At 59.7% G+C, this 115,343-nt stretch carries 84 protein-coding genes (1 of these 84 cut by a window edge); 16 read left to right on the top strand and 68 right to left on the bottom strand.

Annotated elements, in window-relative coordinates:
* From EXY20_RS18305 to EXY20_RS18295, 3 genes are all read right to left on the bottom strand, one after another.
* Positions 1 to 83, bottom strand: the start of a protein-coding gene (locus EXY20_RS18305; RefSeq protein ID WP_135553546.1) for a hypothetical protein. Its footprint begins 193 nt before the window's first position; only the first 83 of its 276 coding nucleotides appear in the window; the start codon lies at positions 81 to 83; its stop codon lies beyond the left edge, outside the window.
* A gap of 148 nt (positions 84 to 231) precedes the next feature.
* Positions 232 to 621: a VOC family protein gene (locus EXY20_RS18300; RefSeq protein ID WP_135553545.1), complete on the bottom strand. Its 390-nt coding sequence runs from the start codon at positions 619 to 621 to the stop codon at positions 232 to 234.
* Between the two features lie 39 nt (positions 622 to 660).
* Positions 661 to 1,515: a VOC family protein gene (locus tag EXY20_RS18295; protein WP_135553544.1), complete on the bottom strand. Its 855-nt coding sequence runs from the start codon at positions 1,513 to 1,515 to the stop codon at positions 661 to 663.
* Positions 1,516 to 1,679: 164 nt separating this feature from the next.
* Here EXY20_RS18295 and EXY20_RS18290 point away from each other — a divergent pair, with 164 nt between their 5' ends.
* The 5 genes from EXY20_RS18290 (at position 1,680) to EXY20_RS18270 (ending at position 5,825) form a co-directional block, all read left to right on the top strand.
* Positions 1,680 to 2,087 (top strand): Fur family transcriptional regulator, encoded by a 408-nt coding sequence (locus tag EXY20_RS18290; RefSeq protein WP_135553543.1) that lies wholly within the window; start codon positions 1,680 to 1,682, stop codon positions 2,085 to 2,087.
* Entirely contained in the window at positions 2,054 to 2,872 is an 819-nt protein-coding gene (locus tag EXY20_RS18285) for a response regulator transcription factor (RefSeq protein ID WP_135553542.1), read from the top strand. Before EXY20_RS18290 ends, EXY20_RS18285 begins: the two co-directional genes overlap by 34 nt.
* Positions 2,873 to 3,835: 963 nt before the next feature.
* A complete protein-coding gene (locus EXY20_RS18280) occupies positions 3,836 to 4,765 on the top strand; it encodes an NAD(P)/FAD-dependent oxidoreductase (protein WP_135553541.1) in 930 nt (309 codons plus the stop codon).
* A gap of 37 nt (positions 4,766 to 4,802) precedes the next feature.
* Positions 4,803 to 5,069 carry a glutaredoxin family protein gene (locus EXY20_RS18275; protein WP_135553540.1) on the top strand — a complete coding sequence of 89 codons (267 nt, stop codon included), beginning with the start codon at positions 4,803 to 4,805 and terminating at the stop codon, positions 5,067 to 5,069.
* 147 nt (positions 5,070 to 5,216) lie between these two features.
* The gene (locus EXY20_RS18270; RefSeq protein WP_135553539.1) at positions 5,217 to 5,825 is read left to right on the top strand and encodes a peroxiredoxin; all 609 of its coding nucleotides are present in this window, start codon (positions 5,217 to 5,219) and stop codon (positions 5,823 to 5,825) included.
* 355 nt (positions 5,826 to 6,180) lie between these two features.
* Here the strand turns inward: EXY20_RS18270 and EXY20_RS18265 are convergent, their stop codons facing one another.
* On the bottom strand, positions 6,181 to 7,644 hold the full coding sequence (locus tag EXY20_RS18265; protein WP_135553538.1) for a glycoside hydrolase family 32 protein: 1,464 nt from the start codon (positions 7,642 to 7,644) through the stop codon (positions 6,181 to 6,183).
* Positions 7,645 to 7,663: 19 nt separating this feature from the next.
* Positions 7,664 to 9,367, bottom strand: coding sequence for a hypothetical protein (locus tag EXY20_RS18260; RefSeq protein ID WP_135553537.1), 1,704 nt, complete (start codon positions 9,365 to 9,367; stop codon positions 7,664 to 7,666).
* A 178-nt stretch (positions 9,368 to 9,545) separates the two neighbouring features.
* Between EXY20_RS18260 and EXY20_RS18255 the strand changes: the two genes are divergently transcribed.
* Complete coding sequence (locus EXY20_RS18255) at positions 9,546 to 10,943, top strand: extracellular solute-binding protein (protein ID WP_135553536.1); 1,398 nt, start codon at positions 9,546 to 9,548, stop codon at positions 10,941 to 10,943.
* 66 nt (positions 10,944 to 11,009) lie between these two features.
* Here the strand turns inward: EXY20_RS18255 and EXY20_RS18250 are convergent, their stop codons facing one another.
* From EXY20_RS18250 to EXY20_RS18145, 22 genes are all read right to left on the bottom strand, one after another.
* Entirely contained in the window at positions 11,010 to 12,923 is a 1,914-nt protein-coding gene (locus EXY20_RS18250) for a PQQ-binding-like beta-propeller repeat protein (RefSeq protein ID WP_167859342.1), read from the bottom strand.
* A 28-nt stretch (positions 12,924 to 12,951) separates the two neighbouring features.
* Positions 12,952 to 14,241: a neutral/alkaline non-lysosomal ceramidase N-terminal domain-containing protein gene (locus EXY20_RS18245; RefSeq protein ID WP_135553534.1), complete on the bottom strand. Its 1,290-nt coding sequence runs from the start codon at positions 14,239 to 14,241 to the stop codon at positions 12,952 to 12,954.
* Between the two features lie 62 nt (positions 14,242 to 14,303).
* Complete coding sequence (locus EXY20_RS18240; RefSeq protein WP_135553533.1) at positions 14,304 to 15,110, bottom strand: amidohydrolase family protein; 807 nt, start codon at positions 15,108 to 15,110, stop codon at positions 14,304 to 14,306.
* A complete protein-coding gene (locus EXY20_RS18235; RefSeq protein WP_167859341.1) occupies positions 15,107 to 15,883 on the bottom strand; it encodes an amidohydrolase family protein in 777 nt (258 codons plus the stop codon). Before EXY20_RS18235 ends, EXY20_RS18240 begins: the two co-directional genes overlap by 4 nt.
* 74 nt (positions 15,884 to 15,957) lie before the next feature.
* Positions 15,958 to 17,574 (bottom strand): type 2 periplasmic-binding domain-containing protein, encoded by a 1,617-nt coding sequence (locus tag EXY20_RS18230; RefSeq protein ID WP_135553531.1) that lies wholly within the window; start codon positions 17,572 to 17,574, stop codon positions 15,958 to 15,960.
* A 101-nt stretch (positions 17,575 to 17,675) separates the two neighbouring features.
* Entirely contained in the window at positions 17,676 to 18,557 is an 882-nt protein-coding gene (locus tag EXY20_RS18225) for a carbohydrate ABC transporter permease (protein ID WP_135553530.1), read from the bottom strand.
* Positions 18,558 to 18,584: 27 nt separating this feature from the next.
* The gene (locus tag EXY20_RS18220; RefSeq protein WP_407944926.1) at positions 18,585 to 19,553 is read right to left on the bottom strand and encodes an ABC transporter permease; all 969 of its coding nucleotides are present in this window, start codon (positions 19,551 to 19,553) and stop codon (positions 18,585 to 18,587) included.
* Positions 19,554 to 19,828: 275 nt separating this feature from the next.
* The gene (locus EXY20_RS18215; RefSeq protein WP_167859340.1) at positions 19,829 to 20,779 is read right to left on the bottom strand and encodes a carbon-nitrogen hydrolase family protein; all 951 of its coding nucleotides are present in this window, start codon (positions 20,777 to 20,779) and stop codon (positions 19,829 to 19,831) included.
* Between the two features lie 5 nt (positions 20,780 to 20,784).
* On the bottom strand, positions 20,785 to 21,810 hold the full coding sequence (locus EXY20_RS18210; protein WP_135553528.1) for an SGNH/GDSL hydrolase family protein: 1,026 nt from the start codon (positions 21,808 to 21,810) through the stop codon (positions 20,785 to 20,787).
* Between the two features lie 21 nt (positions 21,811 to 21,831).
* Positions 21,832 to 29,409, bottom strand: coding sequence for a DUF4962 domain-containing protein (locus tag EXY20_RS18205; protein ID WP_167859339.1), 7,578 nt, complete (start codon positions 29,407 to 29,409; stop codon positions 21,832 to 21,834).
* A gap of 105 nt (positions 29,410 to 29,514) precedes the next feature.
* Positions 29,515 to 31,530 carry a hypothetical protein gene (locus EXY20_RS18200; RefSeq protein WP_135553526.1) on the bottom strand — a complete coding sequence of 672 codons (2,016 nt, stop codon included), beginning with the start codon at positions 31,528 to 31,530 and terminating at the stop codon, positions 29,515 to 29,517.
* Complete coding sequence (locus tag EXY20_RS18195; RefSeq protein WP_135553525.1) at positions 31,527 to 32,408, bottom strand: carbohydrate ABC transporter permease; 882 nt, start codon at positions 32,406 to 32,408, stop codon at positions 31,527 to 31,529. Before EXY20_RS18195 ends, EXY20_RS18200 begins: the two co-directional genes overlap by 4 nt.
* An 18-nt stretch (positions 32,409 to 32,426) precedes the next feature.
* The gene (locus EXY20_RS18190; RefSeq protein WP_407944925.1) at positions 32,427 to 33,326 is read right to left on the bottom strand and encodes an ABC transporter permease; all 900 of its coding nucleotides are present in this window, start codon (positions 33,324 to 33,326) and stop codon (positions 32,427 to 32,429) included.
* A 66-nt stretch (positions 33,327 to 33,392) separates the two neighbouring features.
* Entirely contained in the window at positions 33,393 to 35,075 is a 1,683-nt protein-coding gene (locus EXY20_RS18185; protein ID WP_167859338.1) for an extracellular solute-binding protein, read from the bottom strand.
* Between the two features lie 98 nt (positions 35,076 to 35,173).
* Positions 35,174 to 36,829: a response regulator gene (locus EXY20_RS18180; protein WP_135553523.1), complete on the bottom strand. Its 1,656-nt coding sequence runs from the start codon at positions 36,827 to 36,829 to the stop codon at positions 35,174 to 35,176.
* Between the two features lie 4 nt (positions 36,830 to 36,833).
* Complete coding sequence (locus EXY20_RS18175) at positions 36,834 to 38,648, bottom strand: sensor histidine kinase (protein ID WP_167859337.1); 1,815 nt, start codon at positions 38,646 to 38,648, stop codon at positions 36,834 to 36,836.
* A 255-nt stretch (positions 38,649 to 38,903) separates the two neighbouring features.
* Positions 38,904 to 41,060, bottom strand: a complete 2,157-nt coding sequence (locus EXY20_RS18170; RefSeq protein WP_135553521.1) for a hypothetical protein — start codon at positions 41,058 to 41,060, stop codon at positions 38,904 to 38,906.
* A gap of 23 nt (positions 41,061 to 41,083) precedes the next feature.
* Positions 41,084 to 42,799, bottom strand: a complete 1,716-nt coding sequence (locus tag EXY20_RS18165) for a polysaccharide deacetylase family protein (RefSeq protein WP_235886085.1) — start codon at positions 42,797 to 42,799, stop codon at positions 41,084 to 41,086.
* 60 nt (positions 42,800 to 42,859) lie between these two features.
* Positions 42,860 to 44,098, bottom strand: a complete 1,239-nt coding sequence (locus EXY20_RS18160; protein WP_135553564.1) for a DegT/DnrJ/EryC1/StrS family aminotransferase — start codon at positions 44,096 to 44,098, stop codon at positions 42,860 to 42,862.
* 94 nt (positions 44,099 to 44,192) lie between these two features.
* Positions 44,193 to 45,797: an extracellular solute-binding protein gene (locus EXY20_RS18155; protein ID WP_167859336.1), complete on the bottom strand. Its 1,605-nt coding sequence runs from the start codon at positions 45,795 to 45,797 to the stop codon at positions 44,193 to 44,195.
* A gap of 155 nt (positions 45,798 to 45,952) precedes the next feature.
* Positions 45,953 to 46,825 carry a carbohydrate ABC transporter permease gene (locus EXY20_RS18150; RefSeq protein WP_135553519.1) on the bottom strand — a complete coding sequence of 291 codons (873 nt, stop codon included), beginning with the start codon at positions 46,823 to 46,825 and terminating at the stop codon, positions 45,953 to 45,955.
* A gap of 20 nt (positions 46,826 to 46,845) precedes the next feature.
* Positions 46,846 to 47,823 carry an ABC transporter permease gene (locus tag EXY20_RS18145; RefSeq protein ID WP_235886084.1) on the bottom strand — a complete coding sequence of 326 codons (978 nt, stop codon included), beginning with the start codon at positions 47,821 to 47,823 and terminating at the stop codon, positions 46,846 to 46,848.
* A gap of 238 nt (positions 47,824 to 48,061) precedes the next feature.
* On the opposite strand from EXY20_RS18145, the gene EXY20_RS18140 reads away from it, so the two are divergent.
* Positions 48,062 to 49,489 (top strand): HD-GYP domain-containing protein, encoded by a 1,428-nt coding sequence (locus tag EXY20_RS18140; RefSeq protein WP_135553518.1) that lies wholly within the window; start codon positions 48,062 to 48,064, stop codon positions 49,487 to 49,489.
* Positions 49,490 to 49,567: 78 nt separating this feature from the next.
* On the opposite strand, the gene EXY20_RS18135 is transcribed toward EXY20_RS18140, so the two are convergent.
* From EXY20_RS18135 to EXY20_RS18125, 3 genes are read right to left on the bottom strand one after another with little or no spacing between them, the layout of a single operon-like run.
* Positions 49,568 to 50,236 (bottom strand): VOC family protein, encoded by a 669-nt coding sequence (locus EXY20_RS18135; protein ID WP_135553517.1) that lies wholly within the window; start codon positions 50,234 to 50,236, stop codon positions 49,568 to 49,570.
* A 16-nt stretch (positions 50,237 to 50,252) separates the two neighbouring features.
* Complete coding sequence (locus EXY20_RS18130; RefSeq protein WP_135553516.1) at positions 50,253 to 52,493, bottom strand: helix-turn-helix domain-containing protein; 2,241 nt, start codon at positions 52,491 to 52,493, stop codon at positions 50,253 to 50,255.
* Between the two features lie 53 nt (positions 52,494 to 52,546).
* Positions 52,547 to 53,236, bottom strand: coding sequence for a GntR family transcriptional regulator (locus EXY20_RS18125; protein ID WP_135553515.1), 690 nt, complete (start codon positions 53,234 to 53,236; stop codon positions 52,547 to 52,549).
* A gap of 337 nt (positions 53,237 to 53,573) precedes the next feature.
* Here EXY20_RS18125 and EXY20_RS18120 point away from each other — a divergent pair, with 337 nt between their 5' ends.
* Together EXY20_RS18120 and EXY20_RS18115 are read left to right on the top strand one after the other, a co-directional pair.
* Positions 53,574 to 54,497: a phosphodiester glycosidase family protein gene (locus tag EXY20_RS18120; protein WP_135553514.1), complete on the top strand. Its 924-nt coding sequence runs from the start codon at positions 53,574 to 53,576 to the stop codon at positions 54,495 to 54,497.
* A gap of 38 nt (positions 54,498 to 54,535) precedes the next feature.
* Complete coding sequence (locus tag EXY20_RS18115; protein ID WP_135553513.1) at positions 54,536 to 55,546, top strand: bifunctional glycosyltransferase family 2/GtrA family protein; 1,011 nt, start codon at positions 54,536 to 54,538, stop codon at positions 55,544 to 55,546.
* On the opposite strand, the gene EXY20_RS18110 is transcribed toward EXY20_RS18115, so the two are convergent.
* Positions 55,540 to 55,728 (bottom strand): ATP-binding protein, encoded by a 189-nt coding sequence (locus tag EXY20_RS18110; RefSeq protein WP_135553512.1) that lies wholly within the window; start codon positions 55,726 to 55,728, stop codon positions 55,540 to 55,542. The genes EXY20_RS18115 and EXY20_RS18110 overlap by 7 nt on opposite strands.
* A complete protein-coding gene (locus EXY20_RS18105; RefSeq protein WP_167859335.1) occupies positions 55,718 to 56,434 on the bottom strand; it encodes a class I SAM-dependent methyltransferase in 717 nt (238 codons plus the stop codon). Before EXY20_RS18105 ends, EXY20_RS18110 begins: the two co-directional genes overlap by 11 nt.
* 222 nt (positions 56,435 to 56,656) lie before the next feature.
* Here EXY20_RS18105 and EXY20_RS18100 point away from each other — a divergent pair, with 222 nt between their 5' ends.
* Both EXY20_RS18100 and EXY20_RS18095 read left to right on the top strand, forming a co-directional pair.
* Positions 56,657 to 59,062, top strand: coding sequence for a type IA DNA topoisomerase (locus EXY20_RS18100; protein WP_135553510.1), 2,406 nt, complete (start codon positions 56,657 to 56,659; stop codon positions 59,060 to 59,062).
* Positions 59,063 to 59,126: 64 nt separating this feature from the next.
* Positions 59,127 to 60,017 carry an AraC family transcriptional regulator gene (locus EXY20_RS18095; protein WP_135553509.1) on the top strand — a complete coding sequence of 297 codons (891 nt, stop codon included), beginning with the start codon at positions 59,127 to 59,129 and terminating at the stop codon, positions 60,015 to 60,017.
* Between the two features lie 257 nt (positions 60,018 to 60,274).
* On the opposite strand, the gene EXY20_RS18090 is transcribed toward EXY20_RS18095, so the two are convergent.
* From EXY20_RS18090 to EXY20_RS18075, 4 genes are all read right to left on the bottom strand, one after another.
* Entirely contained in the window at positions 60,275 to 61,132 is an 858-nt protein-coding gene (locus EXY20_RS18090; protein WP_167859334.1) for a sugar phosphate isomerase/epimerase family protein, read from the bottom strand.
* Between the two features lie 32 nt (positions 61,133 to 61,164).
* Entirely contained in the window at positions 61,165 to 62,577 is a 1,413-nt protein-coding gene (locus EXY20_RS18085; RefSeq protein ID WP_135553507.1) for a hypothetical protein, read from the bottom strand.
* 201 nt (positions 62,578 to 62,778) lie between these two features.
* Positions 62,779 to 63,774: a Gfo/Idh/MocA family protein gene (locus EXY20_RS18080; protein WP_135553506.1), complete on the bottom strand. Its 996-nt coding sequence runs from the start codon at positions 63,772 to 63,774 to the stop codon at positions 62,779 to 62,781.
* 93 nt (positions 63,775 to 63,867) lie between these two features.
* On the bottom strand, positions 63,868 to 64,263 hold the full coding sequence (locus tag EXY20_RS18075; protein ID WP_135553505.1) for a hypothetical protein: 396 nt from the start codon (positions 64,261 to 64,263) through the stop codon (positions 63,868 to 63,870).
* Between EXY20_RS18075 and EXY20_RS18070 the strand changes: the two genes are divergently transcribed.
* Positions 64,256 to 64,483 (top strand): hypothetical protein, encoded by a 228-nt coding sequence (locus EXY20_RS18070; protein WP_135553504.1) that lies wholly within the window; start codon positions 64,256 to 64,258, stop codon positions 64,481 to 64,483. The two genes, EXY20_RS18075 and EXY20_RS18070, sit on opposite strands and share 8 nt — an antisense overlap.
* An 83-nt stretch (positions 64,484 to 64,566) precedes the next feature.
* On the opposite strand, the gene EXY20_RS18065 is transcribed toward EXY20_RS18070, so the two are convergent.
* Entirely contained in the window at positions 64,567 to 65,814 is a 1,248-nt protein-coding gene (locus EXY20_RS18065; RefSeq protein WP_135553503.1) for a DegT/DnrJ/EryC1/StrS family aminotransferase, read from the bottom strand.
* Positions 65,815 to 65,933: 119 nt separating this feature from the next.
* On the opposite strand from EXY20_RS18065, the gene EXY20_RS18060 reads away from it, so the two are divergent.
* Positions 65,934 to 66,878, top strand: coding sequence for an AraC family transcriptional regulator (locus tag EXY20_RS18060; protein WP_135553502.1), 945 nt, complete (start codon positions 65,934 to 65,936; stop codon positions 66,876 to 66,878).
* Here EXY20_RS18060 and EXY20_RS18055 read toward each other — a convergent pair.
* A complete protein-coding gene (locus tag EXY20_RS18055) occupies positions 66,875 to 68,437 on the bottom strand; it encodes a HEAT repeat domain-containing protein (protein WP_135553501.1) in 1,563 nt (520 codons plus the stop codon). The genes EXY20_RS18060 and EXY20_RS18055 overlap by 4 nt on opposite strands.
* 155 nt (positions 68,438 to 68,592) lie before the next feature.
* Here EXY20_RS18055 and EXY20_RS18050 point away from each other — a divergent pair, with 155 nt between their 5' ends.
* A complete protein-coding gene (locus EXY20_RS18050; protein WP_135553500.1) occupies positions 68,593 to 69,459 on the top strand; it encodes an AraC family transcriptional regulator in 867 nt (288 codons plus the stop codon).
* A gap of 165 nt (positions 69,460 to 69,624) precedes the next feature.
* Here the strand turns inward: EXY20_RS18050 and EXY20_RS18045 are convergent, their stop codons facing one another.
* The 5 genes from EXY20_RS18045 to EXY20_RS18025 all read right to left on the bottom strand — a co-directional run bounded on the left by EXY20_RS18045 (position 69,625) and on the right by EXY20_RS18025 (position 75,155).
* Positions 69,625 to 69,885 (bottom strand): Imm70 family immunity protein, encoded by a 261-nt coding sequence (locus EXY20_RS18045; protein ID WP_135553499.1) that lies wholly within the window; start codon positions 69,883 to 69,885, stop codon positions 69,625 to 69,627.
* A 277-nt stretch (positions 69,886 to 70,162) separates the two neighbouring features.
* Positions 70,163 to 71,977, bottom strand: coding sequence for a SpoIIE family protein phosphatase (locus EXY20_RS18040; protein WP_135553498.1), 1,815 nt, complete (start codon positions 71,975 to 71,977; stop codon positions 70,163 to 70,165).
* Positions 71,978 to 72,197: 220 nt separating this feature from the next.
* On the bottom strand, positions 72,198 to 72,968 hold the full coding sequence (locus EXY20_RS18035) for a P-loop NTPase family protein (protein ID WP_135553497.1): 771 nt from the start codon (positions 72,966 to 72,968) through the stop codon (positions 72,198 to 72,200).
* A 70-nt stretch (positions 72,969 to 73,038) separates the two neighbouring features.
* The gene (locus EXY20_RS18030) at positions 73,039 to 73,905 is read right to left on the bottom strand and encodes an amidohydrolase family protein (RefSeq protein WP_135553496.1); all 867 of its coding nucleotides are present in this window, start codon (positions 73,903 to 73,905) and stop codon (positions 73,039 to 73,041) included.
* Complete coding sequence (locus EXY20_RS18025) at positions 73,902 to 75,155, bottom strand: DegT/DnrJ/EryC1/StrS family aminotransferase (RefSeq protein ID WP_135553495.1); 1,254 nt, start codon at positions 75,153 to 75,155, stop codon at positions 73,902 to 73,904. Before EXY20_RS18025 ends, EXY20_RS18030 begins: the two co-directional genes overlap by 4 nt.
* A gap of 113 nt (positions 75,156 to 75,268) precedes the next feature.
* Here EXY20_RS18025 and EXY20_RS18020 point away from each other — a divergent pair, with 113 nt between their 5' ends.
* The gene (locus EXY20_RS18020; RefSeq protein WP_135553494.1) at positions 75,269 to 76,159 is read left to right on the top strand and encodes an AraC family transcriptional regulator; all 891 of its coding nucleotides are present in this window, start codon (positions 75,269 to 75,271) and stop codon (positions 76,157 to 76,159) included.
* Between the two features lie 80 nt (positions 76,160 to 76,239).
* Here EXY20_RS18020 and EXY20_RS18015 read toward each other — a convergent pair whose 3' ends face one another.
* From EXY20_RS18015 to EXY20_RS17920, 20 genes are all read right to left on the bottom strand, one after another.
* Positions 76,240 to 77,175, bottom strand: coding sequence for a carbohydrate kinase family protein (locus EXY20_RS18015; RefSeq protein WP_135553493.1), 936 nt, complete (start codon positions 77,173 to 77,175; stop codon positions 76,240 to 76,242).
* A 128-nt stretch (positions 77,176 to 77,303) separates the two neighbouring features.
* Positions 77,304 to 78,101: a DeoR/GlpR family DNA-binding transcription regulator gene (locus EXY20_RS18010; protein ID WP_135553492.1), complete on the bottom strand. Its 798-nt coding sequence runs from the start codon at positions 78,099 to 78,101 to the stop codon at positions 77,304 to 77,306.
* Positions 78,102 to 78,148: 47 nt separating this feature from the next.
* Positions 78,149 to 79,027 (bottom strand): class II fructose-1,6-bisphosphate aldolase, encoded by an 879-nt coding sequence (fba, locus tag EXY20_RS18005; protein ID WP_135553491.1) that lies wholly within the window; start codon positions 79,025 to 79,027, stop codon positions 78,149 to 78,151.
* A 34-nt stretch (positions 79,028 to 79,061) separates the two neighbouring features.
* Positions 79,062 to 80,123, bottom strand: a complete 1,062-nt coding sequence (locus EXY20_RS18000; protein ID WP_135553490.1) for an SIS domain-containing protein — start codon at positions 80,121 to 80,123, stop codon at positions 79,062 to 79,064.
* A gap of 386 nt (positions 80,124 to 80,509) precedes the next feature.
* Positions 80,510 to 81,313, bottom strand: a complete 804-nt coding sequence (locus EXY20_RS17995) for an ABC transporter permease (RefSeq protein ID WP_135553489.1) — start codon at positions 81,311 to 81,313, stop codon at positions 80,510 to 80,512.
* Positions 81,314 to 81,318: 5 nt separating this feature from the next.
* On the bottom strand, positions 81,319 to 82,128 hold the full coding sequence (locus EXY20_RS17990) for an ABC transporter permease (RefSeq protein WP_135553488.1): 810 nt from the start codon (positions 82,126 to 82,128) through the stop codon (positions 81,319 to 81,321).
* Between the two features lie 16 nt (positions 82,129 to 82,144).
* Entirely contained in the window at positions 82,145 to 83,173 is a 1,029-nt protein-coding gene (locus EXY20_RS17985) for an ABC transporter ATP-binding protein (RefSeq protein WP_135553487.1), read from the bottom strand.
* 54 nt (positions 83,174 to 83,227) lie between these two features.
* Positions 83,228 to 84,250, bottom strand: a complete 1,023-nt coding sequence (locus EXY20_RS17980) for a Gfo/Idh/MocA family protein (protein WP_135553486.1) — start codon at positions 84,248 to 84,250, stop codon at positions 83,228 to 83,230.
* 239 nt (positions 84,251 to 84,489) lie between these two features.
* Positions 84,490 to 86,793: a heparinase II/III family protein gene (locus EXY20_RS17975; RefSeq protein WP_167859333.1), complete on the bottom strand. Its 2,304-nt coding sequence runs from the start codon at positions 86,791 to 86,793 to the stop codon at positions 84,490 to 84,492.
* A gap of 139 nt (positions 86,794 to 86,932) precedes the next feature.
* A complete protein-coding gene (locus EXY20_RS17970) occupies positions 86,933 to 88,531 on the bottom strand; it encodes a DUF3502 domain-containing protein (RefSeq protein WP_135553484.1) in 1,599 nt (532 codons plus the stop codon).
* 92 nt (positions 88,532 to 88,623) lie between these two features.
* On the bottom strand, positions 88,624 to 89,487 hold the full coding sequence (locus tag EXY20_RS17965) for a carbohydrate ABC transporter permease (protein WP_167859332.1): 864 nt from the start codon (positions 89,485 to 89,487) through the stop codon (positions 88,624 to 88,626).
* A 31-nt stretch (positions 89,488 to 89,518) separates the two neighbouring features.
* Positions 89,519 to 90,523 (bottom strand): ABC transporter permease, encoded by a 1,005-nt coding sequence (locus EXY20_RS17960; RefSeq protein WP_235886083.1) that lies wholly within the window; start codon positions 90,521 to 90,523, stop codon positions 89,519 to 89,521.
* Between the two features lie 232 nt (positions 90,524 to 90,755).
* Positions 90,756 to 93,011, bottom strand: a complete 2,256-nt coding sequence (locus EXY20_RS17955) for a helix-turn-helix domain-containing protein (protein WP_135553482.1) — start codon at positions 93,009 to 93,011, stop codon at positions 90,756 to 90,758.
* A 105-nt stretch (positions 93,012 to 93,116) separates the two neighbouring features.
* Positions 93,117 to 96,005, bottom strand: coding sequence for a heparinase II/III domain-containing protein (locus tag EXY20_RS17950; RefSeq protein ID WP_135553481.1), 2,889 nt, complete (start codon positions 96,003 to 96,005; stop codon positions 93,117 to 93,119).
* 139 nt (positions 96,006 to 96,144) lie between these two features.
* Entirely contained in the window at positions 96,145 to 97,932 is a 1,788-nt protein-coding gene (locus tag EXY20_RS17945) for a hypothetical protein (protein WP_135553480.1), read from the bottom strand.
* 25 nt (positions 97,933 to 97,957) lie between these two features.
* Positions 97,958 to 99,697, bottom strand: a complete 1,740-nt coding sequence (locus tag EXY20_RS17940) for a DUF5107 domain-containing protein (RefSeq protein WP_135553479.1) — start codon at positions 99,695 to 99,697, stop codon at positions 97,958 to 97,960.
* A gap of 42 nt (positions 99,698 to 99,739) precedes the next feature.
* Positions 99,740 to 101,875: a right-handed parallel beta-helix repeat-containing protein gene (locus tag EXY20_RS17935; protein WP_135553478.1), complete on the bottom strand. Its 2,136-nt coding sequence runs from the start codon at positions 101,873 to 101,875 to the stop codon at positions 99,740 to 99,742.
* A 23-nt stretch (positions 101,876 to 101,898) separates the two neighbouring features.
* Positions 101,899 to 103,842 carry a hypothetical protein gene (locus EXY20_RS17930; protein WP_135553477.1) on the bottom strand — a complete coding sequence of 648 codons (1,944 nt, stop codon included), beginning with the start codon at positions 103,840 to 103,842 and terminating at the stop codon, positions 101,899 to 101,901.
* A gap of 15 nt (positions 103,843 to 103,857) precedes the next feature.
* A complete protein-coding gene (locus EXY20_RS17925) occupies positions 103,858 to 104,619 on the bottom strand; it encodes an SDR family NAD(P)-dependent oxidoreductase (protein ID WP_135553476.1) in 762 nt (253 codons plus the stop codon).
* The gene (locus EXY20_RS17920) at positions 104,616 to 106,364 is read right to left on the bottom strand and encodes a right-handed parallel beta-helix repeat-containing protein (RefSeq protein ID WP_135553475.1); all 1,749 of its coding nucleotides are present in this window, start codon (positions 106,362 to 106,364) and stop codon (positions 104,616 to 104,618) included. The genes EXY20_RS17925 and EXY20_RS17920 overlap by 4 nt, the downstream gene beginning before the upstream one ends.
* Positions 106,365 to 106,612: 248 nt before the next feature.
* Between EXY20_RS17920 and EXY20_RS17915 the strand changes: the two genes are divergently transcribed.
* Positions 106,613 to 107,686, top strand: a complete 1,074-nt coding sequence (locus EXY20_RS17915) for a Gfo/Idh/MocA family protein (RefSeq protein WP_167859331.1) — start codon at positions 106,613 to 106,615, stop codon at positions 107,684 to 107,686.
* 462 nt (positions 107,687 to 108,148) lie between these two features.
* Here the strand turns inward: EXY20_RS17915 and EXY20_RS17910 are convergent, their stop codons facing one another.
* The 5 genes from EXY20_RS17910 to EXY20_RS17890 form a co-directional block, all read right to left on the bottom strand.
* Positions 108,149 to 109,036 carry a carbohydrate ABC transporter permease gene (locus tag EXY20_RS17910; protein ID WP_135553473.1) on the bottom strand — a complete coding sequence of 296 codons (888 nt, stop codon included), beginning with the start codon at positions 109,034 to 109,036 and terminating at the stop codon, positions 108,149 to 108,151.
* A gap of 20 nt (positions 109,037 to 109,056) precedes the next feature.
* Positions 109,057 to 109,956: an ABC transporter permease gene (locus tag EXY20_RS17905; protein WP_135553472.1), complete on the bottom strand. Its 900-nt coding sequence runs from the start codon at positions 109,954 to 109,956 to the stop codon at positions 109,057 to 109,059.
* A gap of 79 nt (positions 109,957 to 110,035) precedes the next feature.
* Positions 110,036 to 111,769: an extracellular solute-binding protein gene (locus tag EXY20_RS17900; protein ID WP_135553471.1), complete on the bottom strand. Its 1,734-nt coding sequence runs from the start codon at positions 111,767 to 111,769 to the stop codon at positions 110,036 to 110,038.
* A 98-nt stretch (positions 111,770 to 111,867) separates the two neighbouring features.
* Positions 111,868 to 113,508, bottom strand: coding sequence for a response regulator (locus tag EXY20_RS17895; RefSeq protein WP_135553470.1), 1,641 nt, complete (start codon positions 113,506 to 113,508; stop codon positions 111,868 to 111,870).
* Positions 113,509 to 113,534: 26 nt separating this feature from the next.
* Positions 113,535 to 115,271 carry a sensor histidine kinase gene (locus tag EXY20_RS17890; RefSeq protein ID WP_167859330.1) on the bottom strand — a complete coding sequence of 579 codons (1,737 nt, stop codon included), beginning with the start codon at positions 115,269 to 115,271 and terminating at the stop codon, positions 113,535 to 113,537.
* Positions 115,272 to 115,343: the final 72 nt, after the last annotated feature.

Genomic DNA, 115,343 nt, shown 5'->3' with positions numbered 1-115,343 from the left:
GCAACTTTCATCACGATGAACAGCTGCTTCGCATCCCGTCCGCCGCGCTGCCGGTCCGTTGCCGCCAATGTTCTGGTTGTCATTCCAAACACGCTCCGATCTGTTATGAAAAGGTTTACGTGTAGTATACCACAGATCGTTGCGTTTTTGTTCATGGTTTGTTCAAATTTTGTTCACGGAATCGACCTATTTTGCAAAAAAGGGCCAAATCCCGATCGCTCCCTCTTCCTCTTACTTCTCGCCCAAATGCGTAGCAATATACCAGTGATTGCCGCACGGATCCTGAACGCCGGCGCTTCGTTCCCCGTAGTGCATATCGGCCGGCTCGTAGAGCGAAATTCCGCCGGCGGCGATCGCCCTGGCGTAACTCGCATCGGTATCGGCAACATACAGATGAATGCCGCTTCTCATGGACGAATACGTCTCGCTCCCGTCCGACATTTCGACCATGGAGTTGCCGATCTGCACTTGCGCGTGCCTGACCTTCCCGTCCTCGTCCGCAAACCGGGCAACCAACACCGCGTCGAAAGCCTGTTGCAAAAAGGCGATCAACTTGTCCGCTCCCTGGCCGATCAAATATGGGGTCACGGTATGAAATCCTTCCGGTATGTAAGATGACATGCTCGTTCTCCTCCTTGGTTGTGAGATTGTTTTCGCCTATTATACCATAATCTGGAGTGCGATACCCGACGAATCGTGCAGCGCAAGCGTATCGGGAGCGGCTTCGAAAGGAATACCGGCTTGTTGCAGACGGAAAACAATTTCGTCGAGCGCCGTTTTGTCCGGGACGACGATTTCAAACCGATCGAGCCCGGTCGCGTTGTCCGGTGCAAGCTGCGCGCCCTGGCCCGCCCATATGTTCAGGCCGATATGGTGGTGGTAATCGCCGGCGGCGATGAACAGCGCGGAATCCGCCATATGCCCCATAATATTGAAGCCCAACACATCGTGATAAAACCGCTGCGCGGCCGCAAGATCGGAAACGTGGAGATGGATGTGCCCGATCGTTGTGCCGGCTGGCAAGCCGCTCCACGGCGTATCTCCCGCTTCGCGCAGCAGCCCCTCTTTATCGATCGGATCGAGGGCCATCGCGTATTCCCCTTTGGCATCCCGGCGCCACAGATGTTGCGGACGATCCGCATAAAGCTCGATGCCGTTATTGTCGGGATCGGCGATATACAGCGCTTCGCTGACCAAATGATCGGAGTGCCCGACATGCACGCCGGCCGCCAACAAATGGCGCAGCACAAGACCAAGCGACTTGCGATCCGGCAACAGAATCGCAAAGTGGTACAATCCAGCCGCCGAGCGCCGCGGCGGCACAATCGCATGCTCCACTTCCCGAAGCCGAAGCAGCCGTCTGCCATCTTCCGCTCCAAGAATCGCGGCGCCATTCCCCTCCTCCAACACTCGCATGCCGACTACTTCCGTATAAAAGCGGAGCGAACGCTCCAAATTGCTGACGCGCAAATAAACGTTCCCGATACGGGAATCGGGATGAATTGAAGCAGACATCGCCGCTCATTCCTTTCTGCAATGGAAATGTACCAATATTTTAACATGAAAAAGGAAACGATTCATTTTTCGATCCGGTTCGATTTGGATTCGATAGTTGACGGCGAGCAGTTTTAATATTAGACTAAATCTAAATATAAGTTTCAGGAAAGAAGGGAGCCGTCATGACACGCAAAGGCCATTTGACCGTACAGCGCAAAGCGATACTGGATATCGTGTCTGGCGCGAGCGATCATCCGACCGCGTCCGATGTCATCGAACGTTTGAAAATACAAGGCTTCAACTTTGCTTACGGCACCGTGTACAACTCGCTGCGCTACTTGACGGACGAAGGTTTGATCCGCGAGCTGAAGCTGGATGGAGACGCGAGCCGCTACGATGCAAGGGTCGAAGAACACCAGCACATCGTCTGCGTCAAATGCGGCAAAGTGGATGAAGTGTTCGCCGCGCCGCCGGCGGACTGGCTGACGCAAATCGCCGAAGAAACCGGTTATGCGATCGAAGACCAACATTTTGTGTTCAAAGGGGTGTGCGCCGCATGCAAAACGTCGAAACGGAACACGTTGCAGTGAGCTGGCAGCCGGAATTGTCCCGCAAGCTGCCGGATCGTATTGTTACAGGCACCGCTGCGTACGATAGCGGAACGGACCGTCTGAGCGAACCGGAAGGCGCCGCATGCAGCACCACACGCCGCATTGTTGTCGTTAGCCCGCGCCCCGCGGCACTGAACGAACTGGTCGGTGCGCTGACCGAACGATGCTACGACGTGCTGCTGTTTCACCGCACCGATGATCCGGTGCTGAAGCTGCTGCAGGCCGATCTGTGGATCGTCGATCTTTCTTCACGCGGGCTGGAGGCGCCGCTTGCGCGCAAGGATGAACCGGTGCTGACGCTGGTGCAACGCGGAACCGCCCCTGCCGCCGGTGAAGCGGCGATGGTGTGGCCGGGGGAACTGGCCGGATCGCTGGCGCGCATCGATGCGGCGCTGGAGCAGCCGCTGCCGCAGCAAGCACGGCGGGCAGTTCCGGCGATTGCCGCGAATGCGATCGATTCCGGCGACAAGCTGAGCTTCCGCGACGTAACGCTGGATCGCAAGCGCATGACCGTGCAGCGCCGCGGCTCGCGGGTCGAGCTGACGAAGACGGAATTCGAGCTGCTGGCGGCTCTGCTTGAGGCGGGCGGCGGCGTGCTCTCGCGTCAGGAGCTGCTCGACCGTGTGTGGGGCGAGCAATATTTTGGCGGGAGCAATACAGTTGATGTGCACATCAAGAGCTTGCGCCAAAAACTCGGCGACGATCCGCGCAAGCAGCACATTATCGCCACCGTCCGCGGCGTCGGGTATCGGCTGGCGGATTAACGCAGCTATGAGGCCGCGCTTGGCGCGGCTTTTTTGTTTGGCCGCTGGCGGGGCTGGAAGAGAGGGTGGACGACAGCCTCGGGGATCAGCCGCAAACGTTCCCGCGCATCAAGTACCGTGCCGCTCGTCTGAGCGACGCTCTCCGCCAACAAGCCAGCTACTTCCCGCTCCACCATCAGCCATCGCTTCTCCTCCCCGTCTCCGGCCCCTCCATCCGCCAACGAGCCAGCTACTTTCCCAGCTCCACCATCTGCCGACGCATCTCCTCCCCTTCACCTGTCCCACCATCCGCCACAAGCCAGCTATTTTCCCTGCTCCACCATCTGCCGACGCCACTCCTCCCCTTCACTGGTCCCACCGTCCGCCAACAAGCCAGCTGCTTTCCTAGCTCCACCATCTGCCGACGCCACTCCTCCCCTTCACCGGTCCCACCATCCGCCAACAAGCCAGCTGCTTTCCCCGCTCCACCATCTGCCGACGCCACTCCTCCCCTTCACCGGTCCCACCATCCGCCATCAAGCCAGCTGCTTTCCCCGCTCCACCATCTGCCGACGCCACCTCCCCTTCACCGGCCCTCCATCCACCAACAAGCCAGCTACTTCCCGCTCCACCATCAGCCATCGTATCTCCTCCCAGTCTCCGGCCCCTCCATCCGCCAACAAGCCAGCTACTTTCCCAGCTCCACCATCTGCCGACGCACCGGTCCCACCAGCCGCCAACAAGCAGCTACTCTCCCTGCTCCACCATCTGCCGACGCCTCTCTTCCCCTTCACCGGTCCCACCAGCCGCCAACGCTTTCCCATCAATCGCTTTTTCACGGCATCGCCGCGGCTCTTCTCCCTTCATCGAACCTTCACCATTCCTTCATTTAATCTTCATGCGGAGACGGTGTAGCGATGGTAAGATGAACTCATCAAATATTTAGACTAAGTCTAAATTTAAAAAATGAAAGGAGCAAACGCCATGTACGATGTCATTATTATCGGCGGCGGGCCAGCCGGAGCATCGGCGGCCGTTTACACTGCACGCGGCGGCTTGTCGACGCTGGTGCTCGACAAATCGCCCAATGCCGGCGCGCTCGCGCTTACGCACAAAATCGCCAACTACCCCGGCATCGCCGAGGAACTGAGCGGCAAGGAGTTGCTCGACCGGATCCGCGCCCAGGCCGCATCCTTCGGTACCGAGTTCAAACAAACCACGATCACGGCTGTCGATCTCGAAGGAGATACGAAGTATGTATTTACCGCCGACGGCATGTTCGAGGCGCGTGCGGTCATCGTCGCCACCGGCTCCAAAGGCCGCAACCGCATGCTGCCCGGCGAAGAGCGGTTGCTCGGCCGCGGCGTCAGCACCTGCGCTACCTGCGACGGCGCCTTCTACCAAGGCAAAGAAGTCGCCGTAATCGGCGACAGCGAAGAAGCGCTGGAAGAAGCGGCAGCGCTCGGCAAATTCGCGTCGCGCATCCACTTCATCGTGCCGCGCCCCGAGCTGCAAGGCGCCGGAGGCCACGCGCCGCAAGAGCTGCCAGGAGCGCAGATGTACTACCGCACGCGTCCGCTCGAAATTGTCGGCGACAACCAGGTAAGCGGCGTGCGCGTAAAACCGGCCGCAGGCGAAGAGCACGTGATCCCGGTTGACGGCGTGTTCGTGTTCCTGTCCGGCAGCAAACCGGGCACCGACTTTCTCGACGGCCAAGTCCCGCTCGACGGCGAAGGCTTCATGGAGCTGGACGCCTCCATGCAATCGCCCGTACCCGGCGTGTTCGGGGCCGGCGAAGTCAGGCGTTCGCCGGTCAAACAAGCCGTCGTCGCCGCAGCCGACGGAGCCATCGCCGCCATGGCGGCCGACAAGTTCATCAACCGCCGCGCCAGCTTGATCCCGCAATATAAATAAAACGCCATCCAACACAACCAAAAGGAGCGTGTCCCATATGTCCCAACCAACCGCAACCTCAACAACAGCAACGGCAATCGTTTACTCCAGCACCCACTGCACATACTGCAAACAACTGAAACAGTACTTGACCGACCAGGGAGTGACGTACGAAGAACGCAACATCGACGACAACGAGCAGAACGCGCGGGAGCTGCAAGCGCTCGGCATGAGTTCGGTGCCGGTCACCGTCATCGGCGGGATGACCATTCTCGGCATGAACCCAACCCGGATCAAAAAAGCGCTGCAAACGCTGGCCGGCTAAGCAACGGCCATCTTGCCTGCACGGCCCAAACCGGCCGAAACGACGAAGGGCAAGAAAACCGCAGTGGCCATCCGCGACAATGAGAAAAATACCGCTTCTGCCCGCTTGTTTCCCGCACCGCAAACATACCTTGAGGAGGAACTTCCCATGAGCGAACAAACCGCTACTAACAACACAACCGCAGCAACCATAACCACAACAACTGCCACAACGCCTGCTGTCGTCAAAATCGGCCGCCCCGCCCCATCGTTCAGCTTGCTGTCGACCAAAAACATCGAAACGCTCGAGGAAAAAGTGTCTCTCGCCGATTACCGCGACAAGTGGCTGCTGCTCTTCTTCTGGCCGCACGATTTCACTTATGTGTGCCCGACGGAAATTACAGCCTTCAGCGACGCCGCGGAAGCGTTCCGCGACTTTGATTGCGAGATTGTCGGCGTTTCGACGGACAGCGTGTATACGCACCGCGCCTGGATCAACACGCCTCGCGAGGCAAACGGCATCGGCCGCGTGAATTACCCGCTCGCCGCCGACTTCACCAAAGAAACCGCCCGCGCTTACGGCGTGCTTGACGAAACAACGGGCGCCGCGCACCGCGGCCTGTTCATCATCGACCCGGAAGGCATCGTCCGGTATCAAGTCGTCACCGACCTGAACGTCGGCCGCAGCGTCGACGAAACGCTTCGCGTGCTGCAAGCGCTGCAAGCCGGCGGCCTGTGCCCGGCCAACTGGAAACCGGGGCAACAAACACTCGGCTGAGCCCAAACAAACAGGTTGTCAGGTTAAGCGCCGGTGCCCGACATCCCGTTAGCTCCGCTCCGGGTGGAGAGGCGTGCCGACCTTGGTGTTACACGAGGGTCCTGAAAAAATAGGCCACAAAAAATGGCTTATTGCCCCCATTTCGCCCATCACATCGCAAATAGCCAGTGAAAACACTGGTTATTTCGGCCAAACAGCCTCAATCGGACCAGATTTGCACAAATAGCCAGTGAAATCACTGGCTATTCCGCGGCGGCAGCCCATTTCAGACCAAATAGGCCATAAAAGATGGCCTATTTCGAAAACAAACGCCAGGCTCAGGAATCAACATCCCAAGCCGGGCGCTTGCCGCATGTCAACCAACAATCGGCGCGATAACGAGCGACAGCAGCTGCGCTTCTCCGCCGCCGGCGTATACTTCGATGCCGTCGTCGCCGGGGAATGGAAACACGAGGTGGGTCATCGCCGTTTCGCCGTCATCCGCGAATACTTCCACCGATGTCGTATCGACCCAGATGTCCAGCCTGAGCCGGCCCTCTCCCAGAGCTGCCGGCGCCGTACTGACGCCGGGAAAAGCGGTCGAAAAACCAACCTCGCCGGAGCGGCGACGATCCACGAACAACAGCTTCTCTTTGACGCGGCAGCCGACCGTCGTTTCGCCGCGCGCCGAGCGGCGCAGCCGGAAGCCGAATTCCGCCGCCGTACCTGCCGCAAATTCGGCCGTCAGCCGGTACGACGTCAGCTTCAGGCCCGTGTCCAGGCCGCGCCCTTCCGCTACCGCGATGTCCCGCCAGCGACAGCTCGCCGCTTTGCCGCCGCACAAACGATCCAACTCGCGCGCCGGCGCCTGCCGCAGCCGCCACACCCCGTCGCGGCAAGACAGCGAAAGCTCGCGCGGCAGCGTCATCGCGCCGCGGAACCGGTCCGCCGGTGTCGTTTGCGCATACAGCCAGTTGCTCATCCAGCCGATCGCAAGCGTTCGCCTGTCTTCCGACGGCAATCCCGACCAACTGACCGCGGCATAATGATCCTTGCCCCGGTCGAACGGCAGCGGCGTTCCAAGCTCGGCGCGAAACGTCGCGCCGTCGAAATCGCCGATGAAATACACCATGCGCGAACCCGCCGGCTCCGCGTCATGGCAGCCAAGGCTGACGAGCAGCACCCACTTGGCAGCGGAGTCTCCCTCGCCGTCCGCCACCGGAAGCTCAAGCAAATCCGGGCATTCCCAAACGCCGTGCAGATCCCTGCCGCCCGCGCCGAACGAGCTCAGAAACGTCCAGCCGGTCAAATCGGCGGAAGCGTAAAACCGCACGGCGTTCCCTGCGGCAACGACCATGATCCAGCGTTTGGTCGGCTCGTGCCAGAGCACTTTCGGGTCGCGGAAGTCGGTCAACTCTGGCTCTTCGAGGACCGGGTTGCCGGCATGCTTGATCCAGGTCGCGCCGGCGTCGCGGCTGTACGCCAGGCTCTGCCGCTCCCGCGGTCGCCCGTCGTCCCCGTCGGCGTGATGCGTAAACACGGCGACAAGTCCGGGCTCTCCGCCGAACAAGCCCGTAGCGTCGCGCCGGTCGACGACGGCACAACCGGAAAATATCGCGCCGTGCTCATCGGGAGCCAGCGCAATCGGACGATGCAGCCAGCGAACCAGATCGCCGCTGACCGCATGGCCCCAGTGCATGGGACCCCATACCGTCGAATCGGGATGGAACTGGTAAAACATATGGTACCTTCCTTGAAAGTAAACCAGCCCATTCGGATCGTTCATCCACCCCTCGGGCGGCGTCACATGATACCGTGGCCGGTAACGGTCCTCCGTCATCGCAAACCATCCCCACTCATCAGCCCGTTTGTTCTTCGATTGTAATTGCAATCCGTTTCGGCTGCAACGAAACGAGCGGAATCGCCAGCACAACAATCGCGTGGTCCAAATCGGACTTGCCGTCCATCGCGTACGGATTGAACGGAAAGGAAGGCCAGTCGAGCCGCAGCGGCCCTTCCGCCTCCGCGGTCCAGCCCGCCCCGGCAACCCGGTGCAAGCCGTCCCCCGCCTCGCCGTGCAGTTCGCCGCCGCCATCACCCTCCGCCGCAGCGCTGACGAAGCTCGCCGCCAACGGCTCGTGCGCGCGACGTTTCAGCGGCAGACGCAGCACGCCGCTGTCGCCCGCTTCCAGCTCGGCTACAACCTCCAGCACAAGCCGGCTCGCCGTGGCTTCCGCCAAGGCGATCGTCACCTGCCGGCTCCCGTACCGGAGCCGTACGGCGGGGGCGCCCGCCAGCGCTTCGCCGGCATCCGGCACGTACTGCCGAAAGCCGTCCGAGCCGGCGACGTCGAACGTGCTCCATTCCGGCTGCGACTTCGAATTGCCTCCGCCGACGATCAGCCCGGTTCGCTCGTGCCAAATGCCGATGAAGCTTTGCCGGTCCATGCCCCAACGCGATTCCACCGCCTCGCGGGCGAATCCGCTCAGGCAAACGTACCAGCCGCATTCGCGCACGACCCAGGCGTTCGCCAGCGTCGTCCGCTGCGCCAGCGCGTCGGCCGCCTTCGCCCCGTCTTCCCGCGCATCCTCCTCCAAGCTGCCGACCGCCTCCGGCCAATACCGCAGCAGCTCGGCCACATGCGGCCGGAACCACATCGCCGTCTCCGGGTCGGCGCGCTTCACAAGCTCGGCGATCCAGCCGCGCCCGCCATCCGCCTGCAGCATGCCCGGCAACCCGACCAGAAACGGCGCATGATCGTATTTGCAGCGGCCGTCGATCGTCTCCACCAGCGTCGAGTCCGGATAAACGAACAGCCGATTGAACGCAAACGCCTTGCGCAGCGCCGGCAGCATTTCGACTTCCCCGCCGTGAAGCCGGTAAAGGCCAATCGCGTGAACATAAATCAGGTTGTACAGCGGCGTCGGACCGCCGTGCTCCGGCCAGTAGCCGTCCTGATGCTGGTGCAGGGCCACGGCGCGCATCATCGCATCGGCGTCGGCCTTCCATTCCGGTTTGCCGAATACGCCGGCGGCCCGGTGCAGCGCCATCGCATTCCACGTCGGGATATTGTGGATCGCATGGCCGGACGCCGCAGCCGGGTCCCGCCGCAACTGCTCCAGCAATTCCCGCTGCTCCAGGTACATGCCCTCGAAGCCGAGCAGCAGCCCTTCCCGCCAGTAATCCGCCCGCTCCCGCCCCAAATGCGGTTCGAGCCGGATATACGTTTCCAGCCAGTGGTACATCGACCACGGCATGTAGATCGGCCCCCAGCGGGAGCCGTCGATTTTGACAAACTCGACTTTGCCGTCCTCGTACTGGAATGCCCGATACGCATCGCCGACCCGGCCGATCTGCTCCAGGAATGCGGCGTCGCCGCTATACCGGTTTGCCGGGTGCGGCGTCAAGTACAGCAGCGCCATCGACAGCATGATGTCCTGATGCGTCACCGCCCATCCGCCGTCCTGCTCCAGCAGCCGCCCCGTGGCCGGATCGAACTTGGCCAACTCCTTTTCCACCGACTGCACAAAATGCCCCATCATATAATCGTATACGTTCTCCATCCCGCTTCCTCCCTTGTGATCGCCGCTTGTATTTTACATGTACTTTCAGATGTGGCGGCGATTTGACAACCTATCGCGATATTACTAATATACGTAATAGATAAAAGCCCTTAATACGAGTCTGATATAAGTTGCCGGTTTGTTTTTCAGCTGGAGCTGAGAAGGAGTTTGCCATCCGATGAAACGGGAGACCGAATTTTTGTACCTGGAGCTGGCCAATACGCTGCGCGTGCAAATTTTTTCCGGCGCGATCCAGCCCGGTCAGTTTCTGCTATCCGAGAATGAAATGTGCCACAAATACCAACTCAGCCGCACTTCCGTCCGCAAAGCGCTGCAGGAGCTGCTCGACGAAGGGCTGATCGTCAAAATTCACGGCAAAGGCACGATGGTCGCGCCGGAAGCCGGAGCGGCGGGCGGCGTCAAGACGCTGGTCATTGCCGCCCCGTTCTCCGGCTTCGCCAAAAAAGGGCTGCCGATTCTGATCCGCGAATTCCACAAGCGCCATCCCGGCGTGCAGGTCAAAGTGCTGCCGGTGCCGCAGCAGATCGAATCGTACTATAAGTCCCTGGTGGAACTGGGCGCCGAGCCGGATATCGGGTTCGTGATCGATTCCGATTTTCAGCGCTTGCATCTCGACTTGTGGAGCCCGCTCGACGACTTCACCGCAACCGGCCTGTTCGACGACGTGCCGCAGCCGATCGTCGACGTTTTCAGTCAGGACGGGCGGCTTCTGGCGGCGCCGATTACGTATTCGCCGATTTTCCTCGCGTACAACAAAACGCTGTTCGACTACTACGGCATCGAAACGCCCGCCCACGCCTGGACGCAGGAGCAGTTCGTCGAAACGGCCCAGGCGCTGACGCGGGACATCGACGGCGACGGCATGCCCGAGTTGTACGGCTTCGCGGTCAATTCCGACCTCAACCGCTGGTCCGTTATGGTGATGCGGCAATGGAGCGCATTCGGCGCCGACCGGCACAATCCGCTGCGCACGCACGACATGGTGCAGGCGTTTCGGTTCCTGCAGCAGCTCATGTACCGGCACAAGGTGTGTCCGCTCTATGCGGTCAGCAACCATTATTTGACCCAGGAGCTGTTCGAGGAAAACCGGATCGCGATGATTCTCACCTCCACCTTCATGATGAGCGGCATGGCGCCCCATTACGGCATCGCCCCGCTGCCCCGCAGCTTCGGCGACGGCAGCATGCTGATCGTCAACGGGCTGCAGCTGTTCCGCGAAAGCAAAAACAAGGAGCTTGCCAAGCAGTTCATCCGCTTCTGTCTCGAGCCCGAATCCCAGCGCATCATGGCGCAGGAAACCGGCCTGCTGGCGCTGAGCACGGCGATCAATCGCGAAGTGTTCGGCGAAGACCGCATGGAGGCGCTGGCCATTCCGGGGAGCGGCATCGACCGCGGCAAATTTCTCCATCAGATTTTGCCCAATCTGGATATGCACGGCGAACTCGACGATACGATGATCCGGTTCTGGACCGGCATCGAAAAGCCGGAAACGCTCGTCGAGCGGCTGAAGACGATGGAGCTGTTCGGCGCAGCGCCGCCGGTCGTGCCGACTTGACACTGCCTGCAGCCAAACGAGCCGCCGGCTCTTCCCGAACGGAAGGGCGGCGGCTCGTTTCGTCTGTCAGACGCTTGCCGTGCCGGAAGACAAGACGAACAGCTCCGTATCCCGGGTAAAATAGAGCCTCCCGCCGCTGTCGCATACGCTGCGGCCGACTCCTTCGGCCAGGACGGTCAGCGCGCCCGCAGCCGGCTCGTAGCGGAACAGCGTTCCCCTGACGTCGCCGACAAGACTGCCGTCCGGGCGGCAAGCCAAATAGCCGCCGTGCCAGCCGTGCCACCCCGTACGCATCTCCGGAGCAACGATCGCCTCCAGCGATTCGCGCCGGTCTACCTGCCGGGTGCGCGGATCGAAGCGGAACAGCGCAGAGGCGGTCGCTCCCCAAACCGCCCCGTCGCGATCGACCGCCAGCGCGAATACGGCCGGCTCTCCGGGAATGGGCACGCCCTCCCACTGCTTCTCGCCCCGGGCGACGTCCCAGACGAACAACTTGCCTTCGTCCGCCAGCGGGGTTGTGCCGAGTCCGCCGTGAATGGACGTGCCGCCGTAAACGAAGCCGTCTGCATGAGCCAAACAGACGACGCTTTGATCGCGGACGACATGCCGGTGCACGTCGTACCGATCCGCCTTCGCGTCGTAGATCGTCAGCGTGCCGCCATGCTGCCCGTAGAACGGCACGGTGCCGATCGCAATCCGGGAGCCTCCTGCCGGCACCAGCGCAAACGGGCGGTCTTGCCCGTGCTCGTAAAGCGAAAACAGCCGCTGCGGGTTCACGCCCTTCTCCCAGGGCAGCATCGGGTCGAACCGGTAAATGACGGCATGCGTATAGATGCCCATATACAACCGGTCATCAACCGCCAGCAGCCCCTCCGGTTGGCCGACCGTACCGAACTCCGTAATCCGCTCCGTATGCGGATCGTACACGGATACGCCGCCGTGGAAAAAACCGCCGGCATAAACCCGGTCCGCCGCGTCGACGGCCAGGCTTTGGATTTTGTTCGGCTGGCCCGGAACATCGGTGTCGAATGCCGCACCGGCTCCCGTGGCGGGATTGTAAAGCCAGCAGCCGCCATCTCCCACGACGCTGATCAGGCTCCAGCCCGGATACGTCATCTGGTCGCGCCAACGGATCCAGACGCTGTCGCGCATCGCCTGCTCGCAAGCGAGGCCGGTTGCCGACAGCCGGCGCGCCTGCGCATCATAGGCATGCAGCAATCCGTCCTTGATGAAATAAACCTCGCCGCTCTCCGGATGCGGCAACGAAACGTCCCAGCCGAGGCAATTGTCGACACGATCGATCCACGATTCTGTCCGCAAGTCGCGGACGTGCAGCGTGCCTTTGACCGACATCCGCGCGAACAGGAAGCTGCCGCGCACCGTAACGTCGTAAACGAGCTGCTCGTCTTCGGCTCCGGGCGGCAGCGGAATGAGCCGCTTCTCTCCCGTTGCGGCGTCGACCGCCGCCAGATGCCCTTTCACCGTGCCGATGCCGACATACACGGTACCGCCGTCCACAGCCAGACAGCGTGCGTATTGTTCGCCCGGAACCATCTGCCCGTAATCGCGGAACGTCGCATTCGCCGGCTCGTAGCGGAACAGCTTGCCGCCCGGGTACGTGCCGCCGTAGATGTTGCCGTCTTCGCCTTCGGCGATTTGCCAGAGGAAACTTTCGCCCGGCACGGCCTGGCCGAGATTTTCGGCCTGTTCCGCCCCCGGCCGCAGCCGGTACAAATATCCTTGCGCGCTGCTCATGTAAATCGTGCCGTCCGTTTGCCGGACGACGCCCCAGCAGTGCGTCGAGCCTTCCAGCTCATAGCTCCGCTCGGAGCGGGCGCCGTACACGTCGATGACGTGCAGCGTTGCCGTCTTCCCGCAGGTAACGGCATAAATCCGGGGATTGCCGTCCTCTCCCGGATCATAGGCCGCCGCCACGATGCTGACGATGTGCACCGCGTGGCCCAGCGACTGGATTGTCATGACGGATTCTCCTTTTGTCTTGCTATCGTTATCGCGATCCGACCAAAGCATCGATTGCCGCCGTCACTCTCGCTTCGACGACCGGATCGTACGGCGACGGAAACCCGTGCCGGTAAAAAAAGTCGTGCGCCTCATAGCCGCCCTCCGCCAGCTGCCGCGCGGTCGGCACGTAGCCGGCGTTGCCGTCGGTCAGGCCAAGCGCCAGCATTCGTTCGCCGCCGGCCGCTTTGACGCGGCAGCCGTAAGCGACGACCATCTCCCCGCTCATGCCGACCATCGCCAACCCTTCGGCCAGCTCCAGATAACCGATGCGCAGCGTTTCCTGCGGCTTGAGAAACTGCGGGTATGCCAGCAGCTTGCGGCTGCGCATGCCGAGCAGCCCCGGATCGTCGCGCCATGCTTCCAGCTCGGCCGCCGTCGGCACCTCGCGGAACGGCAGCCCGATCGCCAGCCGGCGGCACTCGATGCCGGTTGTCGCCAGCTCCCGCATCGGGCGCGCCAGCACGGCCCGCGTTTCGTCCGCGAGCTGGCCGGCCAGCCGCCGCACGTCGACGTCCGTGCCGGAATAATACTTGCCGTCCCGAATCAGCCCGGGACGCACATCGCCGCAGCAGCCTTGCAGGAACAGGGCGACAACGCCGCCGTCTTGCGGCTGCTCCAACCGCTCCAATTGCTCCATCGCCGTGCCGGGATAGTCGGGCGACAGAAGATCCTCGTACGTTACCGTCGGATGGCAGGCAAAATGGACGAACAGCGCCTTGTCCGAGCCGTCTTCCCGGCGGAAACGCACAACGGTCAGTTCAGGATCCTTCGGCCCGCCGTCGTCCGGCGCCATTGCCCATTGTCCATCAACTTCCTTGCGCCGATACGACGAAAATTCGCACTTGCCCTCGCCCCGCCAGACGGTAACCGGCTCCAGCCCGGCCAGCGCCGAAGCGACGCCGGCGAACACCGCCTCCTCCGCCTGTCGGAAGTAGGCGTCGTATTCGGCGTCCAGCGAGCTGTCGTATACGGCGGCGTAATAGCCGGCTGCGGGGAACGGCGCCGAATGCGTATGCGTCGCCTGGACGAACACGTCGTCGCCGCCGATGCCCCAGGCTTCGGTAATGCGGCGCTTCAGCCCTTCGATGCGGTTATGCGGAATGAACAGGCTGTCGGCCGACACGAATACCGCGTTCCGGCCGCTTTGGCGGAACGCGGCGATTCTGGCGAACAGGCGGCGGGCGATGCCGACGCTCAAGCGCGGAGCCGGGGCGGTCGGAATCAGATGAATCGGCCCGTCCGGCGTGATATCCATTTTGGCCGTACCAGCGTACAAGACTGCATGGGTCCCGCTGATGGGAATTCCCTCCTCGCGATGAGGCGCGTCGTTGACCGCTTTTACGCGGGCGGTTCGAACAAGCGCCTTGCATTGGCGCTGCCGATGGCGCGGACGGTGTCCGGCCCGGCTTCCGTCAGCCGCAGCTTGTAAACCGCCGCTTCCGGAAAATAAAACGGGCTGTGCGTGGCGAACAGCACCCGCTCTGCCGGATACCGTTCTTCCACTTCCTTGACGATGTCGACTTGCTCGAGGCTGGCCAGATCGGCATACACATTGTCCGCCGCCCGCAGCGCTTCGCGCAGCTCGGCCGCATGCAGGTTGCCGAGCAGAAACGGCTGTTCGGGAAAACGCAGGGCGATGTTGGCCGCCTGCAGCACGTCGACGTCCGCGACTTTCATTAGCGGATATTGCCCGCGCACGTCCTCGACGCGAATCTGGATCGAAATGACCAGGCTTCGCTGCCGGGCGAGCGCAACGAGCGGCTGCAGCTTGCTTTCGCTCAGCTCGTACATATGGTAGTTTGGCAGCAGCTTGACCATCTTGACCCTGCTGTCATTCGCCGCGTACGCAAACGTTTCCTGCCAATTGGCGTAGGAAAGATCGATGACCGGCACCGGCGACCAGAACGGGTCGTCCGTTGCCGCAAGCAGCTCCTTGTTCGCGCGCGACGGGTCCTGCTCGAGAATCGCTTCGATCGGCGCCACGAAAGCCCGCGCCACCTGCAGCGATTGCAGCTTGACCTTCAGCTCCGGCAAACCGCCGTAGCGCAGCTTCGTAAACGGCCAATTGCCCGTCCACGCGGAAACGTCGATCAGGCCGGCGGTCTCCGGCGAAGGCTGGTCAAGCGAAGTGGAACCCGGATTCATCCGATCGCCCCCTTGCGAAAAAATTGCCGCGCGTTCCGATAAAGCACAAGCTCCCGCTGCCCGGGTGTCAGATCCGCCGAGTCGATGCGCGCGAGCTGCGTGGCAAACGAACGAATCGGGTAATCCGAGCCGTAAAGCACGCGCTCCGCTCCCAATTCTTCGATCGCCCGCTGCAAGTAGCCTTCCTCCGGCTGCGAGCCCGACGTATCCAGCAGCACGTTCGGATACGGCTTGATGTCGGCGATGCCGCGCAGCTTCGCTCCGGTCAGGTGCGCCATCAGCACGCGCAGCTTCGGGTGCCGCGCCGCCATGGCGGCGATTTGCGCCGGCGACGATTCGAACGTGGCGCGCATCGTCGTTTTGTACCAGCTATGGAACAGAAGCGGAATGTCGTGCCGCTCCAAATAGTCGTAGATCGGTTCGTATCGTTCGTCGTCCGCCGGCAGCGAAATATGAAACTTGATGCCGACGAGCGGTCCATTCGTCACGTAGCGTTCGATCAGCTCCAGCGTAAACGCGTGCGGCTGCATCGGGCATACGAACAGCAGCGGCAAGAAGCGGCCCGGATAAGCCGCCGCTGCCGCCGCCAGCGTCTCCGCCTGAAACAGCAGCGCTTCCCGGCTCGGGTAGATGCAGCCGTCGAACTGCGGGTTCGGCATCAGGCACGTTTGCCCGATTCCCGCCCGCTCCATGTCGCGCAGCAGCTTCTCCGCCTGCGGCCGCCACGCCTGTTCCGCGGAAAAAAACAAATGCAGATGGCTGTCGATAATCATCCCGTTGTCCTCCATATCCGCCTGCCCGCGGATGCGGGAAGAGCGGCGCGCGCCGCCCTGCCCCGCTACCTCTGTTACTTGTAGTTCTCTTTCGGGTCCTTGATTTTGATGCCTTCGTTCATTTCTTTAATGACTTGCGTGCCGCCTTTGTTCATATATTCCGTCACCATTTTGTCCCAGTCCGCGACCGACGTGTTGCCGGCAATCATTTTGGTCTGTTCGTCCATCAGGAACTTGGTCAGCTCGGCGCCTTTTTCCGAATTCGTTTTGGAATAAGCCGTGTAGGACGGGTTGACATAATATTTCCACGTCGGAATCAGCTTCATGTACGTGTCGGTCAGGTCGACCAGCGGCTTGAACGAGTAGTCCTTGCGATAATCGATGTCGGTGTCGTTCGCCGGCCAGTTGACGTCGAACCAGTAATTCCACGGCCCCAGCCCTTTCGCCGCAGCGTCGGCCTTGCGCACCACATTGCCGTCGACCATGTCGTAGCCTTGCGTGTTTTTGCCGTTCCAGAAGTCGAAGTCGGCGTTGTTCGGGTTGCGTTGGTCATACGGATAAAATTTGCGCGAGAAATCGGATATTTCCAGCACGCGCTGCAATTTGTCCGGCTCCTTCGCCAGCTTGGCCGACAGCACCGTCATCGCGTTGAAATTGATCCCTGCCGTAAAACCCGTGTTGCCGTTCGGGTCGGCAAACGGCGGAATCGGCGTCAGCTTGGCGTTCGGGTACAGCTTATACAGCCCTTCCATGTTCGCCTGGCCCATGCCGCGCGGCGTGCCGATGAAAATGCCGGCCTTGCCCGAATAAAACTCCTTGTTCACGTCCGGCCACGTCATCACCGCAAAATCGCGGGTCATCGCGCCTTCCTTGTACAAGTCGGCGAACATCGAGATCAACTCTTTGCGCCCCGGGCCGATGATGCCGGGAATGAACTGGCCGTCCTTGTTTTTGTGGTACCAGGCGTTGGCGTCCCAATACGCTCCCATGTTGAAGTCCGGGTTGATGTTCTGGCTCATGGCGAGGCCGTATGTGTCGTTTTTGCCGTTTTTGTCCGGATCGTTTTTCGTAAACGCCAGCGCGACCTGCTTGAGCTCCTGGTAGTTGGTCGGCATTTTCAGCCCAAGCGCGTCCAGCCAGTCCTGGCGGATCATCGGCGTCAAGCCGAATTTCGGATAATAGGAAGGAATGCCGTAAATTTTGCCGTCCACCTTGAGCGCGTCCCACACCTGGCTCGGCACGATCTTGAGCGACGGGTATTTGGCGATGTAGTCGTCGAGCGGCAGCAGCGCTCCCTGTCTGGCGAGCTGGGCGTAACGGCCGTTCAGCATCGTCGTATTCAGCGTCGTAGCGTCCGGAATGTCGCCCGACGCGAACATGGCCGTCATTTTTTCCTCGAACGATGTGTTGAGCACATTGGTCACTTTCAGGTCGACGTTAAACTTCTTGTTAAACTCGGCCAGCCCGGGACCGTCCGTCGGCGATACGGCGCCGAAGTTGTAAAACAGCGCGGAAATCGTAAATTTTTTATTCTCCGCCGGCTTCGCCGACTCCGTCGCTTTGGCGCTTGCCGACGGCTGCGTCGACGCTTTGGCGCCTTCGTTGCTCTTGCCGGGCGAGGATGAGCACGCCGCCGCCGTAACGGCGAGCGACAGGCCCAATGTTGCTGCTGCATAACGTTTCCATTTCATGCGAACCCCTCCTGGAATGTAGTCAAATGCTTCCCGTCAACCGTGCGTCTGGTTTGCGCTTTTCCCCGGCATCCCCTCCTTCATGTGGTGAACCGCCCCTGTCAACCTTTGATCGAACCGAGCATGACGCCTTTGACGAAATGTTTCTGCAGGAACGGGTACACGATCAGAATCGGCAGCGTCGCGAGCAGAATGGCGGCCATCTGCACCGTTTGCGGCGGCGGGGAATGCTCGAGAAACATCTGGGTGGCGAAACCGCCGAACACGCTTGTCGGATCGCTCTGGATGACAATTTGGCGCAAAATGACCTGGATCGGCTGTTTGGCCGGATTGTTGATGTAGAGGATGGCTGTAAAATACCCGTTCCAGTAGCCGACGGCGTAGTACAGGCTGAACGCCGCCAGAGCCGGCTTCGACAGCGGCAGGATGAGCCGGGCGAAAATATGCAGATCGTTCGCGCCGTCGATGCGCGCCGCCTCGTCGAGCTCGGACGGGATGTTCAGGAAAAACGTGCGCAGGACGATCAGGATGAACGGACTGATCAGGCCCGGCAATATGAGCGACCACGTCGAGTCGAGCAGCCCGGTTTCTTTGACGATAATGTAGTTCGGGATCAGCCCCGGCGAGAACAGCGTCGAGAACAGCACCAGCAGCAGCAGCGTCCGTTGCCCGAGCGCCCTGCGGGTCAGGCCGAACGCCATCGTCGCCGTAAACGCGAGGTTGATCAGCGTGCCCGTAACGGTGAGCTTCGTTGTCACCCAGAGCGAACGCAGGAACGAATCGGATTGTAAAATGTATTCGTAAGCGTACGTCACCCACCGTTTTGGCCAAAGCAGCAGGTCCGTGCGCAAAAAGTCTTCCAGCGTCGAAAACGACACGGAGAACAAGTAGAGGAACGGCAGCAGCATCATGGCGGCGATCAGCGCGAGCACGATGTAGTTGACGGTCATGACGAATTTTTCGAGCGGCGTGGCGTGGTTCATCGCGTGTGTTTCCCCCTTTTGTTGGTCTTAATAAACGCCGTCTTCGCCTGACCGTTTGACCAACCAGTTGACGCCAACCACCAGCACGAAGCCGACGACGCCTTTAAACAGGCCGACCGCCGTCGCCAGGCTGTAATTACCGTTGATGATGCCCTTAAAATAAGCGTACGTATCGAGCACGTTGCCGACCTTGTCGACGTACGGGTTGAGCATCAGGAACACTTGCTCGAAGCCGGAGTCCAGCACATGGCCGAGCCGAAGGACGAGCAGGATGACGATCGTGCCGCGAATCGCCGGCAGCGTGATGTGCCAGATGCGCCGCATGCGGCTTGCGCCGTCCATGACCGACGCTTCGTAGAGTGACGGATCGACGCCTGCAAGCGCTGCCAGAAAAATGATCGTGCCCCAGCCGACTTCCTTCCAGATCACCTGCAGCACGATGAGCGGCTGAAAGTAGGACGGCGTGTTCAGGAAAGCGATCGGCTGGTCCAGCCCGAACACTTCCCGCAGCAGCCCGTTGACGATGCCTTCGCTGCGCAGGAAAATGACGAAAATGCTCACGACGACAACCCAGGAGAGGAAATGCGGCAAATAAACGACCGATTGCACAATCCGTTTGAACCATTCCGTCTTGATTTCGTTCATCATCAGCGCGAGTATGATCGGGGCGGGAAAAGCGAACAGGATCTGGAGAAAAGAAAGCGACAGCGTGTTCCACAGCACCCGGATCACCTCGGGTTCGGCGAACAGCGTGCGGATGTGCTTGAGCCCGACCCACGGACTGTCCGCAAAGCCGAGGAACGGACTGAAATCCTGAAAGGCGATAATCGTGCCGAGCATCGGCACATACTTGTAGACGATAAAGTAAAGCAATCCGGGCAAAATGAGCAGGTAAGCGTACCGCTTGCTCCAGATGCGCGAACGGAACAGCTGGGTCAGTGACAAGCTGTTCTCCCCCCGCACCGGCATTCCGCCTGGATTCGACTGGCGATTCATCCGTGTTCCCCCTCTGTTTCCAGTCATTCGACCACATCTCATCACTTACTTATGACCGTTTTATATCTTGTATCTATTTTTAAATACAAGTTTATTGTAGGCGAACGCCTTTGCCTTGTCAATTTGTTTTTTTGAGAGGTTCTTCGATAATAGACCACGTTGCGGTGAAAAAGAAAACGCACGCTACCAATAGGTCGCGTGCGTCGCCGCCCAACTAAACATGCAATCGGGGGGCTGATGAATGGATTTGCCTCCAAAACGGGTGCTTTGACGCCCTACTTCTCCACGTGCCCCTCTACCGCACGATGGGTCAAACAGCGATTGAAATAGCCGTCCACCGTCTCCAGTCCGAATTCCGCTATGACATCGTCCACCGTAAATGAGTCGGATTCGCTCGTCAGCAGAACGGCGTTCAAATAACCGGGGTCGCGGATGATCAGCCGGTCCCCGTATTTGCGCTTCATTTCACCAAACCGCAATTGGTTCTCGTCGATGTGCAGTACGGCGCGGTCAAGATTGATGGTCGTCGTAACGAACGGAAATTGGGGCGAGCTCGATGCGACGACTTCGCCTACCGGATTGAGCACGGTGCAGGGCAGCCCTGCCACGGCTCCGGCAAAATACGACCGGCAAGAATACGCCCAGTAGCGCTGCATGAAGCTCCCGTGATACATGGATGGAAACACGATCAGATCGGGCTTGAGGCTCTCGTATTGCAGACGCAGCGCTTCGAAATTCAGATCGAAGCAGATCGCAAAGGCAACCGTGCCAAAATCGCAAGCGACAAGATCGGCATCCTTGCCGTACAAAACCCCGTTGCGGTCGTATTCCGCCGGGACGATATGATTCTTGTGGTATCCCCCGACAATATCTCCGCGGCGGCCGATCAGCTGCACGCCGTTGCGCCAACTGCCGTCCGCCATCTCCAGGTGAGTCGGATAAGTAATGTAGCAATTATTGTCGCGTGCCGTCTCCGCCAAAAAGTCGCGCAACCGGTGCTTCCGGTATCGGTAATAATCGAATATGCGTTCGTGCGGATAACCCCGCATGAACGGCCTGTCGAATACTTCCGGCAGTACGATCAGATCCGGACGGTCGGGCAGTACCTGCTCCAGCTGGTTTCGCCAGTTGGCGATCATCAGTTCAACAGCCTGCTCGTTCGGGATTGCACCGTCCATGACGTAAGGGTGCGGTCCGATGCAGCTGATTTTGACATAGTTGGCCATTCGCGTTATTCTCCTCCTTCTCCATCGTCCGGCAGCAGCGCAATCAGCGCCTTGGCGTACAGCAGATGTCCGTAATCGTTCGGATGATTGATATTGTTGAGCAACAAGCATTCCGGCGTTTTGCCGGCAGCAAGCTCACGCTCCCAGGCCGCATGAACGTCGGCGACGGCGACGCCGTATTCGGTGCCCAAACGGCGGATGACTTCGGCGTATTCCGACATTCGCCCACTCGCATACCGCCACAGCGGATTCGGCGAACAAGGAGTGACGAGCGCAAGCGCGCAACCTTCCACCTTCAGCACCGCTTCGATCATATACCGGAAGTTGCTCTCGAAAGCCGGCGGCGGCACGTCAACGCCATGCTCATACAAATTCTGATCGTTCATGCCGTACCCGATGGAGACGAGATCGGGCCGAAGGGATATGACCTCCCGATCGATCCGCTCTTTTCCGCCGACGCTCGTTTCGCCGCCTTTCGCTTTGTTGACCAGTCGAGTCCGGCTTCCCGGATACCGCTCGCGGACGCCGCATAAGAATTGATCGCCATATGCGAATCCAGGCGCGCTGGCGTCGCCGCCGGCGCTGATGCTGTCGCCGTAAACGACGTATAGCGTCTCCTCGCCCGCCTGCAGCTTCGCTGTCCAACGCGCCAAAACGCCCCCGTCGATTTCGCCGCCGCTGCTCAGGCGCTCCTCACGCTCATTCCGGCTGCAGCGGTAGCTGGCATATACCGTGAAGTCCTTGTTGCCGCAATTCGCAAATAATGCATGGTCAAAATGCGGTATGCCATACAAAGGATGGCGCGACCAATCGGGAATCCGGCTGCCGGGCGTACGGCGAATCCGCCCGCCCGCGATGTCCGCTTCAAAGTCGATTCCTTCCTCGTAAACCATCCTCTCCGCACGCCGGCGATCCGCATGGCTGTCGACCTCGATACGTCCATCCGGCAGAGGGCGATAACGCAGCGGCATCCAGTCCTCCCGGACGAACACGAATGCTTCCGCGTTCTGTTTGCCCTTCTCAAGCTTCATCCCGGCCGAACTCCTCTCTTGTCAAAATTGCTGAAAAACAATCGTCGGCGTGACGGCTGTATCGACGACGCGCGTGCTGACCGTACCGCCGTAATTCATCCTGAACGTATAGGACCCCGACAGCAATTGTTTGCCGGTCTCGCCGCCGATCGTGCTGCCGATCGTTATCCAGCGGGCCGCATAGTAGCTGGCTTCGCCGCCATCGAGCGGATTGCCTGCGCCATCCGACAATTGCACAACGACCGGAATCGTCTGAAAGTTGACCGTGGCATCCGCTCCCGTATTTTGCACCTTCCGGGCAACCGTTCCTTCATAAGCAACGGCGAAGGTGTAAGCGCCAGGCAACAGTTCTTTGCTCGTTTCCCCGCCGGCCATTTCACCGATCGTGCGCCAAATGCCCGCGTAATAGCTGGCCGTGCCGCCATCCAGCATCCCGCCCTCGCTATCCGTCAAACGCACCTTCACCCGAACCGTCTGAAACCTCACCGTGGCATCGGTGCCGGTATGCTGCATCTTCTGCATGTATGTGCCTTCGTACGTGATGCGGAACGTATAGGATTTCTCCGGCAGCGACCGGGTTGCCGTGCCGAGCGCATCGGTGATGCCAAAATCGTTCCATCCCCCGTCGTAGTAGGAAACCGCGGCCCCGCTGAGCGGATGGCCGCTGCTGTCGAGCAGCTCCACCTTGACCGCCGACACAGCCAGCTCAAATTGCAGTGAATGTACGGTCTCGACGTTGCCCGCCCGATCCGTCGAACGGTAGCGCAGCACGTAGTTCCCTTCTGCATCGAAAGTCAAGGGGGTCGTATACGGCTGCCACGTCGTCCCGTTATCGAGGCTGTATACGGTGCTCGCCACGCCCGACAAGGTGTCGGTGCCGTTCAATACGATCGTGACCGGGTTCACATAGGTGCCGTCCGGACCGTCCGGCTCGATCGGTGAAACGGCAACGACCGTAACCGGCGCAATCCGGTCGATATTGTTTACCGTGTACCCGGTGACGCCGGACTGGTTGCCCGCGAGATCCGTACTTCGGGCATACACGGTGCCGTTATCCGTCATCGTCACGGGCCCCGTATAGGCCGACCAATCGCCGCTAACGCCGATTTTGACCTGCTGCGCAACCGCATCGGCCGGATATTGAATCATGACTTCGACATCCGATTGTGTTGGTGCGGTCGTACTGGCGGTGAAGACCGCATCGGTCGGCGGCGTCGTATCGCGAACGGTTACCGTCCGCGCCGGCAATCCGTTCAGCGCGGTCATACCGGCCGCCGTTTCGCCGACGCTCGCCGCAACGATGGCGATTGTCCCGCTGCCCGATTCCGCGAGCGGTTCATAATAAACGCGCAGCAGCTCGGCGCTGCCGGTAAGCGGCGACGCGTTGGTCATCGCAATCTGCACGCTCCCGTTCGCCGCATCGTTCGTAACGCCGGTGACCGCAAAACCGCTGTCGGCGCTCTCCGCATGATCGAAACGGAACTTGGCCGCGTCGTATTGCATGACGAACTCCTGGTACACCGCACCCGTCACATTGGCTGCCCCGACGGCAGCCGCAAGCATCGCATCCGAGTCCACGGTTGCCGGAACCGCCAGCGTTGCCGCCGGCGCAGGGGACGAGTTATACATCGTCATATAATCGTACCAATAGACGCCTTTGTAGCGGTTTTGCCGCATCGAGAACTCGCTTATCGTCGATATGTTCGCTGCGGCAGCCAGGAACGGCAGACCGGCGATCCGGTATACGCCGCGCACCGGATCTATCGTGCCGGGAGCGTCCATTGCGCCGGTATACCCTTTAAAAGCATCCGACTGCATCTCGATCGTGTATGTTTTTGCGGACATATCCAGGTCGAAGCGCAGCGTCACCCACGTATCGGGCGGGAGAACCATACCGCTTGCTTTCGGGATTTTGAAGAACGTATCGACGCCGCCAACCGTCTTCGAATAGCCGAACGAGCCGTCTGAGAAGCCGGTAAACCGGATCGCCGTCGCCCCGCCGCCAATAACGGAGAAGTAATTCCCATTGACGTCGTATCCCGGCAGCCGCTTGAACATGTAGCGGATTTCCACCGTCACCCTCCCGCCGATCGGCGCGTTCAACCGCCTGACGATGGGGCTTTCATAGTATTCATTCGCCAGATCGTAATAGCTGTCCGTCGCCTGCAACGCCTTGCTGTTGCTGTCTGGAAGCGCCACTGCCTGAACGGTAGTGCCCATGCCGGTCGAGACCGCCCAACTGGCGCCGCTCGGTCCGCTCCCCGTCGTCCAGCCGTCAAACGATTCGTAGTATTCGCCGCCGGTAGCGGCCGTCGGCATGACAATCGCAACCATCGGACCGTCACCGGATTCGTTGCCGTTTGCATCCATCGCCTCCACCTTGAAGGCATAACTCCCTCCGGGTTGCAGTCCCGTTAGGTCATAAGTGGTGCCGACAGCCGTCGCCGCGACCATCGCATACGGCAAACCGGGTCCGTCTTGGCGATAAATCGCGTACGATGCAATCGAACCGGAATTGTCGGTCGCGCTGTTCCATGTCAGCCGGGCCGTATCGGGAAACAAATGCTCGGGGCCGAGCTGCGCGGACGGTCCCCATACGGGAGCGGTTGTGTCCGTCATTGCGACGGACACAACGGCACTTTCCGCAGAGCGGTAGCCGTCCGGGTTAACGGCACGTACTGTCACCGCGTACGTATGCCCGATTGTCAGGCCGCTCACGGTGGCGGAATACTCGTTGCCTGAAACCGCCGCTTTTTGTATGCCATCGACATAAACCCGATATTCGCTCACATCCGCATCCGGCCCCGGCGCCGTCCAGGTGACGGTTGCCGACGAATCCGTCCTCGAATCGAGCTGGAGATTGCCCGGGACAAGCCCCGGAATCGTGTCCTCGTACATGGCGGCGTAATCGTACCAATATTGCCCCATATACCGGTTATGCCGCACCTGGATCTGGTTGATGGACGAAACGGCCGCGCCGCCGCTCAGAAACGGCAGGCCCGTGACCCGGAACGTTCCCGTTGCGGCATCCAGCTCGGTTGGAGCGTTCACCGTGTCGGCATATCCTTTGAAGGCGTCCGACTGGATCGCGATATCGAACGTCTGCGCGTTCGTATCCAGATCGAAGCGGAGCGTCACCCACGTATCGCGCGGCAATTGGAAGCCGGCCTTCGGAACTTGCTTGGCCTCGTTCACGCCGCCCGACTGCTTGAAGTACCCGAACGTGCCGTCGGAGAAACGCAGGAACCGCGCCGCTTCCTTCCCTTCCCCCATGATGCTGATGTAGAAGCTCCCGACGTCGAACGGTTCGACCGTTTTGACCATAAATCGGGTCTCGGCGACGATCTTGCCGCTCATCGGCGATGTCGAACGGATGAAAATCGGACTTTCGTAATATTCGTTGCCCACGTCATATACGTTGTCCGTCGCCTGCAGCGCTTTGCCGTTTCCGTCTGGCAGCGGCACGATTTGCACGGCGGACGTATCGTTCGGCGACAGCGTCCAGCCGCCGCCTGCAGCCACGTTGCCGGTTGCCCATTCGTCGAACGTTTCGTAGAAATCGCCGCCGGCGGCGGCAGTCGGCAGCGTCAGCGCAACGGTCGGCCCTCCGGTCGAAACGTTGCCCGAGGAATCCTGCGCCTCCACCTTGAATTCATACGTGCCGCCGGGCGACAAATTCACGAAGTCGTAAGTGGTGCCGGATACGGTCGCCATCTGGACAAACGGCTGTGCCGGGCCGTCCTTGCGGTAAAGCGCATAGGAGGCGATTGAGCCGGAATCGTCAACCGCACCGCCCCATCTCAGTCTCGCCACCGAAGGGAACAGTTGATCGGGCTGAAGCGCAGCTGCCGCCCCCCATGCAGGCGGCGTCGAATCGACGATCGTCACCTGCACGCTACCGCTCGGCAGCGAACGGTTGTCGCTCGTATCTACGGCTCTTACCGTTAGCGCATATGTTTTTCCGATACCAAGCCCAGTCACCGTTCCGGTCAAGGAGCCGCCCGGTACGGCCAGCTTTTTGACGCCGTCCACGTAAATGTCGTATTCCTTGATGCCGGTATTGTCGGCGGAAGCGCTCCAGGAAAGCGTCGCCGACGAACCCGTCTGCGAGACAACTGACACGCTGCCGGGCGTTGTGGGCGGCTCTTCATCGTCTTTACGCTCGATGAGACCGACCCAGTCGAGATTCATCGCCCCGCCGGCATGCCACAGCTGAATATCGACGGAGCCCGCGGGCAGCTGCAGCCCCGTCTCGACCCGCAACCCCCGCCAGTTTGCCGGCAGCGTCCCATAATCGATCGTCGTTGGCGCCTCGAAGGATAGCGCATGATCGCCGATCATCGCAAGCCTGCTCGTTTGCGAGCCGGCCGGCACATCCCAGCCCGCTACATACTTCAGCACCAGATCGTAGGTGCCGGCTTTCGGGACCTGCACATTCCATTTGACCGACTGGCCGGTCAAATTCCAGTTGCCCAGACCGGCGCCGCCCGACAGGAAAGGCCGGGTCGTATATTTGGTGATGCCCGCATCGGCCTCCTTGTAGTTCTCCGCTTCTGTCCAGGCGACGGACAAGGTGTCTCTACGCCCATCCGGATCGGCCCATAAATCCGCCGCGGTTGGGCTGCCGCTGCCCACCTTGTTCAGCGCCAGCGTTCCGCCTCCGCCCCGCACGATGACGGCCGCATCCGCTTCGAGATACACGTAGCGCGGCTTGCCGTAATGCTCAAACGTGAAACCGGCGGGAGCTTCCGCGACTTCGTACAGTCCCGGGTCGTTGTCCAGCTTGCCCCATGCGACGGGGACGCCTTCCGTATCGCTGTAAACCGCCAGCGTCACCGAGCCGTACACGCCGTCGATGACGGTCTGCAGCGCAAGCGGGGCTTTCGGCTGCGGCATCGGCGCGTTATTCAGCTTGAACGCATGCTGCCCTTGCTGCACATTGACCGTAAGGGTGCTACCGGCCGTATCCCACTGCACGCCGCGCGCGTCCAAGCCTGCCGCAACCGCCCCGCCTTGTGGAAAGTCCGCGCCGCTGTCCGCGTCCCGCAGCCGCACGATGCCGGGTGCGTCCAGAGCTACCCGGGCATCCGTCTTGCTCGAAATCGATAGTTGGTCGCCGCCAACAACGACCGTCGCCAGTTCATTGCTGTCGATGACCGTGACGCCGCTCTTCACGACCTTCGTCCCGTCGACGAGCAGTACCGTATCGCCCTTCAACGCCACCGCGGTGCCGTCGAACCGGACGTTGCCCGCATCGACTTCCCCGCTGTCGGTCAAACGGACATAAACGACGGAGCCGTCCGCAAACGTCAGCTTCATGTAAGTGCCATGGTCCTCTTTGACGACATTTTGCGGAGAATCGGTCTCCCATTGATAAGCTTCCATCGTTGCGACGAAGGTCGCCTTGTTCGTCTTGGGGGCAATAAATGCCGCGTGTACTTGCTGTTCGCCTGCAAACGCGCCTCCCGGTTTATGTTCGGCGCCGTCGAGCCCGATAAACTTGTCTTCGACCGTCGCGTGCAGACCGCCAGGCGCCTGAAGCCGAACTTGTAACGCCGCTCCGCCTTTCGCGATCGTCGCGCCGGCTTCGTCGCCGTCGAGCTCCAGCTGGTCCTCGGCATGAAGGCGCCACTCGAATTCGTGACCGGCAGGGTCGGCGGACTGCAGCCGGTCGACGACGACAAATATATCCGGCCGCACATAAATGACACTGCGATTCGCCTGCGTCAACACCCCGGGATAGGCGGCAGCCGCATCGCCGCTTGTCGCATCGAAGTCCGGGTGGGTGACGAAGCCGGTGATTTGGCCATCGGCATCGATGTTGTCGACCGGCTGTCCTTGTTTGCCATCATACGTAATGGCGTTGGCGGCCAACGTTTGCCGCGTAAAATTATAGTGGTGGTCGCTGTTGTAGGCTTCGGCGAAACCGCTTTCGACCGCGAGCGATTCCCCGAACGCGTTGACGATGAAGCTGTTCTGATCCGCGTGGGCATGACTGTAGCTGCCGTACCCGCTTGACCTCATGTAGAACGACACCCGGTCCGGATCGTACAGGCTGGAATGCATCGCGACAAGTCCGATATCCTGAAACCACTTCGCGTTCGGCAAATCCATCGGCGGCCGCGAGGCGAGCGTCTGATCCCCGTAGAAGTAATTCGGCAGGTCGGTTCGGGGAGCCGTTCCGATCGCTTCGGCGGCCCATTTCATTCGCGGATCCCCGTACATCTGGGCCAGGCGGTTATACACCGATACGCTGGGAGGACCGGGGGCGTATTGATTATCGTCGCCGAATACCCCCTTCGGCGTGCCTTGCGGGAACGAATAAAGCGGAAACAGCCATTCGTTGCGGGAGTAGGCCTTATCGTACAAATTAAAGCCGGTTGCCGCCAGCAGCACATCCGTGAACTCCTTGCTCGCAAACGACGACCATTGCCAATAGCCGGTTCCTTGCGACCACCCCCCGTCCTCGCCGCCCCACGGAGCGAGCATGTTGATATATGCGGGCACCACCTTGTCAAACCATCCGGCCGCTTCGGGAATGTCGCCCATCATCGCCGTGGCAATGATGCCCACATACCCGAACACGGTCCAGCCGTGCGAATCGTAGGGGCTTTTTTCAATCGGATAGGTTGCGAAAGCGTTCATGATTCTCACTGTTCGCGCTTTCACCATGTTCTGTACTTGCAGTTTGTCGGAGGGCGACAGCAAGTCGTAAAGCCAGTCGTAGGCAATGGCCGAATTGTAAGCAATGTAACGGTGCACCTGATCCTGATTATCCCAGCTCGTAGCGCCGTTAGGGTCCCAGGAAGCGATACTGAGCAAACGCCCTTTGGCGTCTTGCCCGATTGCAGGCGTTCCCGTCAGCAAATAGACGAATGCAGCATCCATCATTTTATTTACCGCACTTTCAGCGGCGGCTCTGATCTCGCTCTGGGCCTTCGTCAAGGCATCCCCCGTTGGCTTCGGAGAAGGAAAGGTCGGCTCGGGGGGCGGTGACTCGTGTCTGTTGACTCTGTCCGTAGCATCCTTCAGCCGCTGATCGTAAACCGATTGGCCCACCGTCTGCGAAAGCTGGCGGAAGTCGTCGAGCGTCGCCGCGTTCGTCCATATACGCGGATGCGAGGAACTGATCTGGCTGCGGATTTGCCCGATCGGCGGGACGACGAACGGAACATTCGTTTCCTCAATCCGGAATTTGCGGATCGCGCTCCATTCCGACCAGCCGTCAGCCGGGGTATGATAACGCACGCGCCAGTACCAGGTGCCGGCATCGAAAACATGGGGGAAGTTGTAATAATTGACCGTCAATGTCTGATTTTCATATACTGCCGTCGATACCGACGCGCTGCGGCTGACTTGCAGATCGTACGTGTCCGCGCCCGCTATGGCCGGCCAATGGAAATCGGGCGGGTTCTGCGACGTAACGAGCGAGTCCGCCGGGGCAAACGGCATGTTGAGCCCCTTTAAGGACGCCGCCGGCCAAGCAGGCGCCGCCAGGGCCGGGGGGAGGCCGGCGAACGGAGACACACCGAACAAGCCGGCCAATATAGCGACGATAACGACCGCCGCCACTTGCCTTTTCACTTTCCAACCCATCATCATTGATCAGCTCCTGTTCATAATCGATGCCATGAAGAGAGATCGTGATGCCGCCTGCCTATGATTGCCATGTCTTCGCAAACTCCCGCATCCCCCCTTTTCAAGTCAGCCGTATGTCAGTCGAAATGTCTCGAACGATAACGGGGCCGGCACGCTGTCTCCCGTCAGCAACACGCGAAAGCCGCAGGCGGGGTGATCCGAAACGCGATAATCGGCCGTTTTCCAAACGCCGTCGCGGCCCAGCCGCTCGATCGCCGCCACCGCTTTGTCCGCAGGCAGCCACAACGACAGCTCGCGGAAGCTTTCGAGACCGAAGTCGCTCAGCCCAAGCAACGCTTCATTCTCACCTTCCCACCAAACCGGATAATAGTTCAATGCCCCTTCAACCATTGCGGGCCGACATGCCCCTTGCGCCACCTCGTTCACCGCCATCTGCATCAGCCATTGCCGTCCGAGCTCGCGCATCGGTTCGCCGTTATGCAGGACGACCGCCATCCGGCAAGGCTTGTCGGCAACGATGACGCCAGCGGACAGCACGTTTCCTTCCGTATCGAGCAAGTCCGACCAGACGGCCGCTCCTTGCATGGGCCAAAGCGAATATCCCGGCAAATAGCCGACATGCCAACGCACCGCCAATCGTTTGTTGCGCAGCCAATCCGGCGCAAACCCGGCAACGACGCGTTCGGATTGGATGATGGGAACATCGGCGTCTTTCCTCACTTCGATCGGACAATCCGCCAGCAGTCCCCTTTGCCGCAATATCCAGTATGCTTCCGCATCCAATATTGCGCCCCGCTCCAGCAGCGGACCAATCTCCTCATCCGTGTATAGATCGGCTGTCGTACCGGCCAACAGCAGCGGTGAAGCGTCTGTCGGCGCTTGCGCGATGCCGAGCCGGGACAAGTTGACGTTCCAACGCGAGCCGAATTCGGCAGGGGTCAGTTCGCGCACCTGCACCAGATCGTTGCGGTAAGGGAAGGAAGCGCCACGTCGCGTTTTCCCTTGCCGCGCACGGACGACTTCGCGCAAATACGGCTTGACGGCACGCAGCATCGGCGTCACGTTGCCCGAAGGATCGTGCATCCCGAGGTAGGCATCGTGGATGCTGAACGTGAGCATCCCACCCGTGGAAATCGTATTGAGATACATTTCCAGTTCCAGCACCCGTGCAGACTTATAGCCGGCGGGAAACGGATAGTTTTCGATTTCGCCGCACCACAGCGCAGGCTCCTGCACCATGGCAGGCAGCGGATCGATTGCTCCAACGATTTTGTCGAGCAAGTCCAGCGGTCGTTCGTCGTTATAGAAGCCGCCTCCCGTCCGCAACCACGGCTCGGGCTGCGCTGCCGTCCGCAAGGCGCGAAGCTCCGCATTCAAGTCCCGGCCGCTGAAAGCCTGGAAATGCGGCGGCACGACCATCATGCCAAGACCCGTGCCGGGACTGACGGCGGTTACCGCATCCCGGATCCGTTCGGCCAGCCGGAGCAGCGATTCGCCTTGCACCGCGAACCAATCGTTTCGCAGCTGCCGGTCGGGCGGGTCCGTCCTCATCAGTTCGGCGTAAAGCTCTTCCCGCGACAGCGACCGTCCCGTTCGAACGGCGAACCGGCCCAGATGCAGCGGACAGAAGCATTGCAGCGTTTCGGCGCCGTCGCGGCCATACAGCCGAAAATCGTCGTCGATCCAGATGCTGTCCGCCCCCGCTGCCGCGTACAGACCAAACGCTTCCGACAAATAGTCGCCGAACGCTTCATCCAGCGGGCAAACGCATCCCATAGGCATATTGCCGAAGCCGTCGACAATCGGCTGGAACTGCGCCATTCCGGCCGCCGGTTTGGCCGCCCCGTGCCCAAGCGTGACAAAATAGTTGAGCATCGGCGACAACCCTCGCCTGCGGATATCGGCGAGGCGTGCGGCCAGCAGCGGCACCCTGCGGCGAATTTCGCCCGGCGGCGGATGCGGCGGCATCTCGCCATGCGTGTTGAAGAGCATCACGGCGTCGAAATGCCCCGCTTCCGCAAACCGCATCGTCGCTTCCCACCCGGCAGCGTCGTCTTCAAATAACCCTACTACGCGCAATATGTAACCTGCCTGCTCAATCGTTAGCGTCCGCCCCGTCATTCTTTCACGCTCCCCATCACGATGCCGGTGATGAAATACTTTTGCAGGAACGGATAGACGAGCAGAATCGGCAGCATCGCCAGAAAAAACTGCGCCGCCTTTGCGGTTCGATCCGAGACGTCGGCCAGTTCCTTCATTTGCTGCTCATTGAGCGTCGTCAGGTTGATTTGCGTCATGATCGTCTGGATGTATGTCGAGAGCGGATAATGCTCTTGCCGGTTCATAAGAATCAGCCCGTCAAACCATGAATTCCAGTGATGTACGATGGTGAACAGCGCGACCGTCGCCATCGCCGGCAGCGATAACGGCACGTAAATCGCAAGCAGCGTACGCCAATGGCTGGCGCCGTCGATAAACGCCGACTCCTCCAGCTCCTTCGGCAGCTTGCGGTAGAAGTTGAGCAGCAGAATGACGTTGAACACCGGCACGGCGCCCGGCAGCACAAGCGCCCAGATCGTGTCGTTGATGCCCGTCATCTGAATCGTCATGTACCACGGAATCAGTCCGCCGTTAAACAGGATCGTGAACACGAAGAACCACGCATACCAAGTCCGCGACTTGAACGACCGCGCCTCCTTGGATAGCGGGTAGGCGGTGACGAGCGTCAGCAGCATATTGATCGCCGTGCCGAGCGCGACGCGCTCCAACGACACCACGATCGAACGGCTGAACGCCGGCTTCGCCAATATAAAATCGTACGCCTTCAGCGTAAAATCGACCGGCCACAGCTTGATGAGGCCCGCGGACGCCGCACTGCTGGAGCTGAGCGACAACGCCAGCACATAAACGAGCGGCAGGATGCAGCTGACGGCAAGAAGCAGCAGCAACCCATAATTGATCACGGCAGAAACATTCCTTCCGGATACGATCCGCAACATCGGCACGCCTCCCTTTCTCTAGAAGATACGATGGTTCGCCATCCGGTAGGATACCGCGTACGCCGTGGAAATCAGCAAGAGCGACACGACCGATTTAAACAGGCCGACTGCAGTCGCAACGCCGTATTGCGCATTTTGCAAGCCGATCCGAAACACGAGCGTATCGATAATGTCGCCGCTCTGGTAGACGGACGGGCTGTACAAATTGAAAATTTGATCGAATCCGACGTTCAGCACATTGCCGAGACTGAGCGTCGTCATCAGCAGAATGATCGGCACCATGCCCGGAAGCGTAATATGCAGCGTTTGCTTCCAGCGGTTCGCCCCGTCGATGACCGCCGCCTCGTACAATGACGGATTGATGCTGGTCAGAGCGGCCAAATACACGACGGTGGCGAAGCCGAATTCCTTCCAAACGTGCGAAACGACCATCGTCGAAGGGAACCACGCATTGCTCCCGAGGAAAAAAATCGGCTCGATGCCGAACCATCCGAGCATCTGATTGACGATTCCGTGCGAAGGCGAAAGAATGTCGATCAATACGCCGCCGAGAATGACCCATGACAGAAAATACGGAAAGTAGATCAAGGTTTGCACGGTGCGCTTGAACCAGATTTGCCGCACCTCGTTCAGCATCAGCGCAACGACGATCGGCACGATTTCGCCGACGACGATCTTCATCGTGGCGATCGACAGCGTGTTCCACAATACTTGCATCATGTCCGGCATATCGAGCAAATACCGGAAGTTTTCCCATCCGATCCATTTCGATCCGAACAGCCCCCGACCGGGCAAGAACCTCTGGAACGCAATAACGACGCCGACCATCGGCACATAGCAGTAAACGAGCACCAGAAGGAACGCCGGCAGCATCATGATGTGCAGCGGGATATTGCGCGCTATTTTTTTGTTGACCACGATCCCGCTCCTTTCGTCGTCCGAATGAAAAAGGGAAAGCGGGCAGCCGCGCTTTCCCCTGTGCGATTACTTCGCCTGCTTCGCATACCAGGCGTTTACTTCCTGTGTCATTTGTTCGCCGCCGAGCTTGTTGTAGTCGTTGACATACTTGTCGAAGTTGTCGATCGGCGCTTCGCCCATGATGATCTTCGTGAACGACTCGAGCTGCAGCTTGTTCAGCGCCGCGGTTTTTTCGCCCATCGTCTCCGTAGGCGCACCGTAGAAGGCGTCATACTGGATGAGCTTGTCGGCCAAATATTTGTTGATGATCGAGTAGGAGCTGTTCGGTCCGAACACCAGGTAATTGCCCCACAGCTTTTGATCGCCGTTCAAAAATTTCTGAATGTTGTCGTAGCCGATTTTTTCACCCGGCGTCAATTTGGAGGTATCCTTCGACTTCAGCGTTTCGTCCACTTTTAGATAAGCCTTCAAATTCTGATGCGGATCGGCGCCCGCCGTAACGGCGTATTTGAATATGGGAATCCCGCCATCCTGTCCGTATATTTTTTCGTTATCCTTAATTTCGTTGTCTTTCCACAAGTTCATCAGCTTGACGAGCGCTTCCGGATGCTTGAAGCCCTTCTTGACAACAAAGTACTGTTTGATCGGGAATGTCGATTGCGCTTTCGCCGGTTTGCCGTCGATGCTTGGCAGCGGGTACGCTTGCCACTCCATGCCGGGATCGAGATTTTTGCCGTCCTGCATCGGCCACAGCGGCGTCCAGGCTTGCCCGTAATACATGCCGAGCTTGCCGGAATTGAGCGATTCCGCCACCTTCGCCGAGTCTTTGATGCCGAACTCCTTGTCGATTTGGCCGGCTTTGTACATTTCCTGCAGCTTCGCCAGCGCCGCTTTCATCTCGGGCTGCGTATTGCCGCTCACCAGCTTGCCGGAGGCGTCCGGCACCCACATGTTCGGATAGGCGTGAAAGCTGTTGAAGAAGCCGTCCAATCCGGGGAAACCGTCCCACAGCAGTTTGTCGACGCCGAGCCCGAACGTATCCTTTTTGCCGTTGCCGTCCGGATCCTGGTTGGTGAACGCTTCGGATATTTTGAAGACGTCCGCCATCGTTTTGGGCTCGGGCAAATTCAGTTTTTTCAGCCAGTCGGTTCGCACCCACAGCACGAACGTATTGTCGATTTCGGATTGGATGCTCGGCAGCGCCATCAGCTTGCCGCCGAACGTAGCCGCTTTCAGCGCCCGGCCGCCATCGGCGTAAAACAAGTCTCTGCTGTTCGCGGACAAATACTTCTCGAACACCGGCGTCAAATCTTCGATTTGCCCCGCTTCCACCAGCTTGGCGAGCGTCTGCGCATTAACCATGAACGAATCGGGAATGGTGCCGGACGCGATCGAAACGTTCAGCTTCTGAAAATATTGATCCTCCGTCCCCGTTACGGTCCAGTCGAACTTGACGTTGATGCCGAGCCGTTCTTTGTAAATTTTCGTCCAGGCATTGTTGTCGATCGATTCGCCTTCCTTGAACTTGGTCGACTGATCGATTACCTTGACGAATGTCATATCGATGGGCGGATCGTACTTGCCCAGCGGCTCGACTGGCGCCGACGACGCTGCGGACGTGCCGCTCGAGGGCGGAGCCGTGGAAGCCGGCGCCGAAGAGTTGCCGGTATCGCTGCTGCATGCCGCTGCCAGCAGCGCAAGCGACAGTGTGCCTGCCATCCCGATAGACCTTGCCGAAATTTGTTTCATCTGCATCATCCCCCGCTTTGATTGGCGTTCCTTCTACTCTTTTATTATGAATCCGTTAGCCGAACGCGTTCAATTATAAGATTTGCACGAATACTGGACTATTTGAACGAGTTTGCCCTTTCCCTGAATTCGTGGGGGGTCAGGTTCGTCGCTTTTTTGAACACGCGATGGAAGTAGGCGTTCGATTCGAAGCCGACCTGGGCGGCGATGTCGATAATTTTCAGATTGGTGTGAAGCAGCAGCTTTCGGGCCCGCTCCAGCCGCGCTTCGGCGATCGTATCGGTCAAATTCGTCCCCGCCAGCTGCTTGTACAAGCGGGACAAATAATAAGGATTGAGCGACAGCCATTCACCGATGCGGGTAAGCGACAAGTCTCCCGTCAGATTCTTTTCGATGTATTGATTGATCTTCGCAACGAGATGATGGCTCTGCTGCTGAGCGTCCATCGCTTTCAACTCGAAGAGCCGCTCCGCCAGCTCGCGGAAATAAGCCATCGCCTCTACCCACGAACCGTGCGATTCGTAGCGGGTCAACTGCGTCAACTGCCACTTTTCGCCCAGCGACTGGTAGCAGCCCTCCTGCGTCATATACGAAACGAACAACACGATCAAACGATGATACACAAGCACCCGCACGGCGGGGACAGGTTCGCCGGCATCCTTCGCCAGCGACTCGTACAGGTCGAAAAACTCGTCCCGCCTGCCGCTCTCCAAATAGCCCTCCAGCAGCCCGATCTGCTGCGACAGCTTGCGTATGCCCGCCTGCGGAAATCCGGTCGTCATCGCGAGTTGAAACGAATCTTCCGTCAGGAGCACTTCCTGGCCCAAATACCGGCTGCGCCCGAGCGTCAGCTGCAGCGCTTCGAACTTCTCCGCCGCATCCTCCCAACGAACGAATTGTTTGGCGAACGCGAAGGACACCTTCAGTCGCAGCAGCCGGCGGCTGTGCTCCTGTATCGTTTCCAGGCAGCCTTCGACGAACCGGACGGTTCGCTTGTAATCCTCCTGCATCGTTTGTTCGCCGTCATGGCCGACGATCGGCTGCAGCAGCCAGACGACGTTGGAACGGTCGTATACGAGCGAAATATGGCGAGCCGAATCGTTCAGCAACTCTGACGCAACGTTCTGCCAGGCGTACAACAGCAGCGCCCTGTCGGAGTCGCCGCCGAACTTCTGCTCATCGTCCACCTTGCCGACGACCAGCAACACGGGATGCTCCGGACGAAGCGGAATTTGCAGATTGTCCAGCTGCGCCGGCAAATGGTTGAGCGCCTTCGCCTCGCCGTGCAGAACGTCGAGCAAATATTCCTTCTGCAAGGCGGGAAGCGCCTTCTGCAACTGATCGCTCGCCGCCTGCAGCAAATTGGCGCCGGCAAATTCCTGGTCCAGCGACCGGATCGCTTGACTGATCGATCGGAGGATGACGTCGTCGCCTTCCGCCTTGAGTATGTAATCGACCGCCTGATGGCGCACCGCTTCTTTCACATAGGCGAAGTCGCTGTATCCGGTCAAAAAAATGATCCGGCAACGCGGCCACAGCCGGATGATTTCCTTCTGCAGCGAAAGTCCGTCGACACCCGGCATCGAAATGTCCGACAGCACGATATCGATTTTGGTGCGGTCGAGCCAGTTGAGCGCCTCGCTTGCGGAATAAGCCTTGTAGACCTCTAGCTCGAGATCCTCCGTCTTCTGAATCAAGCCGATCAAGCCTTGCACGATGTACGCTTCGTCATCCACGATCAAAATCCGGTACATGGCCCTACACCTCTTTGGTTGGAATAGTGGGGATGGAAGGGTTTGGAGCTGGTTCGGTTGCGACCGATTCGGTCAGGGGCGGTTGGGGAATCGCCACTTCGACCGAAAGGCCGCCCAAACTCCCTGCCGCCAGCCGGATGCCGTATTGCCGACCGTATGTCAATTGCAGCCTGCGATGCACGTTGATCAACCCCGTCGTTTCGGTTTCGATATCGCGTTGAAGCAGTTGGGCCGTCATGCGGTCGATTTGCCGTTCGTCGCAGCCCTCGCCGTTATCCTGGATGCGGATGATTACGCAGCCGTCGCCAAGCTGTGCCGACAATTCCGCCACGCCGCCGGATAGTTTGTCTTTTAACCCGTGGACGTAAACATTTTCGATCAATGGCTGCAAAAACAATTTGGGCACCTTCCAGTCCTTGCACGCTGCGGGAAGCTCGCCTACGTTCATAACGATTCTCCTCTGGAACCGCATCGATTGAATTTCGATGTAGGATAACGTGTGCCGCCACTCCGTCTCCAGACGCACCATATCCTCCGCATTGCGGGTGATGTACAGCAGATAATCGCCGAGATGCTGCGTCACGCTGGCGATGTTCTCAAAATCGTATTCCTCCGCCATGCGTCTCACCATAAAGTAAGTGTTGTACAGAAAATGCGGATTGATCTGCGATTGCAGTTGCTTGAGCTCGGAACGCTGCGACCGGATTTGCGACTCGTACACTTCGTTTATCAGGACGTGCAATTTGGCCACCATCGAGTTGAACTGTCCGTACAAGTAATCGAATTCGGTGAAGTTTCGGTGCCGAATCCGTACGTCCATGGCTCCACCTTCCACCTTGCGGAACGCGAGCACCAAATTTTTCAGCGGACTGTGAATGACCCGGTAAATCCAATAAGAGAAGAGCAGGATGACGAAGAAGGAGACGACCGATAATATCCAGAACCAGACCCGGTATTTGTGGAGCAAGCCGGAGATTTCGCCTTTTGGCAAATAAATGAGAAAGTACGTATTGAGCAGCGGCGAGTATTCGTACGAAACGACGTAAGTCTTGTCTCCGACTTTCATCGACCCGGTCCCCGACGGCTCACTCGTATGCTCGGGAAGCTTCAGGAACGCAGTCAAATCGGCAATCATCGCCGGATCGGGATGGTTGGCTATTGCCCAATCTTGCTGCAGATTGAGGAGTACCGCTTCTTCTTTTTTCTGATTCGTTGCTTGAGGCAAATAGCGGAGAATGTCCCGCTCGGAAAGCACCGTTTGCAAAATGAAAGCCGGTTTGCGCTCCGAGTAGGCCGGGTTCGGGAAAATGTTGTTGAGCAGCAACTGGCCGTTCCACGAGACAAGCGGCGACTTTTGCGTGCGAGCGAGCGCTTGCAGCTCCTGCACCTGCCCAGCCGGCATTTCGTCGGTATACGACACGGAGTTGAGCGTTTTCTCCAGCATCGGAATGTACGCCGTCGATTCCTCCACGAACAAACTGGAATTTTTCAGCACCAGCAATTTGTTCTGCACCCGCTTCTGAGTCTCGATGATTTCGTATTCGGTCATGGAAGGCGGGATGGCACTCAGTTTCTCGATATCCTCGTCAACGCCGTACTGGTCCTGGAGCTTCAGAATCCGGTTGACTTCGGCTTCGAAGGACGTTAAATAGTAATGCAGCCTGGAATCCAGCGACCCCAGTATTTCATGCTTGACGTTATCGGACCCCATTTGATTAATTTGTAAACTAATGATATATAAGGGCGTCATTGTGAACAGGAATGTCAATACCAGCTTGGTCCATATCGTCGTTCGTCTGATCATATATATCGGATTCAAACGATCACTCCCCATACGCGCCATCGATTTCCATGATTGTATCATGCAGTTAAGAGCTCCATCCAGTCAAAAAACAGTTTGCACACTCATCGGAACCAACTTGCCGAACGAAACCGACACGTTGCCAAGGAAAAACCACTCACCACGTTACCGCAATACAGATCATTTTACATTAAAAGGGTTAAAATATAAAAATAGGCCATTTTATGGCCTATTTTCGAGCCGCCGCGGGATGGCGGGCGCTTCGGGAGTCATTCAGTCGCACAACCCGAGCGACTTGCGGTACTGGGGAAATTCAACCTCGAGCACCGCTTGCACCTGCTCGATTTTCCAGCGCAAGTGCGCCGCGTCGGTCATGTAATCCATCGACGCCTCCCAGCCGAGCCGCGAATCGGCCTCCACCAGCGGAATCGCCGCTTCCGCGTTGGCGATTTCCGCCGCCGCGAGCCGCGCCATCTCGTCGAGCAGCGCGCCGGCCTGCACCGGATCCGGCTCAAGCCCGAGCCGCATCTTCAGCAGCCACCAACGCTTGGCGTGCAGCGTCGTGCGGATCGTCAGCACGATGAAGCGATTCATCCCGAGCAGCCGCCGCGCCTCCGGCAGCTTGCGTGCCGGGACAAGCGGCAGCGCTTGCTCGAGGCATTCGTTGCCGGTCTGCCAGCGCGCAAGCATTCGCTCCAGCGCCCGCAGCTCGACCGCCACCCGGGCCGCGCCCGGCGATTGCCGCGGGTCCTCGAGCGGCTTGTAATCGGTGAGCACGATCAGGTTGCCCCACAGCGCATGCCACGCCTCCGGAAGCTTCACCGCCTGGCGGAACACGAGCGGATACGACGGACCGACCCGGAACGGACCGTACTGGTCCTCGTTGGTCGGCACGTAATCGCGAATCGCTTCGCTCCAGTGCCTCCAGGCATCCAGCGCCGGCGGCGCCGCGGCAGCGCCGTAATCCCGGCGTGCGATCGCCTCGTACAGCTCCTCCGGCGACGGGCTCGGAGACCAGTAGCTCCACTTGGCCAAGTCGGCGACGAAGGAGGGCCAGAAGCCGTAATGGTGGTTCTCCATCAGGCCGGACAAGCCCCACTTGCGCTGCGCTTCATGTACGGCGTTATGGCGTAAGGTCCACTGGTACGGCACCGGCTCGAACGGGATGACGCCGAAGTCCCAGGTCATGCCGCCGGTGTTGCTCATCGAATACAGCTTCATGCCGCGCTCGCGGGCGGCTTGCGCCTCGCTGGCAAAATAAGCGCCGGGCCCGACGGACGACGCCGTATAGTCGACGCATACATGCGTCACGCCTTCGCGCGGCACTTGCTGGAACATTTCGAACGTCACCTGCAGCGTAATGCCCGCCGGCAGCTCGCGGATCAGCCGCAGCCGCTCCTCCTCCGGCGCCCAGCCCCAATTGTACGTCCAGAACACGATCTCCGTGTCCGGGCTATGCCGGTGAATCGTGTCGCGAACCAGGCTCACCCACCGCGGAAAATCGCGGCACGGCCACCAGCCGGGACTCGGCTTCGTGCGCACCTGCTCCTCCGGCCATTCGAGACGAGTCACTTCGGCGACGTTCGGGTCGTGGCTGCGGAACTCCATCGATTCTCCGACCAGCACGATGCCCTTGAAACGCGGACATGCCACCATGATGCTGCCGTACAGGCGCTCATAGTAAGCTTCCGCCCCCGGGTCATCGGGGTGCGGCTGCACCCGGTTCACTTTTTTCTGGCTGACCAGGTAGCTGTACATGTACACGTCGATGCCGTACCGTTCGGCGCGGTCGACCAGATTATTGAAGTCGAGATAGCCGGTCGGCGTCCGGTCCACGTCTTCGACAAAGACGAGAATGGCGTCGATGCCGGCGTGCGCAAGCACGTTCAGATGCGGGTCGGGGAACTGGTCCAGCCCCCAGCCCGAATGCGCCATCCGCGGCGTAAACAGCGGCTTGCGCGTCACGTCCATGGCGCGCACGAACGGTGCGTCGCGCAGGTTCATCAAATCTTCCAGGTAGTAGCTGCCCTGGGCGGCGCCGCGGTCCTCGTTGCCGCAGATGACGATTCGCCCGCCGCCGGCCGCAAGCCGGTAGCTGCGCGTTTCCGTCAACGCGCCGCCGAACTGCGGCAGCTCCTCCTTCGTGGCGAGCACGACAGCCGGCGCGCCGCCAGCTTCGCCGGCCCAGGCGGCCACATCGCCGACACGGCGAAGCGGCACCGACACCCGCATGCTGACGAGCAAATAGTGCTGCAAATCGAGCGCCGCCGTAAGCAGCAGCTCGCTCGCCCCAACGCTTACGACGATCGCCCAGTCGTCGGTGACGGCGGTTTCGCCGTCTGCCGGACGGGCATCCGGATCGAGGCGGTCCGGCCGGTGCACCTCGTCAAGCCTGCGACGGAAGGCGTATGGTCGCTCTTTTTCCAACATGCCGTTCCCTCCTCGTAACAGGGCTAATTGCTAACGATATATTTCGCGCAGGGCAGCCCGAATCTCCTGCCTTCCGCCCGCTCCGCCTCCGCTTCGCCGAGCGGCGTCCAGACGACGGCGCCGACCGCTTCCGGCGCGCCGGCAAAACGCAGCGCCCCGCCTTCGCCGGAGCCGGCGAAGGCGACCGTACGGCGCGCCCGCTCCCAGTTGCCGATGCGCTCGCTCGTCCAGAACACGAAGCCGCGACTGCGGGCTTCGGCGACGATGCGGCCGACGGCTGCGGCAACGGCCGGCTGCCCGTGAATCTGGTTCTGGTGCGACAGGAAATGGGCGAAGCCGCCCACCCGCCGCACCTGCTCCAGAAACGGCGGCACCACGCTGAAGTCGGCCAATCCCCAATGGTCGATGTCCTGTGTCAGGAAGCCGATTTCCAGCACGTTGTACAGCCGGTTGCGCTCGTCGGCCCAGGCGATCGGGAAATACGGATGGCAGGTGCCGAACAGGAAGCCGACGTTGCCTTTTTTGCTCGGGCCGCGCGTCTGGTCGATGCCGATCCCGCTGCGCTCGCACCAGGCGAACAAGTCGCCCCAGCCGTCGATGCGGGTATAGTGATTTTTATTCGACGCCACGCTGTCGATGTCCGCCGCTTCCTTCAGCCACGCCAGCTGGCGGTTGAACTCGGCCTCGTCCCAGATGCGGTCGTCCTCCGCAAGCGCGTCATAATGAAAGGCGAGCTCATGTCCCGCTTCCTTGATTTTGACGTAATAGGACGGGTCGTAACCGGGCTCGATCATGCACCAGGTCGTCTGGATGCCGCACTCCGCCAGCACCTCCAGCGTGCGCGCCGCATGCTCGTCGAGATTGATATCGCTGTCGTGCGAGAACATCGCCACGCCTTCAACGCCTTCCGGCCAATAGTCGACGACCGGCAGCGTCAGCCCCGCGCCGACGGCGAGCCGCAGCAGGTGGCCGATCGCCGCTTCCCGCCAATAGTCCGCATACGGGTAGGCAAAATACCGTTTGCCCGTCTCCGTTTCGAGCCGGTCCAGCTCCCAATCGAGCTCGATGCAGTCGTCGGCTTTCAGCGTGCCCTCGTCTACCGGAGCCGTGCCGTCGCCGGCCGGAATGCCGTCCGCCAGCACCGGCTTCGTGCCCTGCTGCAGCCCAACGACAGTGGAAGCAATGTCGACCGCCCAGCGGTCGATCGAACCGCTGCCGACGGCGAACCGCTGCAGCGCCGCACCCGCCGGCTCGCCGCCCGGACGGCCGCGGTGCAGCGTGCCGAAACCGGTCGCCGGCGCGAAGCCGCCGTCATCCGCCGCTTCGCGCCCCCACGCTTCCCGCCACGGCTTCGCCTGCAGCCAGCGCAGCGGCGGCACCGCGCCGTCCGCCCACGCCGGCAGCTCGGCGTAACCGGGCGCGCGCTCCGGCGCGGCGCGATAGCCAAGCTTGCGCGCCAGGCAATCGAGCCCGCCGTAGCTGACGACGCGGCCGCCGCTCTCCGCGTACCGCCACAGCAGCTCTGCCGTCCGGGCGGTCTCCTCCGCGCAGGCGACGATCACGATATCGCAGCCGCTCGCCTCAAGCTCCGCAGGCGCGTTCAGCCACACGCACGGGATGCCGGCATGACCCAATATTTCGCCGATGTAAGCTTCGAATGTGTTCAATCCGTAACGCCAATGGCGCTCCGCATAGGACTTGTCGAACAAGATGCCCACTTGTGCCAATTTCATGTTCATTCCTCTTCTCCCTCGATTGGCATTCGCCCGGATGCCGCGCGCCGGCGGCAGCCCTCGCCGCTACGGCCGCCCGTAGTACAGCGCCACCTTGCGAATGCCCGCGATGATGTCGTCGATGTCTTGCTCCGTATAAAACTCGTTCAGCGGCATCGTTACGCACGTCTGCAGAATGCGCTCCGCTTCCGGGCACAGCCCCGGCGGATAGGTCGCGCCGGTCAGATCGAACGGAAAATGGCTGCCCGCATAAGCCGTCCGCCGCTGAAACATGGCGCTGCCGTATATCGGACGGAGGAGGTAGCCGCCCGAGTTGGTGATGCCTTCGGCCGTCAGCGCCGCGCTGAACTGCTCCCGCGTGCAGCCGAGCTTCTCCTCCTCCAGCCGCAGCATGTAAAACCAGTATGAGCTTTCCGCGCCTTCGACCACCCGCCTCGGCACGATGCCCGGCAGCCCGGCGATGCCGGCGGTGATGCGGTCGCCGTATTGCTGCCGCGTCCGGCAAATCCACGGCAGCTTGCGCAGCTGCGCGATGCCGACCGCCCCCTGCAGTTCGGTCATGCGGTAATTCGGCGCCAGTCCTTCGATATCGCGGGTGACGGCGCTATCGAGCCGCTGGTAATTTTTGTCGGCGAACGAATGCGTTTTGCGATAATCCGCCTCGTCGCCGGAATTGACCAGCACGAGGCCGCCGTCCCCGGTCGACATGTGTTTGAAATCGTTCGTGCTGAAGCAGCCGTAATCGCCCCAGGCGCCGACGTAACGGCCGCGATACGGGGCAAGGTAGCTTTGGGCGCAGTCCTCGATCACTTTCACCCCGCGCTTGCGGGCGATCGCCATGATCGCCTCCATGTCGGCCGGGTTGCCTGCCAGGTGAACGACGACAATCGCCTTCGTCCGCTCCGTGATCCGCGCCTCGATCGAACGCGGGTCCATGTTGTACGTATCCGGCTCCAGATCGGCAAAGACCGGAATCGCATTCTGAAACAAAATGCCGATGATCGTCCCTTGATCGGTAATCGGGCTCGTAATCACTTCGTCGCCGACGGTAACGCCCGCTGCGCCCAGCGCGACGTGAATCGCCGCCGTGCCCGACGACGTCGCGACGCTGTACGGAGCGCCGTACAGCTCGTTAAACTCGCGCAAAAACCGCTTCACTTTGTTGCCCGAATGATAGAACAACGTATTCTGCTCGAGCGCTTCCGCAAGCTCCTTCAGCTCCTCTTCGCCAAACCGTTTGCCCGTGCCGTACGGCGTCGTTTTTACCGGTTCGCCGCCAAGCAGCGCCAGCTTGTCAACCTGCATCGCCAACCTCTCCCTTCCTTTTCACGGCCGCTTGCGTGACAGCAGGCGGCCGAGGCGCATGAACGCGCCCCGCCGCCGCCGGCAAGCTTCCCGTCTATTTTTTGTTGCGTTCCGCGTACAGCTTGTTCGCTTCGTCCGTCGCCGCCTGCAGCCCGGTTTTGTTCAGCAGTGCAACGAAGTCGTCAAACCCTTTGTCCGTATCGGTCGCACCCGTTACGAAACGGATTTCGTATTCCTTGATCAGCTTCGTCAGCGCGTCGCTGTTCGCCGACCAGCTCGGCAGAATCGAAAGCGGCAATGCGTCCGTCAGCCGGACGACATTGTTCTGCACGATGCTGGCCCGGAGGTCGAGCTGGCTTTTCGGCCGGTCCAGATTCGTCATCGTATTGCCTTTGAAGATGCCGTAGAAATAGCCGATCCCGGCCACCGCCCCCGCCTTCTGCTGATCGACGTACTCCGGCTTCGGCACCGCCGCGCCGTCGACGACGTCGTAATGTACGCCCTTCTCGCCGTAAATGACGGCCAGGTACGTTTCCGGGTCGAGCGCCATCGCGTCAAGCAGCTGGTAAATTTTTTGCCGCTTCTTTTCGTCCTTGTACGCCGCAACGCTCATGATCGTCGGCACCATGCCGGGGCCTTGCGCCGTCGCGTACTGCTTGCCGTCCGGCCCTTGCAGGGGCTGGCCGACGGTGAACGTCATGCCGACCTTCTTCGCGTCCCCGCCGACAGGGCCGCTCGGGTCGAGGTGGTACCACAGCGCCTGGTCCAGCATGCCGAATTTGCCGTTGATGAATTTGCCGCGGTATTGATCCCAATCGTCGGTAATGAACTCGGGATCGATCAGCTCCGCCTTGTACCATTTGTTCAGCGTCTTGAACGCCTGCCTTGCGCCTTCCAGCGTAATGCCGAATTGCAGCTTGCCGTTTGCCACATTCCAGGCGTTCGGGTTCACCCCGTAAGCGCCGAACACCGTGTTGAAAATCTGGTTCGACCCGAGCGTATCCTTGCCCCGGGCGGAGATGCCGTACGTGTCCTTTTTGCCGTTGCCGTCGGGATCGTTGTTGCGGAACTTGGTCAGCAGATCCTCCAGCTCGGCCAGCGTTTTCGGCGGGGCGCTGTAGCCGGCCGCCTTCAGCCAGGCCGTGTTGTACGACGGGATGAAATACGCGTCCCCTTCGCCGTACGTGCGGGGAATGCCGTAGTTTTTGCCGTCGATGACGCCGTTTCTCCAGATCGACGGATCGAGGTTATCGATGAACTTGGCGTAGTTCGGCATGTACTTGCGGATTTCGTCCACAGGCAGCTCGGCCGCAATGCCTTGCTTCACCATTTGGGCGTAGCCGTTGATGTCGACGAACGCCGGGATGACATCGGGTATTTCGCCCGACGACAGCTTCACGTTCAGCTGTTGCGCCGCCGTTGTCCGGTCCAGCTTGATATTCGTGATTTTAATGTTGAACTTTTTCTCCAGAAACTTCTGGGCGAACGTATCGTCCGTGTCCGGCGGGTACCAGCCGACCCATTTGATTTCCACCGGCTTCTCCGCCGCTGTCGTTGCTGCCGGGGAGCCGCCCGGCGAAGCCGAAGCTTGTGTTCCCGTTCCGCTTTTGCCGCCTCCGGATCCGGAGCATCCCGCCAGCAGCAGGGCTCCGGCGAGCAGCGCCGCCCCTGCCGTTTTGGCTTTGCTTGTTGCGTACATGTGTTGTGACCTCCCGTTTATCGTGCTTCTCGTGCCTGGGGAACGACGGCGAACGGCTTGTGCGCCGCAAGACGGACGCGTTCGTTCCGGTGGAGCGTTTATTTGACAGAACATCTATAGCTGCCCTGTTAAATACAGCCTGAAACGCGGGCCGGTCAGCCTTTGACCGAACCGACCAGAATGCCTTTGGTAAAATATTTCTGCAGAAACGGATACACGAGCAGAATCGGAGCCGTCACCACCATGAGGATGGCCGCTTTGATCGATTCCGGCGGCGGCGCCTGGGCGCTGGCCATCATCGACTGGATATCGAGATTGTCGCCGGTAATGATCAGCCGGCGCAGCAGGATTTGCAGAATCGTCAGCGATTTGTCTTGCGTGTAGATCAGCGCGTCGAACCAGGCGTTCCAGTGGAACACGGCGCAGAACAGACCGATCGTCGCCAGAATCGGCTTCGACAAGGGCATGATGATCGAGGCAAGGATGCGGATGTCGTTGGCGCCGTCCATTTTGGCCGACTCTTCGATCTCGACGGAGAAGCTCATGAAAAAATTGCGCATGATAATCATCCAATACGTGTTCATCAGCACCGGCACGATCAGCGACCAACGCGTGTCGAACAGGCCGAGCCCCTTGACCAGCAAATAGGTCGGCAGCAGGCCGCCGCTGAAAAACATCGTAATGACGATATACAGCGTATAAAGCCGGCGATGCGGCAAATACGTTTTGGACAGCGCGTAGGCGGCCGTTGTCATGATCAGCAGCATCAGCAGCGTGCCGACGACGGTGCGGAAGACGGAATTGTACATCGCGGTCCACAGATTGCCCGATTGGAACACTTGGCGGTACGCTTCGCTCGACAGCTCTCGCGGGTACAAGTGGACGCCCGGCCGCAGCGCTTCCTTGTGCGAGCTCAGCGAGATGGACAGCTCGTGGAGGAACGGGTAAATCATGCAGACGCACAGCAGCATAATCCCCGCAATAAGCAGCCACTGGAACACCCGCTCGCCCCAGGTCATGATTGTCATCGGGCTTCATCCTTTCTTGATCAAAGTAATCCTTCTTCGCCCGACTTTCGCACCGCGTAATTGGCGAGCAGCACCAGCGCAAAGGCGATCACGTTCTTGAACAGGCCGACGGCAGTGGCGAAGCCGAACTGCATTTGTTCGAGGCCGAGCCGGTAGACGTAAGTGTCGAGGATATCGGCGACCTGGTACGTCGCGGGCGTGTACAGATTGAGCACCTGGTCGAAGCCTGCGTCGAGAATGCCGCCGATGCGGAAGATGAGCATGATCGATACGACCGGGATCAACGAAGGAAGCGTGATGTGCAGCAGCTGCTTCCAGCGGCCGGCGCCGTCGATCACGGCGGCTTCGTACAACTGCGGGTCGGTGCTGGCCAGCGCCGCCAAATAGATGATCGCGCCCCAGCCGACTTCTTTCCAGATGCCCGACACGACCAGCGTGAAGCGAAAATAATGCGGATCGCCGATAAAATAAATCGGCTTCAGATGGACGAGCTCCAGCAGTTGGTTGACGACGCCGGTCGACGGCGACAGCACCGTAATCAGGAAGCCCGACAGCACAACCCAGGAGAAAAAATGCGGCAAATACGATATCGCCTGCGCCAGCTTCTTGAACCATTGCAGCCGCAGCTCGTTGAACAGCAGCGCCAGCACGATCGGCGCCGGGAAGCCGAAGACGATATGGTAGAAGCTAAGCACGAGCGTATTGCGTACAATTTGGAAAAAATCCTGCGACCCGTTCAGCATCATCTCGAAATAGTGAAAGCCGATCCACGGGCTGCCGCCGATGCCCTGCAAAATGCGAAATTCCTTAAACGCCAGCTGCACGCCGTACAACGGCCCGTAGGAAAAGATCGTGTACCAGACGAGCGCGGGGAGCAGCAGCAGGAACAAATATTTGCACTTCGCGTATTGCCTCGTCATTGCTTGCGCCCCATTTCTGTTGTTGACGAAGCCGCCGCCCGTGCTGCGGTTGCCTTCGTCCTCGCTGTTTGCTTCCACTGTATCGCCCCGAACGCCCCGGCGGCTATAATAATAACCTCGAAACCATTATAAAAAGCAACAATCGGCGGTGTTTTGCCGCAGCGGAACGGAAATCGGCGGTGAACCGGACGGAAGAGGGCTCGAAGCAAGAGCCCGGTCGGCCGAATAGGAAAACGATAATTAGCAGGATTTGACACGACTGGTGTCGAATCCTGAACATACGGCTTTGGAAGAAAACCTGTAACGGAAAGTGGGTATGATGATGCCGCGTTCGCCGCGTTCTTTATTATTCGTCATGTCAATAACCACTGTCGTTCTTCTTCTCGGGTATGCGTATCTTGTCGCGTTCCCCGGACACGATACCATGTGGGATCTCCCCCGCTTCCACTTTTACGTGATTTCTCCCACCCTTCTTGCCTTGGCCGTCAGTGCCGTTGCCGTCGGCTGGACGGGAATTCGACTTCGGGATATGAGCGCGCTCATGCTGGCATTGGCCATTCTGTCCCTGAACGGTTTTTTTCTCATTCACGCCCTCTCTACCCCCGGGTTCATCATTGCCGATCAGCACCACCTGGCAGGCGTTTCCTCCCAAGTCGCGATGACAACGTGCGCAATCTGGATTTTCCTCTCGACCTTATCGTCGGACCACATCATGATCCGCATGGTGTCGAAGCATCGGAGAAGTATTGTCGTTGGCTGGGTAACCATTATCGTCCTGATGAATATCGCGGCGCTTCTTTATCCCGACCTGTCCAACTTCATTCCGATCGATTTCACGCCGATTAATTATTTGGCAGCTTCTCTCACCATCCTTCTGTATCTTTTGGCAGCCAAAAGGTATTTTCAGCAATTTCGGATCGTCACATTTCCTTTGCATGCGGCTATCGTATTCGGTTCCGTTCTGCTTTCCGTCACCGAATGCATCATGGTCACCACGATGATGTGGACATTGGCCTGGTGGCTGTATCATGTTGTCCTCGCCGTGTCGGCCTTGATGCTGATGTTCGGCATCATTGCCCAATACCGTTCGAATCTAACTGTCACACAAACCGTTCATCAGACGAATGGCCATCCATCCTCGGGTCAACTTCGCATCAGTATCTCCAGCAGCATGAAAAATCTGATTGTCGCCACGGAAACCAAAGATGAATATACGGCCGGTCACAATTACCGCGTAGCCATGTACGGCTTGCAGCTGGCCCGGGCCATGAATCTGAACCCCGAGCTGGTGCGGGCTCTGGCACGCGGCGGTCTCATTCACGATGTAGGGAAAATACAGATTCCCAGCGAGATCCTGAACAAACCGGGGAAGCTGGACGCAGACGAAAGAAACGTGATCGAGCAGCATCCGGTTATAGCTTACGAGATGTGCAAATATATCGGGTTCATGGCCGAAGAGCTGTCCGTCATCCGGCACCATCACGAAAAATGGGACGGCACGGGGTATCCGGACAAGCTGAAAGGCACAGAAATTTCCTTGCTCGCCAGAATCGCAGCCATTGCGGACGTGTACGATGCGTTGACCTCGCGAAGATCGTATCGCGAGCCCTGGTCCCAGGAACGTGCGCTGCAGGTGATTATCGAAGGCGGCGGCACCCACTTCGATCCCGAATGCGTCTCCGCCTTTGTTCAACTTTGCCGTAACGGGGAATTGGTTGTTCCGGAGGCCATGGGGCAGCCTTAGGGGAGAAGGTGGAGTACCCGGATATGAATAAGGCCATCCGGAAATGAATGGCCTTGGCTCCTTATTCGTTTCGTTAAATCAAATCGGTTTGCAATGCGTGACGTTAAATCGGTTGCCGTCCATGTCATAGAAATGGAATAAGACCCTTCCCTGATCCAAATGTCCCCCTATATCGCCGCACTCCACCCCGCTGTTTTGCAAATAGCGATGATAATCAAAAAAATCCTGCCGGTTTTTAATCAACGTCAACGGTCGAACGGGTCCGTTGATTTTGCCTGTATAAGCATCGCTCGGCAGTTGCTCCAGCATCCATACGGCTCGATGGGCATCCGAGAAATTTTCGGTCAGAGACAAATACAGGTAGCCGTCTTCGCTGTGATCCTCATGAACCTTCATTCCGACAAATTCTTGATACCACTTGCCGGCCTCGCGCAAATCCCGAACGCCAATCCTCGTGAAAGAAGGTTTGAATCCCTTGCTCTTTAAAGTATTGTCCTCCACTGCCGTGAGCCGCGTACCTTCTGCGGTAGCCCAAAAATCAAAATATGGTTTGCCGTCGGGGCCATGGTAAGGTTCAGAAACCCGGATCCCGTTTTTGAGAAAATGATCGTGTACTTTTAGTAAATGTCTCGTTCTCCAGCACCAACGCAAATGCGGGTCGACACTGCCTCTTTCGGCGAAATGAAACGGGAGCCTTTGCGACGTCACAACAGAGTTCAGCCAGGTGCCATATCCGAGATGGGTCATTCGTACGAAATTCCCGTTACGACAACGCTTCCGACGACCCCGCCGCGCCGCTGCCATAGGGGGCAAACGCCTGCCTGTATTGGGTCGGCGTAACGCCATATTTGGCCTTGAACTTGCGGATGAAATACTGCGCGTAACGGTAGCCGGTCCGCTCGGCGATCTCCGATACCGAAGACGACGTCTCCAGCAGCAGCGCGGCCGCTTTTTCCAATCGGACCTTGTTGACGTATTCGTTGAACGGCAGGTGCAGCGCCTCGCGAAAAAGTGCGGAAACGTAATTCGGCGTCATGCCGGCCCGTTCTGCCAACCAATCGAGCGAAATGTCGTCTTCCGGATGCTCGTCGATATACCGCTTCAGCTCGAGCATCAGCTGCTGATGGCCGTTCGAGGCGCGGGCGGCGCAATACGACGCGATCCGTTCGCCGCATCCCTTCATCCATAGCACGGTTTCGTGCAGCGTCGTTTTTTTCGCTTCGACAAACAAGCTTGCACCGGGAAAAAGCTCCTGCAGCCCGCGATCGATCACAAAACCGGAGAGCGAGGTTGCAAACTGCATCACGTTGACCTCCAGCGATTCCAGCAGCAGCGTCGGCTCGGCCAGCGACGCCGCTAAGCCGTCGATCAGCGTCTCCGTCAGCTGGCGGTCGCCGGCAAGCAGGCCGTTGAAGTAGGTTTCATAAGCAAAAGCGATATGCTGCGGCCGGCGATGGCGGATGTCCTCATAGCGGATGACCGCGGGATAGCCGTAAACGAAGCTGTACCCGCAGGAGTAAACGGCATGCGCATAAGCATGATGAATGTCTTCCATGGAAGCGACAGCTTCGCCGATGCCAATGGACAAGAGCGGCGCTGCGGGACAGCGGCCCAGATGCGTCAGCAGCTGTTCGAATACGGCGCGGTCGCCGCCCGCTTCCGCCGGATCGGGATAAAACAGCAGCGCCGCCTCCTGGCTGTTGATGCCGACGGAATCGAACGGAACGACCGGCTGCAGGGCGGCCACCCAATCGTTCAAAACTTCCGGCGCGCCGTCGGCGCAGCGAAGATGAACCGGCACATAACGAACATGGACCGGAACGGCGGCAAGATCGCCGATCGCGCCAATGTTGCCGTGGATCAGATGAAGCAGATTTTGGCCGCGCACCTGGTCCTGGAGCCGGATCAGTTTCCGGTCGGTGTATTGCAGGAACGAATCGATCACGTTGAATTCGTTGCCGTTGCCGCGCGCAAGCGTTCCGTTGTTGTCGTAATGCTCGCCGATGCGCAGCACAAGCCGCTTGAGCGGCAAATAAATGCGGCTCGACACCACATAAGCGGACAGCAGACCGGTCAACACAATCAGCAGGCAGCAGCGAATAATATCGCGCTTGAATTTGTCCGTCGTCAGGTAGAAAGAGCTCATCGGCTTGACGAGCACGTAGCTCCATCCGTTGCGGGAAGCATCTGCCGGCATGAAGGCGATCATGTTGCGACCGGCGTCGTCTTCCGCCACACCGAGCTCCGAGCCGCCTCGGGCGATGGCACCGTCCACTAACGCCATTACGCTCGCTCCGCCTTGCTGATGCTCGAAAATCGGCGTCCCGTCCTTGTCGAAAAGAAGCAATGTGCCTTGCACCGAACCGGTCATTTGCCGAATCGTCCGCTCCAGATAATCCAGACGGATGTCGATGTACAGGTAGCCGAGCGTGTATTGATGCAGGAATTTGTATGGCAGCGTGTAAACATACGTCAGCACTTGTTCGCCGGTGCCGCCCTTCGTCCGTTTGATCCATCGGTACGGCGGCACGTCGCCGAGCGTTTGCACGAACGCGGCGTCAGGCGAGCTGGCGGCGTCGTGATAATAATACGATTCGTTCATGACGTAATTCGCCCGCTTGATATAAATGCTGATGCCCGCAAGCCCTTCGTTGGCAGAGGCGATGATGCCCATATCGTCGATCAGGCTGCGGATTTTGTACATGTAATTGGCCGGATCGTTCTCCAGCAGCACCAGAAGATCGTCCGTGCCGGCCGGATTGACCGTCGTCATCGCCTTCGTGACGAACGTATCTTCGTATTTGCGCAGCAGCGTCTGCTCCAGATAGTCGCGGATATTGGCGAGCGTCGTTTGGCTGTCCTTGCTCATCTCCTCGGCCATCACAGCATTGGCGCGGTTGTACAAATAGCCGCCTGCCGCTCCGACGAGCAACACCGCCAGCAAGCAATATGAGAGAACCAGACGCACGAAATGACTGTGCCGCCAGTCCGGTTTTCGCCGCATGCCATTCCCTCCCTGAACGTTCGATCCCAGGACGATCGATCGCTCGTTTCCGCTCAAATCCACTCGTTGCGCGTCAATTCCGTCTCATCGATCAGGCCGATAGCCAGGAAACCGCGGTACGAACGATGGATGTGCGCCCGCATGATACGTTCTGCTTCGTCGGGGTCCCGCTTCTGGAGCGCTTCGATCAACTCCCGGTGCTCCTCCACCTCTTGCCGTTTGCTGTAAGATCGGCCCAAAATGCGATTGACCCACGTAATGCGGAACGAAACGGGCTGAAACGTAAATTCGAGCAACTCATGCTTCGACAGCTTCAGAATATAACGGTGAATATAGGAAGAGTCTTCCGAAAGCGACTCGATGGAATCATCTTCCAGCTTGAGCTCCATTTCGCGATAAAACGCTTCCAAATGCTTGATGTCGTTCATCGTCGCGTTTTGCACCGCCAGCCGGATGGCCAGCCCTTCGAGCGAGGAGCGCAGCGAATAAATCTCGAACACGTCCTGCGCGCTCAGACTGCGAATAACCGCGCCGCGGTTGAGCACGATCGTCACGATGCCTTCCCCCGCCAGCTGACGAATCGCCTCGCGGATCGGCGTCTGGCTGATGCCGAGCTCCTTCGCCAGCTTGATCTCGACGATCCGCTCGCCGGGTTTCAGCGAGCCTTCCAGTATTTTGTCCTTGATCTGCTGCACGATCTGAGTAACGAGATCGTGTTTATTGTCGGCCGTCGTGCGCAACATCGGCTCCACCTTCGATTCTTTGTCATTTTATGATTATATATAGTTTATCAAAAATATATCTAATATTATCCCCACCGTCAATGGCGATATTTCCCGAATGGCCCGCTTGCCGGCGCAAGCTTCGACAATTGCCCGGGAAATAAGCGCATATCGTCTTGATTCGATATTTGCCTGCGGGGATGCCAACAGTTTACCAGAGCCCATTGTACCGATTCTGTAGAGCGAGTCCTCCCGTTTTCTAAGCCGGCTCTAATGTTGCGGTCAGTCGGTTTTCAGCCAGCCTCGATATACTCGTGTGCGTAGACCCATTACACGCGACAGGAGGGATCCACCGCCCATGACCCGCAAACGTAAACTCGCAGCCGCCATCGGTCTGTTCCTGCTGGCAATCGGCTCCGCCGCTTATTGGGCGGCCGACCGTTACTTGATCGAACACGTGCAGGCGGTTGTCGCGCCGGCCGCTTCCACACAGCCGGCCAGCACCAGCAGCGCCGGCTCCCAGCCCGTTTACGACGACTGGAGCTACAAGGACGACACCGTTTCCGTTCAAATTGCCAAAAAGCAAAGCGGCGAAGGCGCCGATCTGATTACGTATTACGTCGCCGACGTGACGGTAGCGGACAGCGCCGACCTGCGCACCGCCCTGGCCAAAAACAAGTTCGGGCTCAACATCACCGAAGACACGTCGGCCATCGCCTCGGCGCACGACGCCATCTTCGCCGTCAACGGCGACTACTATGGCTTCCGCAAGGACGGCGTCATCATCCGCGGCGGCGTGCTGTACCGCGACGAACCGGCGCGCGACGCGCTCGCCGTCATGAAGAACGGCGCGCTGCGCACGTACGACGAAAAGACCTCCTCCTCTACCGCGCTGCTGGCGGACGGGGCGACCAACACGTTTTCGTTCGGCCCGATTCTCGTCAAGGACGGCCAGGCCGCGGGCGACTTCGCAAGTGTCAAGATCGACACCAACTTCGGCAACCGCACGATCCAGGGCGCCAATCCGCGCACCGGCATCGGCATGATCGCGCCGAACCATTATGTGTTCATCGTCGTTGACGGCCGGATGAAAAATTACAGCAAAGGCATGACGCTGGCGGAATTTGCCGACCTGTTCGTTCAGTACGGCTGCACGGATGCGTACAACCTGGACGGCGGCGGCTCGTCGACGATGTATTTTATGGGAAGAGTCGTGAATGAACCTTCAGGCAAAGGAGAGGAACGGGGCGTTAGCGACATCATTTATGTAGGGCACCAATGACAAGCGTATCCGGCGTACGATAGAGGAGGCAAACCAACATGACTGTACTGATTCCGGCTTACGAACCCGATACGCGTCTGGTTGACCTCGTTCGCCGGCTGCAGGCGGAAGGCGGGCACCGCATCGTTGTCGTCGACGACGGCAGCGGCGAAGCGTACCGGCCGATCTTCGGCGCTGCCGCGGACAGCGGCTGCACCGTGCTGACGCATGCCGCCAACAGGGGCAAAGGCCGCGCGCTCAAGACCGGCTTTCGCTACTTGCAATCGATCGGCGCGACAGACGGCGTCGTTTGCGCCGACAGCGACGGCCAGCATTCCCCGGCCGATATCGGCCGCATCGCCCGGCACGTAAGCGAAGACGGCCGCGAAATCGTGCTCGGCGTCCGCCGCTTCGCCGGCAAGGTGCCGCTGCGCAGCCGCTTCGGCAATGCCGTCACCCGCTTAATCTACCGGGCTTCCACCGGCGTTGCCGTCACCGACACGCAGACCGGCCTGCGCGGCTATTCCGCCCGCATGCTCGACTGGTTGTGCCGCATTCCGGGCGAACGGTTCGAATACGAAATGAACATGCTGCTGGCCGCGCCGGCGGCGGACGTCGCCATCCGGGAAGAAACGATCGAAACGATTTATCTCGACAACAATCGTTCCTCCCACTTCCGCCCGTTGGCCGACTCCGTCAAAATATATTGGCCGATCGTCAAATTCAGCGCTTCGTCCCTGCTGTCGGCACTGATCGACTTTGTGCTGCTGCTGCTTATTCCGCTGGCGACGCCGAACCTGTTCATTGCCGTGGCGGGGGCCAGGCTGTGCAGCTCCGTTTTCAACTATACGATGAACCGGAACTACGTATTTGGCGGAAACAAAAAGGCGGCTCTGCGGCGCTCGATGCCGCGCTATTTTGCCCTCGTTGCGGTGATTCTGCTGCTCAATTACGGGCTGATGTACGTCTTGCACAACCAGGCGGGACTGCCGCTGGCGGCGGCCAAAGTGTTGACGGAAGGCTCGCTCTTCCTGCTCAGCTTCGCGGCGCAACGGGCATTCGTTTACTGAATGCGCTCCTCCCTGCGCCACTCCCCTTTCGGCACGCGAAACGCGACCTTCGTCCCCTCATCCGGCGCGCTGTCGATCGCAAGTCCCGCGCCGAACAGCGTCAGCAGCCGCCCTGATTTGTTTCGCGGCCATTCGCCCATTTCCTGCCGGCTGCGCAGCCGGCCGCGCGAATCAGGATCCATATTGTTTTCGGGCAGTGAAAACAACGCAGTTCGATTGCAGGACAACGTCGCGCTCCTCGCGCGTGATCGCAAATTGCTGCGGGCTGACGCGGCATTCGAGCGTTTCCCAGCCTTCGCATGCGGCAAGCAGCATCCGGGTCATTGTGTCGGCAGACACGTTCACTTCGAACATCGCTTCGCGGCTTTCGCCCGTAACGGCGTCCGTTTCGCGAATGTCCGTCCCTGCAATGACAACCGCGATACCGCCTGGCTTCGTCCCCGCCGCGATCCGCTCCATCACCCGCTTCATGCCGTCGACGGAATCCGCGTGCTCCAGAACGGACACGGCAACCGTCATGTCGTACGTCAACGGTTCGATCGCAAACGACTCGATTGCCGATTGCACGACGGCGATCCTTTCCCGCACGCCGTATTGTTCGCTGTACGCAACCAGCTTCTCGAGCGCCGAATCGAGCAGATCGACGCAGACGACAACACCCCGGCCCGGCAGCATCGCTTGCGCCAGCGGAATGCTGTTGCGTCCGACGCCGCAGCCGAGATCGAGCACCTTTGCATGCTCCCGGTCGCGCAGGCGTTCCCAGTTTGCCATCACCGCGTGCACCGGCTTGTGCATCCACGATCCGGCCTCGAACAGCCGGTATTGGTCGTAACAGGCGTCGTGATAGGTTTTTTCGGCCTTGCGGATGCGCGCAATTCGTTCCTCCATCGCCATCTCCCCCTGAAACCTCGATTAATCTATTGTACACACATTGGGGACGGTAAAAATAGATTCATCACCGGCAACTTTCGCATCGTTCTCGTCCTGTCGGGCTGCGGTGCCCGGCGTTGGCCGGCGGCACGGTTGGAACCTGCTGCCAGACATCGTATAATAGATTTCAAACCGAAGCCGCCAGCCGGCCGGTTATCCCATGGGCGGAGGAACCAAGCTTTGAAAACGCTCGTCATTGCCGAAAAACCCGATATGGGCCGCAACATCGCGGCCGCGATCGATCCGAAAGCGCGCAACAACCGCACTCACCTCGAAGGGGAACGGTATATTATTACGTGGGCGATCGGCCATCTAATCGAATTGGCGGAGCCGGACAAATACGACGAGAAATACAAACGGTGGAATTTCGGCGATTTGCCGATCATCCCGGACACGTTCAAGCTGCTGCCGAATCCGAAAACGAAAGACCAGCTGCGCGTCATCGCCGATTTGGCCAAACGCTGCGACGCGCTTGTCAATGCGTGCGACGCCGGACGCGAAGGGCAGCATATTTTTTCGCTGATCCAGCGGCATCTCGGGTTGCGCCAGCCCGTGAAGCGGCTGTGGATTTCCGACTTGACGCCGGAGACGATTCGCGCCGGTTTCGCCCAATTGCGCGACGGCGCGGAGTACGACAACTTGACCCGGGCCGCCCGCTCGCGCAGCGAAGCGGACTGGCTGGTCGGCATGAACGGCACGCGCGCTTTTACGACCAAACATAACGAGCTGCTTTCCGTAGGCCGCGTGCAAACGCCCGTGTTGGCGCTCATTTACGATCGGCAGAAGGAAATCGAGGCGTTTACGTCGCGCAAATTTTACGAGGTGGAAGCGAAATTCGAGCAGCGGCGGGGTGTTGATGCCGATATCACCGCCTACGCCGGGAAGTGGCAGGGCGGGCAGCTTGACGACGCGGACAAGGCCGCCGCGATTGCCGCCAAGGTGAAGGATCGGCCCGGCCGCATCCTCAGCTACGAGGTCAAGGATACGAAAGAGTATCCTTGGCGGCTGTACGATTTGACGCTGCTGCAGCGGGATGCGAACGGCAAATACGGCTTCTCCGCCAAAAAAACGCTCGATCTCGCACAAGCGTTGTACGAGAAGCATAAAGTCATTTCCTACCCCCGCACGAATTCGAACTACGTGGGCGAGCAAAATATTCCGGAGATGCACCGCTCGCTCGACGCGCTGCGCGGGACGGACTACGACGCGCTGGCGCAAGGCGCGAACAAAAGCTTCGTGCACAAAAACAACAAAGCCGTCTGCAATCCGGCCAAGGTCGAGGATCACCATGCGATTCTGCCGACGAACAAGAAGGCAGGCGCGCTGAGCCCCGACGAAAAGAAGCTGTACGATTTGATTGTGCGGCGGTTTTTGTCGCATTTCTACCCGGCGGCGGAGTACAAGATGCATACGGTGCTCACCGAGGTCCAGGAAGAGTTGTTCAAAACGACCGTCAAGCAGCTTGTCAGCCTGGGCTGGAAAATCATTTACGAAGACGCGCGAAAAGGGAAAAAGGAAGCCGGCGCCGCGGACGACGACGATGAAGGCTCTGTGTCTGCAGGCGGCAAACGAGGCGCGGGCAAGGATAAGGTGAAAGCGCGAGACGGCGGCTCCGGCGACGAAGATGAGGCGGTGGAAACGGATGCGCCGTTTGCGCTCGAGGCGGCGCTGCCGGTGCTGTGCGTAGATGCGGCGGCCAAGGAGAAGGAAACGCAGCCGCCGAAGCCGTTTAATGAAGGCACGCTGCTGAAAGCGATGGAAAGCGCCGGCAAGCAGATCGAAGACGAGGAACTGCGCGACGCGATGAAGGATGCCGGTCTTGGCACGCCCGCCACGCGCGCGGCGACGATCGAGCGGCTGAAGCAGGTCGGTTATATCGTCATGCAGGGCAAGCGCATCGTGATTACGGCAAAAGGACGGGCGGCTGTCGAGCTGATCCGAGGCGCCGGCATCGAGCTGCTCACTTCGCCGGAAATGACCGGCCATTGGGAGCGGCGGCTGAGCCAGATCGCCAAAGGACAAGCGTCCGACGAGACGTTTATGGACAACGTGAAGCGATTCACGCTGCAGATGATCGACAAGGTGCGCGGCCAGGAGCGGATGGCGAAGCTGGCGTTTGGCGGCGACGCGCCTGCGGCGGGCAGTCGCGGCAAGGCCGGCGCTCGCGGCGGCGGCGCATCAAGCGGACGCGGCACGCGCGCAGGCACGGCGAAGAGCGGGACCGCGAGTACGGCGGAGGCGAGCCGGAGTGTGGCGGTGAGAGATGGCGCGGACGGCGGAACGACGGCGATAACGGCTGCGAGCGGCGGCATTGCGTTCGTCGCGAACTGTCCGCGGCAAGGCTGCGGCGGACGTATTTTCCTCGGACGCAAAGGCTATGGCTGCACGCACTACCGCAACGGCTGCACCTTCGTCATTTGGAAAGAAAGCCTGGGCAAATCGCTCACCGAAACGATGGTCCGCTCCCTGATCGAAAAAGGCCGCACCTCCAAGCTCAAGTTCAAAAGCAAAACCGGCGCCCCTTTTGAAGCGCGCATCGTGCTGAAGGATACGGCGAAAGGAACGCTGGAGCTGGAACGGTTGTGAAATAACCACCGGCAATTAGATATAGACGGACTCCGGCCAGCAGGCGGACGAGGAGGCGATCGAGGTGAACGTAAGGGTCAGCAGCAGAGGATCGGGCCGCAAGCTGCCAATCGCTTTGTACGACGCCGGTTACCAGAAGGTGCGCGAGGACGAACGCTGCCTGTGGCCGTTTTACCAAATCGTTGTCTGCTACCAGGGAAAGGGGAACATCCGCATCGGCGGAGAGCGGCACGAGCTGGCGCCCGGCACGGCGATATTCCTGCCTCCCGGTACGGAACACGAATATGAGGCAGGAACGGAGCCGTACTACCTTTCCTGGGTGTCCTTCCTCGGTCCGATCGCCGAGTCGCTGCCTTCCTATTACGGTTTGGCCGAACCGCTGCGGCCGCTGGTGCTCCGCGACGCGCATCATCCCGATCTGCATCTGCAGATCATGTCCGTCATGGAGTACGTCGACTTGTCCGACTCGGCCGAACGCATTTCGGTGCTGCTTTACGGGGTATACACGTCATTCCTGCTGCGGTTTTCCCCGGGGCGCGACAGCATCGAGCCAGAAACGCCGCCCGCGCCGGCGAACCGCAAAATCGACGAAGCCGTACAATGGATGCGCGGCCATCTCCACGAGCCGGCCGACGTGTCCAGGCTGGCGGGGACGCTGGACATTTCGCGCCAGCATTTGAACCGGCTGTTCCAGATGCGATACGGGACGACAACCAAGGATTTCTACCTGAAGCTGAAAATATTGCAAGCGCAGAAGGACCTCGTGCACTTCCCCGAGGCCGATGTAAAAGCGGTCGCCGAAGCGCTCGGGTTTGTGAACGCGAGCCACTTCTCCCGCGTGTTCCGCCACGTCACCGGCGTGTCGCCGACCCGGTTCCGCGCAGCCGACAGCGGCGCGCGCGGCCGGGACGAGGCGGGTTCCGCGGCAGACTTCCGGATCGAAACGTCGCAGTGACGCCGACCGGCTTCGCCCCCCACCTTTTCGCCCCTTCTCAAACCTCCGCGGGTAAAATAGCCCATGAAAAATGGCTTATTCGCCTCATTTTCCACCTCCCGGCGCAAATAGCCAGCAAAAACACTGGCTATTCTGCCCAAACAGCCCAAAATCACCCCATCCAACACAAATAGCCAGCGAAATCACTGGCTATTTCCTATCGACAGGCTATTTTTGATGAAATAGCCAATAAAATCGGGCCTATTTCGAAGCTCCGGCTAAGCTCCGCCGAACACGTTGCGCCACACTTGCTCGAACAACGCCACATGCAGCGTTCCTTGCTCGATGCGATCCTTGATTTCGACCCGACGGCCGTGCTCGTCCTTGCGCGTCAACGCATAGGGCGGCGGCCCGAGCTCGACCGTGAAGCGAAACGGCCCCGCGGCGGCCGGCGCCTGTTTCCACGCGCGCAGCGCATGCTCCCAGAACCGGGCGAACTGCTGCGCCTCCTCGTCTTCGGCGCTGTCCAGCCCAATTTGGATTTGCGCGCCGTTGGAGATACGGCCGTGGAAGCCGACCGTCCGGCTGAACAGCGGCGCAAACAGCGGCAGCCGCTCCTCGTACAAGTCGGCGGTAATTTCGCCGGCAACGAGCAGATGCGACAGATCCAGCATCAGCGGCATCCGCGGCAGTTGTTCGACGATTTCGGCGCAGCGCAGCAAATCTTGCGTCGCCGAGTCGCGGTGCGTTTCGATGTACAGCGGAAAGCCGGCTCGTTCCGCCATGTCCAGGAAGCGGCCGAGCAAGTCGACGGACTGCGCGGTCGTGTGATGGGCATGGCCGGCGATGGCCACGACGTAAGCCGCTCCGAGCTCCTCCGCCTCCTGCAGCAGCTTGGCCATTTGCGCTTCGGTGCGGATGCCGAAGCGCAGCGCGCCGAGCTCGAGGCCGAAGCGCGCGGCCAGCGCCCGAATCGGCGCCTTGTCCGTATCCCCGCCAAAATCTCCTTCGAAATGCCGGTACCCGCCGGCCGCCGTCGCCTCGAACTTCCGCTCGAGCGACCACGGACGATCGGCGGACGGATAGTCGTAAAGCCCAAAGGTCGAATTTCCGATGGTATAAGCGTGAGCAGTCATATCGCCCCTCCTTCCTCTCCTCTTGCGAATCGTCAGCCGTTGGCGGCAAGAAACGCCAACATTTCCGGCGTATGATAGCTCGCCCATTCGCGAAGATGAAGCTGCTTGTTATGGCTGTCCGGCTTGTCGGCCCAGTACGTGTACGTATCCTCCGCCATGCGGATTAAATTGAGCTTCATCTCGTGATGAGCGATCATCTCCGACGTATGGTAGTCGCCGATCAAATCTTCCGCCCACTTGCGCCCGTATTGGTGGTGCGTCACTTCGTCCGCCCAGTCGTAGTCGACGCATTGGGCGAAGAACGTCACGAACGGATCTCCCGTCTTGTCCGCAAGCGCACGCAGGTCCCGCGACTCCTTCGGCATCGCGTCCTTCTTCATCGCGCTGCCTTCGATGCCGATGGACAGCCAGACGTAGGCGCTGGCGACCGGCTTTTTCATATGCGGGTCGTAGTCGCCTTTAAACTGCGGCATCGAAAACCAGTCGTAGCCGGCCGAATCGAGCACCGCCTGGCCGAACAGCGTGTGGCGCATTTCGTCCCAGCAGTGCCGGGCCATATCCGCATAGAACGACCAAGGCATATTGTCCTGCAAATACAGCGTCGCCGCGCACAGCTCCGCTGCGCCAAGCTCCTCCTGGCGGGTGCGGGCGTTTTTTACCACGGGGGCGAGCACGGGATCCTCCGGCGGGTTGGCGACACCGGTGCGGCCAAGCGTTTCGCCGCCCATGCGCGGATCGCGCACCGCCTTCTTGACGACCTCGAACGCCGCCGTCGACCGCCGGCGATCCGGCACGTCGCCGACTTCGGCCATCGCCGCGCCGTCCAGCCCGCCGATCTTGGCCAGCAGCTCCCGCAGGTGGGCAACGAACGGCGCCGCGCTGTCCGCATCGTCCGCCGCGATCCCCGTCTCCGGACGCGAGCGGAAATACGCCGCATCTTCCTGCAGCACCGGTGCGATCGATTGCCCCCAGCTTATTTGCTCCTCCAGATCGAGCCGCACCCGCTTCAGCACGCGTACGGTCGGATAGTCGACAAGCGGCTGCGTCCGTTCCATGTACAAGTCGACGATCCGCTTCAATTCCGGCCGAATCACTTCGTAAATGCCGGCATACAGCTCATAATCCGAACGGGCCATCAGCAGTTCGTCGAACAGCACCTCCAGCCACGGGTCGGGCGCCTTCGGCTGCTGCTTCGCCTGCGGGGCGCGCAGCTCGGCCACACGGTCCGCCAGCTCGGCGCGAGCTTGCGAATCTTCGTACAAATGGCGGGCGACGCCCGCTTTGAAATGCCAGTTGACGCGAGCCGGCAGCTGGCCGGCGCCGATTCTCATCAAGCGGTAATAGCTGTAGGACAAACGATTCATGAGCCGGGCGGCATCCTGCACATAATAGGCGCCCAGTTTCTGCGCGTCGGTTATGCCGGCAAATTGGTATGTGGCGGTCATCGTGATCTCCTCCTGCGAATACGCATAGTCACCGCCGCTTGATAACGGCGGCCTTATGCATCATCGTAACGCCGAAGCCGCCGGTTGCCTATCGCCGTTTTGACGCCCGCTGTTCCAAAAGAAACGAGCCGCCCCGAACGGCAAACAGGGCAACGCGGCGCCCGTCATCCGGTTTGCCGCATTGCCCTGCCGATCGTTATGCTACTTGCGATCGTTCTCGTACGTCAAGTTCCACTGCTTGCGGATCGCATCGAGCGTCTGCATGATCGCCTGCGATTCGTCCAGCGGAATCGCCGGGCTTTCCTTGCGCCCTTCGCGCAGCGCGTTCATCGCTTCGATCTGCTGGAAAACGAAGCCCCGCGTTTCGCGCTTGTCGACGAACGTTTCCGGCTCCGCATCCTTCGCGTACAGCGTCGCTTCCCGGGACCAGAGAAACTCCTTGATGTAGATTTTCCCTTGCGTGCCGTAGATCCAGGCATCGTTGTTCATCCCGAGCCGCACCGCGCCTTGCAGCGAGGCGATGCCGCCGCCGGCGTATTCGAACAGCAGGGAGAATTGCTCGTCGACGCCGGTTTCGCCGATGACCGCCGAGCTTTCGATCCGCTTCGGCTGTTCGCCGCCGAATACCATCGAAGCGAGCGATACCGGGTATATGCCGGCATCGAGCAGCGCGCCGCCGCCTTTGGCCGGATCGAGCAGCCGTCCGCTTGGGTTCCAGCCGGCGTCGAAGCCGAATTCCGCCTTGAGCAGCTTCGTTTCGCCGATGCGCCCTTCGCGCAGCCACTCGCGCACCTTGACGAGGACCGGCAGGTGGCGGGTCCACATGCCTTCCATCAGGAACAGCCCTTTGCGGCGCGCCAGCTCGATCATTTGCGCCGATTCCGCCGCGTTCATCGTCAGCGGTTTTTCGCAGAGCACCGCTTTGCCTGCGTTCAGCAGCGTCAGCGCGTTTTCGCAGTGGACCGTGTGCAGCGTGCCGATATAAACGATTTGCACGTCCGGATCGTTCGCCAGCTCCTCGCAGCTGCCGTATGCGCGCGGTACGTTGTATTTGGCGGCAAACTCGTCCGCTTTTTCCTTTGACCTGCCGGCTACCGCGACCAGCTCCGCCCCCGGCGCGTGCACCAGTTCGTTCGCAAAATCGCCGGATATTCTCCCGGGCCCCATAATGCCCCATTTTACCGTGGATACCGTCATCGTTACACTCCTCTCATCATGCCCCTATTGTACCAGACGGGAGGCGATCTGCGAAAGTACGCGCGTACATCATCCGATCTTGTTGATCCGGCCTCATGGTCGGATGGCGATGTCGGTCGCCGTCCATCTCCCTTTCGCCAGATTCAATTGGAGCCTCAGCTTGATCGTTTCGTTGAAGCCCGTACTGCCGTTTTCAAACCGATGGCGGGTTGTAGCGATGGCTACCGCAATCAAGTGAAGCGGGAAAGCTTTTCCATACTTACGGTGATAGGGGGTGTAACGCTCGTCATATTGGGCGAGCCCCCTCCCAGCCGGGTTCAACTTCCGATAGGCTTGTTCCGTCATGTACGGGGAATAATCGGCTCCATTCGTCATGCCGATCGCGACGATTTGCCGCACATCCCGTGCGATCCAAACGCTGACAGACGCATAGGCAATCAATCCGGCGAGGAGCCATGTGCCTCGCAGCAGCCATTTCGATATGCGCAACCGCAACCAACCTCCCCTTGCCGAGTTTATCAAGCTTGCGGCCAGACGGGATGGCCTCGCTGCATCCCATTATACTTCAAATGACTGCCGCGTACTTGTTAAAATAAGCCATGTTTTGCTGGCTATTTCGTCAAATGAAGCCGGCAACAACAAAATAGCCAGCGTTTTCACTGGCTATTCGGCGGAAATATTCGATTTTGAGCCCGTTCGGATGAAATAACCCGTGTTTTCGCTGGCTATTTCGGATGAAGCGGTCGAAATGGAGCAAATAAGCCATGTTTCATTGGCTATTTGAATGACCAGCTACGCTTGCGCCACTCGCGAATAGTGGCCGACAACTTTGCGGATGCCAGCAATCGTTTCGGCCAAGTCCTGCTCGGTGTAAAACTCGCTCACCGGCAGCCGGACCGCCGTCTGCAGAATCGTCTCCGCTTCCGCGCACAAGCCCGCCGGGTATTCGGCCCCGGTGATGTCGAACGGGAAGTGGCTGCCCGGATACGCGCACCGCTGCTGGAAAATCGGCGTCATATACACGGTATGCGGAATGTACCCCGCGCCGCAAGATACGCCTTCCGCCGCAAGCGCGGCGCAAAACTGCTCGCGCGTGCAGCCGAGCTTCGCCTCGTCCACGCGCAGCATGTAAAACCAATACGTGCTCCAGCCCCCGTCCACGAGCGCCGGCGGCTGGATGCCCGGCAAATCGCGAATGCCTGCCGTCAGCCTGTCGCCGTACCGGTTGCGCTGCTCGCAAATCCACGGCAGCTTCTTCAGCTGCGCGATGCCGACCGCCCCTTGCAGCTCGGTCATGCGGTAATTCGGCGCCAAATAGGCCACATTGCGCATTGCTTCGGGATCCAGGCGGCGGTAGTTTTTGTCGGCGAACGCGTGCGTCGTGCGGTAATCTTCCTCGTCGCCGGAGTTGACGGCAACGATGCCGCCGTCGCCGGTCGACATATGCTTGAAGTCGTTCGTGCTGAAGCAGCCGTAGTCGCCGATCGTGCCGACCAGCCGCCCCTTGTAGCGCGTAAGATAGCTTTGCGCGCAATCCTCGATCACCTTCAGCCCGTGCCGCCGGGCGATAGCCATGATCGCGTCCATGTCGCAGGGCGCTCCCGCCAAATGCACGACCACGATCGCTTTCGTGCGCGGCGTGATGCGCGCTTCGACCGAAGCCGGGTCCATGTTGTACGTATGCGGCTGCAGATCGGCGAACACGGGAATCGCGTTCTGGTACAGGATGCCGACCAGCGTCCCCTGATCGGTGATCGGGCTCGTAATGACTTCGTCGCCGACCGTTACGCCGGCCGCGCCGAGCGCGACATGAATCGCCGCCGTGCCCGACGAAGTCGCGACGCTGTAAGGGATGCCGTACAGCGCATTAAAATCGGCCAAAAACCGTTTCACCTTGCCGCCAAAATGGTAAAACAGCGTATTTTGCTCCAGCGCTTCGACCAGTTCCCGCACTTCCTCTTCGCCAAACCGTTTGCCCGTGCCGTATGGTGCCGTTTTTGCCGGCTTGCCGCCGTGAATCGCCAGAACGTCCTGCTCCATCTTCTTTCCCCTCCACCTCGTTTCTTCTTATGATAAAATAAGGGGGCGCCGCATGACAGCCAGATTCGATCCGCAGACGGCCAAATTGTAACCTACCACCATGCGCCGGAGGGATTCGTGTGCCTGTATTTCCGGAATACCAGGACGTTGTGACCGAATTCGAGATGAAGAACGGCGAATTGCCGTTTTATATGTTCGCCTACATGCTGAAATCCTCCGGGCTGCACTATCACGATTTCGCCGAATTTTCGTTCATCCTGGACGGCGGCGGAACGCTGACGGCAAGCGGCAGAACGTACCGGCTGGAGCCGGGCACGATGACGTTCCTGCTGCCGCAGCATTTGCACGAATCGCAATGCGACGACGGGAAGCCGCTGCATAAATACGGCGGCCTGTTTGACCTCCATCTGCTCGGCGACTTGTCGCGCGACCGCGAGCTGTCGACGCTGCTGTTCGCCGTAGGCACGGAGCTGCCTTGCTGCGTCCAGTTGGGAACAATGCATGCGGAGCGGATGCGCGGCATTTGCGCGGAACTGCTGGCCGAAAGCAAAGCGTCCGGCGCCGTCGGCCAACGAAGCATGATCCGCGCCAAGCTGACCGAAGCGCTGCTGCTGTTCCTCCGGCAGGCGGCGGCAACGAACGAAGCCGCTTCCCGTTCCTTCAGCGGCGGCGGCAAGTCGGACGATCCGACGTTCTGGACGATCCTCAGCTACATTCACGTCCACTATCAACAAACGATCAGCCTGCAGCAGCTCGCCCGGCAATTCCGCGTCAGCGTGCCGTTCATTTCCCGCGGCTTCCGGCAGCACAAAGGCACAAGCTATCTCGGCTACGTCCACGAGCTGCGGATGAAGCACGCGGCCAGCCTGCTGATCTCGACGAACATGGCGATCACCGACATCGCCGTCGAGGTCGGCTTCGACTCGTTTCGCTCCTTCTCGCGCGTCTTCCGGGACACGTTCGGGCGGTCGCCGAGCGAGTTTCGGACGCAAGGCGAGGCCGCCGCCCAAGCCGGTGCACGGCCGGGACAGTCGGCCGTACGCCAGGAGTCCGGCCGGCGCTAGAACGCGCTCGCCTTGTGCGTATCCGGGCACCAGCGGGCGGCGCGGTAATGGCGGATCAGCACGTCGACCGCCTCCGGCGTGCGCAAATGCGTGAGCGCCTCCGCGGCATAAGCGCGGACGTAGCGGTCCTTGCTGAGCAGCGCCTGCTCGAGCGCGGCGATCACCGTCGCCGTCTCCCCGTCGCGCCCCGTACGGAGCAGCGACAGCGCCGCCGTGTAGCCGATTTTGTTGACGATGTAGTTTTGCTTGTTGATGTACATGTCGCCGGATGGCGGCGGCGCCTCCGTTTCGTTCGCCACCGCTTCCGTCAGCGTCGCGGCCAACTCCGGTACGACCAGTCCGCTGCCGTTGCCGATCATGCCGAGCGCTTCGACCGCATTGCGGCGCACCCACTCGCTGCCGTCCCCGCGCGACGCGGCGATCAGGGCGGCGACCGCTTCCGCTCCGGCCGCCGGCCCGGCCATGCCAAGCACAAAAGCCGCCAGAGCCCGCCGCTTCTCGTCGTCATGCCGCAGCAGCCCGATCAGCCCCGGCACCGCGGCTGCCCCCGCACGCTGCAGGCCATATGCCGAACGTTCGGCGATCAGATGAGTGCCTTCCGCCATCAGCCGCAGCAATTGCGCGGCACCTTCGCTACCCATGGAACCAAGCGCGTAAGCGGCGTTCAGCGCTGTCGTTTCCGTTTCGTCGCCTACCCGCTTCGCCAGCTCCGCAGCCGCGCTCCCCGCCGCCTCCCCGATCAACCCAAGCTCGTCGGCCGCCCTGCCTCGCGTTTCCGCGTCCTCTGCGGAAAGCTCGGCCAGCAGCGTCTCCGGATCGCGCAAAGCGCTACGATCCTCGGGCGCAGGCCGTTCGCCGCGCAGCCAATCCCACACGTCGCGCCACAAATTCAAGTGCAGCGCCGGCGTTCCGTCCGGTACGACCAACTCGCTGCCGCGATAGTTCCAGCTCGGCGCTTCCGGCGCCCGCAGCCGAACGAACTGAAACTTCAGCATGTAGCGGTCCAGGCTCGACACATTAAGCGACGCCTTGTGCCACAAGTCGAAATGCACCAGCACCATCGTGCCCGCTTTGCCGGTCGGCAGCAGCGTTTCGCCGCGATCGCCGATAAATTTTTCATAATATTGGGTGCCCGGCATTACCGCAGTTGGTCCCAGTTCCTCCGTAATATCCTGCGTGTAATAAAAAATCATCGCCCACCACGGCCGGTGGCTCCGCATCGACGACCAGTAGCCGTCCTTGTGCCACTGCCCGCCGCCCGGCGCCTGGTTGCCCGGCCGGTTGTAGTGGCAATGCCGGTGCGGATGCATGTAATAGTCCGGCCCCAGCACGCTGGCGAGCGCCCCCCGGACGACCGGCGTATCGAAAAACTGCTGAATGTCCGGCACCCGCGGCAAAATGTTGTTTCCCGGGTTGCCCTCCTCGTGCAGCACGTGGTAAATGCGGTCCATCACCCGCCGGTGAAACGGCTCCGGCAGCTCGTTGCGCAGCACGAGATACCCTTTGGTCACAAATTGCAGCATTTGTTCATCCGTCAACAGAAATTGGCTGTCCAGCATGAATGAATCCCCTTTCGAGAGCGTAACTTTGCTGGTTTTATTGTATCAGCGGGAAAGGGAGGTGTATTTACAGAGGTGTCGTTCTTTTATACAATCGTCCTATCAATTGCGAATCGCGTCGGTGTTGACGCTAGCGTGAACGGGAGGTTTTTGCCGTGGATTTTGCCGGCTTGCATCCGTACGTCTATTTCGCTACCCGCTACCCGTTCTCCAAAGGGCAGCGCAATGCGAATCGAATGTGCTACGGCTCGTCGCTTTATTTGATCAGCGAGGGCAAAGGAGTCGTCCACACGTGCGGGCGCACCTACGAGACGGGCCCTGGCTCGCTAGTTTATATCCCCGCCGGTCAGCCGCACGACTGGTATGCCGACAGCAACGATCCGATGGTGCACGTTTGCTGCTATTTTGACTGGGCGCCCATCGATCGCAAGCATGCATTTCCCAACCCCAGCATCATTTGCTACGACAAAGCGCAGCTGAAGCCGGAGCTGGTCGGCCCTGCGTTTCCTTACCCGATTCCCGAGCTGATGAAAGTGGACAAGCCGCACCTTTGGGTCGATCTGTTCGAAACGTTCTATACGGATAACCGGTTTACGAACGAACGGACGTATTCCCGCAGCTTGAAGACGCAAAGCCAGTTTCAGCAGTTTATCGCTTACTTCCTTGCGTTTGCGCTGAAGGAGGAGCATGTGCCCGACCCGCGGCTGGCCAAGCTGCTGGAGCGGCTCGACCGCGATTTGCTGAGCGGCTTCCAGCTGCCGCTGGAAGCGTACTACCGCGAGCTGCGGATCAGCCGCGGGTATTTCTTCGCGCTGTTCCGGACGGCTACCGGCTTGTCGCCGGTGCAGTATATCAACCGGTTCCGCATCAACCGGGCGAAGGAGGATCTGCGCTCGACCACGCTCAGCGTAACGGAAATCGCCGAAAAGCATGGCTTTGCGTCGGTGCATTATTTCTCCAAGCTGTTCAGCCAACTGGCCGGGGTATCGCCGCGCGAGTTTCGGGAGGAGAGGCGGGGGTGACGGCAAAATAGGCCACTTTTTATGGGCTATTTGCTCAAAACCGACCTCTTCCGACGAAATAGCAAGTCATTTCACTGGCTATTCTCGTAGAAAAGCCCGATTTGGGGGTAACACGGACAAATAACCAGTAATTTCGCTGGCTATTTTCGATGCAATGGGTCAAATTCAGTAAATAAGCCATTTTTCATGGGCTATTTTTCGACTCGCTGCTATGAAAGTCCCTGGTATCGATTTTACTTCCTTTATCAAATCCGGAATTAAGGCATGCTCTATTTTCCCTTGATAGCCTTGATTCATCATGATGGGGTACCACGTTCCCCACCCATCGGGCTCCAAGCGATAGCCAATCGCGGAAAACAATGAATTTAACAAGCTGACAGGGCCTATCGTATAGATGGCAAAGCCAATTTTAAAATATATTGCCATGCAAACCAGGCTCCTTTATTTCTCTTATCCGGATTGAATACTCAAATCGATTTTTTTAAAAAAACCAACGGCCATTTGCCACCTCACTATCGAAGTATAATGGACTTCATTATAACGCTCCCTATCAAAATTGCATATCAATATCCAGTTAAATTATATATTTTTTGTTTAATAATGTTTTTTTGAGTTGTTATCACTACAAAATTAAAAAGATCGCCCTTTACTGGCCTGGATTATAGCTAAGTAGATAGGCGATCTTTTGGCTAATCTCAAACAATCAAGCCACCTGAAACGACATCACCGTGATGTCGTCGCGCTGGCGTTCGTTGCCCATGTACGCTTCCAGCTCGCGCAGGAACAGGAGCTTCTGCTCCTCCAGCGGCAAGCCGCCGTAGCGGACGATCAGGTCGGCGAACCGTTTCTTGCCGAACGAATAGTCGCGCTCGCCGCCGTTCTGGTCGTAGAAGCCGTCGGTCGCCATGTAATAGCGGGCGGAGCCGACCGGCATCCGGTGCGTCGTGTAGGCGTAATCGCGCGGCGTTTTGCGGTAGCCGACGCTGCGGCGGTCCCCCGGCCAGCTGGCCAAACCGGCTTCGTCCGCCCGATGCAGCGAGCACCTCGCCCCGGCGAACAGCACTTGCCCCTCTTCGATGCAGCAGATGCCGATGTCGAGGCCGTCGTCGGTGACGCCCGGCTGGCCGTCCTGGCGAAGCGTTTCCTTCATCAACCGGTTGAGCCGCCCCAGGATATCCGCCGGTTCGACGGCTTCCCCGCTTTCCACGATCCGATTGAGCGTGGAGATGGCCAGCAGCGTCATGAAGGCGCCCGGCACGCCGTGCCCCGTGCAGTCTCCGACAGCGAGCAACGTCCGGCCGCCGACCTGCTTCGACCAGTAAAAGTCGCCCCCCACCACATCCCGCGGCCGCCAGATGACAAAGTGCTCCCGCAACGCGGACTGCAGCTGCTGCTCCTTCGGCAGCACGGATTCCTGCAGCAGCTTGGCATAGCTCAGGCTGTCCATCAGCTCCCGGTTACGCGCGGACAGCTCCTGCGTTCGTTCTTCCACTTGCGTCTCCAGCTGTTGATTGAGCGCGATGGCGCGTTTGTACGGATTGGCCAGCTTGCGCGATACATAAAAGAAGAAAAACGTCATCGCCACTATCGAAATGGCCACCGCAAGGAACGTATTCCAGCGGATCGTCTCCAGGAAGGCGACCGTCCGCCGGCGCTCCACTTCAACCAGCAAATGCAGATCGGTCGAGCGCAGCGGGTAGCTGATCAGATCCATGCGCACGCCTTCCTGCGCCACGTAATCGAAGCCGCGGACTTGCGCATCGTACTGCTGCAGCACTTGTTGCTGCGCTTGGGCGGTCATGACGTCGCCGATGTTGCTGCCGTTATGTTCGTAGGCGTCGGACAAATAGATTTTGCCGCTGCCGTCGATCAGCCACAGGTTGATGCCTTGCCCGTCCTTGTAGGAAGCAAACTCGTCCGACAACTCGTGCAGATTGATGCCCACCCCGACCACGCCAAGCGGCGCATCGACCGAACCCGCCAGCGCGTTGACAAAAGCGAACGTATCGCCAAGCTCGTTGTTGTAGTCGAAATTGACCGCAGCCGCCTTCTTCAGCCGGAGGGCGTCGAAAAACCAGCTGTCATCCGGGTCGTTCTCCGTCATCGTGTCGATGATCGTTCCCGTTTCGTTCCAGAAATGCCGCGTCTTCGTGCCAACGATAAACGTCGAGCTATAGCCGAGCTCGCGGTGCAAATAATCGGTCCTCGCGTGCACCAGCGCGCCCAGCGCCGCGTCGGTTTCCCCGCCGTCCAGCCATTTCAGCAGCGTAGGATCGTGAGCAAGCGCGAGCGAGGTTTCGATTTCCTTGTCGATCCGCGCGTCCACCTTGCTCGATATCGATTCCGCCAGCGTAACCAGATCGCGCGTCTTGAGCTTCTTGACCGCTTCATGTTCGGTCAGACGGTACACGTAAGTGCCCGTCAGCAAAATCGAAATCACGATCAGGACGCTGGCAAACGCCATCACCCGCTTCAAGCCGGTGTCGTTGATCGGTCCTCTCTTTACGTTTTCCCTCATCCCCGCTGCCCCCCGAAATGCGCTGCGCCCATTTGGCCGCTTCGCCAGTTTCCCGGGAATAAGTTTTCGCGACCGGCGCTGTCGAATCCTGCGGTGCGACGATAAAAATTTCCTCAAGTGCTTGTAAAACGTTCATTAGCGGCCAAAAAAGACGGCAAACAAGCCCGCGAAAGCTCGCGGGCTTGAGGAAATCGCCGAATACGGCTTCATTTCGTCGGACTCAGAACAATATTCGCTGCTTGTCCGGATTGGCGAGCTGCCAATCGACCACTTCCTGCTCGTGAAGGCACAGCCGGCCTTTGTAACGCAATCCTCCGTGCGAAATGTTGACACTGCAAGCCGCCCGATCGGACGCCTCCACCCAGTGCGGCGTCAGGAACGTGTTCCACAGCACGGTACCGGGAGTCATGACATAGGCCAACTCGTCCTCCGGCCCGATATCCGCCGGCCGCTCCGTTCCCTTGCAGTGCAGACGGACGGCGAGCGGGGCCCAGCGGTCCGGGTCCTTCAGCCCGACGAACGTTTTGGTGCCATGGACCTGCCAGGCCAGCACATGCGAATAATCGAGATGATAATTGGTAGTTCTTCCCGGTCCGCTGATGAACAGAATCGGATAGCACCGCTCCCAGGTGAACCCGGCCTCGCGCAGCGCGCGCTGCCACGGCTGGAGCACTTGCTCCTCGAAACCGTCCAGCAGCTTTCCGCTGCCGTAAAACGCCGGCAATTTGAAATGGGCGAGCGCAAAAGCCGAGTCAACGGCCTCCTCGATCGGCATCTTGCGGAACGATTCGGAAATATCGGTCAGATCCAGCTTGTTGCCTTTCGTGCCGGGCGTTATCCTCGAATCCGGATGGTGACGCAGCTCCTCGACGATCCGCTCGATCGGAGGCATCCGGTAGTGGAAAGGAACCGTCTCGCCCTTCATCAGAAAATTGATGACCCCGTCCCACTCCGACCGAAACCGCTCCCAACTGTCAACCGTACGGTGCATGCTCTGGCACTCCTTGTTTGATCGATTGTTCGGGGCCGCAAAACCGGCCGCGACGATTCGAATCTTGCCTCTACACGTCCAACGGCACGAGCTTGAGCGCGTTTCCGCTGTAAATTTTGGCAAGCGCCTCTTCCGGCAAACCGAGCGATTCGAGACATTCCTGGTGCCGGTTGTCGAAGTAGTCTCTGCCGTACAAGACGCGGTCCTGGAATTCGATCAGGAAGCTGCGGGTGTAATCGGCATCCCGGCTCAGCGCGTTGACACCCGATCCGGCGGAAATGTCGCAGTACAAATTCGGATATTGGCGCAACATCCGTTCGATACGGCCGCCAGGCACGACGGGACCGGTCGGATACGGCGTCTTGTCGAACTGATCGTCGGCGGATATATGGGCCCAGAAGCCGGGCGCATGTCCGAGAAAGATCGTCTCCGGGCATGCCTGCACCGCCCGCTCGAACGCCTCGATGCCGCCGCCGTACCACCAGTTCGGCCGCGGATAAGCGCGACCCGTGGCGAATTCGTAATCGATATGAACGACGACCGGCAAGCCGGCTTCGCCGCAGAAGCGGAACATTCGCAGCGCGTCCGGGTTATCGTACATCATCCTGAGCTTCAGCTCGCCGTAAATCCGCACGCCGTACAGGTCGATTGCCATCCTGAGCCGATCGATCGCGTCCGGCCGCCGCGGATCGGGGGCGTATCCGAGCACGAACCTGTCGGGGTACCGCTCGACGTATGCGGCGCATCTGGCGAAAGAAATCGGCCCTTCGCCCGCCGGGTCGGGCAGCACCTTGATATAAGCCGGATCGTATTCGTCGGCCGGCGCCTCCCAGCTGAGCAGCCAGGTGCGATCGATGCCGAGTTCGTCCATATTGGCGAGAAATTTGGCCGCATGGTGTCCGTACCAGTCCGGGTGATTGTGCGCATCGATAATCATGCTTCTCTTCCTTCCTTGTTGCCGAAATGCAGCGCAACCTTGCGAATGCCGGTTATGGTATCCGCCAGATCCGTATCCGTATAAAATTCATTCACCGGAATCACAATGGCAGTCCGCAATATCGCCTCCGCCTCCGGACACAAGCCTTCCTTGTAATCGACGTCGTAAAGCTCGAAAGGAAAATGGCTGCCGGGATAAGCGGTTTTTCGTTGAAACAGCGGCTGCATGTAAACCGCTTGCTTGATGTAGCCGGCGCCGTTGGAGACGCCTTCCCCCTTGAGCGCTTCCGAAAACTGATCGCGCGTACAGCCGAGCGCCGCCTCGTCGACGCGCAGCATATAAAACCAGTACGTGCCGTAATTGCCGTCGGCAACGCGGTGCGGAGCGATGCCGGGCAAATCGGCGATGCCCGCCGTCAGCCGATCGCCGTAGCTGTGGCGACGCTCGCATACCAGCGGCAGCTTCTTCAGCTGCGCGATGCCTACCGCTCCTTGCAGCTCGGTCATGCGATAATTCGGGGCCAGGTAGGAAAGATCGCGTACCACCGTCGATTCGAACCGCATGTAATTTTTGTCCGCGAACGCGTGCGTGCGCTGATAATCCGCCTCGTCCCCGGAATTGACCAGCACCATGCCGCCGTCGCCCGTCGACATGTGCTTGAAGTCGTTCGTGCTGAAGCAGCCGTAATCGCCGATCGTTCCGACCAGCCTGCCTTTGTAGCGGGTCATGTAGCTTTGCGCGCAATCCTCGATCACCTTGAGCCCGTGCCGCCTTGCAATGTCCATGATCGGGTCCATATCGCACGGATTGCCGGCCAGATGGACAACGACGATCGCTTTGGTCCGGGAGGTAATGCGCGATTCGATCGAGGAAGGATCGAGGCCGTACGTATTCGGATCGAGATCGGCGAATACCGGCACCGCATTCTGATACAAGATGCCGATCAGCGTCCCTTGATCCGTAATCGGTCCGGTCACGACTTCGTCGCCGACCGTAACGCCCGCAGCGCCGAGCGCGACATGGATCGCCGCCGTCCCCGACGATGCCGCAACACTGTATTTCACGCCGTACAGCTCGCCGAAATCGCGTAAAAATTGCTTTACTTTTTTTCCCTGATGATAGAACAGCGTGTTCTGATCCAGCGCCTCCAACAGCTCCTTCGCTTCCTCGAGCCCGAATCGCTTGCCGCTGCCGTACGGCGTTGTTTTGACCGGCGCGCCGCCGTGAATGGCCAATTTTTCCTGCTGCATATCCTTCTATCCCTCCGTCTGGTTGCTACTTGTATGATAAAATAGATTCCGGCGGCGCGCATGCCAGATCGGTAACGCGGCAAGCCAAATCGATACCGGGAGCGGAAGGCGAAATGTCGATATTTCCGGAATACCAGGATGTCATCGCACAGTTCAAGGTAAGCAGTGACCGGCTGCCCTTTTATATCTTCTCATATACCGCGCGAACAATCCCGCTCCATTACCACGATTTTGCCGAATTCACCTATGTAGTCGAAGGACGCGGCACCCAATCCGTCAACGGCGCGAAGCATCGCCTGCAGCCGGGAACCGTTTCCTTCGTATTGCCGCAGCATCTTCACGATGCGGACAACGAGGACGAGGCGGGCATCCGCAAGCTCGGCTGCATGTTTGACATTCATATGCTGGGCGATCTGCCGGGAAACGCCGAGCTGTCCGACCCGCTGCTGACCGTCGGCACGGCGCTGCCGTCCTGCTGCACATTGAAATCGCCGCATGCCGAACGAATGCACGGCATTATGACGGAGCTATACGAGGAGTGCCGCAATCCCGGAATCGTCGGCCACAACAGCTTCATTCGGGCCAAGCTGACCGAAGCGCTGTTGCTGTTCTTGCGGATGGCCGTCAAAGAGCGGCCCGGATCGCCGGTCGTCGGCGACGAATCAATGGCCCGCTCGCGATTCCGGACCATTATGAGCTACATTCACATCCATTATCAGAAGCCGCTCACCCTGCAACAGCTGGCCGGGCAGTTCTGCGTCAGCATCCCGCATATTACGCGTTCCTTCAAGCGGCACTACGGAGTCAGCTTCCTGGAATACGTTCACGGGCTGCGAATGAAGAACGCGGCGATTCTGCTCCTCTCGACAAATATGACAATAGCCGACATCGCGCTCGAGGTCGGCTTTGAGTCGTTTCGCACGTTTTCGCGCGTGTTTCGCGAATCGCACGGACGTACGCCGAGCGAATATCGCTCGGAAGGCGGAGCGGCTACCCGCGTGTAACGCGGTCGAATCGCACGCCAAGAAAGCGGCCGGCCCCCAGTTGCGATACCTGTTGGCCGCCGCGTATGGAGCGCCGATGCTTACGTGCTGCGCTCCGCAATAAACCGCCGCACGTCGGCCAGCGACGGCACCGCTTGCGCGCCGCCGATGCGTTCGGTCGCCATCGCGCCGCAGGCGCCGGCGAAACGCAGCAGCTCGGCGTCCGCCATGCCCGCAAGCCGGCCATAGATCAAGCCGGCGTTAAACGAGTCGCCCGCGCCGGTCGTGTCGACCGGGTTCGCGCGCAAGGGCGCCGCGTCGAGCCGCGTGCCGTCCGGCGCCACAAGCGCCGCGCCGCGCGAGCCGCGCTTGACCGCGACCATGCCGCGCGCCGCCGGCAGCGTCGCCAGCGCCTGCTCCAGCGTTTCCGCGGCGCAAATCGCCAGCAGCTCGTCCTCGCTGGGCACGAACCAGTCGGTGACGGCAAGCAGCGCGCGAATACGCTCCGCGTCCCAGCCTTCGCGAATGTCCCAGCCCGTGTCGAACGATGTGGTGATGCCTCGCTCGCGCGCCGCGGCGAACAAGTCGCGCCAGCTGCCGCGCATGCCGTCCTGCAAATAATACGAGCCAAAATGCACATGCGCCGCTTCCGTCCACATCGCGTCCGGAACGTCCGCGGGGCGCAGCTCCGAAATCGCGCCCATGTGCGTCAGCAACGCGCGGTCTTTGGCCGTCGACAGCGACAGCGTGACGCCGGTTTGCTGCTGCGGGTCGACGCGCACATGCGCCGTGTCGACGCCGTTCGCCGCCAGCCGCTCCAGGCAGTAGCGGCCGAACGCATCGTCGCCGACGACGCTCACCATCGCCACGTCGGCGCCCAGCCCGGCCAGCACGCTCGCCGTAATCGCCGAGGACGAGCCGAGCGCCATGTCGAACGAATCGAGCAGCTTCTCGCGGTTCCATTCCGGCATCACGTCGCGGCCGGTCGCGATCAGGTCGATATTGAGCTCGCCCAAAATATACACCCGTTTGCCCACGATACTCTCCTCCGTCCCTATGAAAAATTTCCCCGCATCTGCAAAAAAACGGTCTCGCCGCTTGCTCGAGGCGCAGGCGGGACCCGTTTCTTCACGATTTTATGAAGGTTGCCGCGCCCCAAGGGCACTCAAGCCTGATGCACAACAACGCCAAGCTCGGCCAGCCTGCGCTCCAGCTCAACATCGAGCGGCCCGTCGGTGACGCAAGCTTGCAGCGAAGCGAGCGGCACGACCGTAAACAGCGATGCTTTGCCCGCCTTCGAATGGTCGAAAACGGCGATTGTCATGGCGGCGCGCTCGACCAGCATCTGGCTGATTTCCGCTTCCAGCTCCGAATACGTGGTGACCCCCTGCCGGGCGGAAATGCCGTCGCTGCCGAGAAACATTTTGCCGATGTGGATGTCCTCGACCGTCTTGCGCGCGAGCGGGCCGCACAGCTCGAAGCTCTTGCTGCGCATGACGCCGCCGGTCAGCACGACCTGCACGCCGTCCGAATCGGCAAGCTCCATGGCGATGTTCACCGCATTGGTCACGACGGTGATGCTTTCGCGATGCTTGATCGCCTTGGCGATCAAATACGTCGTCGTGCCGCCGGTCAGGCCGATCACGTCGCCTTCCTCGATCAGCGCGGCGGCGCGTTCGGCGATCGCCAGCTTCTCGTTCCAGAGCAGCTGCTTCTTCTCGTCGAACGAGCTTTCTTTGCCGTAGCCGTTGCCTTCGTACGGGAGTGTGCCGATCTGGGCGCCGCCGATCGTGCGGATGATGTCGCCGCTCTCCTCGAGCAGCCCGAGGTCGCGCCGCGCCGTCGCTTCCGAACAGCCGCAGTAGTCGACGATCTCCTGCAATGTGACGCGACTTTGCCGCTTGATCAGGCTCAGCATCTGTTCCCGTCTTTGTTGCCCTTTGGACAGCGCTTGCGTTCCCATACGTTCACTCCCGACAAGTTCGGGCAGGCGGACGTGCCTGTCCATGTTTATTTAAGCCATGTGCGATAATCGTCGGCGCGGCCGGTGCTGCCGCACATCCGCATCTTTTCCATGGCGGCGAGCTTCAGTTGTTTTTTGGCCGGGACCATGTATTTGCGCGGGTCGTTCTCCTCCGGGTTGGCCGCAAACACTTCCTTGATCGCATCGGAGAACACGATGCGCAGCTCGGTCGCCACGTTCATCTTCGCCATGCCGAGCGACACGCAGCGCTTCACCTGCTCCTCCGGAATGCCGGAGCCGCCGTGCAGCACGAGCGGCACGTCAACCTTAGCCGCGATTGCGCGGATGCGATCGAAGTCGATTTTCGGCTCGCCCTTGTAGATGCCGTGCGCCGTGCCGATCGCCGGAGCGAGCGTCGCGACGCCGGTCAGCCGGACGAATTCCGCGCATTCGCCCGGATCAGCCATCAGCGCTTCGTTCTCGGCGACGACGATTTCGTCCTCGACGCCGCCCACTTTGCCGAGCTCCGCTTCGACGTTGACGCCGGCGGCGCGCGCCACTTCGACCACTTTGGCCGTTTGGCGGACGTTTTCGGCGAACGAGTGGTGCGACGCGTCGATCATGACGGACGAATAGCCTGCGCGAATACATTGTACGATAAGATCAAAATCGGAACAATGATCGAGATGCAGCGCAATCGGCACGCTCGAACGGTTCGAGGCGACGGTGGCGGCTGCGGCGATGTAGTCGGCGCCAAGATGTTTGACCGTGCCGACGGTCGATTGGATGATGAGCGGCGACTGCAGCTCTTCGGCCGCTTCGACGACGGCCTGCAGCATTTCGAGCGTGTGCACGTTGAACGCGCCGATGCAATAGCCGTTCGCGCGCGCCGCCCTAAGCAGCGGTGTGGATGAGACAAGTGCCATAAGGGATGTTGCTCCTTTCGTTTTCGCGCTTCGTTTAAAGTTTGACCACTTGGGTAAGGTTGCGCGGCGCGTCCGGATCGACGTTCCGCTTCAGCGCCGTGTAGTAGCCTACATATTGCAGCAACGGCAAATACAGCACGCTGCGCGCTTCGTCGGACAGCTCTTTGCCGCCAAGCTCAACGACCGTATCGGCAAAAGCGGTGTCCGCGCCCTTCTCGGCCGTCAGCAGCAGCACATGCGCGCCGTAGGCCTGCATTTCTTCCGCGACTTTCAGTTCGTACTTGCGCGCCGTCTCCGACACGATCACACATACGAGCGAACCCGGCTGAATGATCGATTTCGGGCCGTGGCGGAACTCGAGCGTGCCGTAGGCTTCCGTCCATACGTACGACATTTCCTTGATTTTCAGGCTTGCTTCCAGGCTGAGCCCGTAGTAAGCGCCCATGCCGAGATAGATGTAGTTGGCGAACTCGGCGTTTCCGTTCACGAGCTGCTGCGCCGCGGCATCCGCCTGCGCGACGACCGCTTCGTCCATACGGACGACTTCCTGCAGTTCAGCCTGCAGCTTGGCGTCGCCCGACGCCTTGGCGATGGCCGCCTGCATGAGGAACGTCATGCTGCTGAGCGACTTGGTCATGACGGTGCTGAGCTCCTTGCCGAGCGGCGACAGCAGGCATTCGGCGATTTGCGCCATCTTGCTGTCTTCGTGGCAGGTGATGCCGCATGTCGTCCAGCCCGGCACATCCTTGACCGATTCCAGCGCGAGAATCACTTCCGTCGATTCGCCCGAACGCGACACGCCGACGAGCAGCACGTTGCGTCCGCGCGCCACTGTCTGGTCGCGGAACAGGAAAATTTCCGACGACGGCTGCGCCGAAGCGCTTCTGCCCAGCCACTTGCGGAACGTCGCCGCCATCGTCAGCGCCTGGTAGTAAGAGGAGCCCGAGCCGATGAAAATCACTTCGTCGAAAGCGGAATTGCCGATGTACTTGTCCACCCAGCCGCGTTGCGCCTCAAGCTGCTCCAGCGCCTTGGCAAGCGCGGCCGGCTGCGCGGTAATTTCCGGATGCGTCAATGATCCGAACGTTTTGCTCATGAAAGTAACCCCTTTCCGGTTGTGTAAGGCAAGTATATGGCATTAAAATGATTTTTTCAATCATTTTATGATTGTTTTTATAAATTTGTGAAGGGAGGTGCGCAAACGGTAAGGAGGAGGAACGAAGGGGAGCGGCATGTTCGTCAGTTGCTTCGGTAGTCTAAAAATAAGCCATGAAAAAAGGCCTATTCCCTCTTTTTTACCCGGTTCGCGGCAAATAGCCAGTGAAAACACTGGCTATTCCCACCAAAACGTCCCCCGATCGGCCTTTTCGGCCAAATAGCCAGCGAAATCGCTGGCTATTTTCTTGCCGCCGCCCTATATTGGGGAAATAGCCCATAAAACATGGCCTATCTCGTCTTCTCGTCTACCAAACCGCCGCCGCATCACCCGCTGGCGCTTTCATAGTGGCGCAAGCCGATGCGCCAGAAGCCGTAAGCAACCGCCGCGACCAGCAGGCCGGCCAGCGGAGCGAACAACGCGGCCCCGTGCAGCTCGGGGCGGAGCAAGTACACGGCAGGATAGTAGGTGCCGAGCGAAAAAGGCAGCACATACGTCAGCAGGCCGCGCATGAACGGATGGAACACGCCGAGCGGGTATTGGGTAAAATCGAACAGCCACGTGACCGGGTACAGCACGGAACGCATTTCGAATACCCAGAAAGCCAGCACCGTAAAAAACAGCAGCACGGCAAATTTGACGATCATGCCGCTCAGCAGCGCCAGCGCCAAATAAACGACCGAGCCGGCCGACCATTCCAGCGGCAAATGGGCCATCGCGTAGCCCATCATCGCCAGCCCGGTGGCAACGGAGCCGATGCCGTTGATTTCCTGCGACATCGCCACAATTTGAAACAGCGTGCCGGCCGGCCGAATCAGCATGAGATCCAGGGTGCCGCGGCGAATGTAGCCGTGAATGCTGAACGGCGCGTTGAGAAACACGATGCTGAGCGCCCCGGCCGTCAGCGACACGCTGAAGATGAACAGCAGCTCGTAATAATCCCATCCCGCCAGGCGGGGGATGTGCCGGAAGATGGAGCTGAGGAACAGCAGCGCGCTCACCTGGGTGAGCAGCCCGCCGAAAAAGGCGACGAGCGTATCGGCTCTGTAGGCGACAAGCGTGCGGAAGTAAAGCCGCAAATAAACGCCGTACAAGTCGAAATAATAACGAACCCCTCTGCGATGCTGCATGCCGGTTACCCTCCGTAAATGACGATTCGCCTTGTGGCGAGCGACCACAAATAGCGGCTGACGCCGAGCATAACGGCCGCCCAGACGAGCTGCTGGCCGAGCAGGCGCAGCATGTCCGCCCCCGCCACGCGCCCGGTATACACGGACAGCGGGATGTAGGCAAGGCTTTGAAAGGGCAGAAGCGTCGCGACGGTTTGCAGCCAGTGCGGGAAAAATTCGAACGGGATGACCGTGCCCGCAAGCAGCCCGACAACCGCCGTTTTGGCGATTTGCAGCCCTTGCGCGTTGGTCGTCCAGAACGACAGCATCATCACGATCGAATTGATGCTGTAGGCGACGAGAAAAGCGACGAGCAGCGCGAATATGTAGCCGAAAGCCGCCGATCCGCCGGCCGGAGGATCGATGCCAAGCGCAAACACGAACAGCAGCAGGCAAGGAATGTTCACCCACAGCATCTCCACGGCAAAAAATCCCGCCGCCTCGAGAAACCGCCGCCATCCGAAGCCGATCGGCCGGATCAGGTCAAGCGCAAGATCGCCGCTGCGCAGCCGCGTCGACAAGCCGTAAACCGGCGCCCGGTCGGCCGGCGACCAGCGCGCGAAATTGACCGCCTGCCCGATCATGATGTAAGTAATCAACTGGTTCCACGGCATAGTCTCATCGGCGGAGTGGGCGTAAATGGCTTTCCAAAGCATGTAATAAAGCGAGGAAAACATCAGTGTGGCGAACAGCGTCATGAAAAAGTCGAACCGGTACTGCATCCGCTCCCTGACCGCAATGCGGGCGATGCCGAGCAAGCTGTACAACGACTGCATCCGCTCACTCCTTTCGTCACACGATTGCGGCGGCTTCGCCGCGCAAGTCGATGTCGTCTTCGTAAATGCGGCGAATGAGCGCTTCGATGTTTTCGTCCTCCATCGTCAGGTCGCGCGGATTGCCCCACTGCAGCGCCAGACGCAGCAAATCGGCGGTATCCGTCGCGCGTTGATCGTACGCGAGGCGAACCTGGTGGTTGTCGGTGACGGCCGCCACTTCCGGGAGTGCGGCGAACAACGCGGCAATGCGCGCGGCCTCGTTCGCGTCCGGCATGGCGAAGCGGATTTGCCGCCGGGTGGCGAACCGCTCCTTGATCGTGGCGAGGCTGCCGTCGTACAGCATCCGGCCTTTGTCGATAATGATGAGCCGCGGACACAACCGTTCGATGTCGGTCAAATCGTGGGTAGTGAGCAGCACCGTAACGTTCCGCTCGCGATTGAGCCGCTCGATGAACACGCGGATGCGCTCCTTGGCGACTACGTCGAGCCCGATCGTCGGCTCGTCGAGGAACAGGATGTCCGGCTCGTGCAGCAGCGCGGCGATCATTTCGCAGCGCATCCGCTGGCCGAGCGACAGCGTGCGTACAGGCCGTCGCAGCAGCGACTCCACCTGCAGCACGCCGGCGAACTCCTCGATGCGAGCGCGGTAGACGGGAAGCGGAATGGAATACATATAACGCAGCAGCTCGAAGGAATCGGACACGGGCAAGTCGAACAGCAGCTGGCTGCGCTGGCCGAACACGCAGCCGATGCGATAGCTGATTTGTTTGCGGTGCTTGTGCGGCTCGAGCCCGGCCACGGTGACGATGCCGCCCGTCGGCTCGAGTATGCCGGTGAGCATTTTGATCGTCGTCGATTTGCCGGCTCCGTTCGGCCCGAGGTAGGCGACGCTTTCTCCCGCCTCGACGCGGAAGCTTACCCCGCTGACGGCGTTCACCTCGCGCACCGCAGGCCGCAGCAAGCTGCGCAGCAGGCCGAAGCGGCCGCTATGGCGCTCGTGAAGCCGAAACGATTTGTGCAGTTCTTGCGCTTCCAAAATAAGCATCGGTTTGCTCCCCTTTCCGGGCAACCTGCAGCTCCCAGCTTGCAGCCCGCGCTCTTACAGGCGGATTTCCCGTCCGCTGTCGGCCGAGCGGTACATCGCGTCGACAACGACGATCGACTTCTTCGCTTCTTCGCCGGTGACATGCGGGTCGCGATCTTCGAGCACGGCCATCGTCATGTCGTGCAGGAAGCGGTAATGATTGACCGCCGGCACTCCGGACGCCGGCGCCGGCTGCGCCTCCGCCCGCCAGGCGGCGGGATCGATATCGCCGGCGAGCGTGCGGCACAGCACGATGCCGTTGTCGTCGAAGACGACGGTGCCGTTCGTGCCGTGCAGCTCGCAGCGCGTCGCGTACTCGGGGTAAACGAGCGTCGACGCTTCGATCGAACCGAGCGCGCCGTTGCCGAACGTCACCGACGAAACGGACGTGTCCTCGACCGTAATGTCGCGGGCCAGCGTCGCGGCCCGGGTGAATACGCCGGTAACGCCGCCGTTCAGCCACTGGATCAGGTCGATGCCGTGCACGCCCATGTTCATCAGCGCGCCGCCGCCGTCCGTGCGGGTGCCGCGCCACGGCGCTTCCACGTAATACGCCGCGTTGCGGTAATATTTCAAATAAGCGGACGCCAGCACAATGTCGCCGAACAGCTTCTCGTCCAGCATGCGTTTGACCGCCAGCACGGCGTCGCTTTGCCGGCGCTGCAGAATGACGCCCAGCTTGACGCCCGCGCCGCGGCACGCCGCGATCATGCGGTCGGCGTCCGCCGGCGTCAGCGCCATCGGCTTCTCCGACAGCACGTGTTTGCCGGCCGCCGCCGCTTGTTCGGCGATCGCCGCATGCGTCGTCGTTGGCGTGCAGATGATGACGACGTCGACAGCGCTGTCCTGCAGCGCATCTTCGAGCGACGAGTAGCCGTGCGGGATGCCGAAACGGCTGCGAAACAACGCGAGCCGCTCCGTGTCGCGATCGACCGCCGCAACAAGCTCGGCCTCGGGCACCGCGGCGATGTGCGCGGCATGCCATGGCGCAATCGCGCCGGTGCCGACGATGCAATAGCCGATTTTACCGGCTCTCATATGGTTGTTCCCCTCTCCGTTTACTCCCCGTATGGAAAATAGCCCACAAAAAATGGCTTATTCCAGCCATTTTACACGCTTCAAGAAAAATAGCCAGTGATTTCACTGGCTATTTTGCCCAAGCAGTGCTGAATCGGCAGACTTCCGCCGAATAGCCAGCGAAAATGCTGGCTATTTCGCAGCAACCCGCCATTTTTGACGAAATAGCCAATGAAACGTGGCTTATTGCAAACAATCAATTAAACCAGCTCCAGCCGCACCTTCACCTGCAGCGTGCCGCTAGCGCCCGGCATGCAGATTGCGATGCGGGTCTGCTCGCTGCCGATCAGCGGCATGTTGCCGCACAGCATTTCCTTGCGCTGCTCGAGAATGGCGCGGTAGTCGTCGCCGAGCAGCGGCAGCTTGTCGATGCGCGCCGTGCACCCTTCCGGCACGGCAATCCGCGCCAGGCTGCGTTTGCCGCGCAGCACGATCTCCCCGTCAACGATTGCGGCAGGCACCAGCGTCGACCAATAAAACTCGACGCCCGTTCCGCGCTCCAGCTCGTATTCGTCCGTCATCGTCAGCTCGTTTGGCGCCGGCGAATCCCAGCGGCGCTGCCACTTGCGATAGTAGCCGTCCCAGCCCGGCGTGACGTCGACCGAAGCATGGAACGCCGTTACATCTCCCGTTCCTTGCGGTTTGATGTCGTGCGGGATCGGGTTCTGCGGCCGCGGCCGCTCCTCCATGCCGACCGGCACCAACATGTTGTGGCGCTGCGCATGCTTGAGAATTTCCGCCATCGGATGGCTGTAGTCGCAGCTGCCGGGCTCCATCGCATACGTATCGCCGGCGAACTCAAGCACGAAATGGCCTTTGTCCTCGTGCGTGTGGTTGGCGCCTGCCTGGTTGCCCATCAGCATCAGCTTTACCGGTTCGCCATGGTAGCGGCGGAACGACGACATCAGCCCCATCTCCGGCAGCGAAACGAACGCGCGCGGCTCCGGCCCCGTCTCCGGCAGCGAAGCCGACAGCAGGTACGCCGGCAGCGTATCGGGAATGCCGCCGGTCAGGCGCAGCGACTTGCGGAACAAGTCGACCCAGCGCGAATCCGGCATTAGCGCCGCCAAATAAGCGAGCGATTCCTGGTTGATATACATGGCGTCGCAGATCAGCATCATCAGCACGTCGTCGGCCGTCGACTCCAGCACCTCGGCGAACGCGGACGAACGTTTCAGGCATTCCGGCACGACCGAAGCAAAGTCGAGGTTGCGCAGACGGGCGTAATAGTAGAGCGATACCGCACACTGGCGCGCCGTCCAGGCAAAATACATCGGTCCTTCGAGAAAACCGCCGTCCGGCAAAATCGTCTTCTCCATGCTTTCGGTCAAATCGGCGACCGCCAGCTCCGTATACGGCTTCACCCGCGGCATCGTCTGCTCGAGCATGGCGTAGCCGAGCATCCGTCCCGGCGTAAACCAGGCCAATTGATTGCAGCTGAAAATATATTCGTGCTTCCAGACGCCGAAGTTCGTGTTGCCCTGCCCGTCCTCGGCGATGCGCCGCAGCACGAGCTGCCTGCCGTAGTCGGTGAACCATTCCCCGCACATGTCGAGCAGCGCCGCCGTTTCCAGCATGCAGAGCGACTGCACGAACGGCCGGTGCTCGAACGAGCTGCCGGGGAAATAACAAATGAACCCGCTGTCCCACCGCTCGCACATCGCCAGCGAAATCGCGTACCGGGCCGCCAGCCGATGCAGCGCCTTGTTCTTCGTCAGCAGCGCGGCGGCGGCGGCGTTAGGGCCGTGCATCAGCAGCAGCTTGCCATAGTCGCGGTCGCGGCAGTAACGTGTATCATTCCAAAAATTTACATATTCTCCAATCATATTTTCCGGCGACAGCTTCGCCGCATCATCCGCCAGCTGCAGGAACGGGCTCGTTCCGCGTTCCGTTACCCACGCCTCGTGTTTCGTCCGCAGCTCCGCCAGCTCGCTTGCGTTCACGACCAGCCCGTAGCTCGGCTCAAACGTCGGTTCGTAGCTTTCCGGCAGCAGGTAGTCCTCCCACGTTTCGTCGAACCGCCGCCACTGCGCTTCATAACGCTCCACAAGCTCCTTGTGCTGCAAGCCGATCCAGTTGAACCAGCCGATGCCCAAGCCGTCCGCGTCCGGCCACATTTCCAGCGTCACCGAACGAATGTCGGCCGCCCCTTCAAGCGGCACATAACATTCCCGCTTCAGCATGCCGAACGGCTCGGATTCGTAATGAATCACGCCGCGATCGGTCGCCACTTCCATCCGCAGCACCGATTTCTCCGGCCCCACCATCGAAATCATCAGCGTGTCGTACGCTGAACAATCGACTGCAAAATCGCGCGTCATCCGCAGCGCCGGCCCTTCCGCCGGTTTGCCCGTCCATTCGAACTGCGCGAGGCACCAGCGCTGGCTCACACGCAGCCCATGCCCCTCGCCGGGTTCGATCCGCCAATGCGGCAAGCCGCTCAGTCCCGGATCGGAGAACAGCTCGAATACCGATTCGGCCAAATTGAAGGGAGTGTTCTTCATCGTCGTCTCCTTAACATGTTGCATGGTGGACAGCGGAAAAAAACAAACGGCTGTCTTCGGACGACAAAGTCGCTTGAAGATCAGCCGTTTGCCGCTTACCTGCGCTTATGCGCCAATCGGCACCAACCCGAAGGCCGGTTTATTTTTTGATTGCGGCATAGAGGGCATTTGCTTCTTCGGTTGCCTTGTCCAAGCCGGCTTTCTTCATATCGGCAACGAAGGTGTCAAAGCCTTTGTCGGTGTCCACTTCGCCGATGATGAGTTTCAGTTCGTATTCTTTCATCAATTTGGTCAAAGCGTCTTTGTTTGCGTCCCACGACGGGATGACCGTCATAGCTACCGGGTTTGTCAATTGAACGATTGCCTTGTCGTTAAGCTTGTCTTTGAACGCTTGCTTTTCGGCGCTATACTCGTACTTCAGCATCGAAGGAGCCGAGCCGGTTGTGAAGAACTTCAATCCGTCCGTCGCTGCCGCTTTGATCGGATCGACGAAGTCGCCTTTTGGTACCGGAGCACCGTCGACAAGATCGTAGTGCTTGCCTTTTTCGCCGTACAGGACCATCATGAATGCTTCCGGATCGAGCGCTACGCCGTCAAGCACCTTCAGAATGGCAGCTACCTTGTTCTCGTCCTTCACCGTTTCAGCGCCAAGTCCGAACGGTACTTGCTTGTAGCCTTGCGTAATCCCCATCATTTTGCCTTGCGGACCGACTACCGGCTTGCCGGCAACCATGTTTACGCCTGCCTTGGCAGCGTCAGCGCCGAGTTGGCCGCTGCTGTGAGCGTGATACCAAAGCGTTTGATCGGCCATGCCTACCTTGTTGCCGGCAAATTTGGCGCGATAGTTATTCCAGTCGTCGGTAACGAATTCCGGATCGATCAGGCCGTCTTTATACCATTTGTTCAAAGTTTTGAAGGCGGCGCGAGCATTTTCGCTGGTCAGGCCAAGTTCAACCTTGCCGTCCTTCGTCACTTGCCATGTGCCCGGGTTAGCGCCATACGCCGCGAATACGGTATTGAAGATCTGGTTGCTGCCGAGCGTATCTTTACCGCGCGCCGTGATGCCGTACGTATCCTTCTTGCCGTTGCCGTCCGGATCGTTGTTGCGGAACTTCGTGAGAACGTCTTCAAGTTCTGCAAGCGTTTTCGGAGGTTCGTTATAACCAACCTTCTTCAGCCAATCCGAGTTGTACATCGGCAGGAACGGGGAGCCGCCTTCGCCGTAAAACTTCGGAATGCCGTAGTTTTTGCCGTCGACAACACCGGTTTTCCATGCCGTCGGGTCGGTTTCGTCAATCATCTTGGAGTAATTCGGCATGTATTTGCGAATCGTTTCTTCCTTAAGCTCGCCGATCAAACCTTGTTTTACATAATTAAGGAAATCAGTATAAGAAATGTCAAGATTGCCGAACAAGTCCGGTTTTTCGCCCGATGCGAGCTTGATGCTGATTTGCTGCTGCCAGTTGGAGCGGTCGATGCCGATCGGTTTGATTTTAACGTTGTATTTCTGCTCCAGGTACTTCTGCACCAATGTATCGTTTCCTGGCACGTAAGCGCCGATCCACGAAAATTCCACTGCTTTGGCCGGAGCGGCCGACGGTTTTACACTTGCTGCCGACGAAGCGGAAGGCGATGGCGAAGCTGCACCCTTGGAATCTTCTTTGCTTCCTCCGCAGCCGGACAATACAACCGTCAGCGCGATCGCGGAAGCGGAAGCTTTAAACAATTTCCCCTTCATGTAGAAAATCCTCCCCAGTAAATTGTTTTTATATCAAGCGGGCGCTTATGAAACGCCCGCTTAATAACAGAGTCGCCTTGCGGTAGTTCGAATCAACCCTTGACCGATCCCATCAGAATCCCTTTGGCGAAATGCTTCTGCAGGAACGGATAAACGGCAACGATCGGCAGTGTCGTGAACACAAGCACCGCAGCCTTCAGCGATTCCTTCGGCGGCGCGACCGTACTCATCATCGCCGTGGCGATCATCGACTCGTCCTGGCTGATGATAAGCCGCCGCAGATAAATCTGCAGCACGAGCAAGCTTTGCTTCTGCGCGTACATCAGCGCGTCGAACCACGCATTCCAGTGCATAACCGCGCAGAACAGCGTAATCGTTGCAATAATCGGCTTCGAAACCGGCAGCACAATTTGCGCGAAGATGCGCAAGTCGTTGGCCCCGTCCATCCGGGCCGATTCTTCGATTTCTTCCGACAGTTCCATAAAGAAGTTGCGCATGATGATCAACCAGAACGTATTGATCAAGCTTGGGATGATCAGCGCCCAATGCGTATTGAACAGGCCGATGTTTTGGATCAGCATATAGCTCGGCAGAAGTCCGCCGCTGAAAAACATGGTGACGATAATAAGCGACATATAAAACTTGCGATGAGGCAGCCCTTTTTTGGACAAGGCATACGCGGCTGCCGACATAACCGCCAGCATCAGAATCGTCCCCACAACCGTCCGGAAGACGGAATTGCCGAGCGCCGTCCAAATCTCTTTCGTCTTGAAGAGCTCGGTGTAAGAGCCGGTGCTGAAATCGTTCGGAATGAGACTGACGCCCAATTTTGGCGCGCCTGCGCTCACGGATAACGTAATTTGGTGCAGGAACGGATAGGTCATCGTGATGCACATCAGAATCAGAAACAAAACGAGAAAGACTTGAAATAGTTTCTCCGGAAATGTCATTCTCATGCGAGCACCACCTTGTTGCGGCATTGCTTCGTCATACGAGCCCCTCCTGTCCCGCACGCTTCACGATCCAGTTCGTGAACAGAACAAGCACCAGCGCGATGACGTTCTTGAACAAGCCGACCGCCGTCGCAAAGCTGAACTGCATCTGCTCAAGCCCGACCCGATAAACGTAAGTGTCCAGTATGTCGCCGACGCTGTAGGTAGCCGGCGTGTACATATTAAGCACCTGATCGAATCCGGCATCAAGCACGTGGCCGATGCGCAATATAAACATGATCGTTATGACCGGTATTAGTGACGGCAAGGTAATATAGATCAGTTGTTTGAACCGGCCGGCGCCGTCAACGATCGCCGCTTCGTACATTTGGGGATCGATACTCGCCAATGCAGCAAGGTAAATGATGGCTCCCCAACCAACTTCTTTCCATATCGCAGACATGACAAGCGTGAAGCGGAAATATTCCGCTTTGCCGACGAAATAAATCGGATCGACTCCGAACCAACCGATAATGTGATTGACAATCCCGGTGGACGGCGACAGGACGGAAAACATAAATCCGGCTGCCACGACCCAAGACAGGAAGTGCGGCAAATATGAAAGCGTTTGCGAGATGCGCTTAAAGATTTCGAGCCTAAGCTCATTAAACAACAGGGCAAGTATGATCGGCGCCGGGAAACCGAAGATGATTTGATAGAAACTGATGATTACCGTGTTGCGAATGATCTGATGGAAATCCTGCGCCCCGTTTATCATGCTTTCAAAATGTTTGAGTCCTACCCAGGGGCTGCCGTTGATGCCTTTGGAAATGATAAAGTCTTTAAACGCCAGCTGGATGCCGTACAACGGGCCGTACGCAAAAATCAGGTACCAGATCAACGCGGGAGCAAGCAGCAGAAACATATATTTGTACCGCTTGTACGTCTTCCAGGTTCGCCGCCAGTATGACGGTTCGTTGTGCATCGAGGGCATTGTCCCGTTGCCGCCCGGCATGACGCGATCGGCCGACGGAGATAATGATGGTGAGACAGGCTGCATCGGAACCTCTTCCTTTCCATTGTGTTCGAGTGAGTCGTGCTATGAACCTAACTTTAGGGGAAAACAACCCTCGGCGTCTATTTCAATTCTCTCGAAAGCGTTGCGCAAAATTCCTGATTCGCTTTATTATTTTTTCGATTCGAAAAAATTAAACTGGTTGTTATCGTCGGGCTCCCCTCCTTTTTGGCGAAAAAAAGAGCCGCCAGTGCGACGACTCGGGAATGCGCCTTATTCAGCTAACCGCTCCCTCCCTTTTTTTTTCCGAGGAGCGGTATTGCAGCGGAGTAATGCCGAACTTGGCTTTGAACTTCGTACAGAAATATTGGGAATTGCGATATCCCACGGAGGTGGCAATTTCGGCTACAGCCATCTTCGGTCTGGTCACAAGCAGCGATGCCGCTTGCTCCAACCGGATTCGGTTTAAATATTCGGTAAACGATTCGCCGGTAATGGTTCCAAACAAAGTGGAAACGTAATTGGGCGACAGATCGGCCCGCGAAGCCAGTTCGTCGAGCGACAAGTCTTCGGCCATATTCTCGGCGATAAACGATTTGAGTCGGCTGATTTTCTCCAAGTGCACATCGTTGCGGCTTTCGCTGATATGGCGCGCGATATCGACGGCTTGCTCTTTCATGATGCGCAGCGTTTCTTGCAGCGTGCTTTGATTGATTTTGTCGCGAATGCTGAATACCGGGAACAGATCGTGCAGCTTCTGCTCGATCACGACCTGCGACAGCACCGTACCGAGACGTACGCAGATCAGTTCGATCGTCTCGATGCTCAGCGGCTCCGCATGCAGCCGCGCCGCGAGCGTATCGATCCAATGCTCCGTATCGGCCACGCTTCCGGCCTGAATTTTATGCTGCAGCAGCTCGTAGTTGACGTCCGGCGACAGCATGGTGTCCCGATAGCGAGAAATATCGTCGAACCGGATAATGGCATTTTTGCCGCGCACGAACGAATATTTGAGCGCCTGCAGCGCTTCCTGATAAGAACGATGAATTTCTTCCACCGAGGGGACAACGGAGCCGATGCCCGCGCCGAAAGAAACGACATCGTTCGCGGCGGACAAGGATAGCAGCGCCTTTTCGATCGATTCGATCGCCTGCTCCGTGCCGTTATCGTAGATGAACACGAGCAACGCCATATCGGAGGCGCTCAAATTGACGATCTCGGCCACGAGTCCCGACTGTTCGAGAATCAGCCGCTGCAGCCGCTCGTTGTCTTCCGGACCGGTAGTGACATAAACAACCGCGTATTGGCATTCCAGCGGAATGGCCGGCAGTTCGCCGAAGCCCGCCGCCGACTGCTGGCCGGTCAGCAGCCCGATAATCTGCTTGACCCTCACCTGGTCCCGCATCCTCAGCATGCTCATGTCGATGTACCGAATCATGTGATTGATCGCGGCGTATTCGGTGCCTTTCGCTTCCGGAGCCGGTCCTGTATACAGATTGCGAATCGAATAAAGCAGCTTCTTCAGCGGCGTGTAGAAATGACTCGACAACAGGAACGACGCGATGATCCCGCCCAGCAGCGCAAGCAGACTCGCCGTCCATACCTGGCGCTTCATCTTGTCGGCGGACAGCAGGAACGATTCCATCGGGCGGACGATGACATACGTCCATTGCTTCGAGGATTCGTTCGCCGGCAGGATGGAAATGACGTTGCTTCCGTAACGGTGCGTGCTTTCCACCGATTCGGCTCCGGCCGCGTTCGCGCTGGCGACCAGCCCGCTCACCATGCCCATCTCTTCCGAGTCGGCCTGTTCGCCTCCAAGCAGCAATTCGCCTCTGTCGTTGAAAATATACAAGTTCGACTGCGGGAAATTCAGCGTGTTTTTGACGATGGTGTTCAAATAGGACAAGCTGATGTCGAGATATAAAAAACCGGACGCGCTGGCCGGATCCTTCTTGTATGGCAATGTGGACACATAGGTCATGACCTTGTGCGCCGGTGTACCCGGCGTGCCCGGCTTCTCGCGGATGAACCAGCGATGGGACGGAGCGGATTCAATCGACCGGATGAAGCCTGCATCCGGAGAATTGTCGGGCGTCTCGTAGTAGCGTTGCTGATCGATCGCGTAATGTCCGGTGCGAAAAAAAACGGTAACGCCAAAAACGTTGGAGTCGTCGATCCCCTTGGTCATATCCGTAATCAGGCCGATATCCCGCACAAAATTGACGATTTTGGAAATGTTGCCTTCCGCAGGCTGGTCAAGCAAATAATTGATCGTTTCCGAGCTTTGCGGGTTTACGGTCGAAAGCACCTTTGAAAAGAAAGCGTCTTCATACTGCCGCAGAAAATTATTTTCTACATTATCCTTTACGTTGATCAATCCGAAGCGGGCATCCTTCAAAACCTCGTCCGTTACCATGCGATTCGCGTTGGTAAGCAAAAATCCGCCTGTAATGCCGATCAGAACAAGAGCCAGAATCGTGTAAGAAAGTACCAATCGGAAGTAGTAGCTGCTGCGCCATTTCGTTATCACCGAAAGATCCCCCCTATCCCTTCGTTGATATGCATCACTCACGCGTCTCTCTATTATACCCGGAATTCCGCCGGCCACAAATCATAAATTGTGGCCGGCGGCATATTACCGGATAGCAACGCTCCATTCCGGCGCTTTCCCGGCATGGCGTTCGATGTGCACGACGGAGCCGAATTCGTCCCGCGTCCGCCACTCGATTCGATCCATCCCCCATGCTCCCGTCGCCGTAAACGCGTACGTTCCGTCAGCTGCCGCAACGCAAGCGATCGAAGGCTTGCCCGCCGCGCCTTCTTCGATACGGTAAGGAGCGAGGAGCGCGCCAAGCTGCCATTCCTTCGCCTGCTGCTGCGGCGACACGATCAGGTTGCTGCAGATATAGACCGGATCGTCGCCTTTGTGCCGCACGCCGGACGTTTCGGTCGTGGTGAAGGCCAGCGGGCAGGACGAGGCGAATGCCAGCTCCAGGCCTGCCTTGGCGGCGTGCGCGCTTGCGCGTGTACCGTCCGCGCGCAGCTTGCCGATGGAATGAAAGTTCCATTCCATCGACTCGGCTTCCGCCGCCGCGATGTCGTCCAGCACCAGCACGTAGTACGGTTTGACAAATACAATCCGCCGCTTGTAGCTCGTCAGTTCGCGGTAGCTGTTCGCCAGATCGGCACAAATGTATGCGTACCGCGGCTCGTCGTGAAGCTTCTCGACGATCGCCGCCCGCGCCGCATCTTTGTACGCCTGATTCCTGCCGCCGATCGTCAGCGCGTTGTGCATGCCCGTGCGCGTCAGCTCGCGGTGCGTGGGATCGGAGTAGCTGATCATGCCCGGGTCGAGCGCCAGCAGCTCGCCGTACGCTTCGAGCACGAACTGCCCCTTGTCGTGGTGCGTATGCTCGAACGATTGCGGTCCGCCCTCGAACAGCAGCAGGCTGTCGTCGCGAGCGGAGCCGGTGCGGATCATGATCCGGCCGCAGTCGGGAAACGTCTTGCATGCAGGAAGCTCGGGTTGGTTCGCTTCCGCTTGCAGGGACGGGGCCAGAAGCAGCGCCAGCAGGAAGCTGGTCATCATTTGGCCCATGGGATTGTTCATGCGGATATGGATCGGACGGTCGCGATAATATTCATGCCACAGCCAGCGTGCGCCGGAGTCGTCCAGGCAAGCGGCATAGAAGGCGATCGGGCCTTCGAGATATTGCCCCACATTTTTGACATCCCCGTCCGACAGCGGCAAAAAATAAAGCGTTTCGCTGGACAGCGAGCGGGTATGCAGCAAATAGTCCATCGCCCGTTTCATCGACGTCGGAACCAGATCGGCAACAGGCGTTCGACGGAGCCTGGAGAGCAGCAGGAAGGCGGTCGACATGCTGAGCATGCCGTAAAGCCAGTAGTTCGCTCCTTCGTTCGTACTGCCGTCCGGCTTGTGGTACAGCCCCGCCATGCGGAAGAACCATTCCGTATTGCGCTCCAGCATGCGCTCCGCTTCCGGATATTTATGCCGCGTCATTAACGCGGCGTACAAAAAGCCGAGGTAATACACCGGCCCCTGATTGCTTGTCAGCAGGAAGCCCTCGCCGTGCGAGCGCAGGATCAGATCCGACCAGCACAGCGCCTTCCCGTAGACGGCGTCGACGACAAGCTCGCGCTCTTCGGGCGTCAGCAGATCGTAGATCATGTCGTAGCACAGCGCCACCGGTTCGACGATATGCGCTTCCTGCATCGGATACCGGTATCCTTGCTGGCCGATCGGATATCGCGTAATCATGCCCATCGTCCAATGCTCGATGCGGACGACCGCCAGCAGCGAGCGGCGGGCGGATACGGCATACGCGGGATCGCCGCTGAGCAGATAAGCGAGACTGCCGTAGAGCATGGCCGTAAGGAAGTTGCCAAGCTCATGGCCGGGCGCGGAGACGCGGTTAAAGGCGAAGCCGCCGTCGGCGGGCGCATAGGTGCCGACGAACGGCTCGGGCGCGTAATCTTTCACCCGGTCCGCGACACGCAGCACCTCCTCGTACATGCGTCTCCCTTGTCCATCCGCAATGAAGCCTTTCAGTTCCTGAAGCTGCCGGCTGCCAAAGAGCAGGCCGAGAGGGAATGTCGGCTGCGGGAGCGGCTCCGGCAGCCGCGGCGGCGGGATCGGCGGCATGCCCGTCACTTCGTTGCGCAAGCCAGGGTCGGCGCCCTCCCGCTCCAGAAGCAGCCAGCGAACGTTGACGGCGATTTGCTGATTCGTGCTTTGACCGAGCCACAGCGGCGATTCGGCTAGCTTGATGGTCACGCTTTCAAGAAGTTGCCCCTTCAGAGGGATGCGGAATTCAACATGGTCGCCCGATCCCTGTTCGTTGTCGATGGCGACAACCGTCTCGCCGTCGATGCGCAGCTCAAGCCCAAAAACCGCTTTTCTGTCGATCGTGGTGACGATATTGAGCGCCTGAAAGCCATCCAGCGGCTGATCGAATCGTTTGGTATAAGCGATGCGATGCGGTCGCCCCGGCTTTTCGAGGTACCACATTTTCATATAAGCCCATTCCTGCTCGATTGCCCGTTCCTCATGCGGAATGGCGGCGCCTTCGATCAACTGCCAGTCGTTGTTGTCCCAGAATAGCGGCGACTGAAAATTGTCCAGCAAGCATTCGCGCGAGTTCACCGGAATAAGCGGCATCTTGGCGGACCACCTGGCGCCCAGCAGCTCAAGCTCGGTTCCCGGAAGCGATGCGCTTCCCGCCCGAAGCCGCATGCGCACCGCCGTTTCCGCCGGCTGCGGCCTTCCGACCGGCCGGAAGGCGCCGAGCCGCAAGTGCGTCGTATGTACGCCCTCCCATTCGATCAGGATCGGCAATGTATACCCGTTCGACTCGTCCGGGCACATCAGCATGACGTCGACGGCGAGCAGCGATTTGATGTTCGATTGGATGGTAAGACTGAGGATCCGGTCGTTTTCCCGCATGGCCGGGACCGGCCATGTCGTCTCCTGCTCAAGTTGCGTTTGCCAGCCGTTGTTCACTGCGGTTGCCCCTTTCGCACGGCACGCCAAAGAGCCGAAGCGTTTCGGATGTGCATCTTCATCGTATCGCTTCGGCCCTCGGATAGGCCATTATAAATATTACGGATGATTTATAAATTTCTCGAAACGCTCGCCGCGTTTAAGCCGTGACGGTCATCGTCGTCGTCCATGACAGCTCGTCGCCCGCAGCCAGCGGAGCGGAAGACACGACGAGCGACAGCTGCGCCGACACGCCGGAGACGGACAGCAGCGAACGTTCGTAGGACAAGTTGTTCTGCACCGAATAGACGGCGTCCGCCGTGCGCAGCGCGTTGTCGCAGGCGGCGCTGGCAATTTCGTAGCGCCGTCCCGCATACGACACCAGCCAGCCGTTCGCCAAGCGGCGTTCGAGCCGGGTGCCGTTCTTGCCGTCGGTCATCAGCAGCGGAATGATGTGCTCGCACGACACGAACGGACGTTTCACCGTCAGTTTGTACGACCACTCAATGCCGGAGCCGGTCAGCCGAATCGTTTTGCGGCATACGACGTTATCGTCCTCTACCGTCATCGCGATGCCGCGGTCGACCCACTCGACCTCCGGCGTCGCCGTCATGTCGGGATACGCGCAGCCGCCTTCGGCGTCCCGCAGCAAGTACCCTTCCCATACGCCGATGTCGTAGTTTTGAAAATACGGCGTTGCCGCAATCCGCTTCGGATTGATTTTCGATTCGGCAAGCGGCGGCTTGACGCCGCCCAGCCGGTAGTGAAAGCCGCTTAGCGCGGCGCCGTACTTGCCGTGATGCAAGCGGAGATTGGCGGCGAAAAAATCGTCTCCGGCGCGCACAAACGCATACCCGCTGCGCAAATCGGCGTATTGGTTGTGCGCCGGCAGCGCCGCGCGGTCGTTGGCTTGCGGCATATGCTGGCCCCTGCGGACGATGCGTTCCGCGACGGACAGGCCGGTCATCCCGAGAATGCCGTAGCAGTTGACCAGCGTATACCACTCGTACCCGACCCGCAGCTCGTGCGGCAGGAAGTTCGGCGTCATGCTGTAGGTGCCGTCTTCCTTCTTGTACTGCAGCCATTCCCGGAACGCCTTGGCGAACAGCTCGGCATCGGCCATCCCGGCGTAAGCGTTGTAGGCAAGGAACGAGCCCCAGGTGAACATCTGGTGGCGGCTGCGTTCCATCATGGCGAATGTGCCGTCGAAAGACGTGGCGTGGTTCATCCACGACTGGCCCTTTTCGATCAGCGTCTCCACCCTGGTGCGCAGCTCCGCGTAAGCGGGGTTCCATTCCTCGACCGCCGCCATGACGGCAGTCAGAATAAACAGAATGAAGATGGAGTACGCAATCGGCATGCCGTCATGCTCGCGGAAATTGACCTGGTCGTTAAAATCGAACGCATCGTTCAGGAAGCCGTCCTTCTCCCGCTCTTCCATCAGCTTGATCAGCTTTTCCATAAACGCGGCGTCGGCCTTCCGGTAGCCGAGGCTTTCCAGAAACAGCTCGTTGCCGAGCTGGAGCGCGGCGCAGTTCAGATTGATCGTGCCGCAGTCCTGCGGCTCGCCATGGAGGAAGTCGTCGGCGAATTCGGCCTTGTGCCGGTTGCGTTCCTCCTCCGGCAGCATCAGCAGCGCCATCATGGCGTAATGATAGATGAACATCCGCGCGAACGGCGCCACGTTCATGTCCTTGATCCGCACTTTGGCGGCGCGGCGAATCAGCTTCAGCGCGGCGTCGCGATGCTCCGGCCGCCCGGAGAAGGCGTAGCCGTTCGCGAAAATGACGCCCGCGGTACCGGCGGTGTAGTTCTCGCTGTAAATCGAATCGAAACGATCCTCGATAGCGCCGGTGTCTTCATCCATCCAGGAAGCGATGACTTGCATATAGTCGTGCAGCGTCTGCTGCATTTCGCCTTGAACTGCCTCGCGTTGCTGCGTAAACATGGAAACGCCCCCTTGTTGTCGTGCGCTATTCTTCGTCGTATTCGCGGTACGCGCCGAACACGAACAGATCGTCCTCGCCGAGCGATGCCGGGATTGCGGCCGCGTCCCGGCCGAGCGCCGCCGCCGCGCGCTGCCAAAGCTTCGTGCGCGCGTAGCGCTGGTGAATGAGCTGGAACGGCGTCGACTCCAGCAGCCGCGCGGCCAGGGCGTAATCTCCCTTGTCCGCGGCAAGCGCAGCCCGCCGCTCGATCAGCCACTCGTCCTGCAGCGCCGAAGTCGCCTCGAGCCAGCGCTCGCGCTCCGGCAGCGTCTCGTCGCCGAGCAGCGCAAGCGTCACGTCCCGCTCGAATGTCACCTGCGGGTGCAGCGCGAATACGCGCGAGCGAATCCGCCGGTAGCAGGCCGCAGCTGCGGCGGCATCGCCCTTGACGCGCCGGTGCAGCCGGGCGGCCAGGGCGGCCGCGCGGTCGTCGCCGGACGCTTCCAGCGCCGCAAGCGCTTCGTCCGTGCGATCGTTGCCGGCGTACCAGCTGCCGAGCTGGAACAACCAACGATCCCGCTCCCGCCCGGACGATGCCTCGATCGCCCAGCGCAGCGCCGCTTCCAGTTCCTCCAGGCCGCTCGGCGCCCAGCGGTTGTCGCATTCGTCCGGAGGAGCCGGCCGAAGCGAATCGTCGCCGCTGAAATACGCGTCCAGCAGGCGCGTCCATAAGGAAGCCGAGCCGTCCCGCCAGGCAAACAGCGGAACGCGCTCCAGCGGGATCAGCTCCGGCGCCGGAAGCTCAATATCGTAGATGGACAGGCGCCGGTCCGTCGGAATCCAGAACTCGGTATGCGACCGCTTCTGCCGCGGCTGAAGCTCCTGCTTGATCGACTGGTCGACGATCGGCCCGGCCTGAATTTCCAGGCATTGCTCGCCGTCCAGCGTATACTGCGTAATGAACGCCTCGTGCGGGCCGATGCCGTCGGTCCACAGCTTCATGCCCGGCACTTCGCCGCTGTCGGCGACGTGGTACAGCCCGCAGCCGAGACTTGGCGTATAGGCACCGAACGCGCCGCAATCGGGCTCGCGCCAGAAGAAGCCGGCCATGCGCGTCATATCGGACTGCCGCTTCGGCCCTTCCCGCTCCCAATCGATCATCGCCATCTTCTCGCCGTGATACAGCACGGGACCGCGCGGGTAATGGAACTCCGTATCCTCCCGCGCCGGCACCCCGGCATTGGACCACGACATCCACGGATGTGCGGTTTCCGTCGGGTTGTAGAACACGGTGCGCTGGGTAAGGAACGTATCGTGCTCGCCTAGCGAATATTCGACCGTCCACTGCATGCCGAACCGCAGCTCCCGTTCGCCGCACCAGACATAGATGCGATCGCCGATCCGCTCGCAGCGGAAGTGCACCGGCACGATCTGCACCGGCGTATGCGAGATCGGGAAGCTGACCTCAATGCCGCCGCCGATGAAAAAGTGCCGCGGCAGCACGCGGATCGGCCTTACGATCGGCGCGTGATGAAGCGCTTCGCGGCCGGACGGGCGATGCTGCAGCGCGTAAACCTTGCCCCCGAGATCGGGGCAAACGACGGCCCGCACATGCTCGTTCTCCAGCGATATGAAGCGGTAAGAACGCAGTTCGGCGCGACGGCTCGTTTCGACATAGCTCTCGTAAGGGTATACGCCATCCGGATCGTGCGCCGTCGGGATCGGCCCGGCCGGCGTCATTTGATGCTCCAGCATGGCGTCCGTGTAAGACTTCAATTCCAGCATCGCGCATCAACTCCTGTCAGTTTGCCGGAAGTCCTCCCGCGTTTAGCCGCGGTACTCGTCCTTGTACAGTCCGATCTTGTCGAACGGAATCGGTTCGAAGCCCGGCACGTTGCGATACACCGGGGAATCCGGCTGCAAGGCGAAATTTTCGCCGCTTTCGTCCACGAACTTCAAATCGTCGCTCGTCGCCCAGTTGTCGCCTATCGTGCCGAACTCCCGCCCGGTCGGGTCGATCCACATCGTATCCTCGTGCTCCGACATGAGCCCGCCGTGGTACCAGCTCCGCCCGGTCTTGTAAATGACGTTGCGCTGCACGACGTTGTATTTCGGATACGAAGGCGTGTCCTCCCATATCGTCAGCAGCGCCGGATACCGGCTGCTCCACGGCTCGCTTGCGACCGGCATCGCCAGCAGCCGCTGGTGCATGACCTGCCCTTCGCTCGAATGCTTCTCCGCCCATTCGCCCGGCTTCGAACGCGCGTCGAGCTGCAGCGAACGGTTGCTGTTCAGGATCAAATTATCGCGCAGCACATTGCTGCGGCCGCCGCCGATCATGACGGCCAAATCGATGTCGTGCAGCACGTTGCCGTACATTTCCACGCCCGACGCCATGTCGTCCAAATAAATGCCGATGTGCAGCTCCGACGCGTCGTTATGGATGCGATGGATAAAATTATACCGAACGACATTGCCCATTTCGGTCCAGTCGCGGCCGATATACACGGCGCCGGCATCGCCCGTTTCGGTCAGCACGTTGTAAATCCGGTTGTACTCCGTCACATGGTCGTTGCCGTAAATGAGCACGCCGACATGCGGCGCGTCGTGAATGTAGTTGTGCGCGGCGATGTTGCCGACGCCATTGAATTGCACAGCAGCGCTGTACGTCAGCTTGAGCCGGCTGTACCGCGAAATATCGTTGTTGCGCGCATAATTGCCGCCCGGTGTCAGCGTGCGGCGGTCGCCGCCCGCCAGTACGATGCCGCCGATGCCAGTGTCGTAAATGTCGCAGCTGACAACGCCGTTGCGTACGCCGCCGTTGATGAAGATCTCCTCGCGCACGCCCGTTGCCGTGGACGCCGGAATGTCGTTTTCTTCGCCAATCAGCACGCCGAAGCCGGCGAGCCGGCGCATCGTGCAGCCCGCGACCAGATTGTCGGCGCCGCCGGCAATTTGAACGCCCGTTCCGCGCGCCGCTTCCAGCGTCAGCTTGCGCAAGGTAACGTGCGACGCGTCCCGCAGCAGCACGAGCGGATCGCCAAGCAGCGACAACTGCACCGTGCTGTCGCCGATCGGACCCGGCGGGTAGAAATACAGCATGCCGCTCGACCGGTCCAGGTACCATTCGCCCGGCGCGTCCAGCTCCTCCAGCACGTTGTAGTAGTAATACCGCTGCCCTTCGCGGATGCTGTAGTAGCTGGCGGTTTCCGTCGACAAGCGCCCGCTGCCCGCATCGATCGCGGAAACGCGCAAGTTGCCGTCGGCCCAATCCCAGTACCAGTACCCGTACATCCAAATATCGCCGTCATTCTGCCAACGCGAAGGCCGGTCGTCGGCGTAAGCGAACGTGGCGCCTTTGCGCATTTCTTCGGCGATGGCGGCGGCGTTGCCGTCCGAATCGCGCGGATTGCCGCCCGGATCGGCTACCGTCGCCACTTTGACGTAACCAACGTTCGGGTACCGCGCCAGCGTCATCGTTTGGCCGTCGTAGAACAACTCCGGCGGGCTGACGTGATTGGCCGACTTCGACAAGCCGAAGCCGGTTTGCTCGATGCGGCCGAACGATGTGATGCCCAGCGCGCCAAGATCGATTTGCACAATGCGGTCGCGCACTTGCTCCTGCAGGCGCGCCCGCACGGCAACGCTCTCCACCGGCCGGAAGGCGGCGGCCGGCAAATCGATGCCGCCGCTGACGCGAACTTCTTCGCCGTCTTCGGCGGTATAAACGATCGGCGCATCCGCCGTGCCGCCGTCCTGCTCCTCGAGCAGGAACGATTCGGCGAGCCGGTAAACGCCGCCGCGCAGCTTCACCGTAACGCCGCCTTGCGGCAGCCCGGACGTTGCCTTCAGGCGGCGAATCGCGTCGCGCGCGCCGGCAAGCGTCGCCAGCGGCGCATCCGCCGTGCCGGGATTGTTGTCGTTCCCGGCCGTATCCACATAAAGCGTAATCATCGATTCCATGGTGTCAATCGCTCCTTATTGGCCTACTCCAGCTGACGGCCTTTGATCGGTTTCACTCCTGCTGCGGCCTTGCTCCATGGCGTGTCGTACGTCGGCTGCGCGCAATAGCGCTTCATGCCGAGCCGCAAACGCATCCCGGTTCCCGGCGCCATCCGCACCGTCAGCCATTTGCCCGACACGTCCGACGTGCCGAGCGTTTCGCCGCCCTCGCCAAGCTGCTGCGCCGACGTAAACGCGTGTTCGCCGAAGGTTCCCGCCTGCACGATCACATCGCGTTCTTCGAACAGGCTCGTGTTGACCAACTGCAATTCGACGAAGTCGGCGCCGAGGCCGTCGACGAGCGCCGCCACATCCTGCGGCAGACCGGGGCGACGTTGCTTGGCGTCGAAATAACGAACGCGGGCATGCTGCAAGCCGCCGTGGTACACGTGCATCGGCGCACCGAGCGTCAGCTGCGCCAGCCCTTCGATGATGACCGGCGTCAGCTCCTGCCACTGGTGAATCGTCATCGACGCCTGCGACAGCGCGGTGCGTTCCGGCGCATATTCCTCGGAACGGATTTTTTCCAGCTGCTTGCGGATGATCGCGTATTTGGCGCGCAGCAATTGCACCGGGTAATCCGGGTTGCCGCCGCGGATAAATTTGAACCACTGGGCGGCATTGCCGTTGTAGCCCATATGGCCGCCGTTCGTCTTCTGGCCGTAGCTGCTGTAGCGCGAATCGATGCTGTCGAACTGCGCGGACGACCAGCCGCGTTCGGCGCGCGCCGCGTCCTGCTCCTCCATCGATACGTTCCAGAGATATACCGCAAACATCGGATGCGGGATGCGGTAATCGCGCCAGCCGTCGTCGTAATGGCGGTTCGGCACGACCCATTGGCCGTTGTCGTCTTTGCCGAGCGACCAGAGCAGATCGAGCTGCGAACGCGCCAGGTCGAGATGGGACGTGTCCCCGCCGGTTAGAAGCACCGCATTGCAGCCGGCGATAACCGTCGGCTCGAGAATCGTCATCGCGCCGTGCGGCCAGCGCCAGCCGTAGTAGCCGCCCCACCATTTGCCGTCGTTGTATTCGCCGATTTCCCCGGAGAGCCCGATATTGTCCGGCGTAATGCCGCCGTTGCGGTCCGTGCGTTCCTTCCAGGCGCCGAGATACTCCAGCACCCAGGCGCGGTACTTCTCGTCGGCCGTGTACATATAGGCGTGCGTCATCATGCTCGTCGAGCACAGATTAAGCGGCACGTCGCCGCGCGCCTGGCGCTCGTTGATCCGGTTCAATATTTCGCGGTAGACGGTGTCGTCGGACCATGGACATACTCGGCCGTTGCCGTCGACGCCCGGAATGTCTTCGAACGGCGGCAAGTATTCGTCCAGAATTTCGCGGTGCGTCTCCCAGTCTTCCGCCGTTTGCACGAAGCGCGGCCCTTTGCTGCCGGTAATCGGCGAACGGATCAGCTTGCGTTCCGTGTCGTAGTTGAGCGCTTCCGGGTCTTCGCCGTTGTAGAAGCCGGCGTATTTGATCGCGCGCTGCCGGTCCTTCGGCACAGTCGGATCGGCCAGTCCGAAAAAGTAGAAAAACAAATAGCCTTCTCCGTGATGCATCCAATCGTAATAAGCGTCGAATTCGTTGTGAATTTGTCCGTACTGAGTCCACTGCCAAGTGATCGCGTCGTACATTTCGCGCGACACGCGGTACACTTCCTCGCTGCCGCCAAGCGCATAAAACAGCGGGAAGTTCATGAAGCCTTCGTAAGGGTCGTCCGAGCCGTCCATGCCCGGCCATTCCTCGCGCCAAATGAGGGTGCGGTCTTCGTTCGTATAACGCTGCACGAATTCCAGCGCTCCCTTGTTCATCACGTCGATCATTTGCCGCTCCAGCAGCGCCCATTCGGGCGGAACGACGGCCTCGTTCGCATGCAGAACGGGAATGTCGGGCGCGTCGTCATTCGGCTTGCGTTTGTCTGGTTGCATCGATATAGCCTCCAATTAAGTAAGATGGGCCCCGCCGTCTATCGGAATCGCCGCGCCGTTGATCCACGACGAACGCTCGTCGGCAAGCATCAGCACGCCGTCCGCAATTTGCTCCGGCAAGGCGACGATGCCTTCGCCAAGCTCCTTGTCCAGCATTCGGCGCCCTTCTTCGGCGCTCCCGGTGTAAGTTTCGAGCCAGCGCGTCAGCGCCGGCGTAACGGTGCCGCCGGGAAGCAGCGCGTTGACGCGGATGCCGCGGTTCTTCAGCTCCATGGCGAGGCCGCGGGTCATATGGTTGAGCGCCGCCTTCATCGTATCATAAACGAGATTGTCGCGGGAATTGCGCAAGCTGTTCGTCGAGCCGACGTTGATGACACAGCCGCGGCTCGCGGTCAAATAAGGCAGCGCCGCCTGCACGACGAAGAAAGCGCTTTTTAAATTGACGGCGAACAGGCTGTCCCAATCGCCGTGTACGACTTGCTCGAGCGGCTTGTTGCTGATGAGCGCCGCATTGTTCACCACGATGTCGATGCGCCCCCATGCCGCGGCCGCCGCCGCAACGATGCGCTCCGGCGCCGCCGGGTCGCTCAGGTCGGCGCGGACGAAGATCGCTTCGCCGCCTTGCGCCTGCAGCCGCTCCGCCACTTGCCGCCCGCGCGTTTCGTCGCGCCCGGTGACGGCCACCTTGACGCCGCTGCCCGCCAGCTTCTCGGCGATCGCCTCGCCGATGCCGCTCGTCGAGCCGGTAACGATCGCCGTTTTGCCAACCAGTGTCATGCTTCCGCCTCCCTGCCGGCCGCCGCCGCATGCTCCAGCAGATCGCGATACGCTTCCGTCAGGCCGGCTTCCGCGGCTACGCGGTCCGGCGATGCGGCGTAATTGGCGATCACGTTGTCGCCCGTGCGATGCAGATGGACGTCCTCCGGCGTCGAATACCGGCTGTAGTTGTTGAAAATGCGAAATCCTTCGCTGCCCTCGTCCAAATAAATCGCCGAAATCGGGAACGAACCGGCCCACTCGGAACGTTTGATATCCGTCACAAGGTTGCCGCTGATTTCCGATCCGGGCTGTTTGGACAGCGTATAAATGCCGGCGCCGTCGCACAGCTGCGTCATGGAGAAAGCAATCCGGTTGCGCACGATCCGATTGCAAGACGATGCGCTGTCCGTATGCAGCCAGCCCCAGCCGAGGCTGATGCCGGTGTACGGAAGATCGGCCAAATCATTATGTTCGATGACGGCGTTCTTCACGTAACCCGCAGCGATGCCGATGCTGCCGTAATAATCGAGGCCGACCCGGCGGACGACATTGTTCGCGATCCGGTCGCCCGTCGAAACTTCGCGAAGATCGGAGGGATTGTACGCGTCGCCGATATTGCCTTCCGGATCGTTAAATTTGCCAAGCGATATCCCGTTGCCGGAAACGTCGGCAACGATATTGCCTTCCGCTTCGCAGCCAGACGTACCGTAATGAAAATCTAGTGCCGTCGCCCCCATATGGCGGAATTCGCAGCGCTCGAAACGAACGCGCTGCGCGCAAGCGACGTATGCGCCTGCCGGCGGCCGGCCGACGCGCTGGTTGTCGTTCGCGTCGGCGAACAAGTTGTATTGCCCGGCTTGCAGCGTCAAATTGCCGCATTCGTTCGGCCGTTGCCAGCCCGTATGCATGAAAGTGATGCCTTCGAACACGAGGTCGCGCACCGGCCGATCCGGCGTACCCGCCACGCTCACCAGCGTTTCGAGCATGGGGGCTACCGTCTCCGCAGTTGCCATGTCTTCGCCGGCGCGCGGGATGTAGTACAGGTCGCCGCTGTCCGCTGCCTTGTACCATTCGCCTTCGGCGTCCGCAAACGCCAGCGCGTTCTCAAAATGGAACGGCTGCCCTTGCGCATGCGGCGGATGCGGGCGGACGAACAGGATGTCCGCTTCCGTCTCCTGCAGCTTGACGCGCGCCTCGTTGCCGTGAACGGTAAAGCCGGCAAGCCTTACCGTCGACTCGGCCCAATATTGCTGCACAACCATCTCGACCTGGTCCAAATGGGGCCAGTCTCCGATCTGGCTGCGGTCGATCACAATTTCCCGATTGTCCCGATCCCAACGAAGAAGCCGGAAGTAGTTCCCTTTGTTCGGCGTTCTTGCGCGGATGGCGCGCTCGCCGTTGACATACAGCTGGCGGAACCTTAGCGTGCCTGCATCGCACTTGTACAGCAGTTGACCTGCCTTGCTCCAGCCGCCCAATTCGACGCCGCCGCTCAGCACCGGCGTTTCCCCGGGATACGCGCGGTACGTGACGCGATGGCCGTCCGTTCCCGAGTCGCGATCGTCGAACATCGCCGTTTCCGCCATCCGGTAAACGCCGCCGCGCAAATACACGACGATATCGCCGATCATGCTTCGCTTGCATTCGCGAACGGCGTCGCGCGCGCGTGCAAGCGTGCGAAACGGCGACTCTTCCGTGCCCGGACCACCATCATTGCCGTTCGGAGCGATATAGAAGAGCATGCGTACACCTCGAATCGTCATGAATGATGAATGTCGCCATGCGGCGCATCAAGGCGATTATAGGGGGATCGCTCCCGCGCCATCAATTGCAATTTCAATCAAATCGTTATAAATATTTTCTTTCGCCGGATTTTAAATGCCTGCCCGCTCGACCAAAGCCGCCGCGGCGAAAAATTTGCAACGAATTCGAAAAGATTGAGGTAGTACCGGGACGGGCAATTTCTTAAGATGGAGAAGCAACCGATTTCATGAAGAATGGGGATTTGACGATGGAATCGCAACACCGGAAAGTGCGCCTTGGCATCGTTGGGTGCGGCGTTATTGCAGGCCTTCATTTGAAAATGGCGGCCAATCATCCGTGGATCGAAGTGGTCGCGGTAGCGGATATTCGCGAGGAGGCCGCGCGTGGCCTTGCCGAAAAATTCAACATCGGCACCTATTATACCGATGCGGAAGCGTTGATCGCCGATCCTGCCGTGGAAGGCGTGCTTTTTGCGCTGCCGCCGAACATTCGGGCGGCGCTGGCGCTTAAGGCGCTTCAGGCGGGCAAACATGTGCTGCTGGAAAAGCCGACGGCCATGAACGAAAGCGAAATTCGCGAGCTGCTCGCCGCGCAAGGCGACCTTGTCGCCGCCTGCTGCTCGGCGCGGCTGCGCTTCTTCGAGCACGCGCGCATCGCGGAGGAAACGATTGCCGCCGGCACGCTCGGCGAACTGCGCGTCGTGCGCGGCCATGCCTTGTTCGCGGCGAACAAGGCGCCGGAGAAAATGCCGCCGGTATGGCGGCTGAACCGGGCGATCAACGCCGGCGGCATCCTGACCAACTGGGGCTGCTACGATATCGACTATTTGCTCGGCGTCACCGGCTGGTCGCTTGTGCCGGAAACCGTGCTGGCGCAAACGTGGCAGATCCCGCCGGTTATCGCCTCTCACGTGCCGTCGCCGGCGCAAGGAACCGATGCGGAGACGCATGCGATGGCGTTCATCCGCTGCGTGAACGGCGCCGTCATCCAGCTTGACCGCGGCGAATACATGCCGGCGCGCACCGCATTCGACTGGCAAATCATCGGCACGCTCGGCTCGCTTGCGCTTGAAGCCGAACCGGACGGCTCGAAGCGGCTGACGCTCGACCGGCTCGATCCGCAGCTCGGCGTGTTGAGCGAAACGCTGTGGCACGGCGTCGAAGACCATAACATCTCGCACGCGGGGCCGATCGTCGACTTCGCGACAGCCATCGCCACCGGCGGGCAGCCGAAGACGAGCTTGCGGCAGTCGCTGCAGGCGCAGCGCATCACCGACGCGATTTACGCGTCGGCCGACAGCGGGCTGCCGATGACGCTGTAGCAAGCCGCGAGCTCGACGCGATAAGCCATCTTTTATGGTCTATTTCGTCAAAAATGGGCCGTCGACACGAAATAGCCAGTGATTTCACTGGCTATTTCGTGTCCATCTGCCCGGATTGAGGCTGTTTGGCCGATATAGCCAGTGTTTTCGCTGGCTATTCGGGATGATAAGGCCGAAATGAAGCAAATAAGCCATTTTTCATGGGCTATTTTCGCCTGCAACCAAATGTCGCTTGAGTCAGGCTCGCCCCCCTTATCATATACGGCCTGCTTCTTCTGCCCGCTATCCCCTTGGCTCAGACTGGCACGTGCTTGTCCTCTCGGCAACTTCCCAACTTGAGCCGATGGGATAACCAACAGACACGATTTCAAAAACCTCTCCCCCGCCGGCTGCCCGGAGCAAAAAACCACAACCGCCAGGCTGCCCCTCGCCTGACGGTTGCGGTTCTGTAACCAGAGCCGCCTATTCTTTTACGCTGCCGAGCACGATGCCGGACATGAAATAACGCTGCAGGAACGGATACACGAGGAAGATCGGCAGCGCCCCGAGAAAAATTTGCGCCGCCCGCACCGCACGATCGTTGATCGTGCTCAGCATCTGCATCTCCTCGGGCGAACGAATTTGCGTCAAGTCGTAACGAATGACGATCGTCTGCAAATAGCTCGCGAGCGGGTAATGCTTCGGATCGTTCATGTACAGGATGCCGTGGAACCATTCATTCCATTGGCCGACGATCGTGAACAGGCCGACGGTCGCAAGCGACGGCAGCGACAGCGGCAGCACGACGCGCCACAGCAGCTGCCAGTGCCCGGCCCCGTCGATAAACGCCGCTTCCGACAGCTCCTTCGGCAAATTGCGCATGAAGTTGAGCATCAGAATGACGTTGAAGATCGGCACCGCACCCGGAAGCACCAGCGCCCACATCGTATCCATCAACCCAAGCTGCTTGACGACGACATATCCCGGCACCAGCCCGCCCGAAAACAGCATCGTAAACACGAAGATCCAGGCGTACGCCGTTCGCGACTTGAACGCCTTCACTTCGCGCGACAGCGGGTACGCCGTCAGGATTGTCAGGATCATGCTGATCGTCGTGCCGAGCAGCACACGCTCCAGCGAAATGCCGATCGAGCGCAAAAACTCTTTTTTCACCGCAACGAACGCATATGCTTTTATCGAAAATTCGACCGGCCAGAAGGTCACCTTGCCCGCCAAAATCGCCTCCTTCGAGCTGAACGAAACCGCCAGCACGTTAAGGAGCGGCAAAATGCACAACAGTCCCAACGCCAGAAGAAAGCCATAGTTCAGCGCCGTTACGAGCCGATGCGAAAACGTTTTGTTCTGTACCATGGAAAACCCTCCTTGCGGCGCTAAAAGATGCGGTAATTGGCCAGCCGGTATGCGATCAGGTACGACGCCGAAATGAGGAAACACGAAATGACCGATTTGAACAGCCCAACCGCCGTCGCCACGCTAAGCTGCGCATTGATCAGCGCGGTGCGGTACACGAACGTATCGAGAATGTCGCCGGTGGAATAAACCGCCGGGCCGTACATGTTGAACACCTGATCGAAGCCGGCGTTCAGGATGTTGCCGACGCTCAGCGTCAGCATCAGCACGATGATCGGCGTGATGCCGGGCAGCGTAATATGAAGCGTCTGCTTCCAGCGGCTTGCCCCGTCGAGCACCGCCGCTTCGTACAATGCCGGGTTGATGCCGGTGAGCGCGGCCAAATAAACGATCGTGCCGAAGCCGAATTCCTTCCACGTATTCGTGCCGACCAGCACGAACGGGAACCAGTTCTCGTTGCCAAGGAAAAAGATCCGCTTGAACCCGAGCCAGGCGAGAAATTCGTTCAGCATGCCGGTGTTGGGAGACAACACGTCAATCAGAATGCCGGACAAGATGACCCACGACAGGAAGTGCGGCAAATAAATGATCGTCTGGATCGAACGCTTGAACAGCTTGAGCCGGATCTCATTGAGCAGGAGCGCCGTGCCGATCGTCACGACGAGGTCGACGACCAGCTTCATCGACGAGATGACCAGCGTGTTGCGAATGACGTTGTACGTATCGGGCAGGCTGTAGACGTAACGGAAATGCTCCAGTCCGACCCAATTCGAGCCGAACAGCCCCTTCGTCGGATTGAAGTTTTGAAACGCGATGACGATGCCGACCATCGGTCCGTAGGAAAAGATGGCGATAACGATGAGTCCCGGGAGCAGCATCACATGCAGCGGGTAGGCGATTTTGCGAAATTTGCCGATCATCCGGAGTCCCTCCTAAGCTTGCGACAATGGAAAAGGAGGGAGGCAAGCTCCCTCCTCCGCACCGCTCACGCATAACGAATCAGTTGAATTTGCCGCTTTCGGCGACTTCCTTCAGGATTTGATCGCCGCCTTGCTGCTTCCATTGTTTGACGAAATCGTCGAACGAATCGAGCGGATCACCCATAATGATTTTCGTGAATGCCTTCGCTTCGAGGTCGCGCAGCGTCGGGCCTTTGCTGACCATCGTTTCGGTCGGCGGCGCCGTGTAGCCCGATTCGACGACCAGGTTGTTTTTCTTGTAATTGCCGAGGATGCCGAACGCGCCGCTCGGACCGAACGTCGACCACCAGACGAAATTGCCGAAATCGCCGGTTTTGTACTTCTGAATAGCCGTGTAATAGGTGTTCGCCGCAGGCGTCAGCTTCGTGGCGTCATTCGATTGCAGCGCCGCCTGGATCGCTTCATAGTCGTTCTGGTTCGTTTCCGTCGGCGTGCCGACAATTGGCGCGTAGGAGAACACCTGATACGTGGTGCCGTCCTTGACTACCTGGTGGTAAGTTTCGTCCGGCGTTTTGCCGTACACTTTTTCATTGAAGTAGTTCAGCAGCTTGAAGACGGCTTCCGGATTTTTGGCGTTTTTGTTGATGACGTAGAACTTGGTCGGGAGAGCGCTGGTGCTGAGTCCCTTGACCGGCTTGCCGTCCGCGGAAACGAGCGGGTACGCCTGCCACTCGACTTTCGGATCGGCCTTCTTCATATCGGCGATCGGCCAAGTGCCGACCCACCATTGCCCGAAGCTCATGCCAACCTTGCCTTGCGTCGCCAGTTCGCCCGACTTGGCGCCGTCGATGACGCTGAATTCCGGGTTGATCGCGCCCGCCTTGAACAGCTCCTGCAGCTTGCCGAGCGCCGTTTTCACTTCCGGCTGAATATCGGCGTACGCCGGTTTGCCGTCCGCGCCTTTCAGGAACACCAGGTTCGTGCCCGAGCCTTTGGTCGGGTTGAACGCATAAGCGCCGTAACCGTTGAAGAAACCGTCGAGGCCGGACCAGCCGCCCCACAGGTTGTAATCGAGGCTCAGGCCAAAGGTGTCCTTTTTGCCGTTTTTGTCCGGATCGTTGTTGGCAAAAGCTTTGGCGATGTTCATGACGTCGTCCATCGTTTTCGGCGGCTGCAGGTTCAGCGCGTCCAGCCAGTCCTTGCGGACCCAGACCATCGGGAGATCGTCATGCGAACCGCCGCCGTTCGGAATCGCCATCAGTTTGCCGCCGAAGGTAGCCGCTTGCATACGCACCGACTTCATGTCGTTGCCGAATGTTTGTTTCGTCAGATCGGTTGCGTACTTGTTGTACAGATCGGTCAAATCCATGATTTGGCCGGCTTGCACGAGCAGCTGCAGCTGCTGGTCGTCGACAAGGAAAAAGTCGGGCAGATCGCCGGACACCATCGACACGGTCAGTTTGTTTTTGAATTGCTGGTCGCTGACGGTCCATTTGTTGGTGACGTTGATGTTCAAGTCCGCCTTGAAGCTCTTGGTCCAAATGTTGCTGTCCAGCGTGTCGCCGGCCTGGTATTTCGTTGCCGCATTCGCCGAACGAACGGTCGTCACGGTAATTTCCTGCGGATACTTCGTCAGCGGCCCATTGGCGACGGACGGCGCCGCCGAGGCGGATGGCGATGACGATGCCGCCGTGCTGGGACTCGGGCTGGACGAGCCGGAAGACGATTCACCGCCTTTGCTGCACGCGCTTACAACCGTCACCGTACCGATCAGCGCGGCAAGCGACACCTTTCTCCACTTGCGGGCGTTCATGGGTATTCCTCCCCTTCATGATTCTGTCGATTACACTTTTCATTATAGGAGGGGGCGTATGGGCCCGAAATCAGAATGTCTTTACATCGCTGTCCCTTTCATGACTTCTTGACCGCGTCGCGATATTCTTGCGGCGTCATGTCCGTTTCCCGGCGGAAAAAACGCGAAAAATACGACGGCGTGTCATAGCCGATCGCCGCTCCCACCTCGCGGATTTGCAGCTGCGACTCGGTCAGCAGCCGTTTGGCGATCTGGATGCGCAGCGTCGTAATGTAGTCGGTGATACTCACGCCCGTCTTCATCTTGTACAGGCGGGACAAGTAGGCCGGCGCCAGAAACGCGACTTCCGACAGCTGGGTAAGGGACACGTCCTTGTGCAGATTGGCTTCGATATAGGCGTTCAGCTTGCGCACCACGTCGTCTGTCACTTGCTCGTTTTCGTCCGCCGTGCGGGAGAACAGCAAGTCGGCCAGTTTCTGAAAATAGTCGGTCACGTCCCGCCACGAAGCGTGTTCCTGAATGGAGGTGAGCTGGTTGATCTGGATTTTGCCCTGCATTTCGCTCATCAGCTGCGACCGGTTCAAGTACGAGACGAAGATGGCGGCCAGGGAGAAAAAAACTTCCAGCGCGATGCCGGTTTGCATATTAGGCGCGCCGTGCACGGACGCCATGATGTCGGCATACAAGTCGTTGAACTTGTCATGCTCCTTGTTCTCCAGGTATTGCCCGAGCAGGTGAATCCGGTTCACCTTGCCGCGGTCCTCGCTGCGCTGCAGGTCAAGCATGTGCTCGTCGGTAAGCAGCATCTGCTGCCCGAGGCCGAGGCCGCGCGCGAACAGCACGGAGACGCGGTCGTATTTGTCCGGCAGCTCCTCCCACGAGATCAGGCTGCCGCCGACGACAAACGACATCGGCAGCTTCAAATAGTCGCGGCAGGCGCCCTGCGCCGACTCCATCGTGCCGAGCAGGAAGCGGCGAATTTCTTCCGCCTGCGCGCCGTCCGCCGGGAACGCCTCCGGCTTCGGCTGCATGATCCACAGCAGACGATCCGGGGTCAGCGGCACATAAACGAGCCGGAATGCAGGCCCGAAGAAGTCCTCCACGATATTGTTGACGGAAAACAAAAACAACGCCTTGTCCCCGACGATCAAGTCGTCGCGCCAGCTGTCGACGCGTCCGGCGACGAACAGCACGGGCGCCGCGGCATCCAGCGGCACGCCGAGCTCGGCGAAGCTCGCGCGCCGCGACAGCTCGCTTGCGGCTTCGCCTCTCAGCAGCTCGCTCAAATATTCCTTGCGCAGCATCGGCATCGCCTTCACCAAGCTGCCGCGGGCTTTGTCGAGCATCTGCTCGTATTGCCACTCCCGCTCGATCAGGTCCAGCGTTTTGGCGATGGCGGCGACGATCGTTTCGTCTTCTTCGGTTTTCAGCACGTAATCGATCGCCCCTTGGCGGAGCGAGCTGCGGATGTAGTCGAAGTCGTTGTAGCCGGTCAGAAAAACGACCTTGCAGCGCGGCCAGAGCCGGTTCATTTCCTTCTGCAGCTCGATGCCGTTCATCTCCGGCATGGCGATGTCGGTCAGCACGACATCGATCCGCATTTTGCCGGCGATGGCGAGCGCCTCGCGGGCGTTAAACGCGCAATAAATTTCCAGCTGCAGCTCGTCGCTGCCGCGGAACAAGTCGTGCAAGCCTTCCACGATAATCGGTTCGTCGTCGACAAGCAGCAGACGGTACATCAGCTCGGCTCCCTTCCCCTTGTTTGCTAGTTGTAAACGATCGTCAGGACGACTTTCAGCCCGCCCTGTTCGCCGCGCTCCACGTCAATGCCGCTTCCGCCGCCGTAATGAATTTGCAGCCGGCGATGCACATTGAGCAAGCCCGTATATTCGCTGTCCGGCCCCAGCGACTGCAAGCTCAGCCGCAGCGCCGTCAACCCTTCGTCGGTCAGCCGCTCGCCGTTGTCTTCGACCGTGACGACCAGTGTGCCGGCTTGCTGATCCGCGGCGACGGCGATCAAACCGCCCTGGAGCCGCTGTTCGAGCCCGTGCTTGTAGGCGTTTTCGATGACCGGCTGAAGGATGAGCTTCGGCACGGTCAATTTGCCGCTGCCTTCCGGCAACTCGGCGAAGTGCGCCTGGATGCGCTCCGAGAAACGGATCGTTTGAATCGCCGCATAGGTGGTGGAATGCTTGTACTCGTCCTCGAACGGCACGTCGCTGGCCGCGGTGCGCGTAATGTATTGGAAGTATTCGCCGAGATAACGGCTGAAGCGAAGCACGTTTTCCTGGTCTTTCATTTTGGCCAGCCGGTTCAGAATAAAATACGTGTTGTACAGAAAATGGGGGTTGATCTGCGACTGCAGCTGCTTCAGCTCCGAGCTCTGGGCGCGCAGCTTCTGCTCGTACACTTCCTGGAACAGCACCTTGAGCTGGTCGACCATGCGGTTGAACGACTGGAACAAGTAGCGGAACTCGTCGTCGCTGCGCGGCAGCGCCGCGGGCTCGAGGCTGCCTCCCTCCACTTTGCGAAACGAGCGGATCAGCTTCTGCAGCGGCTTGTGAATAAGCCGGAACAACCAGTAGGAGTAGGCGACGATGATGAGCAGGGCGATGAGCGAGAGCAGCCAGTACAGCTGGCGGTACGACTCGATCTGCCCGAACACCTGGCGGTGGGGAATGTAAACGACGACATAGCTGCCGAGCAGCGCGGAATATTCGTAGGCGACCAAATAGTCGCTGCCGCCGATCGCAAGCGGCGACAAGCCGCTCATCCGCCCCGCCGCAAATTGCTGCCTGGCGAATCCGGAAACGGCGGCAACGGCTTCCGCATCCCCCGCGTTGGCGATCGACCAGCCCGCCTGCGGGCTGATCATGAACGCGCCGGAGCGCTCGTAATCGATCATTTGCAGCAGCGACTTGCGCAGTGTGCCGGTATCCAGCTCGAGCGACAGCACAAAGGACGGCTTGCGGCCTTGCACCTCCGACTCCGGATAGGACAAGCCGAGGAACAACCTGTCCTGCCAGGAGATGAAGCCGGGGTCGTTCGAGCCATAGGCCGGCTTCACCGCTTCGTAATCGGGGTCGAGCGTTTCGGTGATCGACTTGTTGCTCGACAGGGTGCGGCCGAGCGTGAGGAAATGGGCTTTCACTTCTTTGATATAGATGCTCGAATTGCGGATCATCAGCAGTTTGTTCTGGATGCGGGTTACCGTCTCCGACCATTCGAACAGCGTCATAAAGTTGCTCACGAACGTAAAATGATGCAGATCCTGGTCGATGACAAAATCGCGCAGCAGCGTCGTCATGTGCGTTCGCTCCGTTTCGAGCGAATTCGTATAGTAGCTGACTCGCGATTGCAGCGAGTTCGAGAGCTCCTTCTGCACGCTGGACTCAAGCAGCCGGTTCATCGTGATGCCGAGGAGATACAGCGGAATGATCACAAGCAGGAAAGCGAACACCAGCTTCGGGAACAGCGTGTGTGGCCACGATTTGCGTTGCATGGGCGGCATCCGGACCTTCCGCTTGAGATTGTGGTAACGCGCAAACGCCGGCATTCAGCCCTATTATCGCCG

Origin of the sequence: Paenibacillus cymbidii, assembly GCF_004764705.1 — a bacterium.
Classification (GTDB): Bacteria; Bacillota; Bacilli; order Paenibacillales; family NBRC-103111; genus Paenibacillus_AN; species Paenibacillus_AN cymbidii.
Note: the sequence above shows the minus strand (reverse complement) of the source record. Positions and strands in the feature narration are given on the sequence as shown.

Excerpts from the sequence above, each read along its gene's own strand:
- EXY20_RS18300 (WP_135553545.1), bottom strand. The coding sequence starts at position 621 with ATGTCATCTTACATACCGGAAGGATTTCATACCGTGACCCCATATTTG.
- EXY20_RS18295 (WP_135553544.1), bottom strand. The coding sequence starts at position 1,515 with ATGTCTGCTTCAATTCATCCCGATTCCCGTATCGGGAACGTTTATTTG.
- EXY20_RS18290 (WP_135553543.1), top strand. The coding sequence starts at position 1,680 with ATGACACGCAAAGGCCATTTGACCGTACAGCGCAAAGCGATACTGGAT.
- EXY20_RS18285 (WP_135553542.1), top strand. The coding sequence starts at position 2,054 with ATGCAAAACGTCGAAACGGAACACGTTGCAGTGAGCTGGCAGCCGGAA.
- EXY20_RS18280 (WP_135553541.1), top strand. The coding sequence starts at position 3,836 with ATGTACGATGTCATTATTATCGGCGGCGGGCCAGCCGGAGCATCGGCG.
- EXY20_RS18275 (WP_135553540.1), top strand. The coding sequence starts at position 4,803 with ATGTCCCAACCAACCGCAACCTCAACAACAGCAACGGCAATCGTTTAC.
- EXY20_RS18270 (WP_135553539.1), top strand. The coding sequence starts at position 5,217 with ATGAGCGAACAAACCGCTACTAACAACACAACCGCAGCAACCATAACC.
- EXY20_RS18265 (WP_135553538.1), bottom strand. The coding sequence starts at position 7,644 with ATGACGGAGGACCGTTACCGGCCACGGTATCATGTGACGCCGCCCGAG.
- EXY20_RS18260 (WP_135553537.1), bottom strand. The coding sequence starts at position 9,367 with ATGGAGAACGTATACGATTATATGATGGGGCATTTTGTGCAGTCGGTG.
- EXY20_RS18255 (WP_135553536.1), top strand. The coding sequence starts at position 9,546 with ATGAAACGGGAGACCGAATTTTTGTACCTGGAGCTGGCCAATACGCTG.
- EXY20_RS18250 (WP_167859342.1), bottom strand. The coding sequence starts at position 12,923 with ATGACAATCCAGTCGCTGGGCCACGCGGTGCACATCGTCAGCATCGTG.
- EXY20_RS18240 (WP_135553533.1), bottom strand. The coding sequence starts at position 15,110 with ATGAATCCGGGTTCCACTTCGCTTGACCAGCCTTCGCCGGAGACCGCC.
- EXY20_RS18235 (WP_167859341.1), bottom strand. The coding sequence starts at position 15,883 with ATGATTATCGACAGCCATCTGCATTTGTTTTTTTCCGCGGAACAGGCG.
- EXY20_RS18230 (WP_135553531.1), bottom strand. The coding sequence starts at position 17,574 with ATGAAATGGAAACGTTATGCAGCAGCAACATTGGGCCTGTCGCTCGCC.
- EXY20_RS18225 (WP_135553530.1), bottom strand. The coding sequence starts at position 18,557 with ATGAACCACGCCACGCCGCTCGAAAAATTCGTCATGACCGTCAACTAC.
- EXY20_RS18220 (WP_407944926.1), bottom strand. The coding sequence starts at position 19,553 with ATGAATCGCCAGTCGAATCCAGGCGGAATGCCGGTGCGGGGGGAGAAC.
- EXY20_RS18215 (WP_167859340.1), bottom strand. The coding sequence starts at position 20,779 with ATGGCCAACTATGTCAAAATCAGCTGCATCGGACCGCACCCTTACGTC.
- EXY20_RS18210 (WP_135553528.1), bottom strand. The coding sequence starts at position 21,810 with ATGAAGCTTGAGAAGGGCAAACAGAACGCGGAAGCATTCGTGTTCGTC.
- EXY20_RS18205 (WP_167859339.1), bottom strand. The coding sequence starts at position 29,409 with ATGATGGGTTGGAAAGTGAAAAGGCAAGTGGCGGCGGTCGTTATCGTC.
- EXY20_RS18200 (WP_135553526.1), bottom strand. The coding sequence starts at position 31,530 with ATGACGGGGCGGACGCTAACGATTGAGCAGGCAGGTTACATATTGCGC.
- EXY20_RS18195 (WP_135553525.1), bottom strand. The coding sequence starts at position 32,408 with ATGTTGCGGATCGTATCCGGAAGGAATGTTTCTGCCGTGATCAATTAT.
- EXY20_RS18185 (WP_167859338.1), bottom strand. The coding sequence starts at position 35,075 with ATGAAACAAATTTCGGCAAGGTCTATCGGGATGGCAGGCACACTGTCG.
- EXY20_RS18180 (WP_135553523.1), bottom strand. The coding sequence starts at position 36,829 with ATGTACCGGATTTTGATCGTGGATGACGAAGCGTACATCGTGCAAGGC.
- EXY20_RS18170 (WP_135553521.1), bottom strand. The coding sequence starts at position 41,060 with ATGTTGGAAAAAGAGCGACCATACGCCTTCCGTCGCAGGCTTGACGAG.
- EXY20_RS18165 (WP_235886085.1), bottom strand. The coding sequence starts at position 42,799 with ATGAACATGAAATTGGCACAAGTGGGCATCTTGTTCGACAAGTCCTAT.
- EXY20_RS18160 (WP_135553564.1), bottom strand. The coding sequence starts at position 44,098 with ATGCAGGTTGACAAGCTGGCGCTGCTTGGCGGCGAACCGGTAAAAACG.
- EXY20_RS18155 (WP_167859336.1), bottom strand. The coding sequence starts at position 45,797 with ATGTACGCAACAAGCAAAGCCAAAACGGCAGGGGCGGCGCTGCTCGCC.
- EXY20_RS18150 (WP_135553519.1), bottom strand. The coding sequence starts at position 46,825 with ATGACAATCATGACCTGGGGCGAGCGGGTGTTCCAGTGGCTGCTTATT.
- EXY20_RS18140 (WP_135553518.1), top strand. The coding sequence starts at position 48,062 with ATGATGATGCCGCGTTCGCCGCGTTCTTTATTATTCGTCATGTCAATA.
- EXY20_RS18135 (WP_135553517.1), bottom strand. The coding sequence starts at position 50,236 with ATGACCCATCTCGGATATGGCACCTGGCTGAACTCTGTTGTGACGTCG.
- EXY20_RS18130 (WP_135553516.1), bottom strand. The coding sequence starts at position 52,493 with ATGCGGCGAAAACCGGACTGGCGGCACAGTCATTTCGTGCGTCTGGTT.
- EXY20_RS18125 (WP_135553515.1), bottom strand. The coding sequence starts at position 53,236 with ATGTTGCGCACGACGGCCGACAATAAACACGATCTCGTTACTCAGATC.
- EXY20_RS18120 (WP_135553514.1), top strand. The coding sequence starts at position 53,574 with ATGACCCGCAAACGTAAACTCGCAGCCGCCATCGGTCTGTTCCTGCTG.
- EXY20_RS18115 (WP_135553513.1), top strand. The coding sequence starts at position 54,536 with ATGACTGTACTGATTCCGGCTTACGAACCCGATACGCGTCTGGTTGAC.
- EXY20_RS18110 (WP_135553512.1), bottom strand. The coding sequence starts at position 55,728 with ATGGATCCTGATTCGCGCGGCCGGCTGCGCAGCCGGCAGGAAATGGGC.
- EXY20_RS18105 (WP_167859335.1), bottom strand. The coding sequence starts at position 56,434 with ATGGAGGAACGAATTGCGCGCATCCGCAAGGCCGAAAAAACCTATCAC.
- EXY20_RS18090 (WP_167859334.1), bottom strand. The coding sequence starts at position 61,132 with ATGACTGCTCACGCTTATACCATCGGAAATTCGACCTTTGGGCTTTAC.
- EXY20_RS18085 (WP_135553507.1), bottom strand. The coding sequence starts at position 62,577 with ATGACCGCCACATACCAATTTGCCGGCATAACCGACGCGCAGAAACTG.
- EXY20_RS18080 (WP_135553506.1), bottom strand. The coding sequence starts at position 63,774 with ATGACGGTATCCACGGTAAAATGGGGCATTATGGGGCCCGGGAGAATA.
- EXY20_RS18070 (WP_135553504.1), top strand. The coding sequence starts at position 64,256 with ATGCGCAACCGCAACCAACCTCCCCTTGCCGAGTTTATCAAGCTTGCG.
- EXY20_RS18065 (WP_135553503.1), bottom strand. The coding sequence starts at position 65,814 with ATGGAGCAGGACGTTCTGGCGATTCACGGCGGCAAGCCGGCAAAAACG.
- EXY20_RS18055 (WP_135553501.1), bottom strand. The coding sequence starts at position 68,437 with ATGCTGGACAGCCAATTTCTGTTGACGGATGAACAAATGCTGCAATTT.
- EXY20_RS18045 (WP_135553499.1), bottom strand. The coding sequence starts at position 69,885 with ATGGCAATATATTTTAAAATTGGCTTTGCCATCTATACGATAGGCCCT.
- EXY20_RS18040 (WP_135553498.1), bottom strand. The coding sequence starts at position 71,977 with ATGAGGGAAAACGTAAAGAGAGGACCGATCAACGACACCGGCTTGAAG.
- EXY20_RS18035 (WP_135553497.1), bottom strand. The coding sequence starts at position 72,968 with ATGCACCGTACGGTTGACAGTTGGGAGCGGTTTCGGTCGGAGTGGGAC.
- EXY20_RS18030 (WP_135553496.1), bottom strand. The coding sequence starts at position 73,905 with ATGATTATCGATGCGCACAATCACCCGGACTGGTACGGACACCATGCG.
- EXY20_RS18025 (WP_135553495.1), bottom strand. The coding sequence starts at position 75,155 with ATGCAGCAGGAAAAATTGGCCATTCACGGCGGCGCGCCGGTCAAAACA.
- EXY20_RS18020 (WP_135553494.1), top strand. The coding sequence starts at position 75,269 with ATGTCGATATTTCCGGAATACCAGGATGTCATCGCACAGTTCAAGGTA.
- EXY20_RS18010 (WP_135553492.1), bottom strand. The coding sequence starts at position 78,101 with ATGGGAACGCAAGCGCTGTCCAAAGGGCAACAAAGACGGGAACAGATG.
- fba (WP_135553491.1), bottom strand. The coding sequence starts at position 79,027 with ATGGCACTTGTCTCATCCACACCGCTGCTTAGGGCGGCGCGCGCGAAC.
- EXY20_RS18000 (WP_135553490.1), bottom strand. The coding sequence starts at position 80,123 with ATGAGCAAAACGTTCGGATCATTGACGCATCCGGAAATTACCGCGCAG.
- EXY20_RS17995 (WP_135553489.1), bottom strand. The coding sequence starts at position 81,313 with ATGCAGCATCGCAGAGGGGTTCGTTATTATTTCGACTTGTACGGCGTT.
- EXY20_RS17990 (WP_135553488.1), bottom strand. The coding sequence starts at position 82,128 with ATGCAGTCGTTGTACAGCTTGCTCGGCATCGCCCGCATTGCGGTCAGG.
- EXY20_RS17985 (WP_135553487.1), bottom strand. The coding sequence starts at position 83,173 with ATGCTTATTTTGGAAGCGCAAGAACTGCACAAATCGTTTCGGCTTCAC.
- EXY20_RS17980 (WP_135553486.1), bottom strand. The coding sequence starts at position 84,250 with ATGAGAGCCGGTAAAATCGGCTATTGCATCGTCGGCACCGGCGCGATT.
- EXY20_RS17975 (WP_167859333.1), bottom strand. The coding sequence starts at position 86,793 with ATGAAGAACACTCCCTTCAATTTGGCCGAATCGGTATTCGAGCTGTTC.
- EXY20_RS17970 (WP_135553484.1), bottom strand. The coding sequence starts at position 88,531 with ATGAAGGGGAAATTGTTTAAAGCTTCCGCTTCCGCGATCGCGCTGACG.
- EXY20_RS17965 (WP_167859332.1), bottom strand. The coding sequence starts at position 89,487 with ATGAGAATGACATTTCCGGAGAAACTATTTCAAGTCTTTCTCGTTTTG.
- EXY20_RS17960 (WP_235886083.1), bottom strand. The coding sequence starts at position 90,523 with ATGCAGCCTGTCTCACCATCATTATCTCCGTCGGCCGATCGCGTCATG.
- EXY20_RS17945 (WP_135553480.1), bottom strand. The coding sequence starts at position 97,932 with ATGTTTACGCAGCAACGCGAGGCAGTTCAAGGCGAAATGCAGCAGACG.
- EXY20_RS17940 (WP_135553479.1), bottom strand. The coding sequence starts at position 99,697 with ATGCTGGAATTGAAGTCTTACACGGACGCCATGCTGGAGCATCAAATG.
- EXY20_RS17935 (WP_135553478.1), bottom strand. The coding sequence starts at position 101,875 with ATGGAATCGATGATTACGCTTTATGTGGATACGGCCGGGAACGACAAC.
- EXY20_RS17930 (WP_135553477.1), bottom strand. The coding sequence starts at position 103,842 with ATGCAACCAGACAAACGCAAGCCGAATGACGACGCGCCCGACATTCCC.
- EXY20_RS17925 (WP_135553476.1), bottom strand. The coding sequence starts at position 104,619 with ATGACACTGGTTGGCAAAACGGCGATCGTTACCGGCTCGACGAGCGGC.
- EXY20_RS17920 (WP_135553475.1), bottom strand. The coding sequence starts at position 106,364 with ATGACGATTCGAGGTGTACGCATGCTCTTCTATATCGCTCCGAACGGC.
- EXY20_RS17915 (WP_167859331.1), top strand. The coding sequence starts at position 106,613 with ATGGAATCGCAACACCGGAAAGTGCGCCTTGGCATCGTTGGGTGCGGC.
- EXY20_RS17910 (WP_135553473.1), bottom strand. The coding sequence starts at position 109,036 with ATGGTACAGAACAAAACGTTTTCGCATCGGCTCGTAACGGCGCTGAAC.
- EXY20_RS17905 (WP_135553472.1), bottom strand. The coding sequence starts at position 109,956 with ATGATCGGCAAATTTCGCAAAATCGCCTACCCGCTGCATGTGATGCTG.
- EXY20_RS17900 (WP_135553471.1), bottom strand. The coding sequence starts at position 111,769 with ATGAACGCCCGCAAGTGGAGAAAGGTGTCGCTTGCCGCGCTGATCGGT.
- EXY20_RS17895 (WP_135553470.1), bottom strand. The coding sequence starts at position 113,508 with ATGTACCGTCTGCTGCTTGTCGACGACGAACCGATTATCGTGGAAGGC.
- EXY20_RS17890 (WP_167859330.1), bottom strand. The coding sequence starts at position 115,271 with ATGCAACGCAAATCGTGGCCACACACGCTGTTCCCGAAGCTGGTGTTC.